Raw genomic sequence first — 110185 nt, forward strand, 5'->3', positions numbered from 1 at the left:
GTCCACCCCCGCCCCGCCCCCCCGCCCCCCACGGCGGGGGACCCCCCCGGTTAGGGGGGGGGCGCCGGCGCCCCCCGGGCGGGCCCCCCCCACCGCAAGGGTGTCGCACGCTCCTCCCCCTGCCCGCCGCCGCTTCGACAAGGAAACTCCCGTGAGCGCTGTCACGAGTCCCCCGCCCCCCACCCTCCCGGCACACGCGAAGCGTCCCCGCCTCGCCCCGAGCGCCGAGGTCCACTCGCCCGCCGACGGACAGGGCGAATGGGTCCTCCAGCACGGCGCCCGCTACGTGCGGATCACCCCGCACATCGCCCAGCTCGTCCAGGAGTTCGACGGCGAGCGCGACCACGAGGCCCTCGCGGCCCGCCTCGGCGGCATCTGGAACGCCGAGAGCGTCGGCAGCGCCGTCACCCGCCTGGAGACCATGCGCCTCCTCGACGACGGCGAGACGCCCGCCCCGCCGGTGGCCCCCCGCTTCCAGATGGTCCCCCCGATGACCCTCCAGCTCACGCTGCTGCGCCCGGGGAAGACCATGCAGGCCATGCGGCCGCTCTTCGCCCGCCTCTTCTCGCGCGGCGCGATGACCGTCGCCGCCCTCGGCGTCCTGCTCGGCATGGGCGCGATGGCCGCCCAGTGGGACACCGTCGTCACCACCCTGAACAGCCCGCTCTCCGCCGTCAGCTTCACCGGCGTCCTCGTCGCCCTGCTGATCGGCGTCTCGATCCACGAGCTCGGCCACGCCGCCGTCCTCATCCGCTACGGCGGACGCCCCTCCCGCATCGGCGTGATGCTCTTCTACCTGATGCCGGCGTTCTTCTGCGACGTCTCCGACGCCTGGCGGCTCCCGGACCGCAGGCAGCGCGTCCACACCGCCCTCGCCGGGCCCGCCGTCCAGACCTCGCTCGCCGCCGCCTCCGCGTTCGTCGCCTGGCCGCTCGCCGAGGGCACCGCCAAGACCTGCCTGCTCTTCTTCGCCGTCTCCAGCTACGCCACCGCCCTGCTGAACCTGACGCCGTTCATCAAGCTCGACGGCTACATCGCCCTGATGAGCCACGTGGACGTCCCGTACCTCCGCGACCGCTCGATGACCGACGCCCGCCGCTGGCTCGCCCGAACCCTCTTCGGCGGCACCTACCAGCGCGAACTGCCCACCCGGTGGACGATCGTCTACGGCCTCGCCTGCCTCGCCTTCCCCCTGTACTTCCTCACCACCGCCCTCCAGACCTGGCTCGGCACCCTCCAGCGCGTCGGCTGGGTCGGCCTCCTCTTCGCCGCCTCCGGCCTCTCCTACGCCCTGTGGATCATGATCCGGGGCGGTCTGCGGCTCTCCGCCGAGGTCAAGGAGGCCGGCGTCCGCAAGGGCCGCGTCGCCGCCGTCTGCGCCCTGCTCGCCGCCGCGGCCGGCGCCGCGCTCTTCCTGCCGGTCCAGCAGACCGTCGCCGCCGCCTACGTCACCGACGCCTCCGGCACCGTCCGCCTCGTCCTCCCCGAGGGCGACGCGGCCGACCTCGTACGCGCCGGACAGCGGGTCACGCTGAAGACGAACGGCCTGGTGCTCAACGACACCGTCGGCACCGCCCGGATCGGATCGGCACCCGCCTCCGCCACCCAGGTCCCGGTCTCCACCTACTTCCCCGTGGACCTCGGCGGCGCCGTGGGCATGGACTCGACCGCCTTCCCGCTGGACCTCACCCGGGCGCCGTCGGTCGCCGCCGGGACGGCCGAGGTCGAGGCGGGCCGGGTGCCCCTGTGGACCTCGCTCCACCGCACCTACGTCCTGCCCTTCCTGCCCTTCTGATCCCCTGGAGACACCGTGCTCGACACCCGGTTCATCAACTTCTGCCGCGCGGACACGCTCTTCTACGACGCGCCCGCCACCGAGTCCGCCGGCCAGGACTTCCGCGAGGGCCACCCGCTCCCCGAGGGCTGGACCGCCACCCGCGGACAGGAATGGACGGTCTGCGTCCCACCGGACTCCCGGATACCCGACCAGGGCTGGAAGATCCACGTCGCCGCCTCCCCCGGCAACGCCGCCGAACTCCTCGACACCGTCGTCGCCTACTGCGTCGGGCACCGGCTGATGTTCAAGTACATCTCCGACCCCGAGACCCTCGGCCGGCGCGGCAGCAAGTACGGCGACCGCAGCGCCAGCGGCAAGTTCGTCACCATCTACCCGGTCGACGAGACCGAGCTTGAGCAGGCCCTGGACGAGCTGGAGGAGCTGGTCGGCGGCACCCCCGCCCCCTCCATCCTGAGCGACCTGCGCTGGCGCGAGGGCCCCCTCCACGTCCGCTACGGAGGCTTCGTCCTCAAGACCACCCGGCTCAAGGACGGCACCCTCACCCCCGCCATCACCACCCCGGAAGGGGAGCTCGTCCCCGACGAGCGGCGGCCCGGCTTCCACCCGCCGGCCTGGGTCGAGATCCCCGCCTTCCTCCAGGCGGCGCTCGCCGAGCGGCGCGCCCGCACCCTCGCCGACTTCCCCTTCCGCGTCTACAAGGCGCTCCACTTCTCCAACGGCGGCGGCGTCTACCGCGCGGTCGACAAGCGCGACGGCGCCGAGGTCCTCCTCAAGGAGGCCCGCCCGCTGGCCGGACTCGACGCGGCCGGCGACGACGCCGTCACCCGCCTCGAACGCGAGCACTGGGCGCTCTCCCGGCTGGAGGGCCTCGCCTCGGTCCCCGCCCTCCGCGACGTCCGCCGGGGCAACGAACACCACTTCCTGGCCCGCGACTACGTCGAGGGCACCCCGCTCACCGAGCTGGTCCGCGCCCGCCACCCCTACGGCTCCACCGACAACTCGGCCCGCGCCCGCGCCGAGTACACCGCCTGGGCGCTGAACATCCTCGACCAGGTCACCGACGGCATCGCCGCCATGCACGAGCGGGGCGTCGTCTTCGGCGACCTGCACCCCGGCAACATCCTCGTCGGCGAGGACGACACCGTCGCCTTCATCGACCTGGAGACCGCCACCCCCACCGAGGAGGAGCGCCCGCAGGCCATGGGCTCCCTCGGCTTCCGCGCCCCCGAGCACCTGCGGGGCAAGGCCGTCGACCTGTTCGCCCTCGACGTGCTCCGGCTGACCCTCTTCGTGCCCATGCCGCACGTCGTGCCGTGGGGCACCGAGAAGATCCGCACCCTCCTCGACGCGGCCGTCCGCGACTTCCCGCTCCCCGCCTCCTTCGTGGAGCGGGTGGAGCGCGGCCTCGGCGACGACGTCCTCGGCGCCCGCACCGACTACGGCGTGACCTGGCCGGCCGGCGCCCGCGACACCGTCCTCACCTCCGCCATCGCCGAGTCCATCCTCGGCTCGGCCACCCCCGAGCGCGACGACCGGCTCTACCCCGGCGACGTCATGCAGTTCGTCCTCGCCGACGGCGGCGTCACCTTCGCCTACGGCGCGGCCGGCGTGCTCTGGGCGCTCCACCGCACCGGCGCCGAGGTGCCCGCCGCGCACGTCGACTGGCTGCTGCGCAAGGCGGAGACGGCGACCGGCGAGGGCCCCGGCCTCTTCACCGGCCTCTCCGGCATCGCGTACACCCTGGGCGAGCTCGGTCACCACGACACCGCGGACACGGTGCTCGACCGCGCCTTCGCCCTCGCCCAGGCCGACCCGAACGTCGGCTCCACCGTCGCCAACGGCCTCTCCGGCCTCGGCCTGGCCGCCCTGCACCGGGCGGGCCGGAACGGCGACGAGCGGCTCGTCCGGCAGGCGGCGGCGCTCGCCGACCGGCTCCCCGACACGATCGCCCCCAACCGCATCGGACTGCTCAACGGCCGCTGCGGACACGCCCTGTTCCTGATCAGGCTGTACGAAGTCACCGGCGAGGCCCGGCTGCTGGAGCAGGCGGTGAACGAACTCCGGGGCGACCTGGACCTCCTGGAGGACCCGCGCTTCGACGAGCGCTTCCTCACCTCGGGGCTCGACGGATCGGCCGGCATCGCGATCGCCCTGCGCGCCGCGCTCCCGCACCTGCCCGGCGACGAGCGGCTGCGCGCCGCGGCGGACCGGCTGCTCGCCGTGCGGCGCGGCGGCTTCTCCACCCCGTGCGGGCTGCTGCACGGCCGCGCCGGCGAGATCCTGGCACTCGGCGAGGGCACCCGCCCCAGCGAGCGGCACGTCCTGGACGCCCACCTCGACGCGCTCGGCTGGGAGGCCATCGCCTCGGAGCCCGGCCGCGTCGACTTCCTCGGCCAGTACGGCTACCGCCTCTCCACCGACCTGGGCACAGGCTCCGCCGGCGTCCTCCTGGCCCTCACCACCCTCCGAGACGGCCACCCAGCCCTACCGTTCCTGTCCCCTGCGGCGGGCCCGACGCCGACTTTCGGGGCGCCGGGCCACGGGGCGGCGGCCCCCGGGGCGGCAGCCCGTACGTCGGCGGCTCTCGGATCGGCAGCCCCCGGCTCGGCGACCCCCGAGTCGGCGATCCCCGGGTCCGCGGCCTCCGGCTCAGCGGTCCGCACCCCGGCGGCCCTCGGGACGGTGGCGTGATGATCGACGTGCCCGCCACCCTCGCTCCCGCCACCGGCGTCGCCCTGCGGTACGCGGTGACGCCGCCGCACGCGGGGGACCCGCTGTGGAGCAGTGCGGTGGAACTTCCGCCGCTCGACGGCGAGTTCGCGCCGGACGACGTGCCGCTCTCCGCGCGGTTCGCCGGGGCCAGCGGGCCCTCCCGTAGCGACGCGCTGCTGCGCGGGGCGGGCGAGGCCGTCGAGCGGCGGGCCCTGCACCCTTCGGCCGCGCACCCCGCCGTCCGCGGCACCGCGGCCGAGGTGGGCGCGGTGACGCTGTACGCGCACCACCCGGGCCACGCGCTGGCCCACCCGGACGCGGCGACGGCCGTCCTGGACTGGCACGAGGCCCGCACCCTGGACACCGGCGCCCCGGTGCTCGTCCCGGCGGACCTCGTCAACTGGCCGGCCCGTAACGACGTCCTGTTCGACCCGAGCCCCTCCGGGGCGGCGGCGGGCGCGGGCCCGGACGCCGCGCTCGGCGCGGCCCTGGTCGAGGTGGCCGAGCGGGACGCCCTCACGGTCGCGTGGGGCCGTCAGCTGCGGCTGCCGACCTACACGCCGGCCCCGGAGGACACCGCGCTGCGGGCGGTCTGGCAGCGGGCCGAGGCGGAGGGGCTGCGGCCCGTCCTCGCCCGGATCCCCGTCGCCGCGACCGGCCTGTGGTGCATGACGGCCCTCCTCATCGAACCGGAGGACCCCGAGGACACCGAGGGCGACGCCGCCGGAGCCGTACCGCTGGCCACCGTCGGCATGAAGGCGTCGACGCGCCCGGCCGAGGCCGCCGTCAAGGCGTTCCAGGAGGCCCGGCAGGTGCGGGCGGCGCTGCGGGCGCTGCGCGCGCAGGGCGGGACCGGGCCGCGCGGCCCGCTCGTCGTCACCGAGCACGACCGGCTGAGCCACATGCTGACCCGGCCCGCCTACGACTCGGTGCGCGCCTGGGCGGACGGCTTCCAGGAGCCGACCGTGCTGCCCGGCCCGTCGGCCGCGCCGCCGCTGCCGGTACGGGAGCTGACGGAGGCCATGAACGCCGACGGCGCGGCCCTCCTCGCCCTCGACCTCACCCACCGGCTTCCGGCCACCGTCGCCGCCATGGGCTGGAAGGTCATGAAGGTCCTGGCCCCCGGGTACCAGAATCTCCGCATGGACGAGACGCACCGGTGGAGCTGGCACCTGCCCCGGCTGGCCTCGGCGCCGGAGCGCACCGGCTGCCCGGCCCGGCTGGACGACCCCCTCGCCGCCGCCCCCCACCCCCTGCCCTAGCCGCCCGCCCGGCCGCCCCGCCCGCTCCGTAGCCACGGAAGATCCGAAGGAAGACATCAGATGCTGGAACTGGAAGAACTCGTACGCGACTTCGGGAGTCACCGCGCCGTCGACCGGGTGTCCTTCCGGGTCTCGGAAGGCCGCCTGACGGGCTTCGTCGGCGGGAACGGGGCGGGCAAGACCACGACCATGCGCATGATCATGGGCGTCCTCGCCTCGAACGGCGGCACCGTCCGCTGGCAGGGCTCCCCCGCCACCGCCGAGGACCGCCGCGACTTCGGCTACATGCCGGAGGAGCGCGGCCTCTACCCGAAGCAGACCGTCCACAGCCAGCTCGTCTACCTGGCGCGGCTGCGCGGCCAGGGCACCGCCGAGGCCCGCCGCGAGACCCTGGAGCTCCTGGAGCGCCTCGGGCTCGCCGAGAAGGCCCAGGCGCGCCTGGAGTCGCTCTCCCTCGGCAACCAGCAGCGCGTGCAGATCGCGGCGGCCCTGCTCGGCAGCCCCCGGCTCCTCGTCCTGGACGAGCCGTTCTCGGGCCTCGACCCGCACGCCGTCGACACGATGGCCGACCTGCTGCGGGAGTACGCGGCGGACGGCGTCCCGGTCCTCTTCTCCTCGCACCAGCTGGACCTGGTCGAGCGGCTCTGCGACGACCTGGTCGTCATGGCGAAGGGCCGGGTCGTCGGCAAGGGCACCGCCGACGAGCTGCGCCACCGCGAGCGCCCCCGCTACCAGCTGGTCACCGGCGGCCCCGCCGGCTGGACCCGCGACCTGCCCGGCGTGACCGAGGTCGAGGAACTCCCCGACGGCGCCCGGGTCGAGCTCGCCGCCGACGCCGACCCCGGCCGGCTCCTCACGGAGGCCCTCGCCCGCGGCCCCGTGCACGCCTTCACCCCCCTCGTCCCCAGCATCGCCGACATCTACCGGGAGATGACCGCCGCATGAGCACCGTGACCCAGTCCCCCGCACAGCGGACCGAGCCGGCGGCCGTCACCGAACGCCCCGAGTCCGCCACCACGACACCCCCGAAGCGCTCGAATCCGGCCAAATCCGCCAAGGCGGCGGGCCGGACGGCTCCCTGGCGGATCGTCACCGCCCGCGAGATCCAGGTGAAGCTGACCAACCGCGGCTTCCTGCTCTCCACCTTCGTCACGCTCGCCCTGATCGTCGGCGCGATCGGCCTCCAGCTCTACCTGGCCGACTCGATGGGCAAGATCACCGTCGCCGTGGCCGAGCAGTCGGCCGGCAAGCTGGCCGGACAGGCCGAGACCCTGGCCGTCGGCGCCGAGCAGGACGTCGAGATCACCGTCCGGGAGGAGGCGTCCGCCGACCAGGTCCGCGCGACCGTCCGGGCCGGCGAGGCCGAGGCCGGACTGATCCGGGAGAACGGCCGCTGGGTGCTCCTCGGCGACACCGGGCAGAACGACATCGCCGCCACCTGGATCGGCGCCGCCGTCCAGCAGACCGCCCTCGCCGAGAACGCCGCGGCCGCCGGCACCAGCCTGGAGGCCCTGGGCCGGGACACCGGCATGGAGCGGGTGCTGCTGTCGCCGGACAAGACGCCCGAGGGCCCGGTCCGGATGACCACGTACTTCTTCGGCTTCCTCTTCTACCTGGCCGCCGTCCTCCTCGGCGCGGCCCTCGCCACCAGCGTCGTCGAGGAGAAGCAGAACCGCATCGTCGAGCTGATCGCCAGCTCCGTCCCGATCCGCTCCCTGCTCGTCGGCAAGATCGTCGGCTCCACCGTCCTCGCCCTCGCCCAGATGACCCTCTTCAGCCTGGTCGGCGTCGCGGGCCTGCTCTTCACCGGCGAGAAGGAGCTGCTGGCCGACATCGGCTCCGGCCTCGGCTGGTTCCTCGTCTTCTACGTCGTCGGGATCGCCGTCCTGGCCTGCCTCTTCGCCGCGGCCGGCGCGCTCGCCACCCGTACCGAGGACATCCAGTCCACGACGACCCCGGTCAACGCGATCACCGCGCTCGTCTTCATCGTCGGCGTCACCGTCTCCGGCGGCACCCGGGAGATCCTCTCCTTCGTCCCGCTGACCTCGACGGTCACCATGCCCGCCCGCGTCCTCGCCGGCGAGGCCGCCTGGTGGGAGCCGGTCGTGGCGCTCGGCCTGTCCCTCGCGGCGGCCGCGGCCATCGTCACGGTGAGCGCGCGGGTCTACCGCCGGGCGCTCCTCCAGACGGACCGCAAACTCTCCTTCGGCCAGGCCCTGAAGCTGACGGACTGACGCCGGCCCCCGATACCCGCTCCGGCCGTCCCCACGGCGGCCGGAGTTCTCCACCCCCCTCGAAGGAAACGAAGGAAAGGAACCCCCATGTCCTCCTCCACCGCCACCTCCAGCCGCACCCTCCTCGCCGCCCTGCTCGCCGTCCTGGCCGTCGCCGAGGTCGTCCTCGTCACCGGGGACGCCGCCGACGGCGTCCGCTACGGCGGCGGCGCGGTCCTCGCGGTGGCCATCCTGGCCGTCGTCTACCGCCTCTCCAAGGGCACGACCTCCCGCTGACGAACCGCCCCGCTCCCGGGCCGGCCGCCACCCCTTCGCGGCCGGCCCGGGGCACGTCCGTTCCGGAGTCCCTCATGTACCAGTTACCCCAGGTGGCCCTCGTCGGCCCGGCCGGAGCAGCCCCCGAGCTGGCGGCGATCCGCTTCATCGCCCTGCTCCCCGGCGGCTGGCAGGCCAGACTCACCGCCTGCGACGCCACCACGGCCCACCTCCGCCTCTCCGCCCCCGCCACCACCACCCCCGCGGAGGCGATGACCGCCCTGGGCACCACCCTGGCCGACCCGGCCCTCCAGAACTGGCAGCTGACCACGGCCTGACGGCTCCCCGGCGCACGGAAGGGGCGGCACCCGCGGATCCGCGGACACCACCCCTCCGGCCTGCCGGCCGTCTCCGGCTACGCCGCCCTGTCGAGTACGACTCCGATCACGCTGGACACCGGCAGCAGCCCCCAGAAGCGCGAGTCCGTACTGAAGGCGGGGTTGTCCCCGAGCAGCGCGATCCGCCCCGGCGGCACGAGCGAACCCTCCGCGACACCGGCCGCCCCGCACACCTCGGGCGGAACCGGCTCCCCCGCCAGCGCGGCCACCCGCTTCACGACCAGCGGCGGCCGAGCGCCCTCCGCCGCGCCCCGGCGGGGCGGCACGAGCCCCTCGGGCGGGGCGACGACGACGATCCGTCCGGTACGCAGCCGGGCCGCGCCGCTCCGGACGACGAGCACCCGCTGCCCGTCCCGCAGCGCCGGCATCATGCTCGGCCCGTTGATCCGGAGCCGGGACAGGAAGCGGCGCAGCAGTACCAGGAGCAGCGCGAGGCCCGCGGCCACGCCCAGGAACACGTACACGTCACCACTCCTCACGGCACGGGGTCCGGAACCGGGCCCGGCGCGTCGGTACGGTAGCCGTCCGCCTGGAGCGTGAACAGCTCCGCGTACCGGCCGCCCCGCTCCATCAGCGCCTCGTGCGTCCCCTCCTCGACCACCCGCCCGTCGCCGAGGACGACGATGGCGGCGGCGTCGCGGACGGCGCTCAGCCGGTGCGAGATCACCACGCCGGTCGCGCCGCGCCGCAGGGTGCGCAGGCTGTCGTGGATCTCCTTCTCGGCCTCCGCGTCCAGTCCGGCGCTGGGCTCGTCGAGGATCAGGAGGTCGGCGTCGGCGCGCATGAACGCCCTTGCCACGGCGACGCGTTGCCACTCGCCGCCGGAGAGGGACTGCCCGGAGAAGCCGAATTCCGCTCCGCTCTCCCCGTCCGGGAGGAAGACGCGGCTGAGGAGGGTGGAGTATCCGGCGGGGAGGCGGGTGAGCCGTTCGTGGATGCCGGCCGCCTTCGCCGCGCCGGTCACCGCGGCGGTGTCGCCGGCCCGGTCGAGCCGCCCGAGGCCGACGTTCTCGGCGGCGGTGAGGTCGTACCGGCAGTAGTCCTGGAAGACGACGCCGATCCGGCGGCGGAACTCGTCCGGGGTGAAGCGGCGGATGTCGGTGCCGTCCCACAGGATGCGGCCCCGGGTGGGGTCGTACAGCCGGCACAGCAGCTTCACCAGGGTGCTCTTGCCCGCGCCGTTCAGTCCGACGAGCGCGGTCGTCGCGCCCGCGGTGAGCGTCAGGTCGACCCCGCGCAGCACCCACGGCGAGGTGTCGTCGTAGCGGAACCAGACGTCCTCGAAGGTGAGGGAGGACCGCAGCGCGGGCGGCTCCTCCGCCGGGCCTTCCAACTGCTCCAGATCGGGCTCCATGTCGCGCAGGGCCCGGTAGGAGACGAAGGTGAGGAGGGCCTGGTAGGCGTTGCTGCCGGTGGCGGCGAGCTGCCCGACGCCGGTCTGGATGGCGGCGGTGGCGGCGAGGAAGACCGAGACGTCACCGACGGACAGGGCCCCTTGGCCGACGGCCCGGACGACCCAGACGAGCCCCACGCCGTAGACCGCGACGCCGAGCACGGACGGCGGAACTCCCCAGAGGAGGTTACGGAGTTCGGTGCGCCGCTCGACCTCGGAGGCGGAGGCCAGCTCGGCCCGCGCCCGGTCCTTGAAGTGGTGCTGGAGGCCGAAGAGCCGGATCTCCTTCACCGCGTCGGTGTCGGTGAGCAGGCTCGCGTAGAACATCTGGCGGCGGCTGCGGGCCACGATGTCGCGGATGACGGCGGCGCGCCGCCGCCCGGCGGTGAGCTGGGTCCGGAAGGCCGGCAGCGCCATGACGACGGTGAGCGCGCCGAGCAGCGGGTTGAGCACGCACACGGTGACCAGGAAGCCGAGGAAGGTCACCAGCGCCTGTAGGCCGCCGACGGCCGATCCGATCAGCATGCCGGGCGCGGAGGACCCGGCCTCCTGGGCGAGCCGCAGCTCGTCCTGGAAGGCCGGGTTCTCGAAGTGCCGCAGTCCTGGCAGCCGGTTGACGCTCTCGAACAGCTCGTCCTGGACCCTGAGCTGCACCCTGCGGGCGTGCTGTTCGCGGAGGAAGTCGGTGACGGCGGGGACGAGGGCGATGCAGAGGCTGACCGCCACCAGGAGGACGGCGATGCGGACGAGCGTGTCCGTGGGCCGGTGCAGGGTGATCGCGTCGAAGAGCTCGCGGACGAGGAGCGCGGCGGCCGCGGGGAGGAGCCCGGCGACGACGCTCCCCGCCAGGTAGAGGACGAGCGCGAGCCGCCCGGCCCGCCAGGCGAGCCCGGCGGCGGTCCGCCCGGCCCGGGCCACGTCCCCGCGGCCGGCGCGGGCGTGGCCCGCGGAGGCGGGGCCGTTCACCGGGAGGCGGTCGCCGACGGGGCGGCGTCGACCTGGCCGCGGTCGCTGACCCGGCCCTCGGCGTCGACGTCCAGATAGCTGGGCCAGCGGACGATCCCGAAGGAGGCGGAGGCGCCCGTGGTGCCGGCGGCCTCGGTGATCACCCGGGCGACCGGATCCAGCAGGTCGATCATCCGCTGCCGCTCGGGGCCGCCGCCCTTGAGGAAGACGAGCACATGGTCCCGGCCACCCGGGAAGTCCTTCGCCATGCGGGCGAATTCCGGCGCCTGCTCGACGCAGGGCCCGCAGGTCGTGGAGAGGAATCCGATGACGGATCCGGGCGCGACGGAATTCCGGTCGACCGGCTCGCCGGAATGCGTGGCGGTCTGGAATTCGGGCACGGGAGAACCGTCGGGAAGGGTGTTCTCCGGGGCGTCGGAGACGTACTCCCCGGAATTCCCCGAATTCCCGGAGCGGCCGGATGCGCGGCGGGCCACCGCGAGCATGAGGAAGAGGTTGAAGACGGAGAGACAACCGATCAGCACGACAGCGGCGACAAGCATGGAAAGGGCCTCGCTTGGTTTCTCGGCGGTTTCAGGGGGTGTTCAGGAAGGCCGCCGCCGGCCGGATCCGGAGCCGGCCCCGGAGAGGACATCGGCGAAGACGTCGGCGAGCAGGTCCGTGGAGATGACGAGCGCGCTCACGCAGACCGCGCCGAGGACGCCGACGAAGACGCCGGTGAAGTCGAGGGCGCCGATCACCGGGACGGACGCCGGCCCGCCGGCGGCGAGCGAGGCGAGGAATCCGGCGGCGGTCGCCCCCAGGAGGACGGCGTTGCGGACGAGGTGCGCGGGCCCGACCCGGGTGCGGGAGGTGCCGAAGCAGGAGCAGGAGGTGTCGATCTTCCGGCGGAGGACCGAGGCCAGGGCCAGGGTGAAGACCGCGACCAGGCCGAAGGAGAGGGCGAAGGCCCCGGCGGTGAGGGCCGGGATCCATACGGCGGCGGCCAGGACCGCCTCCAGGACGGGGACCGCGACGGCGACCGCGCCGGTCAGCCGCCCGGGTACGAGCCGCATGTCGCGGACGGCGGCCCGGAACTCCCCGGGGGCGCGCGCCTTGCCGAGCGCGGAGGCGGCGAAGACGACGGTCACGACGCACCGGACGGCGAGGATCAGCGAGTCGGTCATGGGTGTCCCTCCGTCGGTTCTGCCGGACCCTCCCCGGGCCGCGCGGAGCGGCACCGGGGAGGGCATGTCACCGAAAGGCGGTTCAGCAGTCGCCCGGGTACGACTTGGTGACACAGGACGGCGCCACCGCGCAGTTCCAGGAACAGCACACCTTGACGTAGAGCGTGGAGCCGGAGCACCAGCTGGTGCCGCCCGCGGGGCAGGCGCAGTACGCCTCGGCGCTCTCCTCACGGAGAACACGGCCGAGCAGGCGGTCCGCCATGCCGACAATTGCCTTGACCATTTGATCCCTCACAAAGTGGAGACGGATTTTCGGGTCGTGCAAACGTTCACGAGAACTCGCGGTCCGCAACCTACCCGCCCCCCGGAATAAATGTCTAGACCAACCTGGATCTTCACGTCCTGCATATGAGAAACCCCAGGTCAGTCCGGCCGGAACGGCCATCCGGAATGATCATCGCCACTCGGACCAGGGTATTCCGAAAGCACGTGCAGAGTGGCTGAAACCAATCCCCACAGCAGGTGCCGAATTCGGCCACGCCCGGCCATTCCGCCCCGCGGCAGCGCCCCTCGGCAGCCGCCCCTCGGCAGCGGCTCCGCGCCAGACACCCCCGGCCGCCCCGCCCCTGCCTAGACTCCGCAACCATGACGACCACGCACCACGACATCGCCGCGATCGCCGCCGACCTCGCCCCCACCGGGGTCCTGCGGGCCTCCATCAACCTCGGGAACCCGGTGCTCGCCCAGGGCACGCCGGAGGCGCCCGCCGGGATCACGGTCGACCTGGCCCGGGAGATCGGCCGGCGGCTCGGGCTCTCGGTCGAGACGCTCTGCTTCGACGCGGCGCGCAAGTCGTTCGAGGCGATGACGGAGGGCCGCGCCGACCTGTGCTTCCTCGCCGTGGACCCGGCGCGCGAGAAGGAGGTCGCGTTCACCGCCCCGTACGTCGTCATCGAGGGCGTGTACACGGTCCTGCGGGACTCGCCGCTCGTCACCGTCGAGGACGTGGACGCGCCCGGCGTGCGCGTCGGCGTCAAGCAGGGCTCGGCGTACGACCTCCACCTCACCCGCACCCTGGCCCACGCCACCGTCGTGCGCGGCGCGGAGGGCGTCGAGGTCTTCCGCACCCTGGACCTGGAGGCCGGCGCGGGCATCCGCCAGCCGGTCGCCGCCTATGTCGCGGCCCACCCCGAAGTCCGCCTGATCGACGGCCGCTTCATGGAGATCCGCCAGGCCGTAGGCACGGCGGCGGACAAGGCGCCGGAGACGGTCACGTACCTCCGCTCCGTGGTGGAGGACCTGAAGAGAAACGGCTTCGTAGCCGACGCCCTGCGCCGCTCGAACCAGGACCCGGCCCTGATGGCCCCGTAAGCCGGCCAGGGCCCCTGCTCCCCCAACAGGGAGAGCAATTCGACCTCGCGCGCCGGGCCGAGCCCGGCCCGGCGATCACCTTCGTCGCCGACGCCCTGCGCCACTCGAACCAGGACCCGGCCCTGATGGCCCCGTAAACCCTCAGACCATCGACAGCGAGGCCCTACTCCCCCAACAGGGCCAGCAGTTCGGCCTCGCGCGCCGGGCTGAGGCCGGCCCGGCGCTCCCGGTCGAGCCCCTGCTCGCGCTCCCAGGCCAGCGTGTCGGCGATCACCTCGGCGCGCGGCCGCCGGCCCAGTCCCGCGGCGGCGGCCGCGGCGCCCGAGCGGGCCTGGAACCCCTCCCAGTCCTCGGCCACGATCCACAGCGGCAGCGAGTCGGGCCCCATGAACTCCTCCACGCCCTGCTCCACCAGCCACGCCGACCCGGCGGGCACCACGGCCCCCGTGTGCCCGGCGGCGGCGCGGGACAGCGCGATCCACTCCCCGAGGGCCACGTTCGGCCCGACCGCGTCGTAGGTCCCGGTCGCCCCCTTCTCCGCGGAGTCGAGGATCCAGTCGACGAGGTCCCGCACGTCGACGACCCGCGTCGGCAGTCCGGGCTCGTCGGGCACCAGCATGGGCGCCCCGGGCTCGCGCGCGGCGCGGGCGGCGTAGTAGCCGGTGCGGCCACTGACGTCGCCGGGCCCGCCGATGAGCCCGGCGCGGGCGATCAGCAGCCGGTCCCCGACGGCGGCGACGGACGCCAGCTCGCACGCGGCCTTGGCCTCCCCGTACAACTCCCGCCCGACCTCGTCCAGTTCGGTCGGCTCCAGTATCGCGGCGGACTCGTCGGCCCCGATCTCGGCCTGCGAGGCGTACACGTTCCCGGACGACACATACGTCCAGTGCCGCGCCCGCCCCCCGAGCGCCGCGAGCGCCCCCTTCACGAACCCCGGCTGCCACGACACCTCGACCACCGCGTCCCAGTCCCGCCCGGCGAGCCCCTCGTACGCCCCCGCCTCCCGCCGGTCCGCGACGACCAGCTCAGCCCCCTCGGCGACCTCCCCACTCTCCCCCCGCGCCAGACACGTCACCGCATGCCCCCGCCCCAAAGCCCGCCGCGCCACTTCGCGCCCCACCCAACCCGTCCCACCCAGCACAAGAATCTCCATACGCCCCAGCAGACCACCGAACCAGCCCCCGCGAGAACGCAGTTCGCCGTCGGCGCACGGAATGCGCCGACGGCGAACAGTGGACTTTCCGACGCCTAGAACAGGCCCTTGAACCCGTTCCAGCCACCGCTGCCGATCAGCACCCGGCCGCCGTACGTACCGACCCCGGTCGACGCGTACCGCCACAGCTTCCCGGCCGTGTCCCGCGCGAGCAGATCCGCCCGCCCATCCCCGGACAGGTCACCGACACCGACGAGCGCGGAGTACGCGCCCCAGCCGCCGCCGACCCGCACCCGAGCGGTCACGCCACCGGAAGCGGTCCCGTAGTACCGCCACAGCACACCGGCCGAATCGACCCCGAGCAGATCACCCCGCCCGTCCCCGTTCAGATCTCCGGCCCCGACAAGCTTCTTGTACAGCTTCCAGTTGGTACCGATCCGCACCCGCGCCTTCAGGGTGTGGGTCGCCGCCCCCGCGTAGAAGTACAAGTCACCCGTGGACGCCTGCCGGGCGACGAGGTCGGCGAACCCGTCGCCGTTCACGTCACCGGACGAGGTGAGCACGTCGTAACCGCCCCAGCCGGACCCGACGAGCGTGTACGGCGACGACGCCGTGACGGCCTTCCCGCACCCGGGCCGGTACGCCCGCAGCTGGTCCCCCACCCGCGCGTACACGTCCGCGCACCGGTCGCCGTTCAGGTCCCCGACGGGGGCGAAGAGGGTGGCCGTGGGGAACGCGGCGCCGCCGCCCGGGATCCGGGCCGAGACGCCGCCCGTACCCGTGCCCCGGTACAGCGACATCGCCCCGGCGGTGTCCATCGTCAGCAGATCACCGAACCCGTCGTCCCCGGCCATGTCCCGCCACACGGCGGCGCCGCCGGAGACGGCGACCGTCCCGGACGCCACCAGTCCGGCGCCCTGCCCGTCGGCGGGCTTCGCGGTCAGCGTCCAGGTGTACGCGCCGTTGGCGACGAGCCTCCCGGCGGCGTCCTTCCCGTCCCAGGCTCCCGTGACCAGACCGCGGGCCTCGCCGCCGGTCATCGTCCGCACGGTCTTCCCGCTCGCCTTGTGCTTCAGCGACAGCGACCAGGAGGCCGCGGGCTTCGACAGCCACCACCGCGGCTTCCACGTGGCCGACTTGACGTGCACCGAGGCGGGCACGGTCGAGTCGGTGACGGTGACGCGGCTGGTGGCGCCTCCGAGTCCGACGACGTGGATCGCCTGCTGGGCGTCGACGAAGGCGACGGCCCCGCCGAACCGGTCGACGGTCCAGGTCTGGTTGTAGTTGTTCGGGATGTCGTCTTGCAGCGTGCCGATCGTACGGGTGACGGGGACGCCGGAGCGGACGTCGGTCACGACCACCTGGTCGTCGCCCGGCGTGGCGATGGAGACGAGGAAACCGTCGCCGAGGGCAGCCTGAGAGCCGCGGGATGCGAGCGTGAAGCGAACGGACTTCTTCGTCTCCCGGTTGTGCACGACGGCGGTGGCCGCGTCGCCGCAGAGCCCGTACATCCACGGCCCGACTACTTCGAAGTCGAAGACGCCGCAGTCGCTGCCGAGGTCGGCCGCGGCGACGGTGGCACCCGTGCGCAGATCGACCGCCGAGACGGAGTCGTTCGCCGTACTGGCGCTCCAGAGCCACGTGCCCCACAGCGCCTGGACCGTGTTGTTCGACACGAAGGTCTTGCCGGTCTCGATGTCGACGACGACGGAACGCGTCTCGTAGTCCTCGGAAGTGAGCAGGTGCAGGTAGCGTCCGGAGGCCCGGACGATCCGGTTCACGCTCATCCGCCGGTCGGTGTCGAGAGTGACGGTACGCGTGCTCCCGCCTGCCCCGTCCATCACCTTGACCTTGATGACGCAGCCGCCGCAGGGCAGCTCGCCCGGCACCCACGGCGGGTCCTCGGAGACCAGGGCGACCAGCCGTCCGTCGCCGGTGGCGATCCACTTCCCTCCCGCCGTCGGCAGGCAGTTCGCGGCGGGGCCGCCGCCCGCGTCGCAGCTCCAGCGGCGGACGGCCGTCCGCGGCTCGGCGGCCAGGGAGACGTCGTAGCGTACGAGCTCCCGCTTCGGGTCGTCCGTGTGCTCGGTGGCGAGCTGGCCGTTCGCGAAGGTCAGACCGGTCCGCTGGAGCGGCTTCGGCAGGGTGCTCAGCACCTGCTCGGTGACCGGCGCGCCGGTCGCGTCGAGGGTGACGCGGCGCACGCCCCAGTGCGTGGAGTCGGTGCCGCCGACCGCGTACAGCTGCCCGGTCGGGGACGTCCGGATCTCGCTGCCCTGGGCCGCGGACACGCCCAGGTCCCGGACGGTGCCGCCCGTGAGCGGGACGGCCTTCAGCGGGTGCGCCGAGTAGTCGCTGCCGTAGTGGCCGACGATCCAGTCGCCGAGGAGGGCGAGACTGCCCCGGTCGGACCTCGTGCCGGGGAGCGCGACCTTCGTGACGGGGGCTGTGGGGGACGTCCGCGCGACGACGTGCGCCTCGTTCATGGCGTACTCGTCGTACACGGCGATCCGGCCCGCGCCGAGCGCGGCCTTCGGGTAGGCGGGCAGGGCGTCGCCGAGGGCCAGCGGGACGAGCGTCGAGGCGCCGAAGTCGAGGTAGCCGACGGCGTGAGGCCGGTCGGCCCGCGCGTAGGACACGACCGCGCCGGCGTCGTCGAAGGCCAGTACTTGGGGACGGCCGATGATCCGCTCGTCCGCCGTCGTGACGTCGGTGTCCCCCGCGGTCTCCCCGCCGAGGCCCAGCAGGCGCAGGGTCACGGCGCCCTCGGCGTCGGCGCGGTAGGCGAGGAGCCGGTCCGCGTCGAAGGCCCGCAGCCAGGTGTGTCCCTCGGGACGGGCGCGGGTCAGGTTCACGCCGGTGGCGAAGTCGTACACGGACGCCTCGTCCGCGTCCCCGTGGTAGCCGACGCAGCCGACCCGGTCGCCGAAGTAGGCGATGCGGTCGGAGGAGTCGCAGAAATCGCGCAGCTCCACCCGCCCGCCCGTCTCCAGGCTCTGCCAGCGCAGCCGGCCGGTCGCCGCGTCGGCGGTCTGCACGCCGGTGCCCGCGCCGAAAAGGCGCTGGGGCGGCGGGGTGACGCTCGGCGGTGCCGGGATCGTCACCTCGTACGGAGTGGTGGAGGCGGCCACGGCGCCGGGCGCGGTGACGGCCGCCAGGCCGGTGAGGCCCAGCGCCGCGCTCAGCGCGAGCGCGACGGCTCTGCGAACGGACAAGAAAGGGGTTCCCCTCGTGCGGAAGTCGATGGCGACAGGCGGCGGAGGGGCGCGGAGAACGTCGTACGCCGATGGGCGCACACGGCGGGCCGAGGTGCCGGCCCGATAGCCCCCCACCCGCCGGCAGCCGGATCGTACAGTCGCGCGAAACACCGGCGCCACCAGGTATGTCACCTCCCGGGAAACCTGCCCGGGCACCGGCCGGAAAGGGCTCTTCCCGGCCAGGGAACGGCCCTCCACCCCCTCCTCGCACCCCACCCGGGGGCAGGGTTCCGAGACCGGCCCGTACGCCTCTCCGGCCTCCTCCCAGGCCCTCCACCTCCACCCCCAACACCCGCTCTGACCTGAGCATTTGGAGCCCAGCCCCCTACCCTGGAGGGAACGTCGAGGGGAGATCCGCATGGTGGGGACGGGCCGGGACATTCGGACGGTCGAGGACGTGCTGGCGCTGCTGGACGGGCTGTTCGTGCCCGGGGCCGACCGGTGGTCGGAGGGTGGTGCGGGGTGGTGGGACGGGTTCTACGCGGACCGGGGGCGGCCGGTGCCGTTCTTCGTGCCGAAGCCGGACGAGAACCTGGTGGCGTACGAGGAGCGGGGGCTGCTCGCGGGGCGGGGGCGGGCGCTCGACCTGGGGTGCGGGCCGGGGCGGAACGCGCTGTACCTCGCGTCGCTCGGGTACGAGGTGGACGCGGTGGACCTCTCCGCGACGGCGGTCCGCTGGGCGGAGGAGCGGGCGCGGGAGGCGGGCGCGACCGGCGTCCGCTTCGTGTGCGGGGACGCCTTCGCGGCGGGCACGGTCGAGGGTCCGTACGACCTCGTCTACGACTCCGGCTGCTTCCACCACCTGCCCCCGCACCGCCGCGTCAGCCACCTGGCCCTCCTGGACCGCGTCCTCGCGCCCGGCGGCCTCTTCGCCCTGACGGCCTTCGCGGCGGGCGAGGGCGGCATGGGCTCGGAGCGCCCGGACGCCGACTTCTACCGCGAGGGCGCCCTGGAGGGCGGCCTCGCCTACACCGACACGGCCCTCCGGTCGCTCTTCGCCGACCTGACCCCGCTGGAGATACGCCGCATGCGCGAGGAGCCGGACGACTCCCCGCACTTCGGCAAGGGCTTCCTCTGGACGGCGCTCTTCCGCCGCCGGACTCCGGCCGGACGGGCGTAAATCACGGGCCCTCCGACCGCCCGCTCCCTACCCTTCCCCCATGGGAATCCACCGGACCTCGTACGTCTGCCTGCCCTGCCGGGCCTCCTACAAGCAGGGGAAGGACCACGGCGCCGAGCGGAAGTGTCCGCGCTGCGCGGAGCCGATGATCGGTGTGGGGTCGGCCTTTCAGCCGCCGCGGCGGAACGACACCGAGGCGTGGCGGGTGCTGTCGGTGCTGCTGCGCGCGGGGGTGCGGTTCCACACCAGTTGCTGCCAGGGGTGCGGGCCCGGCTACCGGCCCCGGACCCTCGCCGAGGTGAAGGCGCGCGTCGCGCTGGCCGCGCGTACCGGCGAGCCGCTCGCCGAGGTGCTCGTACGGCCCGTGGTGTGACACCCCGGGGAACGCGCCGAGGGCGGTACCCCCCTTCGCAGGGGAGTACCGCCCTCGGCTCGCGTTCAGCTCGCGATACAGCTCGCGTCAGCGATGAACCACCGATCCCTCAGGGGATCAGAAGTCCATGTCACCGCCCGGCATGCCGCCGCCGGCCGGCGCCGCGGACTTCTCCGGCTTGTCGGCGATGACGGCCTCGGTGGTGAGGAACAGCGCGGCGATCGACGCGGCGTTCTGGAGCGCGGAGCGCGTCACCTTGGCCGGGTCGATGATGCCCTCGGCGACCAGGTCGACGTACTCGCCGGTCGCGGCGTTGAGGCCGTGGCCCGGGGTGAGGTTGCGGACCTTCTCGACCACGACGCCGCCCTCAAGGCCGGCGTTGACCGCGATCTGCTTGATCGGGGCCTCCAGGGCGAGCTTGACGATCGCGGCACCGGTGGCCTCGTCGCCGTCCAGCTCCAGCTTCTCGAAGACGCTGGACGCCTGGAGCAGGGCCACGCCGCCGCCGGCGACGATGCCCTCCTCGACGGCCGCCTTGGCGTTGCGCACGGCGTCCTCGATGCGGTGCTTGCGCTCCTTGAGCTCGACCTCGGTCGCGGCACCGGCCTTGATGACCGCCACGCCGCCGGCGAGCTTCGCGAGGCGCTCCTGGAGCTTCTCGCGGTCGTAGTCCGAGTCGCTGTTCTCGATCTCGGCGCGGATCTGGTTCACGCGGCCCGCGACCTGCTCGCTGTCACCGGCACCGTCGACGATGGTGGTCTCGTCCTTGGTGATGACGACCTTGCGGGCGCGGCCCAGCAGGTCGAGACCGGCCGACTCCAGCTTGAGGCCGACCTCCTCGGAGATGACCGTGCCGCCGGTGAGGATGGCGATGTCCTGGAGCATGGCCTTGCGGCGGTCGCCGAAGCCCGGGGCCTTGACCGCGACGGAGCGGAAGGTGCCGCGGATCTTGTTGACGACCAGCGTCGACAGGGCCTCGCCCTCGACGTCCTCGGCGATGATCAGCAGGGGCTTGCCCGACTGCATGACCTTCTCCAGGAGCGGGAGGAGGTCCTTCACGGAGGAGATCTTGGAGTTGACGATGAGGAGGTACGGGTCCTCGAGGGCCGCCTCCATGCGCTCCATGTCGGTCGCGAAGTACGCCGAGATGTAGCCCTTGTCGAAGCGCATGCCCTCGGTGAGCTCAAGCTCGAGACCGAAGGTCTGCGACTCCTCGACGGTGATGACGCCTTCCTTGCCGACCTTGTCCATCGCCTCGGCGATGAGCTCGCCGATCTGGGTGTCGGCGGCGGAGATGGAGGCGGTGGAGGCGATCTGCTCCTTCGTCTCGACCTCCTTCGCCTGGTCGAGGAGGGCGCCGGAGACGGCCTCGACGGCCTTCTCGATGCCGCGCTTGAGGGCCATCGGGTTGGCACCGGCGGCGACGTTGCGGAGGCCCTCACGCACGAGTGCCTGGGCGAGGACGGTGGCGGTGGTCGTACCGTCGCCGGCGACGTCGTCCGTCTTCTTGGCGACTTCCTTGACCAGCTCGGCGCCGATCTTCTCGTACGGGTCCTCGAGCTCGATCTCCTTGGCGATGGAGACACCATCGTTGGTGATCGTGGGGGCGCCCCACTTCTTCTCGAGGACGACGTTACGGCCCTTGGGGCCGAGGGTGACCTTGACGGCGTCAGCGAGCTGGTTCATGCCGCGCTCGAGACCGCGCCGGGCCTCCTCGTCGAACGCGATGATCTTGGCCATGTGAAGTGGTCCTCCCGGACATGGGGTGGATAACGCTCCAGGACCGCGCCGACGCCCGCGACGGACGGCCTCCGCGCTCCGCGTGGTTCCTTGCCCCACCCGGGTCGGCGGCCTCGTCTGCCCGATCCTCGTAGCACTCTCACCTTCCGAGTGCTAACGCCAATGATTAGCACTCGACCCATGCGAGTGCAAGCGACTCTCGTGGATCGGGCAGCCCTCCGGGACGTCCGGGAACGCGCGGAGGCCCGCACCCCGGCGACGCGCGAAAGACTCCGGCCCCCGGGAACGCGTGAGGGGCCCGCATCCCTGGGGATGCGGGCCCCTCGACGGCGTTGGCGTCGGTGGCCGATCGCGTCGCACTCAGGCGGACAGCTTGACCATGTCCGCCTGAGGGCCCTTCTGACCCTGCGAGATCTCGAACTCGACTCGCTGGCCCTCTTCGAGGCTGCGGTACCCATCCATCTGGATGGCGCTGTAGTGGACGAAAACATCCGCACCACCGTCGACCGCGATGAAGCCGTAGCCCTTCTCCGCGTTGAACCACTTGACGGTGCCCTGAGCCATGCCTAACTCCCCTATTACTTACTGGCCCTTGAGCGGATCCGCACTTCACGGACCCGGGTCAGAACCTGCGCCGGAACGCGTCGACCGCCGCTGAATGTATCTGCCCAACTGCCCTCTGCAACAGGGCAATCCACCGGGAATTCTCGGCGGAGCGGAAAGGGGAATCAGGAAGAAATCCTTGAATTGCGGGGCAAGTCGGGCCGGGCGAAAGGCTCATAACGGGCAGAGTGTGCGCGCTTTCCGGCCGCCGGTTGTCGCATTCTTGTCAGGTCCCGGGCCGGGCTCATATGCGCTTGGCATGAGCGGCGGAGGGGACTTCCCCAACTCTACCGCGCTCAACCATGCAGAATTGCCCCCTCCGCTTTCTCCGGCGGAGGGGGCAATTCAGTACCGACAGGTAGGGCTCGGGCGGAGCCGGGGAGGATCAGCAGCCGCCGGCGACGGCCGGGATGATGGAGACGCCCGCGCCGTCCGGCGTCGCGGTCTCCAGGCCCTGCTCGAAGCGGACGTCGTCGTCGTTGACGTAGACGTTCACGAAGCGGCGCAGCTTGCCCTGGTCGTCCAGGACGCGGGCGGCGATGCCGGTGTGGTTCTTCTCCAGGTCGGCGATGACCTCGGCGAGGGTGCCGCCCTCGGCGGCGACCTCGGCCTGCCCGCCGGTGTAGGTGCGGAGGATGGTGGGGATGCGGACGTTCACGGCCATGACTGTCTTCGTGCCTCTCGGGTTCAGTGGGCCAGGCCCGCGTCGCGGAACGCGTCCAGGCTCGGGCGGATGGTGGCGGTCGCCTGAGAACTGTCGGCCACGGCGTCCAGGGTCTTGAGCCCGTCGCCGGTGTTGAGGACGACGGTGGTGAGCTCCGGGTCGATGAGACCGGCCTCGACGAGCTTGCGCGTCACGCCGACGGTCACGCCGCCCGCGGTCTCGGCGAAGATGCCCTCGGTCCGGGCGAGCAGCTTGATCGCGTCGACGACCTGCTCGTCGTTCACGTCCTCCACCGCGCCGCCGGTGCGGCGGGCGATGTCGAGGACGTACGGGCCGTCGGCCGGGTTGCCGATCGCGAGGGACTTGGCGATCGTGTTCGGCTTCTGCGGGCGGACGACGTCGTGGCCGGCCTTGAAGGCGGCGGAGACCGGGGAGCAGCCCTCGGCCTGGGCGCCGAAGATCTTGTAGGGCTTGTCCTCGACCAGGCCGAGCTTGATGAGCTCCTGGAGACCCTTGTCGATCTTCGTGAGCTGGGAGCCGGAGGCGATCGGGATGACGAGCTGGTCGGGGATGACCCAGCCGAGCTGCTCGCAGATCTCGTACGCGAGCGTCTTGGAGCCCTCGCCGTAGTACGGGCGCAGGTTGACGTTGACGAAGCCCCAGCCCTCGCCGAGCGGGTCGCCGATGAGCTCCGAGCAGAAGCGGTTGACGTCGTCGTAGTTGCCCTCGATGGCGACGAGGTCACCGCCGTAGACACCGGCCATGACGACCTTGCCCTGCTCCAGGTCGTGCGGGATGAACACGCAGGAGCGGAAGCCGGCGCGGGCGGCGGCGGCGCCGACGGCGCCGGCCAGGTTGCCGGTGGAGGAGCAGGAGAGGGTGGTGAAGCCGAAGGCGCGGGCGGCCTCGATGGCCTGGGCGACGACCCGGTCCTTGAAGGAGTGGGTCGGGTTGCCGGAGTCGTCCTTGACGAAGAGCTTGCCGGGCGCGACGCCGATCTCGCGGGCGAGGTTGTCGGCCTTGACGAGCGCGGTCCAGCCGGGGTTCAGGTTCGGCTTCTCGGCGACGTCGGCGGGGACGGGCAGCAGGGGCGCGTACCGCCAGATGTTCGCGGGGCCGGCCTCGATCTGCTTGCGCAGCGCCTCGGGGTCGCCGACCGGGAGGTCGTAGGCCACTTCGAGGGGGCCGAAGCAGAGCTCGCAGGCGAAGATCGGGCCGAGGGCGAAGACCTGGCCGCATTCGCGACAGGAAAGGCCGGACGCGGGGCCGAGATCGACGGTGGGGGCGGGGGTGTCGGCAGCGGCGGTTGCGGGTGCGACGGTGTTTACAGCCATGGAGGCGAGGCCCTTTCTCCTCATCTTTCCCATGACGAATTTTTCGCCATGAGACGGATTTGGCACCTTCCCTAGCCGGTGGCCTCGCTGGAGTACGAGAACCGACTGGAGGGTTGCCGGGGCTTCAACGGGCCGTATCCCTCTGCCCCTCTGGATGAGCGGTATTCGATTGTGAGACGCGGGCGGCACCCCGACATGCATCGGGCATCCGCGTTGTTCAAGACTGTAACCGAAGGCTTCGAAGGTGGAGACGGTCGTCCGATCCGCGAGATGGAGATCACGTTGCTGGAAGAAGTGGAGCGCTGGCTGTCCCGGCGGTCCTGGTCCGTGTCCGACCGGCCCCTGGAGCGGGTGCTCGCCGCCAAGCGGGGGACGACGGTCAGCGTGGTGCTGCCCGCGCTGAACGAGGAGGCGACCGTCGGGGACATCGTCAGCGTGATCCGGCGCGAGCTGATGACCGAGACGGTGCCGCTCGTGGACGAGCTGGTGGTGATCGACTCGGGGTCGACCGACCGCACCGCCGAGGTCGCGGCGGCGGCCGGCGCGCGCGTGGTCGCGCGCGACGAGATACTCCCCCGGATCCCGGCGGTCCCGGGGAAGGGCGAGGTCCTGTGGCGGTCACTCATGGTGACGAGCGGGGATGTGGTCTGCTTCGTGGACGCGGACCTGAAGGACTTCTCCGCGGACTTCGTGACGGGCATCGTGGGCCCTCTGCTCACCGACCCGGACGTGGACTTCGTGAAGGCCATGTACGACCGCCCCTTCGGTGACACCCCAGGTCAGGGCGGTCGCGTGACGGAGCTGGTGGCGCGCCCGCTGCTCAATCTGCACTGGCCGCGACTGGCCGGATTCGTCCAGCCGCTGGGCGGGGAGTACGCGGCGCGCCGCTCGCTGCTCGAACGGCTGCCGTTCCCGGTCGGTTACGGAGTGGAGCTGGGCCTCCTCGTCGACGCGCTGCACACGGTGGGCCTGGACGCGCTGGCGCAGGTGGACGTGGGGGTCCGCAAACACCGGCACCAGGACGGGCAGGCGCTGGGCCGGATGGCCGCGGCGATCTACCGGACGGCGCAGCTGCGGCTCTCCCGCGGCCATCTCGTACGCCCCCGCCTGACCCAGTTCGAGCGCGGCGAGGAGGGCTTCGAGCCGCGCACGTACGCGGTGGACACGGAGGAACGCCCCCCGATGGCCGAGATCACGGAGTACGCGCAGCGCCGCGTGGCGTGACGGCCGGCGACGGGGGGACACGCGGCGAGACTCCCGCGCGGGGGAGGCGCACGGCCGCGTGGCGTAAGGCCGCCCGCACGGGTACGAGACCGCCGCGTGGCGCGACTCCCGCGACGGGGGCGGGCGCACGGCCGCGTGGCGCGACTCCCGCGACGGGGCGGCGCACCGCCGCGTGGCGTAACGCTCGCACGGAGTACGCGCACGGCTGCGTGGCGTAACGTCCGTAGATGATGGGCTTTGCCTACATTGCCCTTTTATGCGCTTCGTACGATCTCACCCCTCCCGCGTGCTCGCGGCGGCGCTGCTCGCCGCGGGCACGCTCTCGCTGACGGGGGCCGGACCGGCCGCCGCCGACGTCGTCGAACCCTTCGGGCAGCGGTACCAGGAGTCCCTGTACGGCGACTTCGCCACGATCGGCAACACCGTCATGGGCTGCCCGACGGCCCCCGCCGACCTGGCCGCCCGCTGCGCCACCGCCACGAAGGGCGAGGGCCGCGACAACAACAACACCTTCGTCATGCGGCGCCTGGACACCGCCGGCACCGGCGACACCCACGGCTCCAGCACCGGCCGGGTCCGGATCCCGAAGGGCGCCGAGGTGGCCTACGCCCGGCTCTACTGGGGCGGCAACGACGGCACCTACCGGGGCCCCAGCGGGGCGCAACTGAAGCGCTGCGACATCTCCGGCGCCGACGTGGAGCCCTCCCCCGGCGACCCGGCGACCACGGCGCCGCTGCTCTCGGTCGGGGGGAAGGCCGCCGCGCCGGTCTCGATCGACAGCCTGGTCGTCGACCCGGCCGACACCAGCGGGCCGCACTACTACACGGGCGAGTCGGACGTGACCGCCGCCTTCGCGGGCGTGGCGGGGCAGGACGCGCCGGTGGCGATCGGGGTGAGCGGGGTGTGGGCGCCGAACGGCAAGGGCTGCGTCGGCGGCTGGTCCCTGACCGTCGTCCACCGCTTCCCGGGCCCCGACCCGGTCAAGGCGCCCGAGCGGCGCAGCGTCCACGTCTACGGCGGGCACGTCCTCCAGCGCTCGACCTCCCCGGCGACGACGGTCACGGTCGACGGCTTCCACCGCTCCCCGGGGAAGGCGCGGGCGAGCGTCACGGCGTACGAGGGCGACTGGAACACGCCCGGCGACAAGTTCCTGGTGGACGGGAAGAACGTCACCGAGGCCCACACGGGCAACACCAACAACTTCTTCATCAGCGAGGACGACGGCGCGGTCTCCCCCGACCTCACCAACAACCTGTCCATCGACGCGAAGGAGTTCGACGTCCCCGAGGGCGCGATCCCGGCGGGCGCGACCTCCGCCGACCTGACCTTCTCCACCAACGGCGACACCTACGTGCCCTCCGGGCTCGCCTTCTCGGTGCCGGTGCCGGACCTGGAGGTCACCAAGACGGCGACCCCGCGCACGGTGGAGCCGGGCGACACCCTCACGTACACGATCACCGCGAAGAACATCAGCGGGCTCGACTACCCGAACGCCTCCTTCGCCGACGACCTGACCGACACCCTCGACGACGCCGACTACGCGGGCGACGCCAAGGCGGACCTCGGCGAGGTGACGTACAAGAAGCCGCGGATCGGCTGGACCGGTGACATCCCGGCCGGGAAGACGGCCACGGTGACGTACTCGGTGAAGGTGAAGGACCCGGCCACCGGCGACGGGAAGCTCCGCAACGCCGTCGAGGTGACCTCCCCGCGCTCCAACTGCGGCGAGGGCAGCGAGGACCCGGCGTGCGCGGTGACCCCGGAGCTGGAGACCCCGGCCCCGAGCCCGTCCCCGTCCAGCCCGACGCCGACCCCGAGCCCCTCCACCACCGCCCCCACCGCGTCCCCCTCCGTGGACCCGACCCCCGAGCCCACGGACCCGACCCCCTCGCCGTCCGTGACCACCACCACGACCCCCGCGCCGACCGCCTCCACGGCCGCCCCGGCCCCCGGCCCCGGCCACGGCGGCAACGCCGGCGGCGGCGGGAACTCCAGCGGGAGCGGGGGCAGCGGCGGCGACGGCGGCTCGATGGCCGAGACCGGCAGCGACGGAGAGCGCCTGTGGCTGCTCGGCGCGCTCGCGCTGGTCCTCGCGGCGACGGGCCTGGTCGCGAAGGCGGCGATGCGCGGCCGGCGGACCCGCTAGCGGCACGGTCGGCCGCCCGTATCCGGCCGACCGCTGACCGTATACGTACGTTTGAGCGTTTACGGGACGGGCTAGGTTCGCCACATGGCTTCCGTACTCGTGGCATCCAACCGAGGGCCCGTCTCGTACACGCTCGGTGACGACGGCACGCTCTCCTCCCGCAGGGGCGGCGGCGGCCTCGTCTCCGGCCTGAGCGCCGTGGACTCGCAGGACAGCCTGTGGGTGTGCGCGGCGCTCGGCGACGGCGACCGGGAGGCCGTCCGGCGCGGGGTCGCCGAGCCCGGGGTGCGGATGCTCGACATCGACCCGGAGGTGTACGCCGACGCGTACAACGGCATCGCGAACTCGGTGCTGTGGTTCCTCCACCACCACCTGTACGACATCCCCCGCGAGCCCGTCTTCGATGCGGCCTTCCGCCGCCGCTGGGCCTCCTACCGCGCCTACAACCGCGCCTTCGCCGAGACCCTGGCCGCCGAGGCCGCCGAGGGCGCGGCGGTCCTGGTGCAGGACTACCACCTGGCGCTGGTCCCCGGGATGCTCCGCGAGCTGCGCCCCGACCTCAGGATCGGGCACTTCACGCACACCCCGTGGGTCTCCTCCGAGTACCTGCGGATGGTGCCGGACGACATCGTCGAGGAGCTGCTGTGGGGCATGCTCGGCGCCGACGAGCTCGGTTTCCACACCTGGGGATGGGCCGGGAACTTCATCGGCTGCTGCTCCCGGCGCGACGACCCCACCGGCACGGCCCAGGGCGTCTGGCCGAGCGGCGACCCGTGGTACGGCGTGGAGTGGCGCCGGTACGCCACGGGGAAGGGCCGCACCCGCGTCCAGGTGTACGCGCTCGGCGTCGACGGCGACGACCTGCGGGCCCTCGCCCACCGGCCCCAGGTGGACGACCGGCTGGCCCGGCTCCGCGAGGAGGTCGGCGGACGGAAGACCATCGTCCGCGTCGACCGCACCGAGCTGTCGAAGAACATCCTGCGCGGCCTGCTCGCCTACCGGGAGCTGCTGACCGTCCACCCCGAGTGGCGCGAAAGGGTCGTCCACCTGGCCTCCGCCTACCCGTCCCGGCAGGACCTGGAGTCCTACCGGTCGTACACGGCCGACGTCGTCGCGCTGGCCGAGGAGATCAACGCGGAGTTCGGCACGACAGGCTGGCAGCCGGTCCTGGTCTCGGTCGAGGACGACTTCACCCGCTCCCTCGCCGCCTACCGCCTCGCCGACGTGGCGCTGGTCAACCCGGTCCGGGACGGCATGAACCTGGTGGCGAAGGAGATACCCGTGGTCTCCGACGCGGGCTGCGCCCTGGTCCTGTCGACCGGCGCGGGCGCCCACCGCGAGCTGCGGGACGACGCCCTCACCGTCGACCCCTACGACGTCTCCGGCACCGCCGAGGCCCTGCACGAGGCCCTGACCATGCCGGACGACGAACGGGCCGCCCGCACCCGCCGGCTCGCCGAGGCGGCCACCGCCCTCCCCCCGCAGCGCTGGTTCCTCGACCAGCTGGACGCCCTACGCAACCCGAAGGACTAGGAGACTCCCTCCGGGCCCCGCTCCCGGCCCCAGGCCGCGAGCGGTTCCAGGGCGTCGTTGAGCCGGATCCCGTCCTTGGTGAGGCCGTACTCGACGCGCGGGGGCACCTCGTCGTACGAGACGCGGCGGACGATCCCGTCCGCCTCCATCTCCCGCAGGTGCGAGGCGAGGACCTTCTCGGTGATGCCCGGCACCATCCGGCGCAGCTCGCCGAACCGCCGCTCCGGGCCCTCGTGGAGCGCCCACAGGATGAGCACCTTCCACTTGCCGCCGATGACCTCCATCGCGGTGTCGATGCCGCAGACGTGCCCGTCCTCGTCCCCCGGCCGGTTCAGCGTCGCCATGTGCCACCCTCCTGACCTGCTCGCTCACCCCAGGGTAACCACCCACTCCGAAGTGGGTACTTGAGCGCTCAACGGCCGGGTCGCAGGCTGGTCCCATGAACACGACGACCTCGCGGAAGACCCCCGTCACCCTCCTCGGCCTCGGCGCCATGGGCACCGCCCTCGCCCGCACCTGGCTCGCCGCCGGGCACCCCGTCACCGTCTGGAACCGCACGGCCGCCCGCGCGGAGGCGCTGGCCGCCGAGGGCGCGTCGGTCGCGGCGAGCGCCGCCGACGCCGTCGCCGCGAACGGCCTGGTGATCGTCTGCCTCCTCGACGACGCCTCCGTCGGCGTGGCCCTCGACGCCACCGACCTGACCGGCAAGGACCTCGTCAACCTCACCACCACGACCCCCGCCCAGGCCCGCGACCGCGCCGCCTGGGCCACCGCCCGCGGCGCCCGCTACCTGGACGGCGGCATCATGGCCGTCCCGCCGATGATCGGCGTCCCCGAGGCCGGCGGCTACGTCTTCTACAGCGGCTCGACCGACCTGTTCGACCTCCACCGCGACACCCTCGCCGTCCCGGCCGGCACCCGCTTCGTCGGTACGGACCCGGGCCACGCGGCCCTCCACGACGTGGCCCTGCTCAGCGCCATGTACGGCATGTTCGCCGGCACCGCCCACGCCTTCGCCCTGATCCGCAACGAGGACATCGACCCGGTCGCCTTCGCCCCCCTCCTCGCCGAATGGATCACCGCCATGGCCACCCCGTCCATCACCCAGACGGCAGCCCAACTGAAGACCGGCGACTACACCACCGACGTCGTCAGCAACCTCGGCATGCAAACCGCCGGCACCCCCACCTTCCTGGCCACCGCCACCCAGCAAGGCGTAAGCCCCGAACTGATCGCCCCCTACTTCACCCTCATGCACCGCCGCCTCACCCAAGGCTCCCCGGAAGAAGACCTGACGGGCGTGGTGGACCTGCTGCTCAAGTAGGGCGGCTCCGCGCGGTGTCAGACGAGTGACGGCAGCACCTGTCGATCCCAGTGCCCGAGCCAGAAGGCCATGGCGGACGGCTCACGCCGCCCCTCGGTCGAGCCGTCGTGGAGGAGGTACTCGGTGGGGGCGATGTACCCCTCTCCGGGGGCCAGCCGGATCCTGACGCATCGGACGGGACGGCCGGAGGCGACGTACACGCGGTAGTCGTCGGTGTGCGGATGCCGCCGCCGGTAGGAGTCGGGGTGCACGGCACGGCACACGGCCTGCGCGTCGACGGTCCCGAGGACGATGTACCGGTCGCCGGGGCCGAGGTTGAGCGCGAGCCGTCGCCGGCCCGACGCCTTCCGGTCGTAGGGGAGCTTGTCCCAGTTGTCGAGGTGGAGGCCGATCAGGCGGCCGCCCCTGTGATGGCCGGTGGTGGTGCGCATCCCGGGTCCGGCCAGGGCTTGCCCCAGGTACTCGGCACGCGCGTCGCCCAACGGCTTCGCCAGGTCGCCGAGGACCGGGCCGACCGGAGCCGGGGGCCGCACGATCTCCACGACGGTGCTGGACGGCGCCCCGGCGGCAGCGGTCAGCCCCCGCCCGGCCTCCTCGGTCAGCGGCTGCCAGGGACCGGACGGAACCACGGCCCCGTCCTCGTACTCCGCCGCGTCCGCGCTCACGCGGACCGCCGCGACTTCGGTGCGTGCGCGCAGGGCGTCCAGGTCGTCGAAGGCGAGGTGCAGGGGCACGGGAGTCCTCCCGGGGTCAGTCGTCACCGAGGGAGATGCCGAGTTCGCCGACCAGGGCGTGGGCGAGGTCGGCCTGCTGGGCGTGGTCGATGCGGATCCTGCTCAGGTGGGCGACGCCTCGGAGCGCCGACAGGTCGTTGCCGCGCAGGTCCATGTCCCGGTAGCGGCCGGTGCCGAACTCCGTGAGCCTGAGGGCGCAGTCCGAGAACACCGCGTCGGACAGGTCGCAGTCGCTGAACACGGCCTCGGTGAAGGCGCAGCCCGCGAAGGCCAACGGCCCGGTGGCACGGACCCTGTCGAAGCTCGCGTAGTCGAACTTGCAGCCCTCGAACAGCACGTCGTCGAGCACCAGCCCGTCCAGCGCGGCGCCCATCAGCTTGCAGTCGCGGAACACGACGCGGGTGAGTCTGCCCCCGCTCCACCGCGCCGAGCCGAGGTCGCTGCCGCTCAGCTCCACCCCGTGCAGGTTCAGCGCCTCGAACGCGACGCGCCGGGAGCGGACGCCGGTGATGCGGCCGGTGACGAGCCGGGTGTCCGCCAGATCGAGCGAGCGCAGCTCCACCTCCCCGAACGCAAAGTCCTGCACGATGCCACGCGCGTTGTCGAGGCTGTCGACGTTCGAGAGATAGAGACCGGGCTCGTCCAGGTCCGGGGTGGTCACGGTGACGTGCCCGAAGACGCGCGTGGCCATGGCGGTGCTCCGTTCCTTCGTGGTGTCGGTGTGGGCTAGGACCTGTTGTTCCAGTTGTCCCAGGTGGGGCGGTTGTCGAACGCCGGAGTGGGGTTGTCCCAGGTGGGGCGGTTGTCGAAGGCCGCGAGGGGCCGCGTTCCCGCGAGCTCCACGAGGGACCGGAAACCCTGGGGCGAGTCCATCACAAGGGCGGTGGCGTCAGTGGGAATGTGCGCGGACATGGCGCGTTACTCCTTCCAGAAGGGCGATCTTGGCGGTGGTGCAGTACCGGGTCCTGGTCCCGTCCATCCGTCCCTGGTGCTCGAAGTACCGGTTGGCGGGGTGGCCTCCTCCGCAGAAGGCGAAGGAGGGGCACGTGGCGCGGCACGCGTCCACGCCGTCCCAGAACTCGGTGATCCAGGGGGTGCGTTCCTCCGCGTCGGCGACGAGAACCCCGAGGCCGACGTCGAGGACGTTGCCGGTGGTGAAGTCGCCGAACCGGTCGTCGGTGAACCCGGCCAGCTCGGGGGAGAGCATGACCACGCCGCCGTCGTGGGCGACGGTGGGCAGGGGATCCCACGGGGCGGCTGCCGGAAGCGTGGCGGTCCCCCGGCCCTGGAGGACCGCGCCGGCGAAGTCCGCCACGCGCTGGACCTCCCGCAGCCGTACGACCGGGTCGGCCCGCCAGGCATCGGCGAGCGCGGCCCAGAACTCGGCCGCGCGCCCGGCATCGGTCTCGCGTACGGAGAGGTTGGCGCCCTCCTCCTCTTCGACGTTCACGCCGAGGGTGGTCACTCCGAGCCCGGCGAAGAACTCGTAGAACCGGGCGGCGTCGGCCGGGTCGGGATCGGACACGACCGCGATGGCGGAGAAGGGGATCCCGTGACGGCGCAGACGGTCGATGCCGCGCATCGCCGGACGGAATCCGGGCCGCCCCGCCAGGGTCACCCGACGGGTGTTCATGTCCGCGGGCCCGTCGATGCTGACTCCCACGGCGACACCGTGCTCCGACAGGAACGCGCACCAGGCGTCGTCGACGAGGACCGCGTTCGTCTGCACGGAGTGCTTCACCCCTGTGAAGGGGGCCATGAGCGCCGCCAGGTGCTCCCGTCCGGTGGCCAGGGGCTCGCCTCCGCGCCAGACGACCTCGAAGGCCGGGTCGTCGGCCGCCCACGCGTTGACCGAATCGGCCACGGCCCTCGCGACGTCCACCGCCATCACCCGCTTCTCCTTCCGGAAGGGCAGGTAGCAGTAGGCGCAGTCCATCGGCAGGCACTGCGTCGTCGGCTGCATGATCACCGCACGGGGTACGGACGCGAGCCGCGCGGTCCCACTCGGGCGCGCCCGCTCCTCCACGAGGGTGGAAGGTCCGGCGCACGGCCTCACATTGGCGACGGCGGTCGACCACTCCACGCCGGACGGGGGACGGATGTGCGCGACACCGACCACCCGACCGCCGTCGTGCACCTCCTGGGTGACCGCCATGAGCTCCCCCTCGCTCCCGGAAGCGATGTCCCGCACCCGGCACCCGAGCCACTCGTGCCCCACGTACCCGCCGTGGTCGGCCCGGGTCACGTCTCGACCTCCTCGTCGACGTGCTCGCCGAAGAAACGGTCGAGGAACCGCTGCCACCCCTCGGCCCCCCGCTCACGCAGCTCCCGACTCGGAACGCCGTACTCCAGCCCCGCGCCGTCCTGCTCCTGTCCGCTCACCCCTGGCATGCGGTGAGGAAGTGAACTGTCCATCACTTGCTCCTGTGGTCGACGTGCGACCAGTCAACGGCCGGCGCGCGTCGTGGAACAGGAAAGGTCACTGCCCGGCGCACGCGATGCGACCGGAAGACTTTGCGTGCTCTTTGCGACTGCTCTGGCTCGGAGAATGGGCCGGTACTACGTTCTGTGTCGTGGCAGTCAACGCCGTGTTGAAGCAGCGGATGGCCGACTTAGGTCTCACGCAGGAGGAGTTGGCAGGCCGGATGAACACCGCCCTGCTCACGATCACCGGCAGGCCCGGCGATGTGTCGGACAGGACCGTACGGAATCTGATCAGCGGCGCCACCCGCCGTCCGATCGGCCGTACGCGCAGGGCACTGGAGGCGGTGTTCAGCTGCCCGCTGAGAGATCTGGGGTTCGAATCCCCCCGCACCACACCCCCGCCGGAGGACCCAGTGGAACGCCGCCAGTTCATCACAGCCGGGACCGCACTGGCCCTCACCTCCACGACCCCGGCCATCGGTGCGCCCCGGCGGATCGGTGTCAGCGACGTCGAACGCCTCCACCGCAGGTTCGCGGACATCATCGCCAAGGACCACCGCCACGGCGGCCGGCTCGTCATCGAGCACAAGGCCGTGGCCCTCTCGGACGAAGCGCCTCCCTCCAGGGGGTCGGCAGCGCCGGCCAGCGCATCAGGAAGCAGGTCTACGCCGCGGCTGCCGCGTTCCGGTCCTCCGCGATGTGGGCCGCCATCGACGGACGGCGTTTCGACGACGCCGCCCAGCACATGCGGGTCGCACAGCAGCTCGCCGAAATGGCCGGGGACCCGTACATCAAGTTCCGCATCTGGTCCCACGCGGGGACGATGTACCGGCACATGGGGCGCCCGGCCGACGCACTCGCGGCCAACGACGTGGCCCGCAAGCTCGGCATCACCCGCCAGGACCCCATGTTCGCCTCCCTGGGCCTGGCCAGGCAGGGCGCGATCTACGGAGCGGCCGGCGACGCCACGGCCGCCCGCCGCGCCTTCCACCAGTCACAGGACGCCCTGCTGCGCGCCGAGCCGGATGCCCCGCGGCCCGTATGGCTGAACGCCTTCTACGACCAGGCCGAACTCGACAGTCTCGCCCTGTCCGCGTACCTCTCCCTCGGCGACTTCGAGCGGGCAGAGGCCCATGGACACCGTTCCCTCGCGGTCCTGCGCCCCCACATGCAGCGGTCCAAGGCCATCGCCACGACTCGTGTCGCACGGGCCCAGCTCGAACAGGGGGATGTGGAAGCCGCCCTGACGAGCGCCATGTCCGTCCCGGCCGACGCCGCGACCCTTCACCCCCGCGTCGTGGGGATGCTCCGCGCCTTCGGCAGCCGTCTGGACGCCGCCGCTCCCGGCACCGCCTTCGCCCACACCTGGACCCAGTACACCCGCGACACCTGGAGGCAGCCCGCATGATCCCCCGGCTCCACCGCTACACGAGCACGCCCACGGACGTCGAGCAGGTCGTCGCACCGCTGATCGCGGTGTACGCGGAGGTGCGCGAGCCGCTGCTCCACCTGCCGAACTACGCGGTGCCGACGTTCACCGAACGCCTGGAGCGCCACGGAAGGGAGCCGGGGTTCGGTGCGGTGCTGGCGTTCGACGCCGAGGACCGGCCGGTCGGCTACGCGTACGGGAACACCGTGGAGAGCGGTGACCGGTGGTGGCAGCGGATGGGCGACGTAGACCCCCGTTTCACCACGTCTCCGGCCCTGGCCCTCAAGGAGATCGGCGTGACGGGGCCCTACCGGGGCACCGGACTGGCGCGGCGCATCCACGACGCGCTGCTCGCCGATCGAACCGAGGCGTACGTGTCGCTCATGGTCAACGCGTCGGCCGGCGACGGAAAGGTCCAGCGGGTCTACGAGACCTGGGGATACCAGGTGATCGGCACGAGCCGGCCGTCCCCCGCTTCGCCCGTGCTCGCCGCGATGATCCGGCCGACCACCACGGGCACCACGCGCGCCGGTTAGCGGTCCGCCGTCGCTCAACCGGCGCTGTCGTCACCACCGTCGATGACAGTCAGCCCGGGGGCCTTCCCGGTGTACGCCACCCTCGTCGCGCGGATCCCTCCGCCGCCGTCGGCCGAGGCCGGTGTCTTCGAGGGAGGTCGCTTGTCGCGGGCTGAGGTCCGGGCGGGTTTCACGGAGCTGCTGCGGTCGGAGGCGTACCAAGGCGGGAACGGGCGCGCGAGGAGGGGCGCCTGCCCGGGGCGTACGGGCTCCGCCTTGCCCCGTACCGCTCCCGCCGCCCGGCCCGGACGGCGCGGGTTCCAGCGCCGGGTGGGTCGGGGCGACGGCAGCAAGAGCGGTAGCGCCGTACACGGGGCGTGAAGGCGCCGCGGATGGGCGCTCAGGGCTCCCGTACCGCCTCCGCGAGGGTCGTGAGGAGGGCTACCACGCCTGGGGGGCCGGGGACCGACAGGTCGGCTCGGTGGGACAGTTCGGGGGCTTCGGTGGAGCCGGAGCAGACGAGGAGGCCGGGGAGGCCGTTGGCTCGTAGCTTCTCGACGGCGGCGAAGGCGGGCAGGTCGCCCAGGTCGTCGCCCGCGTACAGCACGGAGCGCGCGGCCTTCTCGCGTACGAACTCCGCCAGCGCGACGCCCTTGTCCATGCCCGGGGGGCGTAGCTCCAGGACGAGGCGGCCCGGCTCCAGGACGAGGCCGTGGGCGGCGGCCAGGTCGGCGAGCGGGCCCTTGAGGGCCTCGAAGGCGCCCTGGGGGTCCTGGGCACGGCGGGTGTGGACGGCGACCGCGCGGCCCTTCTCCTCGATCCAGACGCCGGGCCAGGCGCCGTGCCGGTCGAGGAAGCCGGGGAGTTCGGCGCGGACGGAGGCGACCCCGGGGTGCGGGGCTGCGGCCGTGACCGTGCCGGTGGCGGCGTCCCAGCGCTCGGCGCCGTAGTGGCCGAGGACGGTGAGGTGGTCGAGGCCGGGGACGCCGGCGAAGCCGCCGTGGCGGACGGCGACCCCGGCGGGGCGGCCGGTCACGATGACCACGGCCGCCAGGTGCGGGGCGAGGGCGGCGAGCGCGGGGACGGCGCCGGGATGGGCGCGGGCCCGCTCGGGGTCGGGGACGATCTCGGCGAGCGTCCCGTCGAAGTCGAGGGCGACGACGGCCTCGGAAGGGCGCGCGAGGAGCGCGTCCAGGCCGTCGCGGCCGGCGGGTGTGGCCGGGTGCGGAAGGCTGCTGACCATGCTGCCGACCCTACCGACGCGGGCGCGCCCCGTCAGCGTGGCCGGACTCACCTCGCGGAGGGTTTAGCGCCGCCGTTCCTTCTCCTCGCGGACCCGGCGCAGCCGGTTGACCGTGACGGGGTCGTGCGCGAGGGCCCGCGGATCGTCGAGCAGGGCGTTGAGCAGTTGGTAGTAACGGGTCGGGCTCAGCCCGAGCCCCTCGCGAACGGCCCGCTCCTTGGCCCCCGGGCCGGGCCAGGACCGCCGCTCGACGGCGAGCACGGCCCGCTCCCGCTCCCCGAGCCCGCCACCGTCGCCCGTCTCGGCACCACCGCCCGCAGCCTCTTCGCTCATACGCTCAACCTATTACCCCGCCCATGCCCCCGCTCACTCCGCCGCCTCGGCCGCCGTCGCCGTGCGGGAGATGGCGGCCAGCACGTCGGCGGGGCGGCCGGTGGGGGTGACGGCCTTGCCTATGTCCTGCTTGATGGTCTCGCTGACCTTGGCCCAGGAGGTCTTGCCGACCGGGGGGAGCTGGGCGGTGGGGAGGGTCTTCAGGAACTGGCGGAGGCCGGCGTGTTCGGGGGCGGTCTCCATGCGGGTGGAGGCGGTGACGGTGACGGGCAGGAGGTCGTTGTCGCCGGCGAACTTCAGCACGTTCTCGTCGCTGAAGACGAAGTCGAGGAAGGTGCCGATCTCCTTGCGGTGCCCGTTCTCCTTGAAGCCCATGATCCAGTCGGCGACGCCCATGGAGGTCCTGGCCGGGCCGTCGACGCCGGGCAGCGGGGTCTGGCCGACCTTGACGCCCTGCTTGGCGGCCTCCTGGACGAGGGAGGGGTGGCCGTTGAGCATGCCGACCTCGCCGCGCGCGAAGGCGGCGAAGGCGGCCTTGCGGTTGAGCTTTCCGGGGGCGATGGGGCCGGTGAGGCCCGGGCCGACCAGCTCGTCCTTGAGCCAGGTGAAGGTCTCGACGTTGGCCTCGGAGGCGATCGCGTACCGGTCGGATTCGTCGGTCCAGCCGCCGCCCCCGGCGAACAGCCACATCAGGGACTCGGCCTGTGCCTCCTCCGGTCCGAGGGGCAGCGCGAAGGGGGTCCGGACGCCCTCCTCCTTGAGCTTCTTCGCGGCCTCGGCGAGCTCGTCCCAGCTGGTGGGCGGCTTGAGCCCGGCCTTCTCGAAGAGGTCGGCGTTGTAGAAGAGGGGGCGCGTGGAGGCGACGAACGGCAGACCGTACTGGGTGCGGTTGTTCTCGCCGGCCTTGGCGAGCGCCGGGAGGAAGTTGGCCTGCACGGGGATGGTGAGGAGCTCGTCGGCCGAGTAGAGCTGCCCGGCGGCCGCGTAGTCGGCGTAGGCGCCGATCTGGGCGACGTCGGGGGCCTGGCCCGCCTTCACCATCTCGGCGACCTTGCGGTCGACGTCGTCCCAGGACTCGATCTGGACCTGGACCTTGATCCCCGGGTGCCCGGCCTGGAAGGCGGCGACGAGGTCGTCCCAGTACTTCTTGGTGGTGTTGCCGCCGGTGAGGTCGTAGTCGGCGGCGACCAGGCGCAGGGTCACGTCGCCTCCGTCACCGCCGAGGGTGCCGCAGCCGGCGACCGTCGCGGTCAGGCCCAGGGCGGCGGCGGCCGCGGTCAGTCCAAGGAATCGTCGCCGCTCCACGGCTTCATCCACCTTTTGCTCGTCGTTGAGCAGCAGTGAGCTGCACATACATCGGGGCAGGGGCCGAAAGTCTCCCCCACCCCCGGGCAAGAGGTCTACACCAGTTGGGTACCACTTCCGCAACCACGGGGGGACCTTCGCCACAAACTCCCCACACCTGGGGACCCGAATTTGTATCCGAGCGCAACAATCCTCAGCAGTGGACTAGACCTTTTGGGCGATCTCGCGCGAGACTGTCTCCCGTGAGACACGTCATCGCCCTGGATGTGGGCGGCACCGGCATGAAGGCCGCCCTCGTCGGGGCGGACGGCACCCTGCTCCACGAGGCCCGCCGCGCCACCGGGCGCGACCGCGGACCCGAGGCCGTCGTCGAGACGATCCTCGCCTTCGCCGAGGACCTCCGCGCCCTCGGCGAGGAGCGGTACGGAGAGCCCGCCGCGGCCGCCGGAGTCGCCGTGCCCGGCATCGTCGACGCCGACCGCGGCATCGCCGTCTACGCCGCCAACCTCGGCTGGCGCGACCTCCCCCTCCGCGCCCTCCTCAGCGAACGCCTCGGCGGCCTCCCCGTCGCCCTCGGCCACGACGTGCGCACCGGCGGCCTCGCCGAGGGCCGCATCGGCGCGGGCAACGGCGCCGACCGCTTCCTCTTCGTGCCCCTCGGCACCGGCATCGCCGGCGCCATCGGCATCGGCGACCGCATCGAGGCCGGCGCCCACGGCTACGCCGGCGAGATCGGCCACATCGTCGTCCGCCCCGGCGGCACCGACTGCGGCTGCGGCCAGCGCGGCTGCCTGGAGCGGTACGCCTCCGCCTCCGCCGTCTCCCTCGCCTGGGCCGAGGCGTCCGGCGACCCCGACGCGGACGCCGCCGACTGCGCCAAGGCGGTCGAGTCCGGCGACGCCCTCGCCGTACGGATCTGGCAGGAGGCGGTGGACGCGCTCGCCGACGGCCTGGTCACCGCCCTCACCCTGCTGGACCCGCGCACCCTCATCATCGGTGGCGGTCTGGCCGAGGCCGGGGAAACCTTGTTCACACCCCTTCGGGCCGCGGTGGAGGAACGAGTGACCTTCCAGAAGCTGCCCGTCATCGTCCCGGCGGCCCTCGGGGACACCGCCGGATGCCTGGGCGCGGGCCTCCTCGCCTGGGACCTGCTCGCCGACCAGCGCCCCACCGACTCGGAGGTTTCCGTCTGATGTCCGATCACAAGGTTCTCGCCGGCGCACGCGTCGTGCTGCCCACCGGGATCATCGAGAACGGACGCGTGATCGTCGACGGCGCCCGCATCGCGGATGGGGGTATCTCCCCGTCCGAGCGGAGCCGAGGACGAGGGGGAGCCCCCGAGGACGCCCCCGTCCTGGACCTCACCGGCCACTGGCTCGTCCCGGGCTTCGTCGACATGCACAACCACGGCGGCGGCGGCGCCTCCTTCACCTCCGGCAGCGTCGAGGACGTCCTCAAGGGCGTCCACACCCACCGGCTGCACGGCACCACCACCGTCGTCGCCTCCTTCGTCACCGGCGACATGGACTTCCTCACCGCGCGCGCCGGACTCCTCTCCGAGCTCGCCGAGCAGGGCGAGATCGCCGGCCTCCACTTCGAGGGCCCGTTCATCTCCCCCTGCCGCAAGGGCGCCCACGACGAGACCCTGCTGCGCGACCCGCACCCGGCCGAGGTCCTCAAGCTGATCGACGCCGCCCGCGGCCGGGCCAAGATGGTCACCCTCGCCACCGAGCTGCCCGGCGGCCTCGACTCCGTACGCCTCCTCGCCGAGCACGGCGTCATCGCCGCCATCGGCCACACCGACGCCAGCTACGAGCAGACCGTCGAGGCCATCGACGCGGGCGCCACGGTCGCCACGCACCTCTACAACGCGATGCCCGCGCTCGGGCACCGCGCGCCCGGCCCGATCGCCGCCCTCCTGGAGGACGAGCGGATCACCGTCGAGCTCATCAACGACGGCACCCACCTCCACCCGGCCGCCCTGGAGCTCGCCTTCCACCACGCCGGCGCCGAGCGCGTCGCCTTCATCACCGACGCCATGGACGCGGCCGGCTTCGGCGACGGGCGCTACATGCTCGGCCCGCTGGAGGTCGAGGTGAAGGACAGCGTGGCCCGCCTCGTCGAGGGCGGCTCCATCGCCGGCTCCACCCTCACCCTGGACCGCGCCTTCAAGCGCGCCGCCACCGTCGACCGCCTCCCCGTCGACTCCGTCGTCCAGGCCATCTCCGCCAACCCGGCCCGCCTCCTCGGCGTCTACGACCGGGTCGGCTCCCTGGAGCCCGGCAAGGACGCCGACATCGTCGTCCTCGACGCCGACTTCGACGTGAAGGGCGTCATGCGGAAGGGCGAGTGGATCGTCGCCCCGCAGGGAGTCCCCACCCGGGTGCCGCAGAACGCCTGATCAGAACGCCTGATCAGAGCACCTGACCAGAGCACCTGACCAGAGCGCCTGACCAGAGGGTGTGACAGACCGCCCGATCAGGGCGGAAAGGGGACGGCGGACGGTCCGGGGTCTGGGCCGATCGCCGTTCCTTTGGCATGATCGCGGCTGTCTCCACAGGTCTTACCGGAAGTACGGGGGTGGACAGGTGATTCTCACGGTCACCCTCAACACGGCACTCGACCTCACCTACGAGGTACCCGCCCTCGTCCCGCACGCCAGCCACCGCGTCGCCCGCAGCGCCGAGCGCCCCGGCGGCAAGGGCGTCAACGTGGCCCGGGTGCTGGCGGCCCTCGGGCACGAGACCGTCGTGACCGGTTTCGCCGGCGGCCCCACCGGCGACCGGCTCCGCGAGCTCCTCGCCCCGGTCCTCCGGCTGACCGACGCGCTGGTCCGCACCGAGGCGCCCACCCGCCGCACGCTCGCCGTCGTCGACACCGGCGCGGGCGACACCACCCAGTTCAACGAGGCGGGCGCCGCCGTCACCCCCGAGGAGTGGGCGGACTTCCGCGGCCGGTACGCGGAGCTGCTCACCGGCGCCGCGGTCGTCGCCCTCTGCGGCAGCCTCCCGCCCGGCGTCCACGTCGGCGCCTACGCCGAGCTGGTCCGCGCCGCCCGCGCGGCCGGGGTCCCGGTGCTCCTGGACACCAGCGGCGAACCGCTCCGCCGGGGCATCGCCGCCCGCCCCGACCTGGTGAAGCCCAACGCCGGCGAGCTGGCCGGACTCACCGGCTCCCGCGACCCGCGCCGCGCCACCCTGGACGCCCGCCGCCGCGGCGCCCACGCGGTGGTCACCTCCCTGGGCCCCGACGGCCTCCTCGCCGCCACCCCGGACGGCCTCTGGCGCGCGACCCCGCCCGCCCCCGTCCACGGCAACCCCACCGGAGCGGGCGATTCCGCCGTCGCCGCCCTCCTGGCGGGCCACGCCGACGACACCCCCTGGCCCACTCGCCTGGCCGAAGCCGTGGCCCTCTCCGCCGCGACGGTCGCCTCCCCGGTGGCGGGCGAGTTCGACCCCGCCACCTACGAGACCCTCCTCCCGAAGGTCACGGTCACCCACGAGGCCGACACCCCCTGACACGCGAACGGCCCCGGGCGGTGAGGTCCACCACCCGGGGCCGAAGTCGTTCAGAAGGCCGGGGTCAGCTGCCGACCTTGCCCGCCACCAGGTAGACCTGGTCGATGATCGCGCCGCAGGCGTTGCCCTCTTCGCAGGAGATCTTGAGGGAGTTGCTGCCCTTGTTCAGGGTGGCGTAGCCGTAGGTGGTGGTCCACCCCTTCTCCCAGTCGCCCTCCGCCGCGAGGGCGTAGTTCTTCATGTTGATGTTGTAGGGCTGGCCGGCGTTCACCGTGAGCATCGCGTTCGCGTCCTTGCCGGGCACGCTGTAGGCGATCTTGAGCGTGTAGTCGCCGGACTCCGGCACGTCGACCGTCCAGCTCGCGGAGCCGCCGACGCCGTTGAGCGCCACGTAGGCGCCGCCCGGGCCCTTGGCGCCCTTGATGTCCTTGCCCACCGTGGCCATGCCGCCGAGCTGGAGCGTCGCCGCGTCCTGCTTGGGGAGTTCGGCCGGCGTGGGGTCGGTGCTGGGCTCGCCGGAGGGGGTGGTCTCCTGGCTCGGGGTGGCCGGGGCCGTGGCGGAGGTGGGGCCGCCGCCCGCTTCCGGGGTCTTCTTGTCGTCGCCCAGGTTGCCGATGACCGCCGCCGCGATGCCTGCCACGACGACCGCGACGACCGCGACCGCGCCGATCAGCAGGCCCTTGGTGTTGGGGCCGCGACCGCCGCCGCGCGGGGCGGGCGGGGGCGGGGTCTGCCGCGGGGGCTGCCCGTTCCCGTAGGTCTCGGGCGCCGCGTACTGCGGGTGCGGCTGGCCGTACGGCGCCTGCTGCTGCGGCGGCACGTACGGCTGGGCCGGCGGCTGCCCGTACTGGCGCTCGCCGACCGTCCTGACCTGGTTGTACGAGGTGCGCGGCACTCCCGGCTGCGCGGGTGCGGGACCCGGGTAGCCGTAGCCTCCGCCCTGGGGGGCGCGGCCCGCCGCTGCCTGGCCGTCGGCGTACAGATAGCCGAACGGATCATCGTCCTCGGGCTTGTTCGCGCCGTCGTTTCCGGCAGCCATCCGGGTCTTCCTCTCCATGCTCGCCAGCCGTCGCCGACCCGGCGAGCCTACCCCGAACGAATGAAGACCCCGAGCCGGGAACGATCATCCGGCCCGGCGGTGCACCTTGGCACGGGACCGTTTCTCCACGTACATCCGCTGGTCGGCGGAGTTCAGGACCTCTTCGACGCTCATCCCGCACTCGGCCCAGCCGATGCCGAAACTGGCCCCGACGCGGACCGCCCGGCCGTCCACCCGGATGGGCGGGATGATCGCGTTCCGCAGCCGGACGGCGAGGTCGGCGGCGTCGGCGGCGCCCAGTCCGTCGGCGAGGACGACGAACTCGTCACCACCGAGACGGGCGACGGTGTCACCGTCCCGGACGCCGGTGGTGAGCCTGCGGGCCACCTCGATGAGGACGGCGTCGCCGGTGTGGTGCCCGAAGCGGTCGTTGATCGACTTGAAGCCGTCGAGGTCGCAGAAGAGGACGGCGAGCCCCTTGGTGCCGTCGTCGCCGTCGCCGCCGCCGGTCGGCGCGACCATGTGCACATGGTGGTCGTACGCCCCGCCGCCGGCCGGTTCGAAGCCGAAGCCGTGCTCGTGCTCGTGGCCGTACTCGTAGCCCCCGCCCCCGTCGTACCTCGCCTCGTACGTGCCCTCGTACGTCCCTTCGTACGTCGCCTCGTACGTCGCCTCGTAGGCCCCTTCGTACGCGACGGGCAGCGGGTCGGGGGCGTGGCCGAAACCGGCGTCGAGGCCGGGCCCGGGGCCCTGGTAGGCGGCGGCGGAGTCGGCGGGGCGCTCGCAGAGCCGGGCGGAGAGCCGGGAGCGCAGCTCGGCGCTGTTGGGCAGGCCGGTGAGGGCGTCGTGGGAGGCGCGGTGGGCGAGCTGGAGCTCGTGCCGCTTGCGCTCCTCGATGTCCTCGACGTGGGTGAGGAGGAAGCGGGGTCCGTCGGCGGTGTCGGCGACCACCGAGTTCCGCAGCGAGACCCAGACGTAGGTGCCGTCGCGCCGGCCGAGCCGCAGCTCGGCGCGCCCGCCCTCGGCGGAGGTACGGAGCAGGGTGCCGATGTCCTCGGGGTGGACGAGGTCGGCGAAGGAGTAGCGGCGCATCACGGAGGCGGGGCGGCCAAGGAGGCGACAGAGGGCGTCGTTGGTCCGGAGGAGCCGGCCGTGCTGGTCGCCGCCGAGCTCGGCGATGGCCATGCCGGAGGGGGCGTACTCGAACGCCTGCCGGAAGGACTCCTCGCTGGCGCGCAGGGCCTGCTGCTCGCGCTCCAGGCGGACGAGGGCGCGCTGCATGTTGGAGCGGAGCCGGGCGTTGCTGATCGCGATGGCGGACTGGGAGGCGTACATCTGGAGGGCTTCCTGCCCCCAGGGTCCCGGGTGCCGCCCGTTGCGCGGACGGTCGACGGATATGACGCCGAGGAGTTCCCTGCCCGTACCGGACGCGAACATCGGGGCGTAGAGGCGGTCGTGGGGGTGCCACTCGTCCTCGAAGCGGGGGGCGGGGCCGTCGGTGTGCCACTGCGGCACGTCGTCGTCCATCAGGACCCAGCCCTCGGTGTGCGGTATGAACCGCAGGTCACCCCAGGGGACGGCCATGCCGAGGCGGCGCTCCCACGCCTCGCGCGAGCCGACGCGGCCGGTGATGAGGGCCTCGGCGGCGGGGTCTCCGGCGAAGGCGGCGACGACCAGGTCACCGTCGGGCCGGACCAGGTTCACGCAGGCCAGCTGGTAGTTGAGGCCGGCGACGACGCCGTCGGCGACGGTCTGAAGGGTGTCCGCGAGGCTGCGGGCGGTGTTGAGGTCCGCCACGACCTGATGCAGCTGCCGCAGGGTCGAGAGACGGACGTAAGGCTCCGACTCGGTCTCCATCGCTCGCTCTCCCCGAGACCTCGACAGCAACTCCAGGGTTCTCATCGGCTTCGTGCGTACTGTCCCTGCCACTGAATCACAGCGAGCTCCGCAGCCGGTACACAGGGTCAGCAAATACTGCTCTCTGTGACTCAAGTCACAGCATTGCGTGGCGAGATCCGGCGGGTCGGTGGTGACCGACGGACCCCCGGTGCCCCCGGTACCCAGCGGGGGTACGACTCCGAGGGCGGCGGCGGCCGGGCCGGGGTCCGGGGCCGGGGGTCCTAGGACCCGGGCCGGGCGGTGGTCTGGTCCCCGGGCCCGATGCGGGGCGCGCGGGGCCGGGGCTAGCGTGCCGGTGTGCTACAGAAGACCCCGCCCTCGCCGCCCGTCACGGACCTCGCCATCCCTCATGCTGAGGGGGTGAGCGACGACGAGTTCCGGGCGGCCATGTCCCGCCTCGCGGCCGGTGTGGTCCTGGTGACCGCGCACGACCCCGACGACGGCCCGCGCGGCGAGGACGTCGGCATGACGGCCACCGCCTTCCTCTCCGTCTCACTCGACCCGCCACTGGTCCTGGTGAGCCTGCGCAACGGCTCCCGCATGGACGACCTCCTGGAGGAGGTCCCGGTCTGGGCGGTGTCGGTGCTGGCCGAGGGCCAGCGGCACATCGCCGGCCGCTTCGCGATGAAGGGCCGCGTCTCGGACCGCCTCCTCTTCGCCGACCTGCCCTCCACCCGCGGCGAGGAGAGCGGGGCGCCGCTGCTCGACGGGGCGCTCGCCACGCTGGAGTGCCGCACGGAGAGCCGCGTGGTGGCGGGCGACCACACCCTGGTCGTCGGCCGCGTCCTGAAGGTCTCCCTCCCCGCCCCGGACGCCGCACCCCTCACGTACTTCCGCGGCAAGTACCGCCACCTGGGCTGACGGGAAAACCCAGGAGCCGGAGAGCCCGGGGCGGCTCAGCCCCAGTCGCGCCCCTGGCGGCCGCGCTTCGTGTCGGCGCGCTGCTTCTTCTCCCGCAGCCGGCGCTCGTTGATGCCGCGCGGGATGCGGGTGGCCTTGCGGGGCTTCGGCGGCGGGGCCGTCGCCTCGGCGAGGAGCGCGGCGAGCCGGACGGCCGCCGTCTCCCGGTTGCGCCACTGGGAGCGGTGCTCCGAGGCCCGTACGGTCAGCACGCCGTCCACCAGCCGGGAGGCGAGCCGCTCCAGGGCGCGGGACTTCCACACCTCGGGCAGCGCCTTGGTCGCCGCGAGGTCGAAAAGAAGCTCGACACGGGAGTCGGAGGTGTTCACATGCTGGCCGCCGGGACCCGAGGAGCGCGAGAATCGCCACTGGAGCTCGGCCTCGGGGAGCGAGACGGAGCCGCGGATCTGATACGGACCTGACATGCCTCCATGTTCCCCGTGCCGATGCGGACCGTCATCCCGTTTTCGCTCCCCGGGAACCGTGGGACGCCGTTCCGCGTTTCTCCGGGCGAAGACAGCGTGCTGAACCACGATGAAAGGGACTTCCCATGGCAGTGAGCCTCTCCAAGGGTGGCAACGTCTCCCTGACCAAGGAGGCGCCGGGCCTGACCGCCGTCACCGTGGGTCTCGGCTGGGACGTCCGCACGACGACCGGCACCGACTTCGACCTGGACGCCTCCGCGATCGGCGTCGACGCCGCGGGCAAGGTCGCGTCCGACGCCCACTTCGTCTTCTTCAACAACAAGTCGACCCCGGACCAGACCATCGTCCACACGGGTGACAACCGCACCGGCGAGGGCGGCGGCGACGACGAGCAGATCAACGTCAACCTGGCGGGCCTCCCGGCCAATGTCGACAAGATCGTCTTCCCGGTCTCCATCTACGACGCGGTCTCCCGCTCGCAGAACTTCGGCCAGGTGCGCAACGCGTACATCCGCATCGTGAACCAGGCCGGCGGCGCCGAGATCGCCCGCTACGACCTCTCCGAGGACGCGGCCGTCGAGACCGCCATGGTCTTCGGCGAGCTGTACCGCAACGGCGCCGAGTGGAAGTTCCGCGCGGTCGGCCAGGGCTACGCCTCCGGCCTGGAGGGCATCGCCCGCGACTTCGGCGTGAACCTCTGACGGTTCCCGCCACCCGATCCTGACGGATCACCCGATCCCCCTGACGGATCGCCAGAGCCCCGGCCGGGTTTCCACCCGCCGGGGCTCTACCCTTTCCGCGTGATCGTCGAGACCCTCGCGCCCAAGGCCCTGGAGGACGGCGCCGCGCTGCCCGGGGCGCTGCTCACCGAGCTCACCGCGCTGTACGCGTCGAACCGGGAGTTCCACCAGCTCAGCGGGGACTTCCCGGACCCGGACGACGTCCGGCCCGAGCAGGTCGCCGCCGCCCTCGCCGACGAGCTGGCCGCACCGTCCGCCGAGGTGCTGCTGGCCCGCTCCGAGGGGCGCCTCGTCGCCGTCGCCGTGACCCTCGGCCGCCACCCCGACCCGGCCGAACCCGACCCGTGGCTGGGCCTGCTGATGGTCCACGGCGACGAGCGCCGCGCCGGCTTCGGCCGCCTCCTCGCCGGGCACGTCGAGGACGGCTTCCGCGCCCGGGGCCGTACGGGTCTCAAGCTCGCCGTCCTGGAGAACAACCCGAAGGCGCTCGCCTTCTGGACCGCCCTCGGGTACGCGGAAACCGACCGCCGCCCCGACCTGGCCCACGGCCGCCCCTGCCTGGTCCTGCGCAAGGCCCTCACCCCGGACGAGGCCCCAACTCCGGCTTGAAGTAGGCCCCTTGGCCGTCCCACTCTATGGAACGCGACCGCCCGGATCTTGACCCCGGCGGCGGGCGGCTGCTTCGATCGGCCGCATGGATCCCCGGCCCGCACGGCTCACGCGACGACGTCACGTCGATCTCGCGCGCACGTCCGGCGCCCTCTGTCCCGGGCGCTGAGCCAGGCCGCCGCGCCCCGCTGAACCGGCCGGGGCCCCGACCCGGGTGATCCCTGCCCCGGCGACCCCCGCACCGGCCTTCCGCGCGCCCTCCGGCCTCCGGCTCAGGACTCTCTCCGCTCCCCCGCCGGCGCCGCACTCCTCCGGCCGTCCGGCCCACCCGCGCACCGCCCCGCCCTCGCGACCCCCTCGAAGGCCGCCCCACCACGCCCCGGACCGGGCCGCGAGGCGCGCCGCCGTGCGCGGATCCGCCGCGCTCGCTCCCGCGAGCCCCATCCGGAAGGTCCTCCGCCATGCCCGCCATGCCCGTCCCGTCCGCGCGCCCCCGTACCCGCCCCCGCACCCGGCGCGCCCGGCCGGCCGCCGTGCTGGCCGCCGCCGTGCTCGCGCTCACGGCCGCCGTCCCCGCCGCCGTCCCCGCGGGCGCCGCGCCCAGCGCCGTACCGACCCCGCCGCACAACCCGTACGCGGGTCCCGACGGCACCGCCACCATGCACGGCGACACCGGCTCGTCCGACACGACACCCCTGGCCGGACCCGGCGCGGGCGCCCTCGCGTCGAAGCGGACGGCGCTCGCCTCGGCCTGCCCGACCGTCCTGATCGGCTCGGACGGCTATCCGGTGGTCCTCTGCACCCCGATCTTCGGCCAGGTGCCGACCGTGCACCTGCTCGACCCGGCCACCGGCGACTCCCTCACCTCGCTCGCGCTCACCAAGGGCTCGCTGCTCGGCGGTGTCTACGCCTACCTCGACGACCGGGACCGGCTGGTCGTCGTCGACGGCAGCCGCAGCCTGCTCCGCGTCGGGCACCGCCGGGACGCCTCCGGTGCCTGGCGCCTCTCGGTCGACCAGCGCCTCCCGCTCGGCGACGCCGTCCCCGACGGCGACGCGGTCACCGGTCTTTCGCCGGACTGGCGGGGGCGGGTCTGGTTCGCGACCGGCGGCGGTGTGGTCGGCCTCGCCGACGACCGCACCGGGCGGGTGACGTCGCTGCGGCTGCCCGCGGGCGAGCGGGTCGCCAACAGCATCTCCACCGCCCCCGAGGGCACCGCCGTCACCAGCACCCACGCCACGTACCTGCTGACGGCGGACGCCGACGGCACCCCGCGGATCGCCTGGCGGCAGGCGTACGACCGGGGGCAGGCCCGCAAGCCGGGGCTGCTGAGCTGGGGCAGCGGGTCGACCCCGACCTTCCTCGGCCCGGGCACCGGCACCGAGTGGGTCGCGATCGTCGACAACGCCGACACCACCGTCCGGCTGAAGGTGTACCGCACGGCCGACGGGTCCGAGGTCTGCTCCTCGCCCGTGCTCCGCGCGGCCGGCGGCCCCGGCAGCGAGAACTCCCCGGTCGGCGCCGGGACCAGCGTCTACGTCGCCGGCACCTACGGCTACCCGTACCCGGCGCTGCCGGAGGGCGCCGGCTCCTCCGTGCCCGCCTCGGCCGACTTCGCGGGCGGCCTGACCCGGGTGGACGTCCGCCCCGACGGCACCGGCTGCGCGGTCGTCTGGGACAACGCGCTCCGCTCGGCGGCCGTCCCGAAGCTGTCCACCGCCACCCACACCCTGCACACCGTCCTGCGCGACCCGGTCATCCCCGGCACCAAGGGGACCGGCCTGCTCGACCCGTACCGCTACGCGCAGATCGACCCCGAGACCGGGAAGGTCCTGCGCGCCAAGCAGGTCGGCATCGGCTCGCTGTACGACACGCTCCAGATGGCCGGCACGGTCGCCCCGGACGGCGCGTACCTCCAGGGCACGGTGACGGGGGTGCTCCGCATCACGGCCGGCTGACCCGCCGCCGCTCGCGGTACGGCTCTCAGGGCTGGTCCGGGCGGTCCTCGCCGTACAGCCAGACGTCCCACACCTCGTCCAGGTCCCGCCCCGCCAGCGCCTCCGCGTAGGACGTGAAGTCCTCCGTGGAGGCGTTGGCGTGCCGGTGCTTCGCGGGCCAGCCGCGCAGCAGCTCGTCGAAGACCCCGTCGCCGAGGGTCTCGCGGAGCTTGTGGAGGACCATCGCGCCGCGCTGGTAGACGGGCGGGTCGAAGAGGTTCTCGGCGGTGGGCGGATCGGCCGGCGGGAAGGCCCAGTTGGCGTCGTCGGCGAAGGCCGCCTCGAAGCTCTCGCGGGCCGGGACCGACCCGTACTCCTCCGCGTACAGCCACTCGGCGTAGGTGGCGAAGCCCTCGTTGAGCCAGAGGTCCTGCCAGGTCTCGGGGGTGACGGAGTTCCCGAACCACTGGTGGGCCAGTTCGTGCACGAGCGTCGCGCGGTCGAAGGAGGCGGCCGGGAAGACGGGCCGGGTCTGGGTCTCCAGGGCGTAGCCGAGGAGGCCGTCGGTGGTGACGACGGCCCCGGCCGCGCCGAAGGGGTACGGGCCGAAGCGTTCCTGCTGGCGGGCGAGGATCGTGGGGAGTTCGGCGCGGAGCGCGGCGGTGGCGGAGACCAGCGAGGGCTCGACGGCGGTGACGACCGGGACCTCGCCGAGCGCGGTGCCGGTGGTGGTCTCGTACCGGCCGATCATCACGGTCGCGAGGTAGCCCGCCATCGGCTCGGACTGGCGCCAGAGCGTGCGGGTGCGGCCGCCGGAGACGGGCTGCGCGGAGACGCGGACGCCGTTGGAGAGCGCGGTCAGACGGCTCGGGGCGGTCAGCGCGATCTCGTACGTGGCCTTGTCGGACGGGTGGTGGTTGCCGGGGAACCAGGTCATGGAGCCGGCCGGTTCGCCGACCGCGACGGCCCCGTCGGCGCTCCTCAGCCAGCCCTCGGTGGACCCGTCGGGGTCGGTGAGCGGCTCGGGCACCCCGGAATAGTCCACGGTGACGGTGAACTCCCGGCCCAGCGGCAGCTCGTCGCGCGGGCGGAGCGTCAGCTCGTCCCCGGCGCGGCTGACGGCGGCGGGCTCGCCGTCGACGGTCGCCTTGGCGACGGTGAGGCCGGAGAGGTCGAGGTTGAGGGCGGAGAGGTCCTGGGTGGCGCGGGCGGTGATCCGCGCGGTGCCGTCGAGACGGCCGGTGTCCGGGTCGTAGGCGAGGTCGAGGGCGTAGTGGCCGACGTCGTAGCCGCCGTTCCCGAGGCGGGGGAAGTACGGGTCCCGGAGCCCGGACGCGCCGGGCGTCCCCCGCACCCCGCCGGTCGCGGGCGTGCAGCCGCCGGCGAGGAGTACGCATGCCGCCAGGGTCGCGGCCAGTGCGGCCGCGACCCTGGGGGACCGTCCGGTCCGACTGCTCTGGATCACGTGAGAATCCTAGACAAGCCGGACACCGGACGGGGTGAGGGCGCCCGTCGGGGGGAGTCGGGCGCCCTCACCCGGCTGTGGGGTGCGGGGTTGTGCGTGGGGGTGTTACTTCGCCAGCTCGGCGACGCCCGCGCGGGCGAACTTCTCGTCCAGGTCGCCGGAGGGGGCGCCCGCGACGCCGATGCCCGCGATCGGGCCGCCGTTGGCGGTGACCGGGGCGCCGCCGCCGAGGAAGAGGGTGCCCGGGATGTCCTTCAGGTTCGGGGCCTGCTCCAGGCGCTTGGCCAGCTCGGAGGTCGGGGCGTTCCAGGAGACGGCGGTGTACGCCTTCTTCACGGCCGACTCGTAGGACTGCGGGCCCGCGCCGTCGCCGCGCAGGGTGACGATGGTGTTGCCGTTGCGGTCGACGACGGCCACGGAGACGCGCTGGTTCTCCTTCTCGGCGGCGTCGAGGACGGCCTCGGCGGCGTCGGTCGCGGCCTCGATCGTGAGGTGGTTCGTCTGGAACAGGTTGCCCTTGCCCGCGTCGGCCTTGGCGACGGCGGCGGGAGCGGCGGCCGGGGCGGAGGCGTTCGCCGAGACGGCGCCGAAGGTGCCGGCGGCCAGGACGGCGGCGACGGTGGTGCCGAGGACGAGCTTCTTCTTCATGGCGGTCTCCCGAGGAGGTCGTGGCGGAGGAGGTGGAGAAGGTGGGGCAGTGGAGGAGGGCGTTCCCTTCGCTCCGCACTCCATCCTGGGTCCGGTTCCGGCCCCGCCCGGTCCACGGTCCGGCTGCCCTCCCGACGCGCACCGGACGATGCCGGGGTCAGCCGATCGGCTGATGCCCGCGTGGTCCTCGCGGGTCAGCATGGATACGTACACCCAGGTCAGCGCGGCCGACCGGACGCGCGGCACCGGGCGCACCCCGCGAAGGAGGCAAGACGGTGCACCGCCCCGGCCGCCACACGCGGCACACCCGCCCGACCCCGCCGGCCCCGGCGGACCAGGCGGCCCCGGCGGCCGCACCGGGAGCCCCGGCGTCCCCTGCGCCTCCGCACGCGGACGCGGCGTACGCCCCCCGCCCTCACCGCCCCGACCCCCACCGTCCCGACCCCCACGGCCCGGTGCACGATCCCGATGCCGGGTGGCTCGCGCGCGTCATGCACGTGGCGTTCTTCCTGCTGCTCGGGGCCTCGCTCGTGCGGTTTCTGCTGCGGCACGAGTGGGAGGACCGCAGTCCGTGGATCATCGCGCTCAGCGGGGCGCTCGCCGCGCTGTACCTGCTCGGGCCGGTCCTCGGCACCCGCGCGACCCCGCGCCGGATCGCCTGGCTGTGCACGGTCGTCGCGGTGTGGGTGCTGCTCGTCGTCCTCGCGCCCAGCTTCGCGTGGTGCGCGGTCCCGCTCTTCTACACCGGCCTGCGGACCCTGCCGCCGAAGGCGGCGCTCGTGCTGGTCGCGCTGCTCACCGCCTTCGTCGTCTTCGCGCAGGTGCAGCTCTCGCACGGCGGCTGGGACCCCAACCTGATCGTGGCCCCGCCGGCCGTCGCCGCCATCGCCACCGGCGTCTTCGTCCACGCCGACCGGCAGGCCGCCCGGCAGCGCGCCCTCATCGACGACCTGATCCGCACCCGCCGCGAACTCGCCGCGATCGAGCGGCGCGAGGGCACCCTCGCCGAGCGGCAGCGGCTCTCGATGGAGATCCACGACACCCTCGCGCAGGGCCTGTCCAGCCAGCAGATGCTGCTCCAGGCCGCCGACCTCACCTGGGACAGCGACCCCGGCACCGCCCGCCGGCACGTGCGCACCGCCGAGTCGATCGCCGAGCGCAACCTCGCCGAGGCCCGCCGCTTCGTCCACGACCTCGCCCCCGCCGACCTCGCCGAGGGCGGCGGCCTGGAGGAGGCACTGCGCGGCCTCGCGGAGCGCGAGTCGGCCGCCTTCCGCGTCGACGGCACGCCCGTGCCGCTGCCGGACCGCGCCCAGTCGGCGCTGCTGCGGATCGCCCAGGGCGCGCTCGCCAACATCCGCGAGCACGCCGCCGCCACCTCCGCCGCGCTCACCCTCACCTACCTCGACGACCAGGTCGTCCTGGACGTCGCCGACGACGGCAGCGGCTTCGACCCGGCCGCGCCCCGCGCCGACGAGAGCGTCCGGGGCCACGGCCTGCCCGCCATGCGGGTGCGCGCCCAGCAGTTGGGCGGCACCCTTACGGTGGAATCGACCCCCGGCGAGGGCACCGTGCTCTCCGCCGCCCTCCCCCTGGCCCAGCCCGTACCCCCCGCACCCCCCACGGAGGCCCGCCCGTGACCGTACGCATCCTCCTCTGTGACGACCACGTCGTCGTCCGCGCCGGGCTGCTCGCCCTCCTCGGCTCCACCCCCGACATCGAGGTCGTCGGGGAGGCCGGCAGCGGTGAGGAGGCCGTCGCGATGGCCGCCAAGCTGACGCCGGACGTGGTCCTGATGGACCTCCAGCTCGGCCCCGGCATCGACGGGGTGGAGGCGACCCGCCGGATCGCCCCGACCGGCGTCCACGTCCTCGTCCTCACGACCTACGACACCGACGCCGACATCACCCGCGCCATCGAGGCGGGCGCGACCGGCTACCTCCTGAAGGCCGAGCGGCCCGAGGAGCTGTTCGCCGCGATCCACTCCGCCGCCCAGGGGCGTACGGCCCTCTCCCCGCCGGTCGCGAGCCGGGTCATGGACCGGATGCGGGGCGCCGCGGGCCCCTCCCTCACCGACCGGGAGCGGGACATCCTCGGCCAGTTGGCGCACGGCCTCGGCAACAAGGAGATCGCCCGCGCCCTCTTCATCAGCGAGGCCACCGTCAAGACCCACCTCGGCCGGATCTACGCCAAGCTCGGCGTCGACACGCGCGCCGGCGCCGTGGCCGTGGCGAAGGAACAGCGCCTGCTCCCCTGAGCCCGCGCGGACTGCTACCGTGCGCTGTCGTTCCAGTGCACAGCGTCATGTCCCCCGTGGGAGCGTCCGTGAAGATCGCCGTCGTCGGTGGCGGGCCCGCCGGCCTGTACCTCTCGATCCTGCTCAAGCGCCAGGACCCGTCCCACGAGATCGCCGTCTACGAGCGGAACGCGGCCGGCTCCACCTACGGCTGGGGCGTCACCTACTGGGCGGGGCTCCTCGACAAGCTGCGGGCCGGCGACCCGGAGTCCGCCGCGGCCGTCGCCGACGCCTCGGTGACCTGGACCGACGGCCTCGCGATCGTCCGCGACGAGCGGACCGTGCACCGCGGCGACGCCGGCTTCGGCATCGGCCGCCGCCGGATGCTCGGCCTCCTCGCCGACCGGGCCGCCGAACTCGGCGTCGAGGTCGCGTACGAGCACCCGATCACCGGCCCGGACTCCCCCGAACTGGCCGACTGCGATCTGGTCGTCGCCGCCGACGGCGTCCACAGCGCCCTGCGCGAGGCCCACGCCGAGCACTACGGCACCGCCTTCGCCACCGGCCGCAACCCCTACATCTGGCTCGGCACCACCAAGGTCTTCGACTCCTTCAGCTTCGCCTTCAAGGAGACCGAGCACGGCTGGATCTGGTGCTACGCCTACGGCTTCAGCGGCGAGCGCTCCACCTGCGTCGTCGAGTGCGCCCCCGGCACCTGGACCGGCCTCGGCCTGGACACCATGAACGAGGGCGACTGCCTGGGGCTCCTGGAGAAGCTCTTCCACGACCTCCTCGACGGGCACGCGCTCATCGGCCGCGACCGGGGCGACGAACCCGCCCAGTGGCTGCACTTCCGCACCCTCACCACGCGCGTGTGGCACCGCGGCCGGACCGTCCTCCTCGGCGACGCCGCCCACACCACCCACTACTCGATCGGCGCCGGCACCACCCTCGCCCTGGAGGACGCCCTCGCGCTCGCCGCCGCCCTCGGCACCCGCCCCGCCGACCCCGCCGCCCTCGACGCCGCCCTCACCGCCTACGGGAAGCGGCGCCGCGCCGAACTCGTCTCCGCGCAGAGCGCGGCCCGCCTCAGCGCCCGCTGGTACGAGAACCTGCCCCGCTACATGGGCCTGGAGCCGGACCAGATGTTCGCGCTCCTCGGCCAGCGCCACTCCCCGCTCCTGCCGTACGTGCCTCCGCAGCTCTACTACCGCGTCGACCGCGCCGCCGGCCGCCTGGAGCCCCTGCGCCGCCTCAAGCGCTGGCTCGGCCCCCGCATCGCCCGCGCGGTCCACCGCGCCTGACGCGACCCGGGCGCGGGAGTCCGGCACGGGACTCCGCCGGGGCACGACCCCGGCGCGCGCCTACGGGTCGGCGTGACACCATCGGGGCGTGCTCGACATCGGCTACTCCCTCTCCCGGCGCTTCCCCGACCCCCCGCAGACCGACTACCGGCGCGCGGACGTCCACGCGCTGCGCCACGACCTCTTCTGCGGAGACGTCTACCTCGCGGACACCAAGCAGGACCGCGAGGTGTCCACAGCCTGGGGATGGGTGCCCGTCCTCGACTTCGCCTGGGCGCTCTGCGACATCGTCGAACAGCTCGACCGGGACCCGCGCGGCAGCCGCGCCTCCCGCCCCCAGTACGCCGAGCTGGACTTCACCGAGTCCTCGGACCGGATGCTCTTCGAGCGCCGCTTCGGCTGGGTCGACGTCGAGGCCGACTGGATGCCCGGCGACGAGGCGCCGCTCACCTTCGCGCACACCGAACTGCGCCGCGAGGCCCGCGACTTCCTCCACGACCTGATCGCCGACCTCACCGACATGCACGAGGGCCTGGCCGACAACCCGGCCGTCTGGGACCTCCAGGCCCGCTTCCCCCGCGTGAAGTAGCCCCGTGAACTAGCCCCCCCGGGCCACCGCCCCCCCTCAGTCCTCCACCCGCACCCCCAGCCGCGCCGCGAACACCGGCGCCAGGTCGAGGAGCTGCGCCGAGGAGATCACCGCGCCCGACAGGGACTCCACCCCGCGCTCGATCTCGAGGCGCCGCACCCCCCGCAGGTCCACGTCGGTCAGCTTCGCCCCGGAGAGCTCCACCCCGATCAGCTCGCAGTCCACGAACGCGACCCGCTCCAGCTTCGCCCCGCCGAAGTCCGGCTCCACCAGGACGCACCCCTCGAACACCACGTCCCGCAGGGTCGCCGACCGCAGGTTCGGGTAGTCCCACTTGCCGCCCCGGACCAGCACCCGCTCCCACGCCGAACCGTGCAGCTGTGTCCCCCCGAACCGCGCGTCCAGCACCTCCGCGTCCCGCAGCTGCGCCTGCGACAGATCGGTGCCCACGCCCCGTACGGCCTCGATCCGCGAGTCCAGGAAACGCGCGCCCGTCAGCCGCGCCTCGTCCAGCGAGCACTCCCGCACCGCGCAGTCCAGGAACCGCGAGCCCTCCCCCGAGGCCCCGGCCAGATCGAGCCCGGCCAGCTCCAGGCCGTCATAGTCCCCGTCGGGCTCCAGCCCGCCCTCGTACGGCTCCAGGGGCGGCAGCCGCAGCTCCACCCGCCGAGGCGCCTTGGTCTTTCGCTTCATGCGCCCATCGTGACGTACGCCACTGACAGTCCCCCCAGGAACACATTCTCACCCTTGACCTCAAGGAAGCTTGAGGTACGAGGCTTGTGGTGTCAGCCCGCGAACGACGTCAGGGGAACCGTCATGCACGCCATCCGCCTCCACGCCTTCGGCCCCGCCGAGAACCTCACCCACGAGCAGGTGCCCGACCCGGTCCCCGGCCCCGGCCAGGTCCGGATCGCCGTCGCCGCCGCCGGCGTCCACCTCCTCGACACCGCGCTCCGCGAGGGTCAGACCGGCCCCTTCCCCGCCCCCGCCGAACTCCCCACCGTCCCCGGCCGCGAGGTCGCCGGCACCGTCGACGCCCTCGGCGAGGGCACCGACCCCGCGTGGCTCGGCAAGCGGGTCGTCGCCCACCTCGGCATGAACCCCGGGGGGTACGCGGAGCGCGCCGTCACCGACGCCGCCCGGCTGCACGAACTCCCGCACGGTCTCGACGAGGCGGAGGCCGTCGCCATGATCGGCACCGGCCGTACCACCCTCGGCATCCTCCAGTTCACCACCCTGGGACCGGACTCGGTCGCCGTCGTGCCCGCCGCCGCCGGCGGCATCGGCACCCTCCTCGTCCAGTACGCGAAGAACGCCGGCGCCACCGTCATCGGCCTCGCCGGCGGCCCCGCCAAGGTTGCCCGCGTCCGCGAGAACGGCGCCGACCTCGCCGTCGACTACACCCGGCCCGACTGGCCCGACGAGGTCCGCGCCTTCCTCGGCGACCGCACCGCCACCGTCGTCTTCGACTCCGTCGGCGGCGACACCGGGCGCGCCGCCGTCGACCTCCTCGGCAAGGGCGGGCAGCACCTCGTCTTCGGCTGGTCCGGCGCCGGACTCCACGGCGGCGAACCCCTCACCTTCACCGAGGAGGAGCTCACCGGACGGGGCATCACCTCCGGCTCCGTCCTCGGCCCCGTCATGATCCAGAAGGCCGGCGGCGACGTCCGCAACCTCGAACTCGCCGCCCTCGCCGCCGCCTCCGACGGCACCCTCCGCCCCGCCGTCCACCGCTTCCCCCTCGCCGAAGCCGCGAAAGCCCACCGCGCCCTGGAGACCCGGGGCACGATGGGCAAGGTGGTCCTGATCCCATAGGACCGCTCGTAGCACCGACGGGACGGCGGGAGAACGCCTCAGACGCCGAGCACGTCCCAGGAGTGCGCCTTGAACTCCTTCAGGAAGTCCTCGTGGTCCTCCCACATCCGGGCGATGGAGCGCAGCGTGTCCCAGCTGTGCTCCAGCGCCTGGTCCACCACCTGGCGCAGCTCCGGCGCCGTCTCCCGCTTCTCCACCAGGCCCGAGACCTGCGAAGCGGCCTGCACGGTGTAGCGCAGCGCGCGCAGGGCGCGGGAGGTGTCGTCCATCCCGAAGCCGTGGTCGCTGCCGTTCTCGGGGTCGAAGAGCGGGGTCAGCCGGGCCTCGACGAAATCGGTGATCCGCCGGAAACGGGCCTCGACGCCCATGTCGTCACCGTGGTTGCTGTGGTCGTTGCACATGAGGACTTCCTACACCGTCACCAGGGTCTACACCGTCGCGGGGGCTCACACCGTCGCGGGGGCACCGAGCGCCGCCAGGGCCCCGTCCGTCAGCCGGTACACCGACCACTCGTCCTGCGGGCGGGCGCCCAGCGCCTCGTAGAAGTCGATCGACGGCTTGTTCCAGTTCAGGACCGACCACTCCAGCCGCTCGTAGCCGCGCTCCACGCAGATCCGCGCCAGCTCGGTCAGGAGCGCCTTGCCGTGGCCGCCGCCGCGCGCCTCCGGACGGACGTACAGGTCCTCCAGGTAGATGCCGTGGACCCCGCGCCAGGTCGAGAAGTTGAGGAACCAGAGCGCGAAGCCGACCGGCTCGCCGTCGTCGGTCTCGGCGATGTGGGCGTAGGCGGCGGGCCGCTCGCCGAACAGCGCCTCGTGGAGGCCGCCGGGGGTCGCCCGGACCTCGTCGAGGGCCTTCTCGTACTCCGCGAGGTCACGGATCAGGGCATGGATGACGGGCACGTCGGCCGGGGTGGCGGTACGGATCATGAGGTCAGCGTGCCAGCAGGGCCCGCGCGATGACCACCTGGTCCTCGTCGAGCTCCGGCTCCCCGTCCTCGACGTCCCACAGCCCGTTCTGGAGCACCCGCCCCAGCGTCCACGCCAGCGCCCGCTCCCGGTCGAGCCCCAGCCGCTCGGTCAGCAGGTCGAAGCGCCACCGGATCTCGGCCGGATCCGGGTTCCACAGATCGGTCAGCGCGGGCAGCAGCTCGAAGCCCGGGTCCCCCGCGAGCGGCTTGGGGTCGATCGCCAGCCACGGCTCGCGCTCCGCGCCCAGCACGTTGTCGTAGTGCAGGTCCCAGTGCAGCAGCCGGTCCCCCGGCTCGCCCACCACTTCCCGTACGGCGGCGGCGCAGTCCGCGAGCAGCGCCGCGTCCTCGGCGTCGAGCCGGGCCACGGCCCCGGGCGTCTCCGCGAGCATGCCCGCGGCGATGTCGTCGAGCCGGCGCAGTCCGGGCGGCGCGGGGTGGGCCGAGAGGCGGGCGAGCAGTCCGGCGAGGATCCGTACGGCCTCGCGCTCGTCGCCGAGCCGCGACAGATGCCGTCGCTGGTCGGCCCGTTCGAGGAGCATGGTGCCGGTCTCCGGGTCGTGCTCCAGGAGGTGTACGGCCCCGGAGCCGCCCCACGCGCGCAGCGCGACCGGCTCGCCCTCGGACTCCTCGTCGAGGAGCTGGAGCTTCAGCGCGGCCGGCGTGCCGTCCGCCCGCTCCACGGGCAGCACCAGCGAGGCGACGCCGTACATCGAGGGGCCGGTGAGCCGCAGCCCCCACCGGCCGAGGAAGTCCCCGGCCCGCCCGGGCAGCGCGGCGATGAACGCCCGCCCCGCCTCACCGTTGTACTTCGCCTGGGATTCCGCGAGTTCGTCGGGTACGTGGATGTCGACGGGTCCTTGGTTCACGCCTCCGACCCTACGGGCCCGTCACCCCAGCGCGCCGTCCAATATCCGCCCGAACTCCGCCGCGTCGTACAGCCCGGTCCCGCCGTCCAGCGCCTTGCCGTCCACCAGCACGGACGGCGTACCGCCCACACCCGAGTCCTGGAACGCCTGCTCCGCGTCCGCGACCCACGCCTTGTGCGATTCGCCGCGCACCGCCGCGTCGAAGGCGTCGCTCCGCAGCCCCTCCACCTGGTCCGCGATCCGCAGCAGGTGGTCGGCGGTGAACGCGTCCTTCGACTCGTCCTCCGGCTGCGAGGCGAACAGCGCCGCCTGGTACGCCGCGAACTTCCCGGGTCCCGTGTCCGAGGCCGCCCGCAGCGCGTTCGCCGCCCGCGCGGAGGCCGTGCCGCCGGTGCGCGCGTCGAGGAAGGAGGCGATGACGTACTCGACCTTCACCTCTCCTTTCGCGGCCCGCTCGGCCAGCACCGTGCCGCCGCTCGCCTCGAACTTCGCGCAGTACGGGCAGCGGGGGTCCGCGAACACCGTCACGGTGTGCGGGGCGCCCGCGTCACCGACGACGATCTTCGTGGTCTCCGCCTTCGACGGCAGCACGCTCAGCGTCTCCGCGTGCGCCGCAGGCGCCGCCGCGACCTTCGCGGTGGCATCCGCGGACGAGCCTCCGCCGGACGAACACCCCACGGCGGCAAGGCCGATGAGACCCGCGGCGACCGCGGCGGCGAGGGCACGCCGAGTCCTGCGCACAGACATGGGGGGATCCTTCCGGAGCGACGAAATCCGCACTCCCGAACCTAGGCGCGCGCCCGCCCGCCACCGCCCGCCGAAAGACCCGTTTCCACGGGACCAACGCCCCCGGTACCCTCCCGCCACGGACCGGGAAGAGGGACTGGAATGAACAGCAGTACGAGCAGTGCGGGCGGTACGGGCACGGTCAACGGCGGCATCTCGTTCTGGTTCGCCCAGGAGGGCCTGCCGGACCCCCGCGAACCGCTCCCCGGCGACCGCACCGCCGACGTCTGCATCGTCGGCGGCGGCTACACCGGCCTCTGGACCGCCTACTACCTGAAGAAGGCCGTGCCCTTCCTCGACATCGTCGTCCTGGAGGCCCGCTTCTGCGGTTACGGCGCCTCCGGCCGCAACGGCGGCTGGCTGTACAACGGCATCGCCGGCCGCGACCGCTACGCCAAGCTGCACGGGCACGACGCCGCCGTCCGCCTCCAGCAGGCGATGAACGCCACCGTCACCGAAGTGCTCGACGTCCTCGACGCCGAGAAGATCGCGGCCGACCAGCACCGGGGCGGCGTCCTGGAGGTCGCCCTCTCCCCCGCCCAGCTCGCCCGCCTCAAGGAGTTCCACGCCGTCGAGCACGCCTTCGGCGAGACCGACCGCGAGATCCACGGCGCCCGCGCGACCGCCGAACGCGTCCGCGTCGCCGGCGCCGTCGGCTCCTCCTGGACCCCGCACGGCGCCCGCCTCCACCCCGTGAAGCTGGTCCACGGCCTGCGCGCCGCCGTCGAGGCCCTCGGCGTCACCCTCCACGAGTCGACTCCGGTCACCGAGATCAAGCCCAAGCACGCGATCACCCCGTACGGCACGGTCCGCGCCCCGTACGTGCTCCGCTGCACCGAGGGCTTCACCGCCTCCCTCGCCGGCCAGCGCCGCACCTGGCTCCCCATGAACTCGTCCATGATCGCCACCGAGCCGCTGACCGACGCGCAGTGGGCGTCCATCGGCTGGAACGGCCTGGAGACCCTCGGCGACATGGCGCACGCCTACATGTACGCCCAGCGCACCGCCGACGGCCGCATCGCCCTCGGCGGCCGGGGCGTCCCGTACCGCTACGGCTCGAAGACCGACAACGACGGGCGCACCCAGCCGCAGACCATCGAGGCCCTCCGCGAGATCCTCATCCGCTTCTTCCCGCAGCTCGCCGGCGTCCGGATCGACCACGCCTGGTCCGGCGTCCTCGGCGTCCCCCGCGACTGGTGCGCCACCGCCACCCTCGACCGCACCACCGGCCTCGGCTGGGCCGGCGGCTACGTCGGCTCCGGCGTCGCCACCACCAACCTCGCCGCCCGCACCCTGCGTGACCTGATCCAGCAGGACTCCGGCCAGTCCGGCCCCACCGACCTCACCACCCTCCCCTGGGTCGGCCACAAGGTCCGCAAGTGGGAGCCCGAGCCCTTCCGCTGGCTCGGCGTCCAGACCATGTACGCCGCCTTCCGGGGCGCCGACCACCGCGAGGCCACCACGCACACGGCCACGACCGACCGCGTCGCGATCTGGGCCAACCGCATCTCGGGCCGCTGACGCCCCGCACCCCCCACGCCGAAGGCCCCGGCCCCCCTCACACGGGGACCGGGGCCTTCACTCACGTCTGGCTCAGAAAAGGGCGTTGATCGCCGGGACGTCCTGACCGAGCGAGATCTTGACGCGGCCCGAGTACGGAGCCGCGGCCTTGCCCGTGCCCTTGTACAGGTACGTGTTCCCGGCCCCGTCCCGCGCGATCAGGTCGGCCCGGCCGTCGTCCGTGAGGTCGCCGGGCGACGACACCAGCGGGTAGCCCTGCCAGCCCGAACCGACCCGGACCCGCGCCGCGTACGGCACCTCGGCCCTCCCGGTCGCCGGGTACAGCCACAGCACACCGGTCGTGTCACGGGCGATCAGATCCGCCCGCCCGTCCCCGGTGAGGTCACCGGCCCCGGTGAGCTGGTTGTACGCACCCCAGCCGGCGCCGACCCGCAGCCGCGTGGCGAACGGCGCGGACACGCTCGCCGTGCCCTTGTACAGCCACAGCACGCCCGAGGCGTCCCGCGCGACCATGTCGGGCCGCCCGTCCCCGCTCGCGTCGGCGACCCCGGCGAGCTGGTTGTACGCGCCCCAGCCGCCTCCGACGCGCACGCGCGAGGTGAGGGGCTCGATCCAGTTGCCGGTCGTGCGGTACGACCACAGGACACCGGACGCGTCACGGGCGACGACACCGCCGCCCTGGGCCTCGGAGGTGATCGGCGCGAGCTTGGTGACGGCGTTGTAGGCGCCCCAGCCCCGCCCGACGTTCTCCGCCCACTCCACGAAGGGTGCGGAGGCCCTGCCCGTACCGCGGTGCCAGTACAGCAGCCCGGTCTTGTCGCGGGAGATCATCGCGTAGTGCGTCGGCACCGGGCGGGAGCTGACGACCTGGAACTCGCTCCGGGTCTCCGGGTTCTCCTCGCCGTTGGCGTACACGTCGTACCGCGCGAACGTGCCGATCCGCCACGCGGCGGCGGTGGGGGTCGCCTTCACCGTGTACGAGACGGTGACGTCGACCGGCCCCTCCGTGCCCGGGTCGATCTCGCAGCGGACGCCGTCGCCCGCGACGTAGCCGCCGATGACGTCGCACTCCGTGGTCCCGGAGTTCTGACGGACCCCGGTGATCCCGACCTGGAGCTCGTCCTCCTCCCAGTACCGCATCCCCTCGCCCGGCTCGAAGCCGATCTCCAGCCATCCCCTGTCCACCGCGTGCACCTTCGCGGTGTGGGTCACGGTGGTGCCGGGCGAGACCGGCGGGGTGGAGAGCTGGACGGTGTTCTGGGCGACGTGCTCCGCCGTCTTCACCGTGACGGTGGCGGCGCCGTGCTGCCCGTCCTCCAGCATCAGGTCGACGGTCTGCACCGTCTTCACGGCCTTCGCGAGGTCACCGCCGCGCGGGACGTAGACGAAGCCGTAGTGCAGCGTGGTGCCGTCGGCGGCGCTCTCCGCGGCCTCGACGGCCAGGCGGGTGGCGTACTGGTTCTCGTCCGAGACCGGGCAGGTGTACACCGCGGTCACGCCGGCCCGCGCCTTGCACCCCTCGACCTGGAGCGACAGCCCGGCGGGGAAGCCGGCCCCGGTCCACGCGGGGTCGGTCAGCGGCGCCTTGCTGAAGGCGTACACGAGGGTGCCCTCGTACGGGCCGTCATACGTGACGCCGCCCGGTCCCACCTCGGCGGGCCACGTACCGGGCTGGATCACCCGGTCGTCGATCTCGAACCTCGGGTAGCCGTCGGAGGCGGACGCCGTGGACGCCCCCGACACCAGCCCGGCCAGCAGCAGCGCGGCCGTCCCCCCGAGAGCAATGGTTCTGCGCAAGCGATCAGTCCTTCGTCGCGAAACCGCACCCCCCCTGGGTGCGCGCCGCACGGTACCGCGAAGGCCCCGGCCCCCCTTCACGGGGGCCGGGGCCTTCGTCGTACAGAGCCGCCTGTCGGAATCGAACCGACGACCTCAAGATTACAAGTCAAGCGCTCTAGCCAACTGAGCTAAGGCGGCAGCGAGTGCAGTCTAACCAAACCCGCTCGGCGGGCGGTCGGAAATCTCACGCCCTTCGAACTGCTGACAGATCTCGCGCCGCCAGGTAGCGTCGAGCGGAGTTCACCCAGGTGGACTAGACCTCAATCCTTCCTTTACTCGGATCGTCCGGCACGTTCCTGCCGGTGAAGGGACACATCACCATGGCTTCCGTCACTTTCGACAAGGCGACCCGCATCTACCCGGGTGCCACCAAGCCCTCCGTCAACCAGCTCGACATCGAGATCGCGGACGGCGAGTTCCTCGTGCTCGTCGGTCCCTCGGGCTGTGGCAAGTCGACCTCGCTGCGCATGCTCGCCGGCCTGGAGGACGTGAACGGGGGCGCCATCCGCATCGGCGACCGCGACGTCACCCACCTGCCGCCGAAGGACCGGGACATCGCCATGGTGTTCCAGAACTACGCGCTCTACCCGCACATGAGCGTCGCCGACAACATGGGCTTCGCGCTCAAGATCGCCGGCGTCAACAAGAGCGAGATCCGCGCGAAGGTCGAAGAGGCCGCGAAGATCCTCGACCTCACCGAGTACCTGGACCGCAAGCCGAAGGCGCTCTCCGGCGGTCAGCGCCAGCGCGTCGCCATGGGCCGCGCCATCGTGCGCGAGCCGCAGGTCTTCCTCATGGACGAGCCGCTGTCGAACCTCGACGCCAAGCTCCGCGTCTCGACCCGTACGCAGATCGCCGGCCTCCAGCGCCGCCTCGGGATCACCACGGTCTACGTCACCCACGACCAGACCGAGGCCCTCACCATGGGCGACCGCGTCGCCGTGCTGAAGGACGGTCTGCTCCAGCAGGTCGACACCCCGCGCAACATGTACGACAAGCCCGCCAACCTCTTCGTCGCCGGCTTCATCGGCTCCCCCGCGATGAACCTGATCGAGGTCCCGATCACCGAGGGCGGCGTCAAGTTCGGCAACAGCGTCGTCCCGGTCTCCCGTGACGCGCTCGCCACCGCCGCGGCCAACGGCGACACCACGGTCGTCGTCGGTGTCCGCCCGGAGCACTTCGACGTCTCGGGCCCCACGAGCAAGGACGGCGTGGCCGTGACGGTCAACGTCGTCGAGGAGCTCGGCTCCGACGGCTTCGTCTACGGCTCCACCCGCGTCGGCGGCGAGGACAAGGACATCGTCATCCGCGTCGGCGGCCGTGACATCCCCGCCAAGGGCTCCACGCTGCACGTCATCCCGCGCGCCGGCGAGCTGCACGTCTTCTCCAAGTCGACGGAGCAGCGCATCAGCGAGTGACCCTCGGCTGAAGGAACGCCGAACGGCCCCGTATCCCTTGCGGACGCGGGGTCGTTCGTTTAAACGGGCTTACCCCGGAAAACCCCGGCATTCGGGGCCCTCCCGACCGCCCCGCGTCAACACGGGATTCGAAAAGGCGCGTCGAACCGTCCCTCGCGAGAGTGACTAAATGTCGCCATATCACTACCGGCCGCTACGCTCGCCTGCGTGACGCACACTGCCCGCCGAATCGGCCGCTCCCTCGCCCTCGTCCTGCCCGTCGTCCTGGTCCTGTCGGGAACGCTCGCGGTGTCCGCCGTCCCGTGGGCCGGCCAGGACTCCGACGGCCAGATGCTGACCGCGTCCTCCGCGGACGTCTCGACCCGCGCCACGTCGCGCGCCCCGCAGGACGTCCTGCGCGACCGGCTCCTCGCCGAACTCCAGGAGAAGGACCCGGGCGTCGCCCTCACCCACCTCCAGCGCGAGGTGGAGAACCGTCCCTCTCTCGCCGAGCACTGCGTGTCGATCGCCCGCGCGCTGGGCCGCGCCGCCGTCGAGCACTACGGCCCCTCCCGCGCCCAGGCGTTCTCCCGCCCGGTCTGCGACACCGCGTACGCGACCGGCGTGATGCGCGCGACGGGCTGAGCGCGGTCACCGCGTCCCCGCCCGCGGGGCACCTATCGTTCCCCGTATGCACACCACTCCGACGCAGGCCGTGGTCCTGGCGGGCGGCCAGGGCTCGCGCCTGCGCCCCTACACCGACGACCGCCCCAAGCCGATGGTCGAGATCCCGGGCACCGGGACCCCGATCATCGGCCATCAGCTCTCCTGGCTGGCCGCCGAGGGCGTGACCGACGCCGTCGTCTCCTGCGGGCACCTCGCCGAAGTCCTCCAGGAGTGGCTGGAGTCGGTCGACCTGCCCCTGAAGGTGACCACGGTCGTCGAGACCGAGCCGCTGGGCCGTGGCGGCGGCCTCAAGTACGCCGCCGCGCACCTGCCCGAGCCGGACCGGCCCTGGTACGCCACGAACGGCGACATCTGGACCCGCTTCTCGCTGCGCGAGATGGCCGCCTTCCACGACGAGCGGGACGCCACCGCCACCCTCGCCCTGGCCCGCCCCCGGATCCCGTGGGGCGCCGTCGAGACCGACACCTTCGGGCACATCACCGACTTCGTCGAGGCGCCGCCGTCGCCGTTCCTCATCAACGCCGGCGTGTACGTCTTCTCCCCGAGCTTCACCGAGCTGCTCCCCGACCTCGGGGACCACGAGCGGACCACCTTCCCCCGCCTCGCCCGCGAACGGCGCCTGGCCGGCTTCCCGCTGCCCCAGGGGGCGTACTGGAGAGCCATCGACACCGCCAAGGACCTGACCGAGGCCGCGAAGGAACTGGCCACACAGAGCCACTGACGGACGCACGAAGGCATCACCGCTCGAAGGCAGCACGCACGAAGGCGGCACCGTCCCCGAGGGGCGGTGCCGCCTTTCTCGTACGCGTACGGCTCCGGGCTCAGCCCAGCAGGCCGCCGATCGGGTTCTTCGGGGCCTCGCCGCCGCCTCCGCCGGTGGTGGCCTCCTGGGTCGGCGTCTCCTCGGTGGGGGCGCCGCCGGTGGTCGAGCCGCCGCCCGAGGACGAGCCGCCGGAGGAGGCGCTCGGACTGTCGCTGGTGGCCGGCGGCGGCGCGGGCTTCGACTCGGTCGGGGTACGGCTGCTGGTGCCGCCGCCGCCCTCCGTGGCGGTGGGCCGGCGCTCCTGCGTCGGGGACGAGCCGGTCGTCCCGGAGCCGGTCTCCGTGGGCCGGGTCTCCTCCTCCGTCGCCTCCGGGGACTCCTCCTCGCGGGCCTCGGCCGTCGTCGGCGCGGCCGGCTCGGTCCGGTCGCCGCGCGGCGACTCCGAGGGGGCGCGGCGCCGCTCGGGCTCGGTCGGCAGCGGCTGGCCCGGGAGGTGGTTGATCGGGTCGTCGTTCGGGCCCGGGACGGTCACCATCTCCGTGGAGCGGACCGCGCCGCCGAGGACGGAGCCGACCAGCAGGGTCAGGCCGACGACCACGGAGGCGAAGAGGATCGAGCGGCGCATCACCCGGCGGCGCAGCTCCCACAGTTCGGCGCGCGGCCCGAGGGTCCGCCACGCCTCGCCGGCGATCCGGCCGTCGAGGGAGTAGACGGGGGCGCCGGCGATGATCAGCGGCGACCAGGCGGCCAGGTAGATGATGTCGGGCGCGTCGTAGACGGGGACGGTGCGCCAGCTGACGGTGAGGATGAGCGCGGCCGACAGCAGCGCGCCGACGACGGCGGCGACCCGCTGCCAGAGGCCGAGGACGGTGAGGACGCCGACGACGACCTGGAGGAAGGCGACGGTCAGTCCGGCGCCGACGGGGTGCTGGAGGGCGAAGTCCCGCAGCGGCTCGGCGAGCGGCCAGGGGTGCAGCTGGGTCAGCCACTTGACCATGGAGCCGCGCTCGCCGCCGTCGAAGTAGACGGGGTCGCAGAGCTTGCCCATGCCCGCGTAGATGGAGATGAAGCCGAGGAAGACCCGGAGCGGCAGCAGCACCACGCCGAGGTTCATCCGGCGCCCGGGGTAGTACGCGTGCCGGACGCCGCCCGGGCCGGCGGCCCCGGTCCACGCGGAGCCGTGCCGCCGGTCCTCCGGCGGGTCCTCGTCGTACGGCGTCGTCTCGGGCCGGAGCTCGTACACGTCGTCGTAGGCGCCCTCGGCGCGCCGCATCGGCGGCAGGAGGGGGGCCGCGGCCTCGGGGGGCACGATGGGGGTGGGCATCGTGTCGTCGATGCGCGGGATGGTCTGGGTGGCCGGCTCCAGGGTGGAGACCGCAGTGGCCGACGACTCGCGCACGGCCTGGAGGAGTCCGGTGGCGCCCGGCGTCGCCTTCCCGGACCACACGACGGGGCGGCGCCGCGGGGCTCCCGCGTGGGCGGCGGCGTGCGGGTCGGCGGCGAACTTCGGCTGCTGGGCCGGCGCCAGCCGCACACGGAAGCTGGCGTGGTTCACGATCACCTGGGCGGGATCGGAATCCACCTTGACCATGCTCAGTGCCGGCTGATCGTCGAACCCCGGCCGGGGCGTTCTGGTGTCCACACTCATCTAACCGAGTGACGCGGGGTTAGGACACTGCCTTGACATGCTCGGAATGTCCGAGGTCCGTCAAGATCACGGCCGGGGCGCGTCCCTCGTACGGGTCAGCCCGTACGAGGGAGGCGCGGGTCAGGCCATGCGGCGGCGGGCGGCCTCGTAGAGGACGACGCCGGCGGCCACGCCGGCGTTGAGGGACTCGGCGCCGCCGGGCATCGGGATGCGGACGAGGAAGTCGCAGTTCTCGCCGACGAGGCGGGAGAGGCCCTTGCCCTCGGAGCCGACCACGATGACGACGGGGCCTTCGAGGGCCTCCAGCTCGTGGACCTCGGTGTCGCCGTCGGCGGAGAGGCCGACGACGGTGAGACCGGCCTTCTGGTACTCCTGGAGACAGCGGGTCAGGTTGGTGGCGCGGGCCACCGGGGTGCGGGCGGCGGTGCCGGCCGAGGTCTTCCAGGCACCGGCGGTCATGCCGGCCGCGCGGCGCTCGGGGACGACGACGCCGTGGCCGCCGAAGGCGGAGACGGAGCGGACGACGGCGCCGAGGTTGCGCGGGTCGGTGACGCCGTCGAGCGCGACGATCAGCGGGTCCTCCTGCTCGTCGTAGGCGGCCGCGGCGAGGTCCTCGGGGTGCGCGTACTCGTACGGCGGGACCTGGAGGACGAGGCCCTGGTGGTTCAGGCCGTTGGTCATCCGGTCCAGCTCGGGGCGCGGCGCCTCCATGATGTTGATGTTGTCGCGGCCGGTGGCGAGGTTGAGGGCCTCGCGCACGCGCTCGTCGTTGTCGATGAACTGCTGGACGTAGAGGGTGGTGGCGGGCACGCCGTCGCGCAGCGCCTCGAAGACCGGGTTGCGGCCGACGACCATCTCGGCCTGGCCCTTGCCGCCGCGGCGGGCGACGGGCTTGCGCTTGGCGGCGTTCCTGGCCATCGCGTTGGTGACGCGGAACGCCTTGTGGCCCTTGCGGTTCTCGGCTTTGGGCGTCGGGCCCTTGCCCTCGAGGGCGCGGCGTCGCTTGCCACCGCTGCCGACCGTCGCGCCCTTCTTGTTCGACGTGCGACGTCCCCTGCGCTGGCTGTTCCCGGCCATGAGTGCTACCTGTTCCTCTAACTGCGTGCGTACGAAGTCTGTAAGTGAAGTGTGCCGCCCGGGGCTCCGGGCGGCACGTCTTCGGCGTTCTATCGGTTGGCGATGGTCCAGCGGGGGCCGTCGGGGCTGTCCTCGATGGCCAGGCCGGACTGGGCGAGCTGGTCGCGGATCGCGTCGGCGGTGGCCCAGTCCTTGCGCTCGCGGGCGGACTCGCGCTGCTGGAGCACGAGACGGACGAGGGTGTCGACGACGCCGTGGAGCTCCTCGCCGCCGCCGGACTCGTCGGCCCACTGGGGGTCGAGCGGGTCCAGGCCGAGGACGCCGAGCATGGCGCGGACCTCGGCGAGGCGGGCGATGGCCTCGTCCTTGTCGTCGGCGCCGAGGGCGCTGTTGCCCTGGCGGACGGTGGTGTGGATGATCGCCAGCGCGTGCGGGACGCCCAGGTCGTCGTCCATGGCCTCGGCGAAGGCCGGCGGCACCTCGGCGGCGGGCGGGACGGTCCGGCCCGCCTTCTCGGTGGCGCGCTGGACGAAGCCCTCGATGCGGGCGAAGGCGGACTCGGCCTCGCGCAGGGCCTCCTCGCTGTACTCGATCATCGACCGGTAGTGCGGGGTGCCGAGGTAGTAGCGCAGGACGATGGGGCGCCAGTTCTTCACCATCTCCGAGACGAGCACGGAGTTGCCGAGCGACTTCGACATCTTCTCGCCGCTCATGGTGACCCAGGCGTTGTGCACCCAGTACCGCGCGAACTCGTCGCCGAACGCCTTGGCCTGGGCGATCTCGTTCTCGTGGTGGGGGAAGATCAGGTCGAGGCCGCCGCCGTGGATGTCGAAGGCGGAGCCGAGGTACTTGTGGGCCATGGCCGAGCACTCCAGGTGCCAGCCGGGACGGCCGCGGCCCCACGGGGTCTCCCAGTCGGGCTCGCCCGGCTTGGTCGCCTTCCACATGGCGAAGTCGCGGGGGTCGCGCTTGCCGGAGACGCCCTCGTCGGGCTGGCGGAGGTCGTCCAGGTCCTGGTTGGAGAGCTCCAGGTAGCCGGGGAACGAGCGGACGTCGAAGTAGACGCTGCCGTCGGCCTCGTAGGCGTGACCGCGCTCGATCAGACCGCGCATCATCTCGATCATCTCGGGCACGTGGCCGGTGGCGCGGGGCTCGTACGTGGGCGGCAGGCAGCCGAGGGCGTCGTAGCCCGCGTTGAACGCGCGCTCGTTGTCGTAGCCGATCGACCACCAGGCGCGGTTCTGGTCCTTGCCCTTGGCGATGATCTTGTCGTCGATGTCGGTGACGTTGCGGATGAACGTGACGTCGTAGCCGCGGTACGCGAACCAGCGGCGCATGATGTCGAAGTTCAGCCCCGACCGGATGTGCCCGATGTGCGGGGCCGCCTGGACGGTGGCGCCACAGAGGTAGATCGAGACGCAGCCCGGCGTGAGCGGGGTGAAGTCACGGATCTGCCGGGCGCTGGTGTCGTACAGGCGAATAGTCACGGGTCCAGGGTAGTGGGCGTGTGGTAGTGCCCCGCGACCGATTCCCGGTCGCGGGGCACGATTTTCCGGTGTTTCAGCGGGTGACGGGGTACACCAGGGCGGTCGCCAGGGCGGCGAGGCCCTCGGCGCGGCCGGTCAGGCCGAGCCCGTCGGTGGTGGTGCCGGAGACGGAGACGGGCGCGCCGGCGGCCTCGCTCAGCGCCTTCTGGGCCTCGTCGCGGCGCTTGCCGATCTTGGGGCGGACGCCGATGACCTGGACGGCGATGTTGCCGATCTCGTACCCCTCGGCGCGGACGATCCGGGCGGCCTCGGCGAGGAGGGTGGTGCCGGAGGCGCCGGCCCACTCGGGGCGGGAGGTGCCGAAGTGGGCGCCGAGGTCGCCGACTCCGGCGGCGGAGAAGAGCGCGTCGCAGGCGGCGTGGGCGGCGACGTCGCCGTCGGAGTGCCCGGCGAGTCCGTACCCGTCGTTCTCGTCGGCCTCCCACAGGAGGCCGGCGCACCAGAGGGCGCGGCCCTTCTCGAAGGCGTGGACGTCGGTGCCGATGCCGGTGCGGGGCAGCACGGTGGGGGTCCCCCCTGTTCGAGCGGAGCCGAGAACTCGGGGGAGGTCAGAAGCCATCGTTGGCCCTCCTGCGGGCGAGTACGGCCTCGGCGAGGACGAGGTCGAGGGGGCGGGTCACCTTGAACGCCTCTTCGTGGCCGGGCACGACGACGACGGGCGCGCCGAGCCGCTCGACCATGCCGGCGTCGTCGGTGGCGCCCTCGCCGGCGAGGGCGATGGTGGCGTGGGCGTTCACCAGGGTGTCGTGGTCGAAGCCCTGGGGGGTCTGGACGGCGCGGAGGCGGGCGCGGACGGGGGTGGCGACGACCTGCTCGGGGTCGCCGGGGGTCCCGGCGGGCTCGACCTCCTTGACGGTGTCGGAGACGGGCAGCGCGGGGACGACGGCGACGGCGCCGTCGCGGACGGCCTCGATGACGGCGTCGACGGTGTCGACGGGGACGAGGGGGCGGGCCGCGTCGTGGACGAGGACGGTGGTGATGCCGGCGGGGAGCGCCTTGAGGCCGAGGTGGACGGACTCCTGGCGGGTGTCGCCTCCGGCGACGACGAGGTAGTCGGTGCGCTCGGGGAGGGCGTGGTCGTCGAGGAGGTGCTTGACCTCGGCGACGCCGTCGGCGGGGGCGACCACGACGACGAGCCGGACGGCGCGGGAGGCGGCCATGGCGCGGACGGCGTGGATGAGCATGGGCGTGCCGTTCAGCGCGCGCAGCGCCTTGGGGGCGCCCGGACCGAGGCGTACGCCCCGCCCGGCGGCCGGGATCACCACGGCGGTACGGCTAGGACGCGCTTCGTCAGACATCGGTTGCACTCCGGCAGGTTTGTTTCCGCGGGCGACGTGGGTATGGCGTCAGCAGGCTTTGATACGACGCCTCGACCGGGCCCTTTCCGTGACGACGGTCGGGGCGTCGCCATGATGCGGGAGGGAAGGAAAGAGAGACGAACATGCCGCAGTGCCCGGCGACGGCACTGCGAATCTGGGATTCACAGCGCGTCGGCGGGCACCGCGGCATTGCTGCTGGGCATGGCCTGAGCCATGCGTCAGGACGCGAGCACCTCGTCGAGGAGGGCCTCGGCCTTGTCCTCGTTCGTGTTCTCCGCGAGCGCCAGCTCGCTCACCAGGATCTGCCGAGCCTTGGCGAGCATGCGCTTCTCACCTGCGGAGAGACCCCGCTCGCGCTCGCGGCGCCACAGGTCGCGGACTACTTCGGCGACCTTGATGACATCGCCGGAGGCGAGCTTCTCGAGGTTCGCCTTGTAGCGGCGGGACCAGTTCGTCGGCTCCTCGGCGTACGGCGCGCGCAGCACCTCGAAGACCCGGTCCAGCCCGTCCTGCCCGACAACGTCGCGCACGCCTACGAACTCCGCGTTGTCCGCCGGCACGCGAACCGTCAGGTCGCCCTGCGCGACCTTGAGCACCAAGTAGGTCTTGTCCACGCCTTTGATCTGGCGAGTTTCGATGGCCTCGATCAGCGCGGCCCCGTGATGGGGATAGACCACGGTGTCGCCAACCTTGAACGTCATGTGACAGGTACCCCTTCCGTGGCTATCCAGGGTAACACGGAAACTGCTTCTTCTGAATGGCGTTTCCGCAGGTCAGGGCATATCTCGGGGCTTGACAAGTGCCTCGCCCGCGTGCTGCGGAGGGCTTCCGGAAGGCGGTATTCGCAGGTCGGAGCCGCTGCGTCGACGGAGAGAAACGCGCACGTTACACACATCCGGGACCCGCCGGAGCGGGCGGTATGTCCGTGTTCGTCCCGTCCAGAGTAGCCTCCTTCACGTACTCCGTTCGAGGATCGACCACCCGTACGGAGGGATCGCGTCAAGAATCCGGAATTGATCAGCGGGGATCAGCGGGCGACGCGTCCGTGCTTTTCCGTAAGGGAAGGCATGCGGAATGCGACGCCACCGCCGGAATTGATCACGTCGGTTATGTGAACGCGGGGCCAATGGGATGTGATCCGGCCACGCGCGGAACCGCGCGCGGGCGTCTCCCACAGGGCCCGCGGAGGGGGCGCCGGGCGCTTAGGGGCGGGTCGGGTGCGGGACGGAGAGTCAGGCTCGGTAACCTAAGCGCGCTGACGCACCTTTAGCTGGTCCTTAGTCCCTCTCCCGTCCGTACGTCCTAGGAGTTGCCGCCGCCGTGAGCCGCAGCCTTCGACGCGGCGCTCTCGCCGCCACCGCCATCGTGTTCTCGATCGCCGCGCTGTCCGCTTGCGGCGCGGGGAACGACGCCCAGACGCTCGGCGTCCGGCCGGACAACGCCGCCGTCACCGTGGACGACGTCAAGATCCAGAACGCGCTCGTCATCACCCAGCCCACGCCCGGCGCCAAGGGCCCGGCCGTCGTCTCGGCGACCGTCTTCAACAACGGCCGCGCCCCGCAGACGCTGGAGTCGATCAGCCTGCCCGGCAGCAACGCGGCGGTCGTCCTGAAGTCCGCGAAGGGCGCAGGACCGGTCGTCGTCCCCGCGGGCGGCTCCGTCGTCATCGGCGGCGAGGGCAACGCCACCGCCACGATCGAGAACGGCCACGAGGCCGCCGAGAACGGCGACGCCCAGAAGGTCGTCTTCAAGCTCAGCAAGACGGGCGACGTCTCCCTGGAGGCGTTCGTCGTCCCCTCGACGAGCTACTTCAAGGGCTACGGCCCCTCCGAGGTCCCCCTCCCGCCGTCCACCGCCACCCCCTCCCCCACCGCGGAGGCCGGCGAACACGGCACCGAGGGCAGCGACGCGGGCCCGTCCGCCGGCCACTGAGGTCCACCGCATACGGCTGAAGGGGCGCCCCCCGAGCGGGGGCGCCCCTTCAGCCGTAAAGAAACTGATCTTTACGGCTCGAACTTGTAGCCCAGGCCGCGGACCGTGACCAGGTAGCGGGGGGCGCCCGGGTCCGGTTCGATCTTGGCGCGGAGGCGCTTGACGTGGACGTCGAGGGTCTTGGTGTCGCCCACGTAGTCGGCGCCCCAGACGCGGTCGATGAGCTGCATGCGGGTGAGGACGCGGCCCGCGTTGCGCAGGAGCATCTCCAGGAGGTCGAACTCCTTCAGGGGGAGGTCGATCTTGCCGCCGCCGACCGTCACCACGTGCCGGTCGACGTCCATGCGGACCGGGCCGGCCTCCAGGGCCGCCGGGGTGACCTCCTCCGGCTCGCCGCGCCGGCGGAGCACCGCGCGGATGCGGGCGACCAGCTCGCGGGAGGAGAAGGGCTTCGTCACGTAGTCGTCGGCTCCTATCTCCAGCCCGACGACCTTGTCGATCTCGCTGTCCTTCGCGGTCACCATGATGACCGGGACGTTGGAGCGACCGCGCAGCTGCCGGCAGACCTCCGTGCCGGGCAGGCCCGGCAGCATCAGGTCGAGGAGGACGAGATCCGCTCCGTTGCGCTCGAACTCGTCGAGTCCGTCGGGGCCGGTCGCCGCCACGGCGACCTCGAAGCCCTCCTTGCGGAGCATGTACGACAGGGCGTCGCTGAAGGATTCCTCATCCTCGACGACAAGGACTCGGGTCACGGAAGGACCTCCGGTGCAGGAAGCGGTTCGGTCATGAGATCGGGGGTGAGGGAGGCGGGGGTCCGGCGGTCCCGTGCGGAGCCCGCCTCGGGCAGCCGCAGGGTGAAGGTGGAGCCCTGACCCTCGGTGCTCCACACCGTGACCTCTCCGCCGTGCGAGGCGGCCACGTGCTTGACGATCGCGAGCCCGAGCCCCGTACCGCCGGTGGCACGCGAGCGTGCCGGGTCGACGCGGTAGAAGCGCTCGAAGATCCGCTCGCGGTCCTTCTCGGGGATGCCGATGCCCTGGTCGGTCACGGCTATCTCGATGAGGTCCCCGCCGGGTGCCGCGACGCGGCGCGCGGCGATGCCCACGCGGGTCCGGGCCGGCGAGTAGTTGACGGCGTTCTCGACCAGATTGCCGAGGGCCGCGGCGAGCTGGCCCCGGCTGCCCCAGACGAACAGGTCGGCCGAGCCGCCGGAGGCCATCGTGATCTGTTTGGTGGAGGCCGGGTGCCGCGAGCGGTCGATCGCCTCGGCGACCAGCTCGTCCACGGACACCGGCTCGGAGTCCTCCAGCGGGTCGTCGTTCTGCACCCGCGAGAGGTCGATGAGCTCCTGGACCAGGTTGGTCAGCCGGGTCGCCTCGATCTGCATCCGGCCCGCGAAGCGCATGACGGCCTCGGGGTCGTCCGAGGCGTCCATGACGGCCTCGGAGAGCAGCGAGAGCGCCCCGACCGGGGTCTTCAGCTCGTGGCTCACGTTCGCGACGAAGTCGCGCCGTACCGCTTCGATACGGCGTGCCTCCGTCAGGTCCTCGACCAGCAGCAGCACCAGCCGGGAGCCCAGCGGGGCCACGCGCGCGGAGACCGCGAGGGCCTCGCCGCGTCCGCCGCCGCGCCGGGGCAGGTCCAGTTCGACCTGGCGTATCTCCCCGTCCCTGCGGGTGTCGCGGGCCATGTTGAGCATCGGCTCCACGGCCAGCTTCCCGCCGCGGACGAGCCCGAGGGCGTACGCCGCCGAGCTGGCCTTCACCACGGAGTCGCTCTCGTCGAGCACGACCGCGGAGGAGCGCAGCACGGAGAGCACGGTGTCGACGCCGGGCGGGAGCACGGCGTCGGTGTGCAGAGAGGTACGGGTGGGTCGCGCCTGGTCGCGTTCGCTCCAGCGGAACGCCAGCATGGCGATCACGCCGGTACACACTCCGGCGATCGCGGCCAATGCGGCGACCGCCGCGTTCACGTCCATGGCATCCAGGTTATGCGTGGTCACGGACACTCTCCCAGCCGTCCGAGTGGCTGCTCGAACACTCGTCGCTCAGAGTTCACCCTGGAGACGGGGGCGGTTCATTTGCCCTGACGAGCACGGAGGCCCACGTCGCCCAGAGTTCACCTTCACGCCAGAGGCGGTTCACGCGAGGGGATGGAGCCGGACGCACAGGGGGCCGAACGTGGGAGCGTGAGGGGTCCGGAGGGACCCCGGAACGAAGAAGCGAAGAGCACTGCCGGAGAGAGGGACATCCATGCGGGACGCGTACCACGAGGAACTTGATTCGATCGGCGAGGGCCTGGTCGAGATGGCCCGCCTGGTCGGGTCGGCGATCGGGCGCGCCACCACGGCGATGCTCGACGCGGACCTGAAGCTCGCGGAGAGCGTGATCGCCGCGGACCAGAAGGTCGACGACCTCCAGCACGACCTGGAGGCGCGGGCGATAGCGCTGCTCGCGCGCCAGCAGCCGGTGGCGACGGACCTGCGGATCGTGGTCACCTCGCTGCGGATGAGCGCCGACCTGGAGCGCTCCGGCGACCTGGCCCAGCACGTGGCCAAGCTGACCCGGCTGCGCTTCCCGGACCGCGCGGTCCCCAACGACCTGCACGCGACCATCCTCCAGATGGGCCAGCTCGCGCAGCGCCTGATGGCCAAGGCCGCCGAGGTCATCATCACGAAGGACGTCGACCTGGCGATGCAGCTGGAGCAGGACGACGACGAGATGGACCTGCTGCACCGGGCGCTCTTCCAGCACCTGATGGACGACCGGTGGAAGCACGGCATCGAGACGGCCGTCGACGTGACGCTGCTGGGCCGCTACTACGAGCGGTTCGCGGACCACGCGGTGTCGGTGGCGAAGCGCGTCGTCTACCTGGTGACGGGCGAGCACGCGGACGAGCTCCAGGCGACGGACACCCCGGTCGAGGGCGCGTAGCCGCTGCCCCGGGGCCTCGGGTCTCCGGGCTTCGGGTCTCCGGGCCCCGGGGCTTCGGGTCTCCGGGGCGGCGCGTCGGCGTGAGTCGGGGCGCGGTGGCGCGAGGGGGCGTGGAGGGCGCACGGGGGCGCTTCGGTGCGCGGGGCTCCCGTGCGCCGTTGATGCGCCGGTCCCGGCGGGCATGGAATGGGTACGAGGGACGATCCACGTCCCGCGAGGGAGGGACCCCATGGCCGATTCCCCCATCACCACCGACTCCCCGCCGGAGGCCCCGCGCGAGCGGACGCACCTGCCCGTCCTGGGCGCCTGCGGCTGCGGCCCGGGCTGCGGCTGCGGCTGCCAGGCCGGAGCGCCGTGCCAGTGCGGCGGCTGATCAGGCCGGCGTGAGCGACCGAGGGGGAGGCGCCCGACCGGGCACCTCCCCCTCGGCCTCGCGCGCCTCTCACAGATCGAGTACGCCGACGACCTGCTCGCCGCTCGTCTCGCCGGTGGTACGGAAGCCGAGCCGGCGGTAGAAGTCGCCGGGCCCGTCCTCGCCGGGCTCCCAGGTGACGTACATCCGCGAGGTCCCGCGCCGGCGCAGCTCCTCGGCGACGGCGTCGACGGCGAAGCGGCCGTACCCCGCGCCCTGCGCGTCGGCGGAGATGTTCAGCCGCCACAGTCCGCTGCGCCGGTCGGACGGGTCCTTCGCCTCGTCCCAGACGATGTCGACGAAGGCCATGAGGAAGCCGACGAGCCGGTCGCCGTCGAACACCAGCCGGGGCCAGGCGGTCTCGCCGTGCGCGTACGCCTCCGCCAGCGACGTCGCGACGGGCGCGACGTTCTTCTCCTGATGGGGGTGGACGCGCAGGGCGAGGGCGGCGTCCACGGTGGCGGGGGTGACCGGCTCCAGGCGCGGTGATCGTGTCATGCACGGGACGGTAGCGAGCGGAGACGGCCGGCGCTCCCGAAAAAGATCCCGCACCCCTCTCCGTACGCCTCCGATCCCCCCTTCACCTTGGATTACCGTCGGTCACCCCTGGGCAGCGCCGCCTCCGCCCGACAGAATTGCGGCCATGCCCTCCGCGCGAGCGACCCTCCTGACAGCGGCGGCGGCCGGGACGGCCGCGCTGCTGCTCACGGGCTGCGCGGCGGCACCCGCCGGCCTCGCGGGGGTCTCCGTGGCGGAGGACGGCACCCCTCTCGGCGTACTCCTGATGTGCCACGACCACGTCGACGGCGCGAAGCTCCACCCCGACGACCTGCCGAAGGAGTCCCGCGAGGTCACCGGCGACTGGCGCCACGACGGCCCCGTCACCGGCTTCACCTCCTGGCCCCTGATCCAGACCTCGGGCGCACCGTCGGCCGAGCGCTGGACCCCGGAGACCCACGTGGCCCGACTGGAGAAAGGCCGCCGCTACAGCCTCACAGGCTGGACCGAAGACGGCTCCTGGCAGGCCACCCCCGTCACCTTCACCCCGGAAGACCTGACCCGCCTGAAGCCAGGCCAGGTCCGCTACACCGTGGACGACGAGATCCGCACCACCTCGGTGGACGACTTCCGAGACCGAGCCTGCGCCGAAGCCGCCGGCGGCCCCGAAGAACACTGACCCCGACCGCCCGCCCCACGAAGAAGCCCCCGACCGGCGGAAGTCCGCGGACCGGGGGCTCTCTCGGGGGTGAAGGTTACTTCTTGCCCTGGTTCTTGACGGCCTCGATGGCGGCCGCGGCGGCCTCCGGGTCGAGGTAGGTGCCGCCGGGGTTGAGGGGCTTGAAGTTCTCGTCGAGTTCGTACGAGAGGGGGATGCCGGTGGGGATGTTGAGGCCGGCGATGTCGGCGTCGGAGATGCCGTCGAGGTGCTTCACCAGGGCGCGGAGGCTGTTGCCGTGGGCGGCGACCAGGACCGTGTGGCCGGCGAGGAGGTCCGGGACGATGCCGTCGTACCAGTACGGGAGCATGCGCTCGACGACGTCCTTGAGGCACTCGGTCTGCGGGCGCAGCTCCGGCGGGATCGTCGCGTAGCGGGCGTCGCCGGCCTGGGAGTACTCGTTGTCGTCGGCGAGCGGCGGCGGCGGGGTGTCGTACGAGCGGCGCCACAGCATGAACTGCTCCTCGCCGAACTCGGCGAGGGTCTGCGCCTTGTCCTTGCCCTGGAGGGCACCGTAGTGACGCTCGTTCAGGCGCCAGGAGCGGTGGACCGGGATCCAGTGGCGGTCCGCGGACTCCAGCGCGAGCTGGGCGGTGCGGATGGCGCGCTTCTGGAGGGAGGTGTGCAGCACGTCGGGCAGCAGGCCGGCGTCCTTGAGCAGCTCGCCGCCGCGCGTCGCCTCCTTCTCGCCCTTCGCGGTGAGGTTCACGTCCACCCATCCGGTGAACAGATTCTTCTCGTTCCACTCGCTCTCGCCATGGCGGAGGAGGATCAGCTTGTACGGTGCGTCGGCCATGCGTACGAGCCTAATGGACCGCTGACGATTGACGCGCGTCGTCAATTCGCTGGCGTCCGCCAGCCGAGATGCGTAAGTTGCGAGAGCCGTCAGGGGCACTTACAGCACGCAGGGGGCGCACCTCACATGTCCATCGACTCGCTCAGACGATCGGCGCGCGCCACCGTCTCCGGCCTTCCGCAGGGCTTCTGGTGGCTCTGGCTGTCGACCTTGGTCAACCGCACCGGGGCTTTCGTCCTGACTTTCCTCTCCCTCTATCTGACGGTCGAGCTCGGGCACTCCGCGTGGTTCGCCGGCCTCGTCGTCGCCCTCCACGGTCTCGGCGGTGTCGCCGGCTCCCCGCTCGGCGGCGTGCTCACCGACCGGTGGGGCCGCCGCCCCACGATGGTCACCATGCACCTGGTGTCCGCCTCCTGCGCGGGCGCGCTCGCCTTCGTCACCAGCGCCTCGGGCGTCGCCCTGGTCGTGCTGCTGATGGGCGTCTCCATGCAGGCGGTCCGCCCCTCCATCAACGCGACGATCTCCGACATGGTCCCCGCCGACGACGTGCGCCGCGCCTTCGCCCTCAACTACTGGGCGCTGAACCTCGGCTTCGCCGTCGCCTCCATCGCGGGCGGCGCCGCCGCCATCCTCGGCTACCGCACCCTCTTCCTCGTCGACGCCGTCGCCACCACCCTCTGCGCCGTGATCGTCTTCCTGCGGCTGCCGGAGACCCGGCCCGAGCGGAGCCCGGAGAAGGCCGGGGAGAAGCCGGCCGACGAGCGGGTGTCGATGCTCGACGTGCTGCGCGACGCGCCCTTCCGGACCCTCGTCCTGCTCAACCTGCTGGTCTGCGTGGTCTTCACCGCGCCCTGGATCGGCCTGCCGCTGACCATGGCCGAGCAGGGCCTGTCCGCGTCCTCGTACGGCATGGTGATCGCCGTCAACGGCATCGTGATCGTCGGCTTCCAGCTGCTGGTCAACAAGGTGACCGAGCGGCGTTCGCCGGTCGTCCTGCTGGCCGTCTCCTCGCTGCTCTTCGCCGTCGGCACCGGCGCCACCGCGCTGGCCGGCTCGTCCGTCGCCTTCGCCGCGACCGTCGTCGTGTGGACGATCGGCGAGATGGTGCACGTACCGACGAACGCCGCCGCCACCGCGCGGCTCGCGCCGGAGCACGCCCGGGGCCGCTACCAGGGCGTGATGGGCATGTCGTGGGCGGTCGCCGGTTTCGTCGCGCCGATCCTCGCCGGCGCCATCGTCGACGGGCCCGGCTCGGACGTCCTGTGGGCCGGCACCTTCGCCATCGGCGTCCTCGCCGCCGTCGGGTACACCTTTCGGCTGCGCACGGCGCTGTGCGAGGAGGAGCCGGAGACGGCGGGCCCGGAGAAGGTCGTCGCGGAGAAGCCCGGGGTGGCGCCGGAGGCAGCCGTCAGTCCCGGTCCGGTTCCGTCGCCCGAGCCGTCTCCCGCGTCAGGTTCCTGAACGCGTCCAGGTTCCGCGTCGACTCTCCCCGGGAGACCCGCCAGGCGTACTCCCGCCGGATGGCCGACGCGAAGCCGAGTTCGAGCAGCGTGTTGAAGTCGCCGTCCGCCGCCTCCAGGACCGAGCCGAGCAGCCGGTCCAGCTCCTCCGGCGTGACGGCGGCCAGCGGGAGCTTGCCGGCGAGGTAGATGTCGCCGAGCGGGTCGATCGCGTAGCCCACCCCGTACAGCTTGAGGTTCCGTTCGAGGAGCCAGCGGTGGACGCCGGCCTCGTTCTCGTCGGGGTGGCGGACGACGAAGGCGTTGAGGGAGAGGGAGTGGCGGCCGAGGCGCAGCGACAGCGTCGTGAACAGCTTGCGGGTGCCGGGGAGCTTGACCACGTACGAGCCGGGCTCGGGGCTCTCCCACTCCAGCTCCGCCTCGGTGAGCGTGTCCTCGACGATCCGCCGTGCGTCCTGAGCGTCCTGAACGTCCTGAGCGTCAGCCATGGTGGGAGCGTACGCGACGGTGGTGCGCCTGCTGGCGGTGATCGTGCATGGCGGCCGTGTACACGTCGGCGGTGCCCGACGCGGCCGTGTCCCAGCCGAAGGACCCGGCGTGGCGCGCCGCCGCCTCGCCCATCCGGGCGGTGAGCTCCGGGTCGGCGGCGAATCGATCCAGCACGCGCGCGTAGTCAGCGGGGTCGTGGCCCTGCACCAGGAAACCGGTCCGCTCGTCCCGTACGGCGACGGGCAGGCCGCCCACCGCGGCGGCGACGACCGGCGTGCCGGCCGCCTGCGCCTCGATCGCGACCAGGCCGAAGGACTCGCTGTACGAGGGCATGACGAGGACCGACGCGGCCCGGAACCAGTCCGCGAGCCGCTCCTGGCCCACCGGCGGGTGGAAGCGCACCAGGTCGGCGATGCCCAGCCGGGCGGCGAGCTTCTGGAGCCCCTCCGGCTTGGCGAGGCCGCTGCCGCTGGGGCCGCCGACGACCGGCACCACCATGCGGGAGCGCAGCGAGGGGTCGCGGTCGACCATCAGGGCGGCGGCGCGCAGCAGGATGTCCGGGGCCTTGAGGGGCTGGATCCGGCCGGCGAAGACGGGCACGAAGGCGTCCGGCGGCAGCCCGAGGCGGGCGCGGGCGGCGGCCCGGCCGTCGGCGGGCCGGAACCGGTCGAGGTTGACCCCCGGGTGGACGACCGCGATCTTGCCGGGGTCCGCCTCGTAGAAGCGGGCCAGCTCGTCGGCCTCCTCGGTGGTGTTGGCGATCAGCCGGTCGGCGGCGGCGACGATCTGCGTCTCGCCGATGACCCGGGCGGCGGGCTCGGGGGTGTCGCCCTCGGCGAGCGAGGCGTTCTTGACCTTGGCCATGGTGTGCATGGCGTGGACGAGCGGGACGCCCCACCGCTCGGCGGCGAGCCAGCCGACGTGGCCGGAGAGCCAGTAGTGCGAGTGGACGAGGTCGTAGTGGCCGGGGCGGTGGCCCGCCCACGCCTGCATCACGCCGTGCGTGAAGGCGCAGAGCTGGGCCGGCAGCTCCTCCTTGGCCAGCCCCTCGTACGGGCCGGCGTCCACGTGCCGCACCAGGACGCCGGGGGCCAGCTCGACCACGGGGGCGAGGCCGCCGGTGGTGGCCCGGGTGAAGATCTCGACCTCGATGTCGATGGCGGCGAGCCGCTTGGCGAGCTCGACGATGTAGACGTTCATGCCGCCCGCGTCGCCGGTGCCCGGCTGGTGGAGCGGGGAGGTGTGCACGGAGAGCATGGCCACCCGGCGCGGGGTCCGGGGACGCCCCGGAAGCCGGAGCCGGGAGGCCGCTGCCGGGTGCCGGTTCCGGGTGCCGGCGAACCGGGACACGTACTGGCTCACGTCGGCGGTCCTTCCGCGAGAGGGGCCTGGCGTGCGGACATGACAGGCGGAGGGCGCGGTACACGTCCTCCGCCCCGCACAACACCGGAACGGTTCCTTTCATTTCCACCCGCCCCCGCGCTTTGCCAATTCATTACGCGGGAGCTCGTGGCCGTCTCTCTCCGTATCCTTCCTCCCATGGCCCCGCGCACCACCCGCCCCGTCGGCACCCCGACCCGCGGGACCACCAACCCGAACCGGCTGCGCCGCATGGACCGCTGGATCGCCGCCGTCCACGGACCCGCCCTGCGCCGCTCCCCCGAGCCGCCCGTCGCCGTCGACCTCGGATACGGCGCCGCCCCCTGGACCGCCGTGGAGCTGCTCGCGCGGCTGCGCACGGCCGAGCCCAGGACGCGGCTGTACGGGATCGAGATCGAGCCCGCGCGGGTCGAGGCGGCGAAGCCGTACGAGGAGCTGTACGAGGGGCTCGCCTTCGTGCACGGCGGCTTCGAGGTGCCGGTGCCGGGCGCGCCCGCGCTGATCCGGGCGGCGAACGTGCTGCGCCAGTACGACGAGGAGCAGGTCGCGGCGGTGTGGGCGCGGCTGTGCGGGCGGCTCGCGCCCGGGGGGCTGCTCGTCGAGGGGACCTGCGACGAGATCGGGCGCCGGCACGTGTGGGTGGCGCTCGACCGGAGCGGGCCGCGCACGGTCACCCTCGCGACCCGGCTCGGCTCCCTCGACCGCCCCTCCGACCTGGCCGAACGCCTCCCGAAGGCGCTGATCCACCGCAACGTGCCGGGCGAGCCGGTCCACGCCTTCCTGCGGGACTTCGACCGGGCGTGGGCGGCGGCAGCCCCGTACGCCTCCCTCGGCGCCCGGCAGCGCTGGATCCGCTCCGTCCGCGACCTGGCCGCCGACTGGCCGGTCACGGACGACCCGAAACGCTGGCGCCAGGGCGAGGTCACACTCCGCTGGGACGCACTGGCACCGAGGGGTGGGTGACCGACCCGGCGGCGCGGGCGGCACGGGAGCGCGGGCGGCGGGCGGCGGGTGACCGGCTCCGAACCGCGCGAGCCCTGACAGCGCGCGGCGGGTGACCGGCAGGTGTCCTGGGGGCCTCCTGCGTCCCACATCCCGCGCACATCCCGGCCGCGTCACCGTTTCCCGGGAACGTCATCGCCTCATCGACCGTCACTCTGGCGGGGTACCTGTCGTTTTCCGTTTCCGCGTGGCACTATCGCCAGGACCACATAAGTTACTGACGGTAAATCAGAAAGTGGCCGAGGTTCCGCCCGGTCACGAGGGGGAGCCAGTGAACCGACGACGCCGACGTCCGTACGCCGCCGCCGCGGTCACCGTGGCCTGCGCCCTGGCCGTCCTGGCCGCACCGGCACTCACCCTCCAGGCCGCCGCCGCCCCGCTCCCGCCGCCCCCGCCGAAGAAGACCCTGGAGCAGGTCCGTACGGAGATAGACGGGCTGTACCGCCAGGCGGCCGCCGCCACCGACGCGTACAACCTCGCCGAGGAGCGCACCGAGCGGCAGTCCGCCGAGATCGTGCGGCTCGCCCGCATGATCGAGGGCGGCCGCGAGCGGATCGACACCCTCAAGGCCCAGGCCGGCGCCACCGCCCGCGCGCAGTACCGCAGCGGCGGCATCCCCGAGACCGCCCAACTCGCCCTCACCGGCGACCCGCAGCTCTTCCTCGACACCGCAGGGCGGCTCCGCGAGGGCGCCAAGGCCACCACCGACCTCATCGGCGAACTCTCCCGCGCCCAGGCCGAGCTGAACACCTACGCCACCGAGGCCGGCGACAACTGGACCAAGCTGGAGGCCGACCGCCTCAAGCAGGCGGAGGCGAAGAAGGAGATCAACGGCAAGATCGCCGCCGCGAAGAAGCTGGAGAGCGAGCTCGCCGCCGAGGAGCGCGAGCGGCTGCGCCGGCTGGAGGAGCTGGCGAAGCAGCAGGCGCAGACGAAGTGGCTCGGCTCCGGCATCCTCGCCGAGCTCGGCACCGAGGCCACCCCCGAGGCGCGCAAGGCGATCGCGTCCGCCCTCGCCCAGGTCGGCAAGCCGTACGTGTGGGGCGCAGAGGGCCCCGACTCCTTCGACTGCTCCGGCCTGACCCAGTCCGCGTGGGCCGCCGCGGGCACCCGCATCCCGCGCACCTCGCAGGAGCAGTGGCGGCTGCTCCCCCGGGTGCAGCCGGAGGACATGCTCCCCGGCGACCTGATCGTCTACTACCAGGACGCCAGCCACATCGGCATGTACATCGGCGACGGCAAGATGGTCCACGCGCCCCGGCCCGGCCGGAACGTGACCGTGGCGGGCGCCGGCTCGATGGAGATCCTCGGCATCGTCCGCCCGACCTGACCGTCCGGCCGCTTTGATCGTCCACCCGGCCCGATCGTCCGCCGACCTGACCGTCCGCCGACCTGATCGTCCGCCCGACCTGACAGATCCGGCCCGAGTGACCTTTCTCATGGGGCCGGGACGCGTCCGTGCCTGCTCGGGGCACAACTACCTCCCCTTCCGCGGCATATGCCAAGGACGACAGGGCCGCCCGCGGAGTGATCGCCATTCCGCCGGGCCCGCCTGTGCCGCTATGGTCCCGGACGGGCGGGACGCCACCCGGCGCCCGGCGCACCCTCGGGGGAGGGAAGGAAACCCGGACCGATGCCCGTATCCGTACCGCGCCAGAGAATCGTCTCTGCCGCGGGGCCAGGCGAGACCACCGCCATGGACGCCACCGCTGTGACAGACACAGGAACAGGCACAGGAACAGGAACGGCGACCGGCGCGGAAGCCCCCGCGACGGCCGACCGTGACCGCACCGATCTCACCCTCCTGGTCGTCGAGGACGACCCGGCGGGTGCCTTCGCCGTACCCGAACTGCTCGACGCCGCCGGCGCCGCCGGCACCCGGGTCCGCATCCGTACCGCGCGCAACCTCACCGAGGCCGAACGGCTCCTCACCGACGACGTGCACTGCGTGCTCGTCGACCTCGCGCTGCCCGTGCCCCGGGGCGCGGCCGACGAGGACCCGCTCGCCCCGCTGCGGCACATCCTGCGCCTCGCGCCCCGCCACGCCGTCCTCGCCCTCGCCCCCTCCGCCGACGCGGAGCTGGCCGCCGAGGCGGTACGCGTCGGGGCCCAGGACCACCTCTTCCGCGAGGAGCTGGACGGGCGGCTGCTGAGCCGCGCCATCCGGTACGCGGTCGAGCGCAAGCGCAACGACGCCGCCAAGGTGAAGCTCGCCGAGTCCCGGCTGCGCGCCCAGGAGAACGCCCGGCTGGAACGCGGCCTGCTGCCCACCCCGCTCCTGGACGGCTCCGACCTCCTCTTCGCGGCCAGCTACCGGCCCGGCCGGTCCCGCGCGCTGCTCGGCGGCGACTTCTACGACGTCGTCCGCACCCCGGACGGCACCGTCCACGCCATGATCGGCGACGTCTGCGGCCACGGCCCCGACGAGGCCGCCCTCGGCGTCGAGCTGCGCATCGCCTGGCGCGCGCTGACCTTCGCCGGGCTCTGCGGCGACGAGCTGCTCTCCACCCTCCAGCAGGTCCTGGAGCACGAGCGGGAGAGCGACGAGATCTTCGCGACCCTCTGCACGGTCGACATCGCGCCCGACGGGCGCCGCGCCGGGCTGTGCCTGGCGGGCCACCCGGCGCCGCTGGTCGCCCAGCGGGGCGGCACGGCGCGGCTCCTGCCGTACGAGGACGGGGGCCCCGCCCTCGGCCTGCTGCCGCGCGCCCGGTGGCCGCGCCGGCAGGTCGAGCTGGGCGGGGCGTGGAGCCTGCTGCTCTACACCGACGGCCTGATCGAGGGCCGGACGGCGGGCCCGGGCTCGCCGCGGCTCGGACAGGACGGCATGGTCGACATGATCAACCGGCAACTGGCCGGCGGCCTGCGCGGCGAGACGCTCCTGGAGGCGGCGATGGCCGAGGCCCGGACGCTGAACGGCGGCGAGCTGACGGACGACGTGGCCCTGCTGGCCCTGGAACGGGACAGGGCCCGGGGCTGAAAGCCCCGGGCCCCGCCCGCCGTACTGTGCCCCTCGCCGTCGGTCCTACCGGCCGCCGTTGTAGGGGCCGTACGGACCGTCGCTGCTGGAGCCGCCGCGCCGGCCGCCTCCGCCGCCGCCCATCACCTGCTTGAGGGCCGGGCGGACGTCCACCATGAAGACGATCGCGGCGATGAGGCCGGCGATCAGGAGGAAGAGGAAGCCGGGCAGGAAGAGGTTCAGGGCGAGGTTGACCCCGAGGAGGATCAGCCAGAACTTCTTCGTCTGCTTGTCCGCGGCCCGGTAGGCGTCCTCCCGGACCATCGCCGCGATGACGAACGAGGCGACGGCGAAGCCGGTGAAGACCAGGAACATCAGCAGGTTGAGGGTGTTGTCGAACCGGTCCATCAGCATGCTGAACACCGCCTAGGGGGTCATGGGGTACGTACGCCTCCCGGTCAAGTTACCCGTTCCAACGCTCCGCGCCCCAGGAATGGTGCCCGGGTCCGCTATTCGGCCCCGCCGGCCGTGGAGTCGGTCGCGGCGGCCGCCTTCTTGGCGGGAGCCTTGCGGGCGGCGGGCTTACGGGGGGCGGGCTTGGGCCTGGCCTCCGCGGCGACCGGCTCCACGACGGGCGCGGCCTCGGCCTCGGGCTCGGTCTTCGCCGCGGCCTCGGCCTCGGGCTCGGTCCTGGTCTCCTCCGGCTCGACCACGACCGTGATCTCGGTGACCGGCTCGGCGGTCTCGCCGCGCCAGGCGCGGACGGTCTCCTCGCCGAGGGCGGCGACCTCCTCGTACTTCTCGCGCGCCTTGACGGCGTACTCGGCGGCCACGCCGACGCCCCGCAGGGCCAGGTCCTGCGCGGTCTCGCCGAGCTTCTTGAGGTCGGTGTCGAGACCGCCGACAACCCCGACGACCTCGGCGACCTTGGCCTGGACGACGGCCTGGGCCTCCTTGGCCCGGTCGGCGACCTTCTCCTGCACGACCTTGGGGTCGGTGTTCCGCACCGCGTCGATCCGGCCGGGCGCCTCGGCGGCGAGCTGCTCGATCAGGCCGGGCACCTTGCGGGCCTGGCGCACGGCGAGGTCGGCGGTGCCGGCGGCGAAGTAGAGGGGGGTACGCAGTTCGTCGATGAGGGGCATGCTGGTGGTCCTCCCGGTGGAACGTTCAGGCTGACGTCGTACTAACTGGAAGCTTCCGGCTCCGCAGCGGCGGCAGGCGCAGCGGCCGCGGCCTCCGCCGCGTTCTCCGCCGCGTTCTCCTTGCGGAAGGAGTCGTAGATCTGGAGCAGCACCTGCTTCTGCCGCTCGTTGATCGAGGGATCGGCCAGGAGGACGGCCCGCGTCTCCAGCTCCTCCCGGTCCTTCTCGTCGAGGATCCCGGCCCGCACGTAGAGCGTCTCGGCCGAGATCCGCAGCGCCTTGGCGACCTGCTGGAGCACCTCGGCGCTGGGCTTGCGCAGCCCGCGCTCGATCTGGCTCAGGTACGGGTTCGACACCCCTGCCGCGTCGGCGAGCTGCCGCAGCGAGAGCTGCGCGGTGCGCCTCTGCTCGCGCAGGTACTCGCCGAGGCTGCCGAGATTGCCGACGTTGAGCGATGCCATGCCGCGTACCCTGCCACCGCTTGCTAACTATTGCAAGCACATGCTTGCTGGAGTGTACGCGGGGGGCGGGACGCCGGTACGGTGAAGGGCGTGACGACCCGCATACCGCTCGACGATCTCCGGCGCCTGCGGAAGGCGCGGGACCAGATGGACCGGGACTACGCGCAGCCGCTGGACGTGGCGGCGCTGGCGCGGACGGCGCTGATGTCGGCCGGGCACTTCGCGCGGAGCTTCCGGAGCGCCTTCGGGGAGACCCCGTACAGCTATCTCATGACCCGGCGGATCGAGCGGGCGAAGGCGCTGCTGCGGCGCGGGGACCTGTCGGTGACGGACGTCTGCATGGAGGTGGGGTGTACGTCGCTGGGCTCGTTCAGCTCGCGGTTCACCCAGTTGGTCGGCGAGACGCCGAGCGCGTACCGCGCGCGGGAGCACGGGGCCGACGCCGCCCTGCCCGCGTGCGTCGCGAAGGTCGTCTCGCGACCGGTCAGGAACGGAGAAGCGCGGCTCGACACCGCTCCCTAGCGTGGTGGGCATGGACATCAACCTGCACCAGTGCTTCATCGCCGTCGACGACCACGAGGCCGCCCTCGGCTTCTACCGCGACGCGCTCGGCTTCGAGGTCCGCAAGGACGTGGGCTTCGAGGGGATGCGCTGGGTGACCCTCGGGTCGCCCGCCCAGCCGGACGTCGAGATCGTCCTCGAACCGCCGCTCGCCGACCCCGGCGCCACCGAGGAGGACCGCAAGGCCGTCGCCGAGCTCCTCGCCAAGGGCCTCCTGCGCGGGGTCAACCTCCGCACGGCCGACCTCGACGCGGCCTTCGAGCAGGTCCGGTCGGCCGGCGCCGACGTGCTCCAGGAGCCGATGGACCAGCCGTACGGCGTCCGCGACTGCGCCTTCCGGGACCCGTCGGGCAACATGATCCGGATCGCCCAGGCGTGAGCCCGATCGCCCAGGCGTGAGCAAGGTCGGTCGGCCGCGCACGCCCCGAGCCTCGCGGCCCGCGTGAACTCGTCCGCTTCCGGACCGTCCGGAACGGATCGGTTCTGGCTACCCTGGCGGACATGACCGCCATGAACCCCCGCCGCAGCGAGCCCGATCTCTCCTTCCTCCTCGACCACACCAGTCACGTCCTGCGCACCCGCATGGCGGCGGAGCTGGCGGAGATCGGGCTCACCGCCCGGATGCACTGCGTCCTCGTCCACGCCCTGGAGGAGGAGCGGACCCAGGCGCAGCTCGCCGAGATCGGCGACATGGACAAGACGACGATGGTCGTCACCGTGGACGCCCTGGAGAAGGCCGGGCTCGCGGAGCGGAAGCCCTCCAGCACGGACCGGCGGGCGCGGATCATCGCCGTCACGGAGGCGGGCGCGCGGGTCGCCGAGGAGAGCCGGCGGATCGTGGACGGCGTCCACGCGCAGGCTCTCGACTCGCTCCCGGACGAGGAGCGGGAGGCGCTGGTCCGCGCGCTGGGCCGACTGGCCGAGGGCCACCTGAAGACGCCCGCCGAGGGGCCGGCGGCCACCCGCAGGGCCCGCCAGAAGAACTGAGCCACCCCTATTAAGTTCCGTAAAAAATAGTCTGCAACAAAACCTTCTGCTAACGTCTCTCCTGTCGCCTCCACGGACAGGAGAGATCCCCATGCGTGCCCAGCCCCGCTCCCTCGCGCTCACCGTGCTCGCCAGCGCCATGCTCATGACCGTCCTCGACGGCAGCATCGTCACCGTCGCCATGCCCGCGATCCAGGCCGACCTCGACTTCACCCCCGCCGGGCTGAGCTGGGTCGTCAACGCCTACCTGATCGCCTTCGGCTCCCTCCTCCTGCTCGCCGGACGCCTCGGCGACCTGATCGGGCGCAAGCGGATGTTCCTCGCCGGGACCGCCGTCTTCACCGGCGCGTCGCTCCTCGCCGCCGTCGCCGGCTCCCCCGCCGTGCTGATCGCCGCCCGCTTCCTCCAGGGCGCCGGCAGCGCGATGTCCTCCGCCGTCAGCCTCGGCATCCTCGTCACCCTCTTCACCGAACCCCGCGAACGGGCCCGCGCCATCGCCGTGTTCAGCTTCACCGGCGCCGCCGGCGCCTCCCTCGGCCAGGTCCTCGGCGGGCTCCTCACCGACGCCCTCTCGTGGAACTGGATCTTCTTCATCAACCTGCCGATCGGCGCCGCCGCCCTCGCCCTCGCCGCCCGCGCCCTCCCCGCCGACCAGGGCCTCGGATTGCGCGCCGGAGCCGACGCCCTCGGCGCGCTCCTGGTCACCGCCGGCCTGATGACCGGGATCTACGCGGTCGTCCGCATCGAGGAGTACGGCGCCGGTTCCGCCCACACCCTCGGCCTCGGGGCGCTCGCCCTCGCCCTGCTCGCCGGCTTCCTGGTCCGCCAGCGCCGCGCCGCGACCCCCCTGATGCCGCTGCGGATCCTCCGCTCCCGCGCGGTCGCGGGCGCCAACCTCGTCCAACTGCTCATGGTCGCCGCCCTGTTCTCCTTCCAGGTCCTGGTCGCCCTCTACCTCCAGAAGGTCCAGGGGTACGGCGCCACCGCGACCGGCCTCGCGATGCTGCCCGCCGCCCTGGTCATCGGCGCCGTCTCGCTCGGCGTCGCCGCCCGGCTCATCACCCGCTTCGGGGAGCGCGCGGTGCTGCTCACCGGGATCACGCTGCTGATCGGCGTGCTGGGCCTGCTGAGCCGGGTCCCCGTGCACGCCTCGTACGTCACCGACCTGCTCCCGGTGATGCTGCTCGCCGCCGGCTTCGGCCTGGCGCTGCCCGCCCTCACCACGCTCGGCATGTCGGGCGCCGACGAGGCCGACGCGGGCCTGGCCTCGGGGCTCTTCAACACCACGCAGCAGATCGGCATGGCGCTCGGCGTCGCCGTCCTCACCACCCTGGCCGCCGCCCGCACCGAGGCGCTCGGCGCGGCGGGCCACGGCACGGCCGAGGCCCTGACCGGCGGCTACCGCCTCGCCTTCGCGGTCGGTACGGGCCTGCTGCTCGCCGCCCTCGCGGTCGCGGCGACGGTGCTCCGCCCCCGGAGGACCCCGCAGGCTCCAGCACGGACGGAGGCCCCGGCGCAGGCGGAGGCCGCCAAGACGGAGGTCACCACCGCCGCCTGACCCCCGCCGGAAGAGCTCAGGACGCGCGGCCCTCCACGAGGGCCGCGACGCCGTCCAGGATCCGGGCGAGACCGAAGCGGAACTCGTCGTCCGGGCCGTCCGACTGGTCCAGGACCCCCGAGTCGATCAACCGCGCCACCTCCGGGTACGCGGCCGGGTCGACGAGCCGGCGCAGCGTGCGGCTGTACTGGAGCATGGCCTCCTGGGGCGCCGCGCCGCTCGCCTCCGCCGCGTCGGCGAGCTCCGCCGCCATCAGCGCGTCGTTCTTCACGAAGCCGGCCACCAGCAGGGTCACCGAGATCTTGGCGCCCTCGTCGAGGCCGGTCTCCGCCATCGCGAGCAGCGCCTTCTCCCACCAGGCCACCGCGTGCGGGGTCGCGGGCGGGCCGGAGACGGGGACCCGCAGCAACCAGAGACTGCGCAGATAGACCCCGCGCATCGCCCAGGCCCAGCGTTCGAGCCCCTCCCGCCAGGGGACCCCCGGGGCGAACAGCTCGGGCGGGGCCCCCGTCGCCGCCTCCTGCATCAGCACGTACAGCTCCTGCTTGGCGGAGACGTGCCGGTAGAGGGACATCGTCGAGACGCCCAGCTCCTTGGCGACCCGCCCCATGGAGACGGCGGCGAGCCCCTCGGCGGAGGCGAGTTCCACGGCGGCGGCGACGATCCGGTCCTGGCTCAGGCCGGGCTTGGGCCCCTTGGTGGGGCGCTCGCGCAGCCCCCAGACGGCCTCGACGGACGGCGGCAGATACGTCCCGCCACCTTCCGGGGCCGCCCGTCCGTCCCTGTCGCCCGCCATCCGCGCCGCCTCCCGACCTCGCTCGCTTGACGCCCATCCTAGTAATGCGTAACCCTTACACAGTAACGCGTAGGGCATACGCAGTACGCCGTCGAGCGCGGCGGCACGCGCGCAGCAGAAGGGGACACCCATGCCTCCCGCCATCGAGACCACCGGCCTGACCAAGACCTACGGCACCGTCCGCGTCCTCGACGCCCTCGACCTCACCGTCGAGACCGGCACGGTCTTCGCCCTCCTCGGGCCCAACGGCGCCGGCAAGACCACCACCGTCCGCATCCTCACCACCCTCACCTCCCCCGACGCCGGGCACGCGCGCGTGGCGGGCCACGACGTCGTCGCCGAGCGGCGCGCGGTCCGCCGCGCGATCAGCCTCACCGGCCAGTACGCGGCCGTCGACGAGACCCTGACCGGCGCCGAGAACCTCCGCCTCACCGCCCGCCTCTCCGGTCTCCCCCGGAAGGCCGCCGCCCGCCGCGCCGACGAACTCCTCGAACGCTTCGGGCTCACCGACGCGCGGGACCGGCAGGTGCGGACGTACTCCGGGGGCATGCGCCGCCGCCTCGACCTCGCCGCCGGACTCGTCCGCGACCCCGGCGCCACCCGCGTCGTCTTCCTGGACGAGCCCACGACCGGCCTCGACCCGCGCAGCCGGCAGGAACTCTGGGACGTCGTCGCCGAGTTGTCCGCCCACGGCACCACCGTCTTCCTCACCACCCAGTACCTGGAGGAGGCCGACCGGCTCGCCCACCGCATCGCCGTCCTCGGCGGCGGCCGCACCCTCGCCGAAGGCACCCCCGGGGAACTGAAGAACCGTTACGCGGGACACCGCCTCGACCTCGTCGCCCGCGACCGGGACGCGTACCTCCGCCTCACCCCGCACGCCACCGCCCACACCCCCGCGACCCTCACCCTCGGCGTCCCCACCGACGGCAGCGCCGCCCACGTCCGGAGCCTGCTCGACGCGCTCGACCCGCACGGCACCGACATCGAGCGCTTCGCCCTGCACAGCGCGACCCTCGACGACGTCTTCCTCCACCTGACCAGCCCCGCGAAGGAGCCGAGCCATGTCTGACGCGACCGCGAGCCACCTCGCCGCCGCCACCGCCCTCGCCGGACGCGGCATCCGCCTCAGCCGGCGCAACCTCGACGCCGTCATCACCTCGTTGATGATGCCGGTGATGCTGATGCTGGTCTTCGTCTACTTCTTCGGCGGGGCCATCGACACCGGCGACACCCGGTACGTCACCTACGTCGTCCCCGGCGTCCTCGTCCTGTGTGCCGGCTTCGGCGCGGCGGGCACCGCCGTCTCCGTCAGCGAGGACATGCGGCGCGGCACCGTCGACCGGCTCCGCACCCTCGACGTCGGCGCCGTCCCCTTCCTCACCGGGCACGTCGTCGCCGCCGTCGCCCGCAACGTCCTGGCCACCACGCTCGTCTTCGGCGTCGCCTTCCTCATCGGCTTCCGGCCCGCCGCCGACCTCGGCGGCTGGCTCGCCGCGATCGGCCTGCTCCTCGCCTACATCACCGCCGTCTCCTGGCTGTCCGCGGTGGCGGGGCTCCTCGCCCGGACGCCCGAGGCGGCGGGCGCGGTCACCTTCTTCATGATGTTCCTGCCCTACCCGAGCAGCGCGTTCGTGCCCATCGACACCATGCCGAGCTGGCTGCACGGCTTCGCCGAGCACCAGCCCGTCACCCCGCTCATCGAGTCGATGCGCGGCCTGCTCCTCGACCAGCCGGTCGGCGCCGCGCCCTGGACGACGCTCGCCTGGTCCGGCGCCCTCCTGACCCTGGGCGTCGCCGTCTCCGGTGCCCTCTTCCGCCTGCGTACCCGCTGACCGCGCCGGCCCGGTCAGAAGATGTCGGGCGAGAACGGGCGCAGCGGCGTACGGAAGAGCAGATCGGCCCGGGCGGCCGCACCCGGCACGGCCTCCTCGATCCGGCCCAGCAGGGCCAGCCGCACCGCCGACTCGTCGCCCAGCACCAGCCGGGACAGCTCGGCCACGTCCAGTACGAGCTCCGCGGAGGCGGTCGTGGGGGCGCACGAGGCGCCCTTCGGGGAGGCGTCGAGACGGTAGCGGCCGCCCGCGAGGCCGCCCGCGTCCCGCACGTCGAGGACCAGCGCGTCCGTCACCGGGTACGTCCGCTCCTCCAGGACCCTCACCACGTCGAGGATCCGCAGCCACAGCATGTCCACGTGGCTCACCGTCGTCGCCGCGCGCGGGTCCGGCAGCAGCAGCGGCAGCGAGTCGTCCGGCGGCCGGGAGCCGCTGCGGACGGTCGCCACCCAGTCCACCGAGCAGACGAACCGCCACAGGGCGTGCTCGGCGGCCGGCGTCACCGCGATCAGGTCCGCCACGGTCAGGGTGTTCTCCGGCTGCTTGCCGTCACCCCACTTGTCGTCGCAGCGGTACGCCACGAAGCCCTCCGGCTCGCCCGAGGCGGAGCGGTAGACCGCGTAGTACGGCTCCCGCCAGGGCTCCAGCTGGTGGCCGAGCCCCGTGCCCACGTCCCAGCCGCGCGGCGAGCGGTCCGTGACGCCCGCCCGGAGACCGGCGAGCCGCCGGTGCAGCTCCGGCCCGATCCGGCGGATCTCCACGGCGTCGGTGAGGTCGATCCTGCCGCCGTCCCCGGGCCCGCCGGTGCGGCGCGGGTCGAGCCCGGCCCGCCGCAGGTCCACGCGCCACTCGGTGGTCCAGCTCGCCGGCCCGAAGCCGTACCGCCCGTAGATCGGGTACTCGGCGGCGATCAGCGTCGCGACCGCGTCCCCCCGCTCCCGCGCGGCGGCGAGGTCCCTCCCCATCAGCCGCCCCAGCAACCCGCGCCGCCGATGCGTCGGCGCCACCGTCACCTGCGTCACGGCGTCCGCGGCGAGACTGCCCCCGCCGACGGTACTGACCTCCTGCCGGAACGACCGGAAGGTGGCGACGACCCGCCCGCCCTCCACAGCGCACAGCGTCCGCTCAAGGTCCACATGCGCCAGCCGATCGGCGACCAGCTCGTCCGACACCACCGGCTCGTTCAAGAACCCCGTCCGCAACGCCCGCAACCAGTCAGGAAACTCGCCCGCGTCCACCGCCCGCACTTCGACACCCATCCCCCGACCCTACGCACGCCCCGACCGCCCCGGCACGGGGTTTTCCCGGCCGGCGGTACGGGCGCGGCACGGGCGGCAGCGGGTCCCGGACGGCCGGGTGTCAGGCCAGGAGGTCGTCGATCTGGGCTTCGCCCTCGCGGTAGCGGCGGGTGATCTCGGCGCCGCAGTCGTCGGCGGTGCGCTGGAGGGCTTGGCGGCGCTGGGAGATCTGCTGCTCGTAGCCGGCGAGGCGGCCCATGCCGGTGTGCAGTTCCTCGTCGGTGCGGGCCGTCAGGTCCGACAGCTCCACCTCCGACAGCATCTCGGTGGCCAGCCGCCGGTACTCCTCCCCGCGCGGGGTGGACAGCGTCACGTGCCGGGCCGAGGTGCGGTGCCGGGACGGCACGTCCGCGAGGATCTCGGAGAGCCGGTCGAGCACCGGCGCCTCCGGGTCGGTCCGGCGCGCCAGCTCGGCCCGCAGGATGTCGATCCGCCCCTGGAGCATCCTCCGCACATAGCTGAGATCCGCCTCGTCGCGCTGCGCGTCCCGGCGCAGCGCCCGCAGCTCGGCGAGGCGCAGCCCGCCGAGGTCGTGCCCCGCGCGGCCGGACGCCGCCGGCTCGGCGGTCCGCTGCACGGGCGGCCGCGCGACCGGCCCGCCGGGCACCGCTCCGGCGGAGCGGATCAGCGGTACGGGGCCGGACGGCGTCGGCCCGGTGCTGGAAGCACTCATGAGAATCGTCCCCTCGACCGGTGCGGAGCCGCACCGCCTCCAGGCATGGTGCCACTCCCGCACGCGCGCGTGCAGGCGCTCTGCACCCGTTCGGCCCCCAGAAATCCCCGATCGGTAGGTTGGGACCCATGCGAGCTGTGGTGCAGAGGGTGGACGGCGCGAAGGTCGTCGTCGCAGGGGAGACGGTCGGCGAGATCGCCGGCGAGGGGCTGTGCGTCCTCGTGGGGGTCACCCACGACGACACCCCGGAGAAGGCCGCCCAATTGGCCAGAAAACTCTGGTCCGTCCGGGTACTGGAGGAGGAGCGGTCCTGCTCCGACGTGAACGCCCCGCTGCTGGTGATCTCCCAGTTCACGCTCTACGGCGACGCCCGCAAGGGCCGCCGCCCCACCTGGAACGCCGCCGCCCCCGGCCCCGTCGCCGAACCCCTCGTCGACGAGGTCGTCGCGCGGCTGCGGGAGCTCGGCGCCCACGTGGAGACGGGCCGCTTCGGGGCCGACATGCGCGTCAGCCTCACGAACCACGGCCCGTTCACGGTCCTGATCGAAGTCTGAGCTACGGCTCGACGACCGTCTCCTGCGCGGCGGCCGTCGTCCCCGCGACCAGCGGCGCGTCCACCGGCACGTTCCGCTTCACCAGGGCGAGGGCGATCGGGCCCAGCTCGTGGTGGCGGACCGCGGTCGTCACGAAGCCGAGCTGACGCCCGTCCGGCCCGTCCGCGGCGAGCCGCAGCGGCGTGCCGTGGGCGGGGAGGGTGACCTCGCTGCCGTCCAGGTGCAGGAAGACCAGGCGGCGCGGCGGCTTGCCCAGGTTCTGCACCCGGGCGACCGTCTCCTGCCCCCGGTAGCAGCCCTTCTGGAGGTGCACGGCGGTGCCGATGAGCCCGACCTCGTGCGGGATCGTCCGGTGGTCGGTCTCGAAGCCGAGCCGCGGCCGGTGCCCCTCCACGCGCAGCGCCTCGTACGCGAGGACACCGGCGGCCGGCCCGTGCGCGGCGGCGAAGGACTCCAGCTCCGCGCGGGGCAGGAACAGATCGCGCCCGTGCGGCATCTCCCGTACGACGACGCCCTCGGGCGACTCGGCGGTCGAACCGGCCGGCAGGTGCACGACGGCGATGTCCTCGGTCCGGTCGGCGACCTCGACCCGGTAGAAGAACTTCATCGACTCCAGGTAGGCGATCAGCTCGCCCTGCGTGCCCGGCTCGACGTGTGCCCAGACCGTCTCGCCGTCGTCGACGAGGGAGAGGGCGTGCTCGATGTGCCCGTTCGCGGAGAGGACCAGCGCCTCGGTGGCCCGGCCGACGGGCAGGTCGCTGACGTGCTGGGTGAGCAGCAGGTGCAGCCAGCTCAGCCGGTCGTCGCCGGTGACGGTGAGGACGCCGCGGTGCGACAGGTCGACGAAGCCGGTGCCGTCGGCGAGGGCGCGCTGCTCGCGGAACAGGTCGCCGTAGTGGGCGGCGACGCCTTCGTCCCGCCCTTCGGCGGGAACGGCGCCGGGCAGGGACAGCAGGGAGCTCTTCATGGGAAAAGCCTACGACTCCCGATCACGACTCCGCGGCGGCGGCCTTGCGGGAGCAGTCGGCACACCGGCCGAAGATCGCGAAGTGCTTCATGTCCGTCTCGAACCCGAAGGTCTCGCGGAGCCTCCCGGTGAAGTCCGCGGCCACCTCCAGCTCCGCCTCGATGACCTCCGAGCAGTCCCGGCACATCAGGTGGAGATGGTGGTGCCGGTCCGCGAGGTGATAGGTCGGGGCGCCGTGCCCCAGATGCGCGTGGCTGACGAGCCCGAGCTCCTCCAGGAGCTCCAGGGTCCGGTACACGGTGGAGATGTTCACCCCGGAGGCGGTCTTCCGCACCTCGACGAGGATGTCGTCCGGCGTGGCGTGCTCCAGCACGTCCACCGCCTCCAGGACAAGCTGGCGCTGCGGCGTCAGCCGGTAGCCGCGCTGCCGCAGGTCGCTCTTCCAGTCGGTGCTCACCACGCCCTCCAGTGTAGGAGGGCGCGGCGGGTCACCGGGGGTCCTACTTGAAGAAGGCGATGCCGTCGTCCGGCATGTCGGGGAGGTTGCGGGCCATCTCGGCGACCTCTTCCGGGGTGACGACCTTCTTCAGGTGCGCCGACATGTAGGGGCGGAGCGGGACCTCGGGGGTCGCCTTCTCGCCGACCCACATCAGGTCGCTCTTCACGTAGCCGTAGAGACGCTTGCCGCCGCTGTACGGGCCGGAGGCGCCGGTACGGGCGACGGCGTCGGTCGCCAGGTCGATCTGCGGCTTCTGGTCGGCGAGCTCGCCGTACCAGACCTCGACGATGCCCTCGTCGCGGACCATGACGACCTCGACCTTGCGGTCCTTGTCGATCCGCCAGTAGCCGCTCTCGCTCTCCAGCGGACGGACCTTGTTGCCCTCCTGGTCCAGGACCCAGGAGTGCGAGTGGTACTCCAGGAAGTCCCGGCCGTCGTGGCTGAAGGTCACGGACTGGCCGAAGTTGCACTTCTCGGCGCCCGGGAAGTCGGAGACGCCGGCGCCCTCCCAGGTTCCGAGGAGGAACGCGAGCGGGACGAGGTCCGGGTTGAGGTCGGACGGGATCTGGATCATGGGCGACTCAGACGATCTGTGAAGGGGGGCCGGTGAACGAGGAGGGACCGGAGGGTCAGCGCTGGCCCTGGTACAGCTTCTTCACGGCCAGACCGGTGAAGGCGAGCACGCCGACGGCGACCAGGACCAGCAGGGTCTCGAAGAAAATGATCACAGGGTGCTCCTCGGCTGAGCGGTGAAGGCGGAACGGGCCGGACCCCAGCTTAGTGGGCGGGGGCCCGGCCCACTCGGTGAGGTGGGTCTCTGTGGACAGCCCGTCAGCCGAGCAGCTGGTTCTGGAGGGTCACCGACTGCTGGAACGGGACGGCGTGCGCCTCGCCCGGCCGGACATGGGTCACCACGGCGACGATGTCACCGGTCTGGAGGTACGCCCACCGGGTCTGCTCGGGGCCGTACGGCAGCTTCTCGCGGAAGCCGTACACCGTCGTGTCGGGCACGTCGACGACCGAGGCGTAGTCCTCGGGCACCACGTCCTCGACGCCCTTCGGCAGGACCGCGGGGGTGGTGGGCGCGCCCGCGTCCAGGCCCTCGTCCTTGAACGCCTCGGCGTACGCCACCGAGCCGAAGCGCAGCAGGTGGACGGTGCTGCGGGTGCCGTCGGGCATGGTCCAGGCGCGGGCCGCGATGTGCCGGAGCGTGGAGTCGGCGAGGGCGGTCCGCAGCGGGGCCCGGTCCTCCTCCCCGAACATCGCGAGGAAGGACTCGGTCGTCACCCAGGAGCCGTCGGTCCTCGGGTCGACCTTCGCGCCGGCCGGTGCGGGCAGCAGGAGGCGGCGGGCGTCCGCGTAGTGGATCTCGCCGTCGTTGCCGTCGGTGAAGGGCCGGGGCTTGCCGGCCGGCAGCGCCGGGAGGCTCAGCTTCGGGTACTCCCACCGGCCGTCGCTCTCGGTCGCGAGCCCGGGCACCTCGTGGCGCTCCATCGAGGTGATGCCGACGGCGGTGCCGGCGCCGACCCCCGCGAAGACCACGACGGCCGCGGTCCACCGCGCGACGGCCGCGAGCACGCGCCGCGACTTGCGCGGCGCGGCTTCGACAACGGCCTCAGCGACCGGCTGCTCGGCAGCCACTTCAGTGATCGGCTCGGCGGCCTGCTCCGGGACGGGCGCCGCCGTGGTCGCCGGCTCGGTCGTCGGCTCGGTCACGCTCATACGTACTCCCCCGGGGACTTGATGTGGTCGAGCTGCTTCTTCACGAGGTCCGCGACCTCGGACTTCTCGAAGGGGACCGCGCCGAACGCGGTGACGGAGACCAGCAGCTCGGAGTCGTACGCGGAACAGGTGATGCCCCGCAGCGCGTTCTCCCGCCGCTCCTTCTCCTCCTCGCTCTCCTCCTCGCCCTCCTCGGTCCGGTCGAGCGGGTCCTCCACGAGGAAGCAGGAGGAGTTGCGGTGGTCCTTGATCTTCGGCCCCTTGGGCAGCTCCAGGAACTCGGACACCTCCCGCTTCCACTCGTACAGGTCGCGGATCCGGCGCTTGTCCTTCATGCGCACGATCTGGATCTCGACGACGAGGTGGTTGTCGTACGAGGTGAAGGACCGCACGCCCAGGCCCTGCACGCCCAGCTTGTCGATGCGCTTCTCGTGGGAGCGGCGCTTCTTGCCGGAGAGCCCGCGGGCCTCGCTCTTGAGCAGGGCGGACGCCTCCTGGGCGCTCAGCTCGCCGTCGTTGCCGTACCCCTCGACGTCCGCGCCGAGCCGGTAGCCCGTGGGGACGGGCAGCAGCAGCTTGCTCATGGGGGTGTCGGCGCGGCCGCGCTCGGCCGTCGTCGCGGCCGGGTCCTCGGACCCCGCCTTCGGGTCCGCGGCCTCCCAGCCGTCGGTCTCGGCCGTGCGGTCGGCGTTCGCCACGGTGACGGCGGTGTACGCGATACCTCCGCCCGCGGCCCCGAGCACGAGGACGGCCGGCAGGACGACACCGAGCAGCACCCGCCCGACCTTCCGCCGCCGGACGGGAGTCTCGACGGCGGCGGAGGGCTCGGCGGCCTCGGGGGTCTCGTGCTCGCTCACAGGCGCTCCAGCTGCTTCTCCGCCAGCGTGCGGATGTCGTTCTTGCCGATCTTCTTCGTGTCGTAGATGTCGATCTCGGCCATCACGTCGCCGTGCTGGAAGATCGCCCGGGCGCGGTACAGGTCGAGGTATCCGTCCTCGCGCTGGACCGGGTACACGAAGTAGCGGCCGTTGCCGCTGCCCTTGATCGCGTCGCCCAGGTCGTCCGCGTGCTCCTCGCCGTCCATGTAGGAGAGCTGGTCCTCGGCGTGGTCCACCGCGCCGAGCTCCCCGCTGGGGGCGAACTGGACGAGCCGGACGATCGTGGTGCGGTTCTCGCCGGACTCCCAGCTGCGGAAGGCGATCCGCCGCAGCCGGCTCTCGCCGAGGAACGTGAGCATCCAGCTCTCGTCCTTGAAGTCGCGCGCGTACGAGGCGATGTCGTACCAGCCGTCGCGCGGCCCGAACTCGTTCTCGCGGGCCCCGGCCGGGCGCGGTACGAGCAGCTTGCGCAGATCGCCGTTCGCCTTCGCCTGCGCGTCCTCGGCGGCCGGGAGCGGAGCGGGCTCCTCGCCCTTCGGGAGCGGCTCGGCGGGATAGGCGAGGCCCGGCTGGTTGAGGGCCGGGAGCGGCGTCGGCGGGCGCTCCGCCTGGATTCCGTAGCCGACGGCCGTGCCGCCGATGACGCCGAGCACGGCGGCGACGGCGATCAGCGCGACCGTACGGCCGGCGCGGCGGCGGCGCGGAACCGACCGCGCGGGCGGTTCCGGGTCGGTTTCCGGCACGGCTGCCGGGGTGGTCTGAGCGGGTTCGACCGCTTCTGAGGCTTCCAAGACAGTTCCCCACGAGACTAGAAGGGCGGATTCCGTCATCCGCGCAACCACGTGACCCGTGAGGCATGCATGAAGTTGCAGGGGATCGCATTACAGTTCGGTATATGGCGAAGAAGCTCGTGATCAAGGTGACCGCCGGGGCCGACGCCCCGGAACGCTGCTCCCAGGCTTTCACCGTGGCCGCCGTCGCCGTGGCGAGCGGCGTCGAGGTGTCGCTGTGGCTGACCGGCGAGTCCTCGTGGTTCGCCCTCCCGGGCCGGGCGGCCGAGTTCGAACTGCCGCACGCCGCGCCCCTGCCGGACCTGATCGAGTCGATCCTGGCGGCCGGCCGCATCACCCTGTGCACCCAGTGCGCGGCCCGCCGCGAGATCACCGAGCAGGACGTCCTGAAGGGCATCCGCATCGCCGGCGCCCAGGTCTTCGTCCAGGAAGCGACGAGCGACGACACGCAGGCCCTCGTCTACTGACCGAGCCCTACCGGTCCCGCCGCTTCTTCCCGTCGAGCTCGTCCCACCACTCGTCCGACGTCGGGTCCCCGGACGGATCGTCCCACCACCGGTCCTCCGGCCCCCGCCGATTCGCGACCACCGCCGCCACGGGCGGAATCACCATGGCGACGACACACATCCCGACCGCCACCGGCATCGAGAACAGCCGCACGACACCCCAGGCGCCCACGAAAAGCACCAAGCAGGCACCCATCATCCAGAAATAGACACGCCGACGCCGCGCGTACACACCTCCAGCGTACGTCCGGCCCCCACGCCCGGACAGACCGAAGGGCCGTGCCTCTGGTCCTGGTGATGGCGTCCAACCCCCCAGGAGGCACGGCCCTCCGGCCGTTCTGGTGCCGCTCGCGCGGCGGCGCGGACTACACCGCGATGGCGACGTCCGTCAGGCTGCCCGTTTCGGTGACGGTGACCTTGCGGTCGGCCTGGGCGCCGGGGACGAGGGCGCGGAGGGTCCACTCGCCGGTGGCCGCGTAGAAGCGGAACTGGCCGGTGGCGGAGGTGGGGACCTCGGCCGTGAACTCGCCGGAGGAGTCCAGGAGGCGCACGTAACCCGTCACGGGCTCGCCGTCCTTGGTCACCTGGCCCTGGATGGCCGTCTCACCGGGCTTGAGGGTGCTGACGTCGGGACCGCCGGCCTTTGCTCCACACATGTTGTTACGTCCTGTCCTGTCGCGAGGGGAGTCTTACTTGTTGGCGCCGAGCTCGATCGGCACGCCCACGAGGGAGCCGTACTCGGTCCACGAACCGTCGTAGTTCTTGACGTTCGTGACCTCGAGCAGCTCGTGCAGGACGAACCAGGTGAGCGCGGAGCGCTCGCCGATGCGGCAGTAGGCGACGGTGTCCTTCGCCAGGTCGACCTGCTCGGCCTCGTAGAGGGCCTTGAGCTCGTCGTCCGACTTGAAGGTGCCGTCGTCGTTGGCGTTCTTCGACCACGGGATGTTGCGGGCGGACGGGACGTGGCCCGGGCGCTGCGACTGCTCCTGCGGGAGGTGGGCCGGGGCGAGCAGCTTGCCGGAGAACTCGTCGGGCGAGCGGACGTCGACCAGGTTCTGGGTGCCGATCGCGGCCACGACGTCGTCGCGGAAGGCGCGGATGGAGAGGTCCTGGGCCTGGGCCTTGTACTCCGTGGCCGGGCGGGCCGGGACCTCGGAGCCGTCGACCAGGTCGCGGGAGTCGAGCTCCCACTTCTTGCGGCCGCCGTCGAGGAGCTTCACGTCCTGGTGGCCGTAGAGCTTGAAGTACCAGTAGGCGTAGGAGGCGAACCAGTTGTTGTTGCCGCCGTAGAGGACGACCGTGGTGTCGTTGCCGATGCCCTTGGCCGAGAGGAGCTTCTCGAAGCCCTCCTGGTCGATGAAGTCGCGGCGGACCGGGTCCTGGAGGTCCTTCGTCCAGTCGATCCGGATCGCGTTCTTGATGTGGTTCTTGTCGTAGGCGGCGGTGTCCTCGTCGACCTCGACGATCGCGACGGCCGGGTTGTCGAGGTTGGCCTCGACCCAGTCCGCGTCGACCAGTACGTCGCTGCGAGCCATGCTGTTCTCCTCCGGGGCAGTGTGCGGCGGTGTGGTGCGGGGTGGTGCTGCGTGTGCGGGTACGCGTCGTGGCAGCGCGCCCGACGGCGTTGGTGTGCGCAGTCCGGCCTCGACCGCGTGGGCGGCGGGCCGCGGGGAATACGGGCGCGGAGCGCGTCCCGCTCAGACGGAGCGACAGAGCATGGCGGCGATGCGGCACAGGTCTACTGCCCGCCGCTTCGTGAGATCCGCCTGTCGCTTCATGCCGTCGATCGTAGGGACGGACAGGCGACCGTGTCACCGGCGTGTCGTATCGTGAGACACGATCGTCCGAAGAATGAGACGCGCGAGGGGTCGGAGGAGGCCCGGACCCCCGCCGCACCGCCGCCCGCCCCGCGCTTCTGCGGATCGGACGAGGTCGTCTCAGTATGTGAAAACGGGGCCGTCTCAGCCCGCGATGGCGACGTCCCGGCCGGTCACCGTGACCGCCAGCCCCTCCGGGCGCGGCTCCACCTTCGCGACCCGCATGCCGGCGACGCGGCCGAGCGGGCGCTCGAAGTCGGTGCGCTCGCGGATCAGGTCCTCCAGGACGGGGATGCCCTCGCCGGGCACCTCGTCGGCGCGGACCTTGATGGTGTCGCCGCCGACCAGCGTGACCGAGGAGGTGACGGTACGGGTCACCGTGCGGCCCAGGACCTCGACGCTGCCCGTCACCTTCACCTTGCCGGGCCCGCCGTACTCCATGGCGGTCGCCCGCTCGGAGGCGGCGACGAGGTCCGCGTACGAGATGAGCGCCGTCCCGTCCGCCGAGCCGGCCCGGAAGCCGCTCCAGTCGCCGTTCACGGTCACGTCCCGCAGGTCGACGGTGAGTTCGCCGATCCGGACGGGCTTGCCGCCGGCCTGGGTGTGGACGCCCCGGGCGACCACCTCGATCTCGCCGAAGCGCTTGTCCGCGGCCTGGGTGAGGAAGGGGAAGCCCTTGATGTCGACCTCGACCGACTCGGTCCTGCCGCCCGCGAGCGAGGCGCGTCCGGCGACCTCGGACTCGGCCCAGGCGGCGGCCAGCCGGTCGGCGCCCACCAGGAGCCCGCCCAGGACGACCGCGACGACCAGCAGGATCCGCAGTGCTCGCATGGCTGTCTCTTCCCCCGTCGCCAGTTCGTCAGTGTCGCCGTGATGTGGGCCGGCCCCCCGACACGAAGATCGACGTGCAGGGGGGCCGGACGGTTCCCGGTCGGCCCGGGCGGGCCGTGCCGCCGGGTCAGACCAGGGCGCGGCCGAGAAGGTACACGGCGGGGGCGGCGGCCGTCAGCGGCAGGGCCACACCGGCCGTCATGTGCACGAAGCGGGACGGGTAGTCGTAGCTGGCCACCCGCAGCCCGACGAGGGCGCAGACGCCCGTGGCGAGGCCCAGGAGCGCCCCGGAGGCGCCCATGCCGTTGAGGGTGCCGGCGGCGATGCCCGCGCCGGCGCCCGCGAGCAGCGAGACGACGAGCGAGACGGGGCCGGGCAGCGGGAGCGCGCGGGCGAGGACGGTCGCCGCGACCGCGGCCGAGCCGGCCACCACCGCGTCCGGCTCGGCGCCGAGGTGCCCGGCGGCGAGGACGGTCAGCGCCGCGGAGGCGATGGTGGCCATGAGGCCGTACATCCGCTCGTCGGGGTCGGCGTGGCTGCGCAGCTGGAGGACCAGGCTGAGCAGGACCCAGACGCCGAGCGTGCCGAGGATCGCGGGGGCCGCGTGCTCGCGGCCGGTGGCCAGCAGGGCGCCGTCGGCGACGAGCCCGCCGAGGAAGGCGAGCGCGATGCCCTGCCGGGCGGGCCACATGCCGTTGAGCCGGAACCAGCCGGCGGCGGTCAGCGCCTGGAGCGCGACCAGCGGCAGGAGGAGTCCGTACGTGCCGAGCGAGGCGCCGCCGGCGAGCAGCAGTCCGAGGGCGGCGGTCAGCGCGGCGGGCCGCATCCCGGGCTCGATGATCGGCGACCGGCCCTCGGCACGCGCGCGCTGGGCGTCGGTGATGCGCGTGTTCCCGGAGGTGGTCGGCGAGGAGTACGCGGGCCCGGATGCGGCTCCTGCGACGGGCCCGGCGGCGTCCTCGGCGACGGCGACGGGCGCGTGCGCGGGCGCGTGCTGGGCCACCTGGGCCGGAGCCTGTGCCGGAGCTGCCGGGACCGGCTCATGGGCCTCCGGCACCGGCTGCTGGGCGTAAGCCTGCGGATACGGCTCCTGGGCGTACGCCCCCTGGCCGTACGGCTCCTGGGCGTACGCCTGCGGGTGGGGCTGGTGCCGAGCCTGCGGGTACGCCTCCTGCCCGTACGACGCGTACGGCTGCTGCTGCCCCGCCGCCGCCGGGTCGTACCCGTACGGCTGCGGCTGCTGCGGCTGCTCCTGGGGGCGTACCGCGGGCTGGTACGTGGTGTCCCAGGTCTGGCCCTCCCAGGTCTGGGTGACCGAGGGGTCGTACGCGTTCGGGTCGTACGGCCGGCCGCCGTACTGCTGCTCATTGCTCATGCTGTGGGGTTCACCCTCCTGCGAACGGCGGTAGCACCTCGACCGTGCCGCCCTCGGCAAGCCGTACCGTCTCATGGCTCCGGGTGCCGACCGGGTCGCCGTCGACGAGGAACGAACAGCGCTGGAGGACCCGGACGAGCTCGCCCGGGTGGTCCGCGCGGGCGGCGTCCAGGGCCTCGGCGAGGGTCTCGGCGGTGTACGGCTCCTCGGCGATCCCGGCGGCGGCCTTGGCCGCGGCCCAGTAGCGGATGGTTCCCGCTGCCATAGCGGCGCTCCCTTCGTTCGTGTGCGCGCCGCTCCCCATGATGGGCTATCGGCGGACGATCCAGGCGCCGAGCCGGTCGAGCAGCCCCTCGTCCGCCGCGTTCTCCGCGTGGCCCATGCCCGGCTCCAGCCACAGCTCCACCGGGGCGCCCGCGGGGGCGGCCGCGGCGAGCATCCGGGGGTGGTCGAGGGGGAAGTAGGCGTCCCGGTCGCCGTGGACGAGCAGGAGCGGGGCGGGGGCGATCAGCGGGACGGCCTCGACGGGCGGGAGCGGCACCGGGTCCCAGGGGCGGGCGTCGACGCGGGTGCGGAGCCCGTACCGGCCGACGAGGCGGCCCGCCGGGCGGGTGACCATCCAGTGCAGGCGGCGCATCGGGGCCGTCCCCCGGTAGAACCAGCGGGCGGGGGCGGAGACGGAGACGACCGCGTCGGGCCCGGCGCCGGTGCCGCGGTCGAGGGCGGCCTGGCGCAGGACGACCGAGCCGCCCATGGAGAAGCCGACCGTCGCCACGCGCGCGTGGCCCTGTTCGCGGGCCCAGCGGACGGCGGCGGCGAGGTCCAGGACCTCGCGGTCGCCGAGGGTGGAGAGGCCGCCGGAGCCGCCGTGGCCGCGGAAGGAGAAGGTGACGACGGCGGCCGCGTGCCGGCCGAGGACCTCCGCGGCGCGCCGGACGGCGGGCCGGTCGGCGGAGCCGGTGAAGCCGTGCGCGACGACGACGGCGGTGTCGGTGACACTGGCGGGGAAGGCTTCGTGAACCGCCTCGATACGGACACCGTCCTCCGTCCGCAGCATTGCGCGGCGAGGTCCGGAAGTGAGCGAGGAGACATCCATCATGTGAAATCGGCCCTCTGCCTCGGAACTCATGTGGGCTATTCTCCTAGGCAGGGATCCGGGCGACGTCGCCACCGGGTCCTTTTGCGTTTCCCGGCCGTTGTTACGGACGGATGAACAAAAGCTCTCAGGGCGCGAGAGCCACAGGTGAGACCCGCAGTACCCGAGAAGTACCGCAGCTGTCCTCGCAGGGACCGAGGAGGAACCGACGTCATGGACGAGCGTACGAAGCACGACCGACCGACGAGCCGGCCGACCCTGGCAGGGGGCGAGGCCCGATGAGTTCTCTGCTGCTCCTGACGAACGCCCTCCAGCCGTCGACCGAGGTGCTCCCCGCACTCGGCCTGCTGCTGCACAACGTGCGGGTGGCCCCGGCCGAGGGGCCGGCGCTGGTGGACACCCCCGGCGCCGACGTGATCCTCGTCGACGGGCGGCGCGACCTTCCGCAGGTCCGTTCGCTCTGCCAGCTGCTGCGCTCCACCGGCCCCGGCTGTCCGCTGGTCCTGGTGGTCACGGAGGGCGGCCTGGCGGCGGTCACCGCGGACTGGGGCATCGACGACGTCCTCCTGGACACCGCCGGTCCCGCCGAGGTCGAGGCCCGGCTGCGGCTGGCGCTGGGCCGCCAGCAGATCGTCGCGGACGACTCCCCGATGGAGATCCGCAACGGCGACCTGTCGGTCGACGAGGCCACCTACAGCGCCAAGCTGAAGGGCCGGGTCCTGGACCTGACCTTCAAGGAGTTCGAGCTGCTGAAGTACCTGGCGCAGCACCCGGGCCGGGTCTTCACGCGCGCGCAGCTGCTCCAGGAGGTGTGGGGGTACGACTACTTCGGCGGCACCCGGACGGTCGACGTACACGTGCGGCGGCTGCGCGCCAAGCTCGGCCCCGAGCACGAGTCGCTGATCGGCACCGTCCGCAATGTGGGCTACCGCTTCGTGACGCCCGAGAAGGTGGAGCGGGCCGCCGAGGAGGCGCGCGCCAAGGAGGCGAAGGAGGCGAAGGAGTCCGCGAACGCCTCCGTCGGGACGAAGGGGGCGCAACCGGGACAGGACGCCCGCGAAGAGGCCCGTTCCGGCGCCGGAGTCAAGGACGCCACGGCCGACACCACCCGTTAGGGGGACCGTAACGTGGCGTATGCCACAGTGCGACCTGCCGGTAGCTAGGTCACCCCGCGTAGACTTCCGCGCGTGGCCAAGGTGACGCGGGATGACGTAGCGCGACTGGCGGGTACTTCGACCGCGGTCGTGAGTTACGTCATCAACAACGGACCCCGGCCGGTCGCCCCGGCCACGCGCGAGCGTGTCCTCGCCGCCATCAAGGAGCTGGGCTACCGGCCCGACCGGGTGGCCCAGGCGATGGCGTCCCGCCGCACGGATCTCATAGGCATGATCGTCCCGGACGCGCGCCAGCCCTTCTTCGCGGAGATGGCGCACGCGGTCGAGCAGGCCGCCGCCGAGCGCGGGAAGATGGTCCTCGTCGGCAATTCCGACTACCGGACCGAGCGCGAGATCCACTATCTGCGCGCCTTCCTCGGCATGCGGGTGTCCGGGCTGATCCTGGTCAGCCAGGGCATGAGCGAGCAGGCCGCGAGCGAGATCGAGGCGTGGGACGCGCGCGTGGTGCTGCTGCACGAGCGGCCCGAGGCGATCGACGACGTGGCCGTCGTCACCGACGACATCGGCGGCGCCCAGCTCGCCACCCGTCACCTCCTGGAGCACGGTCACCCGTACGTGGCGTGCCTCGGCGGCGTCCCCAACACCCCGGCCGTCGGCGACCCGGTCGCCGACCACGTCGAGGGCTGGCGGCGCGCCATGCTGGAGGCCGGCCGCCCGGTCGAGGGACGGCTCTTCGAGGCCCCGTACAACCGCTACGACGCCTACCAGGTGGCCCTGAAGCTGCTCGCAGGCCCGGACAGGCCGCCGGCCATCTTCTGCTCCACCGACGACCAGGCGTTCGGCGTGCTGCGGGCCGCCCGCGAGCTGCGCATAGACGTGCCGACCGAGCTGGCGGTGGCGGGCTTCGACGACGTGAAGGAGGCGGCGCTCACCGACCCGCCGCTGACCACCGTCTTCTCCGACCGTCCCGCGATGGCCCGCGCCGCCGTCGACCTCGTCCTCGACGACTCGGTCCGCGTCTCCGGCTCCCGCCGCGAACGCGTCAAGCAGTTCCCCTCGGCCCTGGTCGTCCGCCGCTCCTGCGGCTGCCGCTGACGCTCCGGACCCTCGCCGCCCGGGTCTTTATTTCGGGCATACAGGGTTCTGTCGGGCTTCTCAGGCGGTCTTCAGACGCTTCTCATCTCGCGGGCCGAGAGTCGGAGCCATGACGGACCACGAGCAGCCCCAGCAGCCGTACTACCCGCCGCGCCCGCCGTACGAGCCGACGCGTCCGATCGCCACCGAGCCGGGCACCACCGTGTGGCCGTCCGGGTCCGGTGGCGGGTCCGGTGGCGGATCCGGTGGCGGGTACACGCCTCCCCCGGCCGAGCCGGCGTACGCGGCGGCCGGGCCCGCGCCCGCCGCCCCCGCCACCGGGCCCGTCTCCCGGCGGCGCGCCAAGCGCGGCGTCGGGCTGATGGCGGCCGTGGCGATCGCGGCGGCGGCCATCGGCGGCGGCACCGCGACCCTGGTGCAGCAACTGGCCTCGGACTCCCCCGCCACCACCGCGTCCTCCTCCGTGGTGAGCGGCACCAACGTCTCCGCGAGCAGCACCGGCACGGTCGCCGGGGTCGCCGAGGCGGTCTCCCCCTCGATCGTGGAGATCTCCGCGAGCTCCACCTCGGGCAAGTCCACCGGCTCCGGCGTGATCATCACCGCCGACGGCGAGATCGTCACCAACAACCACGTGATCTCCGGCGCCTCCGAGATCACCGTGCGGACGAACGACGGCAAGACGTACCAGGCCGAGGTCGTGGGCACGGACCCCGACAAGGACCTCGCCCTCATCAAGCTCAAGGACGCCTCGGGCCTCAAGCCGGCCACGCTCGGCGACTCGTCCAAGGTGAAGGTCGGCGACGAGGTCGTCGCCATCGGCTCCCCCGAGGGCCTCACCGGCACCGTGACCAGTGGGATCGTCTCCGCGCTCGACCGGGACGTCACGGTCGCCAAGGACGAGGACGGTGCCGGCTCCGGCTCCCAGGGACAGGGCCAGGGCCAGGGTCAGCAGTGGGACCCGCGGCAGGGGTGGCCGTTCGAGTTCGGCGGACAGGAGTTCAACGGCGACACCGGCAGCTCGAAGACCACGTACAAGGCGCTCCAGACCGACGCCTCGCTCAACCCGGGGAATTCCGGCGGCGCGCTGATCAATATGAACGGCGAGATCATCGGCATCAATTCGGCCATGTATTCGCCCAGCGCTTCGAGCGGTTCCACGGCCGGCAGCGTCGGCCTCGGATTCGCCATCCCGGTGAACACCCTCAAGGCCGATCTCGACGCACTCCGCTCGGGCGGCGACAGCTGAACACGACCGCTCCTCCGTGCGACGCTGACACCATGACCGGGCAGCCGAACGACTCCGAACGCATCCTCATCGTCGACGACGAACCCGCCGTGCGCGAGGCCCTGCGCCGCTCCCTCGCCTTCGAGGGGTACGCGACGCGGGAGGCCGTCGACGGCGTCGACGCGCTCGCCGCCATGGAGTCGTACGCCCCCGACCTCGTCGTCCTCGACGTGCAGATGCCCCGCATGGACGGGCTCACGGCGGCCCG

The 110185-nt window shown here is 72.9% G+C and carries 114 protein-coding genes, 1 tRNA gene, 1 pseudogene and 1 riboswitch (1 of these 117 cut by a window edge); of the genes and pseudogenes, 53 read left to right on the plus strand and 63 right to left on the minus strand.

From position 1 onward, the window contains the following. Positions 1-151 precede the first annotated feature (151 nt). From mpaP to ACFXMG_RS17450, 7 genes are all read left to right on the plus strand, one after another. Positions 152-1795 (plus strand): daptide biosynthesis intramembrane metalloprotease, encoded by a 1644-nt coding sequence (gene mpaP, locus ACFXMG_RS17420; RefSeq protein ID WP_383825939.1) that lies wholly within the window; start codon positions 152-154, stop codon positions 1793-1795. A 15-nt stretch (positions 1796-1810) separates the two neighbouring features. Next, positions 1811-4489, plus strand: coding sequence for a class III lanthionine synthetase LanKC (gene lanKC / locus ACFXMG_RS17425; RefSeq protein WP_383825936.1), 2679 nt, complete (start codon positions 1811-1813; stop codon positions 4487-4489). Then, complete coding sequence (locus ACFXMG_RS17430; RefSeq protein WP_383825933.1) at positions 4489-5772, plus strand: YcaO-like family protein; 1284 nt, start codon at positions 4489-4491, stop codon at positions 5770-5772. The genes lanKC and ACFXMG_RS17430 overlap by 1 nt, the downstream gene beginning before the upstream one ends. 60 nt (positions 5773-5832) lie before the next feature. After that, entirely contained in the window at positions 5833-6717 is an 885-nt protein-coding gene (locus ACFXMG_RS17435; RefSeq protein WP_383825931.1) for an ABC transporter ATP-binding protein, read from the plus strand. Beyond that, positions 6714-8006: an ABC transporter permease gene (locus tag ACFXMG_RS17440; RefSeq protein ID WP_383825929.1), complete on the plus strand. Its 1293-nt coding sequence runs from the start codon at positions 6714-6716 to the stop codon at positions 8004-8006. Before ACFXMG_RS17435 ends, ACFXMG_RS17440 begins: the two co-directional genes overlap by 4 nt. Before the next feature lie 87 nt (positions 8007-8093). Continuing rightward, positions 8094-8282 (plus strand): hypothetical protein, encoded by a 189-nt coding sequence (locus ACFXMG_RS17445; protein ID WP_383825926.1) that lies wholly within the window; start codon positions 8094-8096, stop codon positions 8280-8282. A gap of 74 nt (positions 8283-8356) precedes the next feature. Then, the gene (locus tag ACFXMG_RS17450) at positions 8357-8599 is read left to right on the plus strand and encodes a hypothetical protein (RefSeq protein WP_383825923.1); all 243 of its coding nucleotides are present in this window, start codon (positions 8357-8359) and stop codon (positions 8597-8599) included. Between the two features lie 77 nt (positions 8600-8676). Here the strand turns inward: ACFXMG_RS17450 and ACFXMG_RS17455 are convergent, their stop codons facing one another. The 5 genes from ACFXMG_RS17455 to ACFXMG_RS17475 all read right to left on the minus strand — a co-directional run bounded on the left by ACFXMG_RS17455 (position 8677) and on the right by ACFXMG_RS17475 (position 12467). Next, entirely contained in the window at positions 8677-9123 is a 447-nt protein-coding gene (locus ACFXMG_RS17455) for a S26 family signal peptidase (protein ID WP_383825920.1), read from the minus strand. A gap of 11 nt (positions 9124-9134) precedes the next feature. Further along, positions 9135-11018 (minus strand): ABC transporter ATP-binding protein, encoded by a 1884-nt coding sequence (locus tag ACFXMG_RS17460; protein ID WP_383825917.1) that lies wholly within the window; start codon positions 11016-11018, stop codon positions 9135-9137. Continuing rightward, entirely contained in the window at positions 11015-11560 is a 546-nt protein-coding gene (locus ACFXMG_RS17465; RefSeq protein WP_383825914.1) for a TlpA family protein disulfide reductase, read from the minus strand. The genes ACFXMG_RS17460 and ACFXMG_RS17465 overlap by 4 nt, the downstream gene beginning before the upstream one ends. Positions 11561-11602: 42 nt before the next feature. After that, a complete protein-coding gene (locus ACFXMG_RS17470; protein ID WP_383825911.1) occupies positions 11603-12184 on the minus strand; it encodes a MauE/DoxX family redox-associated membrane protein in 582 nt (193 codons plus the stop codon). 82 nt (positions 12185-12266) lie between these two features. Beyond that, on the minus strand, positions 12267-12467 hold the full coding sequence (locus tag ACFXMG_RS17475; protein ID WP_383825909.1) for a hypothetical protein: 201 nt from the start codon (positions 12465-12467) through the stop codon (positions 12267-12269). A gap of 362 nt (positions 12468-12829) precedes the next feature. On the opposite strand from ACFXMG_RS17475, the gene ACFXMG_RS17480 reads away from it, so the two are divergent. After that, complete coding sequence (locus ACFXMG_RS17480; RefSeq protein WP_383825906.1) at positions 12830-13555, plus strand: transporter substrate-binding domain-containing protein; 726 nt, start codon at positions 12830-12832, stop codon at positions 13553-13555. A 163-nt stretch (positions 13556-13718) separates the two neighbouring features. Here the strand turns inward: ACFXMG_RS17480 and ACFXMG_RS17485 are convergent, their stop codons facing one another. Then, on the minus strand, positions 13719-14708 hold the full coding sequence (locus ACFXMG_RS17485; protein WP_383825902.1) for an NAD-dependent epimerase/dehydratase family protein: 990 nt from the start codon (positions 14706-14708) through the stop codon (positions 13719-13721). Between the two features lie 95 nt (positions 14709-14803). Continuing rightward, positions 14804-17923, minus strand: coding sequence for an FG-GAP-like repeat-containing protein (locus tag ACFXMG_RS17490; protein ID WP_383825899.1), 3120 nt, complete (start codon positions 17921-17923; stop codon positions 14804-14806). A gap of 400 nt (positions 17924-18323) precedes the next feature. Here ACFXMG_RS17490 and ACFXMG_RS17495 point away from each other — a divergent pair, with 400 nt between their 5' ends. Together ACFXMG_RS17495 and ACFXMG_RS17500 are read left to right on the plus strand one after the other, a co-directional pair. Beyond that, positions 18324-19085 carry a class I SAM-dependent methyltransferase gene (locus ACFXMG_RS17495; RefSeq protein WP_383825896.1) on the plus strand — a complete coding sequence of 254 codons (762 nt, stop codon included), beginning with the start codon at positions 18324-18326 and terminating at the stop codon, positions 19083-19085. 40 nt (positions 19086-19125) lie between these two features. Continuing rightward, positions 19126-19458, plus strand: a complete 333-nt coding sequence (locus ACFXMG_RS17500) for a deoxyxylulose-5-phosphate synthase (protein WP_383825893.1) — start codon at positions 19126-19128, stop codon at positions 19456-19458. Positions 19459-19575: 117 nt separating this feature from the next. Here ACFXMG_RS17500 and groL read toward each other — a convergent pair whose 3' ends face one another. From groL to thrC, 4 genes are all read right to left on the minus strand, one after another. Then, complete coding sequence (gene groL, locus ACFXMG_RS17505; RefSeq protein WP_383825891.1) at positions 19576-21198, minus strand: chaperonin GroEL; 1623 nt, start codon at positions 21196-21198, stop codon at positions 19576-19578. 360 nt (positions 21199-21558) lie between these two features. After that, a complete protein-coding gene (locus ACFXMG_RS17510; RefSeq protein ID WP_030750332.1) occupies positions 21559-21762 on the minus strand; it encodes a cold-shock protein in 204 nt (67 codons plus the stop codon). 424 nt (positions 21763-22186) lie between these two features. After that, the gene (locus ACFXMG_RS17515) at positions 22187-22465 is read right to left on the minus strand and encodes a MoaD/ThiS family protein (protein ID WP_383825888.1); all 279 of its coding nucleotides are present in this window, start codon (positions 22463-22465) and stop codon (positions 22187-22189) included. A gap of 23 nt (positions 22466-22488) precedes the next feature. After that, positions 22489-23799, minus strand: coding sequence for a threonine synthase (gene thrC, locus ACFXMG_RS17520; protein ID WP_383825884.1), 1311 nt, complete (start codon positions 23797-23799; stop codon positions 22489-22491). A gap of 17 nt (positions 23800-23816) precedes the next feature. Beyond that, positions 23817-23960: riboswitch (SAM riboswitch) on the minus strand. A gap of 121 nt (positions 23961-24081) precedes the next feature. Between thrC and ACFXMG_RS17525 the strand changes: the two genes are divergently transcribed. From ACFXMG_RS17525 to ACFXMG_RS17535, 3 genes are all read left to right on the plus strand, one after another. After that, positions 24082-25023 (plus strand): glucosyl-3-phosphoglycerate synthase, encoded by a 942-nt coding sequence (locus ACFXMG_RS17525; protein ID WP_383825948.1) that lies wholly within the window; start codon positions 24082-24084, stop codon positions 25021-25023. Positions 25024-25279: 256 nt separating this feature from the next. Beyond that, positions 25280-27169 (plus strand): hypothetical protein, encoded by a 1890-nt coding sequence (locus tag ACFXMG_RS17530; protein WP_383825881.1) that lies wholly within the window; start codon positions 25280-25282, stop codon positions 27167-27169. A gap of 84 nt (positions 27170-27253) precedes the next feature. After that, positions 27254-28702, plus strand: a complete 1449-nt coding sequence (locus tag ACFXMG_RS17535) for a trehalose-6-phosphate synthase (protein ID WP_383825878.1) — start codon at positions 27254-27256, stop codon at positions 28700-28702. Here the strand turns inward: ACFXMG_RS17535 and ACFXMG_RS17540 are convergent. Then, positions 28699-29046 (minus strand): winged helix-turn-helix transcriptional regulator, encoded by a 348-nt coding sequence (locus tag ACFXMG_RS17540; protein WP_383825875.1) that lies wholly within the window; start codon positions 29044-29046, stop codon positions 28699-28701. The genes ACFXMG_RS17535 and ACFXMG_RS17540 overlap by 4 nt on opposite strands. Positions 29047-29141: 95 nt before the next feature. On the opposite strand from ACFXMG_RS17540, the gene ACFXMG_RS17545 reads away from it, so the two are divergent. Then, a complete protein-coding gene (locus tag ACFXMG_RS17545) occupies positions 29142-30026 on the plus strand; it encodes an NAD(P)-dependent oxidoreductase (protein WP_383825873.1) in 885 nt (294 codons plus the stop codon). A gap of 17 nt (positions 30027-30043) precedes the next feature. Here the strand turns inward: ACFXMG_RS17545 and ACFXMG_RS17550 are convergent, their stop codons facing one another. Genes ACFXMG_RS17550 through ACFXMG_RS17570 form a run of 5 tightly spaced genes read right to left on the minus strand, consistent with a single transcriptional unit; the run spans position 30044 to position 33175 of the window. Further along, complete coding sequence (locus ACFXMG_RS17550; RefSeq protein ID WP_383825871.1) at positions 30044-30760, minus strand: hypothetical protein; 717 nt, start codon at positions 30758-30760, stop codon at positions 30044-30046. A gap of 16 nt (positions 30761-30776) precedes the next feature. Continuing rightward, positions 30777-31451: a pentapeptide repeat-containing protein gene (locus ACFXMG_RS17555; RefSeq protein ID WP_383825868.1), complete on the minus strand. Its 675-nt coding sequence runs from the start codon at positions 31449-31451 to the stop codon at positions 30777-30779. 35 nt (positions 31452-31486) lie between these two features. Continuing rightward, on the minus strand, positions 31487-31672 hold the full coding sequence (gene amcA / locus ACFXMG_RS17560; protein WP_383825865.1) for a multiple cyclophane-containing RiPP AmcA: 186 nt from the start codon (positions 31670-31672) through the stop codon (positions 31487-31489). Beyond that, positions 31650-33005, minus strand: a complete 1356-nt coding sequence (gene amcB / locus ACFXMG_RS17565) for a cyclophane-forming radical SAM peptide maturase AmcB (protein WP_383825862.1) — start codon at positions 33003-33005, stop codon at positions 31650-31652. The genes amcA and amcB overlap by 23 nt, the downstream gene beginning before the upstream one ends. Then, entirely contained in the window at positions 33002-33175 is a 174-nt protein-coding gene (locus tag ACFXMG_RS17570; protein WP_384119865.1) for a hypothetical protein, read from the minus strand. The genes amcB and ACFXMG_RS17570 overlap by 4 nt, the downstream gene beginning before the upstream one ends. A 458-nt stretch (positions 33176-33633) precedes the next feature. Here ACFXMG_RS17570 and ACFXMG_RS17575 point away from each other — a divergent pair. Both ACFXMG_RS17575 and ACFXMG_RS17580 read left to right on the plus strand, forming a co-directional pair. Then, positions 33634-34592: pseudogene (locus tag ACFXMG_RS17575) on the plus strand (hypothetical protein). Next, on the plus strand, positions 34589-35149 hold the full coding sequence (locus ACFXMG_RS17580) for a GNAT family N-acetyltransferase (RefSeq protein WP_383825857.1): 561 nt from the start codon (positions 34589-34591) through the stop codon (positions 35147-35149). Before ACFXMG_RS17575 ends, ACFXMG_RS17580 begins: the two are co-directional and overlap by 4 nt. A 379-nt stretch (positions 35150-35528) precedes the next feature. On the opposite strand, the gene otsB is transcribed toward ACFXMG_RS17580, so the two are convergent. The 3 genes from otsB to ACFXMG_RS17595 form a co-directional block, all read right to left on the minus strand. Continuing rightward, positions 35529-36371 carry a trehalose-phosphatase gene (otsB, locus tag ACFXMG_RS17585; RefSeq protein ID WP_383825854.1) on the minus strand — a complete coding sequence of 281 codons (843 nt, stop codon included), beginning with the start codon at positions 36369-36371 and terminating at the stop codon, positions 35529-35531. A 63-nt stretch (positions 36372-36434) separates the two neighbouring features. Beyond that, positions 36435-36704 carry a DUF3263 domain-containing protein gene (locus ACFXMG_RS17590; RefSeq protein WP_383825851.1) on the minus strand — a complete coding sequence of 90 codons (270 nt, stop codon included), beginning with the start codon at positions 36702-36704 and terminating at the stop codon, positions 36435-36437. A 33-nt stretch (positions 36705-36737) separates the two neighbouring features. Then, the gene (locus tag ACFXMG_RS17595; protein WP_383825848.1) at positions 36738-38021 is read right to left on the minus strand and encodes an ABC transporter substrate-binding protein; all 1284 of its coding nucleotides are present in this window, start codon (positions 38019-38021) and stop codon (positions 36738-36740) included. 230 nt (positions 38022-38251) lie between these two features. Here ACFXMG_RS17595 and ACFXMG_RS17600 point away from each other — a divergent pair, with 230 nt between their 5' ends. The 3 genes from ACFXMG_RS17600 to ACFXMG_RS17610 all read left to right on the plus strand — a co-directional run bounded on the left by ACFXMG_RS17600 (position 38252) and on the right by ACFXMG_RS17610 (position 41527). Next, complete coding sequence (locus ACFXMG_RS17600; protein ID WP_383825845.1) at positions 38252-39202, plus strand: ROK family protein; 951 nt, start codon at positions 38252-38254, stop codon at positions 39200-39202. Continuing rightward, the gene (gene nagA, locus ACFXMG_RS17605) at positions 39202-40410 is read left to right on the plus strand and encodes an N-acetylglucosamine-6-phosphate deacetylase (protein WP_383825842.1); all 1209 of its coding nucleotides are present in this window, start codon (positions 39202-39204) and stop codon (positions 40408-40410) included. The genes ACFXMG_RS17600 and nagA overlap by 1 nt, the downstream gene beginning before the upstream one ends. A gap of 187 nt (positions 40411-40597) precedes the next feature. Beyond that, on the plus strand, positions 40598-41527 hold the full coding sequence (locus tag ACFXMG_RS17610; RefSeq protein WP_383825840.1) for a 1-phosphofructokinase family hexose kinase: 930 nt from the start codon (positions 40598-40600) through the stop codon (positions 41525-41527). 64 nt (positions 41528-41591) lie between these two features. Here the strand turns inward: ACFXMG_RS17610 and ACFXMG_RS17615 are convergent, their stop codons facing one another. Then, positions 41592-42566 (minus strand): carbohydrate-binding protein, encoded by a 975-nt coding sequence (locus ACFXMG_RS17615; RefSeq protein WP_383825837.1) that lies wholly within the window; start codon positions 42564-42566, stop codon positions 41592-41594. Between the two features lie 84 nt (positions 42567-42650). Next, entirely contained in the window at positions 42651-44423 is a 1773-nt protein-coding gene (gene cdgB / locus ACFXMG_RS17620) for a diguanylate cyclase CdgB (protein WP_383825835.1), read from the minus strand. A 339-nt stretch (positions 44424-44762) separates the two neighbouring features. Between cdgB and ACFXMG_RS17625 the strand changes: the two genes are divergently transcribed. Continuing rightward, positions 44763-45326 carry a flavin reductase family protein gene (locus ACFXMG_RS17625; RefSeq protein WP_383825832.1) on the plus strand — a complete coding sequence of 188 codons (564 nt, stop codon included), beginning with the start codon at positions 44763-44765 and terminating at the stop codon, positions 45324-45326. A gap of 35 nt (positions 45327-45361) precedes the next feature. Here the strand turns inward: ACFXMG_RS17625 and arfB are convergent, their stop codons facing one another. Beyond that, on the minus strand, positions 45362-45790 hold the full coding sequence (gene arfB, locus ACFXMG_RS17630; protein WP_383825830.1) for an alternative ribosome rescue aminoacyl-tRNA hydrolase ArfB: 429 nt from the start codon (positions 45788-45790) through the stop codon (positions 45362-45364). A 125-nt stretch (positions 45791-45915) separates the two neighbouring features. Between arfB and ACFXMG_RS17635 the strand changes: the two genes are divergently transcribed. The 4 genes from ACFXMG_RS17635 (at position 45916) to ACFXMG_RS17650 (ending at position 49097) form a co-directional block, all read left to right on the plus strand. After that, positions 45916-46491, plus strand: a complete 576-nt coding sequence (locus ACFXMG_RS17635; protein WP_360308411.1) for a TerD family protein — start codon at positions 45916-45918, stop codon at positions 46489-46491. Positions 46492-46590: 99 nt separating this feature from the next. Further along, positions 46591-47139, plus strand: coding sequence for a GNAT family N-acetyltransferase (locus ACFXMG_RS17640; RefSeq protein ID WP_383825826.1), 549 nt, complete (start codon positions 46591-46593; stop codon positions 47137-47139). Positions 47140-47224: 85 nt separating this feature from the next. Further along, complete coding sequence (locus ACFXMG_RS17645; RefSeq protein ID WP_383825945.1) at positions 47225-47308, plus strand: putative leader peptide; 84 nt, start codon at positions 47225-47227, stop codon at positions 47306-47308. 301 nt (positions 47309-47609) lie between these two features. Further along, positions 47610-49097: a hypothetical protein gene (locus ACFXMG_RS17650; protein ID WP_383825942.1), complete on the plus strand. Its 1488-nt coding sequence runs from the start codon at positions 47610-47612 to the stop codon at positions 49095-49097. Positions 49098-49122: 25 nt separating this feature from the next. On the opposite strand, the gene ACFXMG_RS17655 is transcribed toward ACFXMG_RS17650, so the two are convergent. Continuing rightward, on the minus strand, positions 49123-50541 hold the full coding sequence (locus ACFXMG_RS17655; protein WP_383825824.1) for a M1 family metallopeptidase: 1419 nt from the start codon (positions 50539-50541) through the stop codon (positions 49123-49125). A 105-nt stretch (positions 50542-50646) separates the two neighbouring features. Further along, positions 50647-51189, minus strand: a complete 543-nt coding sequence (locus ACFXMG_RS17660) for a heme-binding protein (protein WP_384338807.1) — start codon at positions 51187-51189, stop codon at positions 50647-50649. Positions 51190-51680: 491 nt separating this feature from the next. On the opposite strand from ACFXMG_RS17660, the gene ACFXMG_RS17665 reads away from it, so the two are divergent. The 4 genes from ACFXMG_RS17665 (at position 51681) to ACFXMG_RS17680 (ending at position 55318) form a co-directional block, all read left to right on the plus strand. After that, positions 51681-52829, plus strand: a complete 1149-nt coding sequence (locus tag ACFXMG_RS17665; RefSeq protein WP_383823566.1) for a sensor histidine kinase — start codon at positions 51681-51683, stop codon at positions 52827-52829. After that, complete coding sequence (locus tag ACFXMG_RS17670; protein WP_383823551.1) at positions 52826-53446, plus strand: response regulator; 621 nt, start codon at positions 52826-52828, stop codon at positions 53444-53446. Before ACFXMG_RS17665 ends, ACFXMG_RS17670 begins: the two co-directional genes overlap by 4 nt. Positions 53447-53514: 68 nt before the next feature. Next, positions 53515-54729: an FAD-dependent monooxygenase gene (locus tag ACFXMG_RS17675; protein ID WP_383823548.1), complete on the plus strand. Its 1215-nt coding sequence runs from the start codon at positions 53515-53517 to the stop codon at positions 54727-54729. A gap of 88 nt (positions 54730-54817) precedes the next feature. Continuing rightward, positions 54818-55318: a hypothetical protein gene (locus ACFXMG_RS17680; RefSeq protein WP_383823545.1), complete on the plus strand. Its 501-nt coding sequence runs from the start codon at positions 54818-54820 to the stop codon at positions 55316-55318. A gap of 36 nt (positions 55319-55354) precedes the next feature. Here the strand turns inward: ACFXMG_RS17680 and ACFXMG_RS17685 are convergent, their stop codons facing one another. Continuing rightward, complete coding sequence (locus ACFXMG_RS17685) at positions 55355-56011, minus strand: pentapeptide repeat-containing protein (protein ID WP_383823543.1); 657 nt, start codon at positions 56009-56011, stop codon at positions 55355-55357. A 123-nt stretch (positions 56012-56134) separates the two neighbouring features. Between ACFXMG_RS17685 and ACFXMG_RS17690 the strand changes: the two genes are divergently transcribed. Next, positions 56135-57133 carry a zinc-binding dehydrogenase gene (locus tag ACFXMG_RS17690; RefSeq protein WP_383823540.1) on the plus strand — a complete coding sequence of 333 codons (999 nt, stop codon included), beginning with the start codon at positions 56135-56137 and terminating at the stop codon, positions 57131-57133. 38 nt (positions 57134-57171) lie between these two features. Here the strand turns inward: ACFXMG_RS17690 and ACFXMG_RS17695 are convergent, their stop codons facing one another. Genes ACFXMG_RS17695 through ACFXMG_RS17710 form a run of 4 tightly spaced genes read right to left on the minus strand, consistent with a single transcriptional unit; the run spans position 57172 to position 59719 of the window. Continuing rightward, a complete protein-coding gene (locus ACFXMG_RS17695; protein ID WP_383823537.1) occupies positions 57172-57534 on the minus strand; it encodes a hypothetical protein in 363 nt (120 codons plus the stop codon). A 45-nt stretch (positions 57535-57579) separates the two neighbouring features. Further along, positions 57580-58062, minus strand: a complete 483-nt coding sequence (locus tag ACFXMG_RS17700) for a GNAT family N-acetyltransferase (RefSeq protein ID WP_383823534.1) — start codon at positions 58060-58062, stop codon at positions 57580-57582. Positions 58063-58066: 4 nt separating this feature from the next. Further along, positions 58067-58951: an aminoglycoside phosphotransferase family protein gene (locus tag ACFXMG_RS17705; protein ID WP_383823563.1), complete on the minus strand. Its 885-nt coding sequence runs from the start codon at positions 58949-58951 to the stop codon at positions 58067-58069. 42 nt (positions 58952-58993) lie between these two features. Further along, on the minus strand, positions 58994-59719 hold the full coding sequence (locus tag ACFXMG_RS17710; protein ID WP_383823531.1) for a DsbA family protein: 726 nt from the start codon (positions 59717-59719) through the stop codon (positions 58994-58996). A gap of 141 nt (positions 59720-59860) precedes the next feature. Between ACFXMG_RS17710 and ACFXMG_RS17715 the strand changes: the two genes are divergently transcribed. Further along, the gene (locus ACFXMG_RS17715; RefSeq protein WP_383823528.1) at positions 59861-61279 is read left to right on the plus strand and encodes an NAD(P)/FAD-dependent oxidoreductase; all 1419 of its coding nucleotides are present in this window, start codon (positions 59861-59863) and stop codon (positions 61277-61279) included. A gap of 72 nt (positions 61280-61351) precedes the next feature. On the opposite strand, the gene ACFXMG_RS17720 is transcribed toward ACFXMG_RS17715, so the two are convergent. Together ACFXMG_RS17720 and ACFXMG_RS17725 are read right to left on the minus strand one after the other, a co-directional pair. Further along, entirely contained in the window at positions 61352-63076 is a 1725-nt protein-coding gene (locus ACFXMG_RS17720; protein WP_383823525.1) for an FG-GAP repeat domain-containing protein, read from the minus strand. A gap of 106 nt (positions 63077-63182) precedes the next feature. After that, positions 63183-63256, minus strand: a tRNA-Thr gene (locus ACFXMG_RS17725). Between the two features lie 182 nt (positions 63257-63438). Here ACFXMG_RS17725 and ACFXMG_RS17730 point away from each other — a divergent pair. The 3 genes from ACFXMG_RS17730 (at position 63439) to ACFXMG_RS17740 (ending at position 65923) form a co-directional block, all read left to right on the plus strand. Then, entirely contained in the window at positions 63439-64536 is a 1098-nt protein-coding gene (locus tag ACFXMG_RS17730) for an ABC transporter ATP-binding protein (protein WP_383823523.1), read from the plus strand. A 207-nt stretch (positions 64537-64743) separates the two neighbouring features. Further along, entirely contained in the window at positions 64744-65160 is a 417-nt protein-coding gene (locus tag ACFXMG_RS17735) for a hypothetical protein (protein ID WP_383823520.1), read from the plus strand. Positions 65161-65206: 46 nt separating this feature from the next. Beyond that, entirely contained in the window at positions 65207-65923 is a 717-nt protein-coding gene (locus ACFXMG_RS17740; RefSeq protein ID WP_383823517.1) for an NDP-sugar synthase, read from the plus strand. A gap of 100 nt (positions 65924-66023) precedes the next feature. Here the strand turns inward: ACFXMG_RS17740 and ACFXMG_RS17745 are convergent, their stop codons facing one another. The 6 genes from ACFXMG_RS17745 to ACFXMG_RS17770 all read right to left on the minus strand — a co-directional run bounded on the left by ACFXMG_RS17745 (position 66024) and on the right by ACFXMG_RS17770 (position 72257). Further along, on the minus strand, positions 66024-67613 hold the full coding sequence (locus tag ACFXMG_RS17745; RefSeq protein WP_383823515.1) for a DoxX family protein: 1590 nt from the start codon (positions 67611-67613) through the stop codon (positions 66024-66026). A 120-nt stretch (positions 67614-67733) separates the two neighbouring features. Then, positions 67734-68690 (minus strand): 23S rRNA (guanosine(2251)-2'-O)-methyltransferase RlmB, encoded by a 957-nt coding sequence (gene rlmB, locus ACFXMG_RS17750; protein ID WP_383823512.1) that lies wholly within the window; start codon positions 68688-68690, stop codon positions 67734-67736. Positions 68691-68779: 89 nt separating this feature from the next. Beyond that, positions 68780-70177: a cysteine--tRNA ligase gene (gene cysS, locus ACFXMG_RS17755; RefSeq protein ID WP_383823509.1), complete on the minus strand. Its 1398-nt coding sequence runs from the start codon at positions 70175-70177 to the stop codon at positions 68780-68782. Between the two features lie 73 nt (positions 70178-70250). Next, a complete protein-coding gene (ispF, locus tag ACFXMG_RS17760; protein ID WP_383823506.1) occupies positions 70251-70796 on the minus strand; it encodes a 2-C-methyl-D-erythritol 2,4-cyclodiphosphate synthase in 546 nt (181 codons plus the stop codon). Continuing rightward, a complete protein-coding gene (gene ispD / locus ACFXMG_RS17765; protein ID WP_383823503.1) occupies positions 70786-71535 on the minus strand; it encodes a 2-C-methyl-D-erythritol 4-phosphate cytidylyltransferase in 750 nt (249 codons plus the stop codon). The genes ispF and ispD overlap by 11 nt, the downstream gene beginning before the upstream one ends. 239 nt (positions 71536-71774) lie before the next feature. Continuing rightward, positions 71775-72257, minus strand: coding sequence for a CarD family transcriptional regulator (locus ACFXMG_RS17770; RefSeq protein WP_003953493.1), 483 nt, complete (start codon positions 72255-72257; stop codon positions 71775-71777). A 619-nt stretch (positions 72258-72876) separates the two neighbouring features. Here ACFXMG_RS17770 and ACFXMG_RS17775 point away from each other — a divergent pair. Beyond that, entirely contained in the window at positions 72877-73488 is a 612-nt protein-coding gene (locus ACFXMG_RS17775) for a DUF461 domain-containing protein (protein WP_383823501.1), read from the plus strand. Positions 73489-73559: 71 nt separating this feature from the next. Here ACFXMG_RS17775 and ACFXMG_RS17780 read toward each other — a convergent pair whose 3' ends face one another. Together ACFXMG_RS17780 and ACFXMG_RS17785 are read right to left on the minus strand one after the other, a co-directional pair. Beyond that, positions 73560-74240, minus strand: a complete 681-nt coding sequence (locus ACFXMG_RS17780) for a response regulator transcription factor (protein WP_043226173.1) — start codon at positions 74238-74240, stop codon at positions 73560-73562. Further along, positions 74237-75466, minus strand: a complete 1230-nt coding sequence (locus ACFXMG_RS17785; protein WP_351102995.1) for an ATP-binding protein — start codon at positions 75464-75466, stop codon at positions 74237-74239. The genes ACFXMG_RS17780 and ACFXMG_RS17785 overlap by 4 nt, the downstream gene beginning before the upstream one ends. 274 nt (positions 75467-75740) lie before the next feature. Between ACFXMG_RS17785 and phoU the strand changes: the two genes are divergently transcribed. Further along, a complete protein-coding gene (gene phoU / locus ACFXMG_RS17790; RefSeq protein WP_383823497.1) occupies positions 75741-76421 on the plus strand; it encodes a phosphate signaling complex protein PhoU in 681 nt (226 codons plus the stop codon). 229 nt (positions 76422-76650) lie between these two features. Continuing rightward, positions 76651-76794, plus strand: coding sequence for a hypothetical protein (locus tag ACFXMG_RS17795; protein WP_383823493.1), 144 nt, complete (start codon positions 76651-76653; stop codon positions 76792-76794). A gap of 69 nt (positions 76795-76863) precedes the next feature. Here ACFXMG_RS17795 and ACFXMG_RS17800 read toward each other — a convergent pair whose 3' ends face one another. Further along, a complete protein-coding gene (locus tag ACFXMG_RS17800; protein ID WP_383823490.1) occupies positions 76864-77331 on the minus strand; it encodes a GNAT family N-acetyltransferase in 468 nt (155 codons plus the stop codon). 145 nt (positions 77332-77476) lie between these two features. Between ACFXMG_RS17800 and ACFXMG_RS17805 the strand changes: the two genes are divergently transcribed. After that, on the plus strand, positions 77477-78010 hold the full coding sequence (locus ACFXMG_RS17805; RefSeq protein WP_383823487.1) for a hypothetical protein: 534 nt from the start codon (positions 77477-77479) through the stop codon (positions 78008-78010). 76 nt (positions 78011-78086) lie between these two features. Here the strand turns inward: ACFXMG_RS17805 and ACFXMG_RS17810 are convergent, their stop codons facing one another. Then, a complete protein-coding gene (locus tag ACFXMG_RS17810; RefSeq protein WP_383823484.1) occupies positions 78087-78845 on the minus strand; it encodes a phosphoglyceromutase in 759 nt (252 codons plus the stop codon). Positions 78846-78971: 126 nt separating this feature from the next. On the opposite strand from ACFXMG_RS17810, the gene ACFXMG_RS17815 reads away from it, so the two are divergent. After that, entirely contained in the window at positions 78972-80306 is a 1335-nt protein-coding gene (locus ACFXMG_RS17815) for an MDR family MFS transporter (RefSeq protein WP_383823481.1), read from the plus strand. Here the strand turns inward: ACFXMG_RS17815 and ACFXMG_RS17820 are convergent. Beyond that, on the minus strand, positions 80254-80793 hold the full coding sequence (locus ACFXMG_RS17820; protein WP_383823478.1) for a YbjN domain-containing protein: 540 nt from the start codon (positions 80791-80793) through the stop codon (positions 80254-80256). The two genes, ACFXMG_RS17815 and ACFXMG_RS17820, sit on opposite strands and share 53 nt — an antisense overlap. Further along, complete coding sequence (mshA, locus tag ACFXMG_RS17825) at positions 80786-82156, minus strand: D-inositol-3-phosphate glycosyltransferase (protein WP_383823475.1); 1371 nt, start codon at positions 82154-82156, stop codon at positions 80786-80788. The genes ACFXMG_RS17820 and mshA overlap by 8 nt, the downstream gene beginning before the upstream one ends. A gap of 177 nt (positions 82157-82333) precedes the next feature. On the opposite strand from mshA, the gene ACFXMG_RS17830 reads away from it, so the two are divergent. The 3 genes from ACFXMG_RS17830 (at position 82334) to ACFXMG_RS17840 (ending at position 86156) form a co-directional block, all read left to right on the plus strand. Continuing rightward, positions 82334-83137 carry a class I SAM-dependent methyltransferase gene (locus ACFXMG_RS17830; RefSeq protein ID WP_383823472.1) on the plus strand — a complete coding sequence of 268 codons (804 nt, stop codon included), beginning with the start codon at positions 82334-82336 and terminating at the stop codon, positions 83135-83137. Between the two features lie 310 nt (positions 83138-83447). Further along, entirely contained in the window at positions 83448-84506 is a 1059-nt protein-coding gene (locus ACFXMG_RS17835) for a C40 family peptidase (protein ID WP_383823469.1), read from the plus strand. Between the two features lie 366 nt (positions 84507-84872). Continuing rightward, the gene (locus tag ACFXMG_RS17840; RefSeq protein ID WP_383823466.1) at positions 84873-86156 is read left to right on the plus strand and encodes a PP2C family protein-serine/threonine phosphatase; all 1284 of its coding nucleotides are present in this window, start codon (positions 84873-84875) and stop codon (positions 86154-86156) included. Positions 86157-86201: 45 nt separating this feature from the next. Here ACFXMG_RS17840 and ACFXMG_RS17845 read toward each other — a convergent pair whose 3' ends face one another. The 3 genes from ACFXMG_RS17845 to ACFXMG_RS17855 form a co-directional block, all read right to left on the minus strand. Continuing rightward, positions 86202-86549, minus strand: coding sequence for a DUF2516 family protein (locus ACFXMG_RS17845; RefSeq protein ID WP_383823464.1), 348 nt, complete (start codon positions 86547-86549; stop codon positions 86202-86204). Between the two features lie 95 nt (positions 86550-86644). Then, on the minus strand, positions 86645-87277 hold the full coding sequence (locus tag ACFXMG_RS17850) for a hypothetical protein (protein WP_383823462.1): 633 nt from the start codon (positions 87275-87277) through the stop codon (positions 86645-86647). 41 nt (positions 87278-87318) lie between these two features. Next, the gene (locus ACFXMG_RS17855) at positions 87319-87738 is read right to left on the minus strand and encodes a helix-turn-helix domain-containing protein (RefSeq protein ID WP_383823459.1); all 420 of its coding nucleotides are present in this window, start codon (positions 87736-87738) and stop codon (positions 87319-87321) included. Between the two features lie 102 nt (positions 87739-87840). On the opposite strand from ACFXMG_RS17855, the gene ACFXMG_RS17860 reads away from it, so the two are divergent. From ACFXMG_RS17860 to ACFXMG_RS17875, 4 genes are all read left to right on the plus strand, one after another. Then, positions 87841-88260, plus strand: a complete 420-nt coding sequence (locus ACFXMG_RS17860) for a helix-turn-helix transcriptional regulator (RefSeq protein ID WP_383823560.1) — start codon at positions 87841-87843, stop codon at positions 88258-88260. A 10-nt stretch (positions 88261-88270) separates the two neighbouring features. Then, positions 88271-88678, plus strand: coding sequence for a VOC family protein (locus ACFXMG_RS17865; RefSeq protein WP_383823457.1), 408 nt, complete (start codon positions 88271-88273; stop codon positions 88676-88678). Positions 88679-88800: 122 nt separating this feature from the next. After that, complete coding sequence (locus ACFXMG_RS17870; protein ID WP_383823454.1) at positions 88801-89286, plus strand: MarR family winged helix-turn-helix transcriptional regulator; 486 nt, start codon at positions 88801-88803, stop codon at positions 89284-89286. Between the two features lie 91 nt (positions 89287-89377). Then, positions 89378-90844, plus strand: a complete 1467-nt coding sequence (locus ACFXMG_RS17875) for an MFS transporter (protein ID WP_383823452.1) — start codon at positions 89378-89380, stop codon at positions 90842-90844. Between the two features lie 16 nt (positions 90845-90860). Here ACFXMG_RS17875 and ACFXMG_RS17880 read toward each other — a convergent pair whose 3' ends face one another. Further along, complete coding sequence (locus ACFXMG_RS17880) at positions 90861-91640, minus strand: TetR/AcrR family transcriptional regulator (protein ID WP_383823449.1); 780 nt, start codon at positions 91638-91640, stop codon at positions 90861-90863. A gap of 130 nt (positions 91641-91770) precedes the next feature. Here ACFXMG_RS17880 and ACFXMG_RS17885 point away from each other — a divergent pair, with 130 nt between their 5' ends. Then, positions 91771-92712 carry an ATP-binding cassette domain-containing protein gene (locus ACFXMG_RS17885; RefSeq protein WP_383823446.1) on the plus strand — a complete coding sequence of 314 codons (942 nt, stop codon included), beginning with the start codon at positions 91771-91773 and terminating at the stop codon, positions 92710-92712. Then, the gene (locus ACFXMG_RS17890; protein WP_383823443.1) at positions 92705-93475 is read left to right on the plus strand and encodes an ABC transporter permease; all 771 of its coding nucleotides are present in this window, start codon (positions 92705-92707) and stop codon (positions 93473-93475) included. Before ACFXMG_RS17885 ends, ACFXMG_RS17890 begins: the two co-directional genes overlap by 8 nt. A 14-nt stretch (positions 93476-93489) precedes the next feature. On the opposite strand, the gene ACFXMG_RS17895 is transcribed toward ACFXMG_RS17890, so the two are convergent. Both ACFXMG_RS17895 and ACFXMG_RS17900 read right to left on the minus strand, forming a co-directional pair. Then, complete coding sequence (locus tag ACFXMG_RS17895; protein ID WP_383823441.1) at positions 93490-94734, minus strand: GNAT family N-acetyltransferase; 1245 nt, start codon at positions 94732-94734, stop codon at positions 93490-93492. Between the two features lie 100 nt (positions 94735-94834). Continuing rightward, on the minus strand, positions 94835-95446 hold the full coding sequence (locus tag ACFXMG_RS17900; protein ID WP_383823438.1) for an ABC transporter substrate-binding protein: 612 nt from the start codon (positions 95444-95446) through the stop codon (positions 94835-94837). Positions 95447-95574: 128 nt separating this feature from the next. On the opposite strand from ACFXMG_RS17900, the gene dtd reads away from it, so the two are divergent. Beyond that, positions 95575-96000 (plus strand): D-aminoacyl-tRNA deacylase, encoded by a 426-nt coding sequence (gene dtd / locus ACFXMG_RS17905; protein WP_383823435.1) that lies wholly within the window; start codon positions 95575-95577, stop codon positions 95998-96000. A 1-nt stretch (position 96001) separates the two neighbouring features. On the opposite strand, the gene ACFXMG_RS17910 is transcribed toward dtd, so the two are convergent. The 6 genes from ACFXMG_RS17910 to ACFXMG_RS17935 form a co-directional block, all read right to left on the minus strand. Beyond that, the gene (locus tag ACFXMG_RS17910) at positions 96002-96967 is read right to left on the minus strand and encodes a YgfZ/GcvT domain-containing protein (RefSeq protein ID WP_383823432.1); all 966 of its coding nucleotides are present in this window, start codon (positions 96965-96967) and stop codon (positions 96002-96004) included. A 22-nt stretch (positions 96968-96989) separates the two neighbouring features. Continuing rightward, a complete protein-coding gene (locus ACFXMG_RS17915; protein ID WP_383823430.1) occupies positions 96990-97427 on the minus strand; it encodes a Fur family transcriptional regulator in 438 nt (145 codons plus the stop codon). Positions 97428-97467: 40 nt separating this feature from the next. Further along, positions 97468-98040, minus strand: a complete 573-nt coding sequence (locus ACFXMG_RS17920) for an FABP family protein (RefSeq protein ID WP_383823427.1) — start codon at positions 98038-98040, stop codon at positions 97468-97470. A 257-nt stretch (positions 98041-98297) separates the two neighbouring features. After that, complete coding sequence (locus ACFXMG_RS17925) at positions 98298-99188, minus strand: hypothetical protein (protein ID WP_383823425.1); 891 nt, start codon at positions 99186-99188, stop codon at positions 98298-98300. Continuing rightward, positions 99185-100045 carry a hypothetical protein gene (locus ACFXMG_RS17930; RefSeq protein WP_383823422.1) on the minus strand — a complete coding sequence of 287 codons (861 nt, stop codon included), beginning with the start codon at positions 100043-100045 and terminating at the stop codon, positions 99185-99187. Before ACFXMG_RS17930 ends, ACFXMG_RS17925 begins: the two co-directional genes overlap by 4 nt. After that, positions 100042-100809: a hypothetical protein gene (locus tag ACFXMG_RS17935; RefSeq protein WP_383823419.1), complete on the minus strand. Its 768-nt coding sequence runs from the start codon at positions 100807-100809 to the stop codon at positions 100042-100044. Before ACFXMG_RS17935 ends, ACFXMG_RS17930 begins: the two co-directional genes overlap by 4 nt. Positions 100810-100961: 152 nt before the next feature. Here ACFXMG_RS17935 and ACFXMG_RS17940 point away from each other — a divergent pair, with 152 nt between their 5' ends. Then, positions 100962-101324, plus strand: a complete 363-nt coding sequence (locus tag ACFXMG_RS17940; protein ID WP_383823417.1) for a DsrE family protein — start codon at positions 100962-100964, stop codon at positions 101322-101324. Between the two features lie 7 nt (positions 101325-101331). Here the strand turns inward: ACFXMG_RS17940 and ACFXMG_RS17945 are convergent, their stop codons facing one another. The 7 genes from ACFXMG_RS17945 to ACFXMG_RS17975 all read right to left on the minus strand — a co-directional run bounded on the left by ACFXMG_RS17945 (position 101332) and on the right by ACFXMG_RS17975 (position 106515). After that, complete coding sequence (locus tag ACFXMG_RS17945) at positions 101332-101595, minus strand: DUF3099 domain-containing protein (RefSeq protein WP_383823414.1); 264 nt, start codon at positions 101593-101595, stop codon at positions 101332-101334. 133 nt (positions 101596-101728) lie between these two features. After that, positions 101729-102019, minus strand: a complete 291-nt coding sequence (locus ACFXMG_RS17950; RefSeq protein ID WP_383823411.1) for a DUF1416 domain-containing protein — start codon at positions 102017-102019, stop codon at positions 101729-101731. A 33-nt stretch (positions 102020-102052) separates the two neighbouring features. After that, positions 102053-102898, minus strand: a complete 846-nt coding sequence (locus tag ACFXMG_RS17955) for a sulfurtransferase (RefSeq protein ID WP_383823408.1) — start codon at positions 102896-102898, stop codon at positions 102053-102055. Positions 102899-103324: 426 nt separating this feature from the next. After that, the gene (locus ACFXMG_RS17960) at positions 103325-104011 is read right to left on the minus strand and encodes a DUF2993 domain-containing protein (protein WP_383823405.1); all 687 of its coding nucleotides are present in this window, start codon (positions 104009-104011) and stop codon (positions 103325-103327) included. Between the two features lie 127 nt (positions 104012-104138). Beyond that, positions 104139-105386, minus strand: coding sequence for a hypothetical protein (locus ACFXMG_RS17965; protein ID WP_383823403.1), 1248 nt, complete (start codon positions 105384-105386; stop codon positions 104139-104141). Positions 105387-105396: 10 nt separating this feature from the next. After that, positions 105397-105651, minus strand: a complete 255-nt coding sequence (locus ACFXMG_RS17970) for a MoaD/ThiS family protein (RefSeq protein ID WP_383823400.1) — start codon at positions 105649-105651, stop codon at positions 105397-105399. A 45-nt stretch (positions 105652-105696) separates the two neighbouring features. After that, entirely contained in the window at positions 105697-106515 is an 819-nt protein-coding gene (locus tag ACFXMG_RS17975; RefSeq protein WP_383823397.1) for an alpha/beta hydrolase family protein, read from the minus strand. A gap of 245 nt (positions 106516-106760) precedes the next feature. Between ACFXMG_RS17975 and ACFXMG_RS17980 the strand changes: the two genes are divergently transcribed. The 4 genes from ACFXMG_RS17980 to ACFXMG_RS17995 all read left to right on the plus strand — a co-directional run. Beyond that, positions 106761-107597, plus strand: coding sequence for a response regulator transcription factor (locus tag ACFXMG_RS17980; protein WP_383823394.1), 837 nt, complete (start codon positions 106761-106763; stop codon positions 107595-107597). A gap of 72 nt (positions 107598-107669) precedes the next feature. Further along, the gene (locus ACFXMG_RS17985) at positions 107670-108692 is read left to right on the plus strand and encodes a LacI family DNA-binding transcriptional regulator (RefSeq protein ID WP_383823391.1); all 1023 of its coding nucleotides are present in this window, start codon (positions 107670-107672) and stop codon (positions 108690-108692) included. A gap of 109 nt (positions 108693-108801) precedes the next feature. Beyond that, positions 108802-109938: a S1C family serine protease gene (locus tag ACFXMG_RS17990; RefSeq protein ID WP_383823388.1), complete on the plus strand. Its 1137-nt coding sequence runs from the start codon at positions 108802-108804 to the stop codon at positions 109936-109938. 32 nt (positions 109939-109970) lie between these two features. Continuing rightward, on the plus strand, positions 109971-110185 hold the 5' portion of the coding sequence (locus ACFXMG_RS17995) for a response regulator transcription factor (protein WP_383823385.1). It continues 517 nt past the right edge of the window; only the first 215 of its 732 coding nucleotides appear in the window; it begins with the start codon at positions 109971-109973; its stop codon lies beyond the right edge, outside the window.

This window comes from Streptomyces sp. NPDC059201, assembly GCF_042754585.1.
GTDB lineage: Bacteria > Actinomycetota > Actinomycetes > Streptomycetales > Streptomycetaceae > Streptomyces.

Coding starts and splice junctions, on each gene's coding strand:
- ACFXMG_RS17940 (WP_383823417.1), top strand. CDS start 100,962: ATGGCGAAGAAGCTCGTGATCAAGGTGACCGCCGGGGCCGACGCCCCG.
- ACFXMG_RS17965 (WP_383823403.1), bottom strand. CDS start 105,386: ATGAGCAATGAGCAGCAGTACGGCGGCCGGCCGTACGACCCGAACGCG.
- ACFXMG_RS17485 (WP_383825902.1), bottom strand. CDS start 14,708: ATGGAGATTCTTGTGCTGGGTGGGACGGGTTGGGTGGGGCGCGAAGTG.
- ACFXMG_RS17715 (WP_383823528.1), top strand. CDS start 59,861: ATGAACAGCAGTACGAGCAGTGCGGGCGGTACGGGCACGGTCAACGGC.
- amcA (WP_383825865.1), bottom strand. CDS start 31,672: ATGTCCGCGCACATTCCCACTGACGCCACCGCCCTTGTGATGGACTCG.
- ACFXMG_RS17665 (WP_383823566.1), top strand. CDS start 51,681: ATGCACGTGGCGTTCTTCCTGCTGCTCGGGGCCTCGCTCGTGCGGTTT.
- ACFXMG_RS17865 (WP_383823457.1), top strand. CDS start 88,271: ATGGACATCAACCTGCACCAGTGCTTCATCGCCGTCGACGACCACGAG.
- ACFXMG_RS17815 (WP_383823481.1), top strand. CDS start 78,972: ATGTCCATCGACTCGCTCAGACGATCGGCGCGCGCCACCGTCTCCGGC.
- ispD (WP_383823503.1), bottom strand. CDS start 71,535: ATGTCTGACGAAGCGCGTCCTAGCCGTACCGCCGTGGTGATCCCGGCC.
- ACFXMG_RS17590 (WP_383825851.1), bottom strand. CDS start 36,704: ATGAGCGAAGAGGCTGCGGGCGGTGGTGCCGAGACGGGCGACGGTGGC.
- ACFXMG_RS17850 (WP_383823462.1), bottom strand. CDS start 87,277: ATGCCCCTCATCGACGAACTGCGTACCCCCCTCTACTTCGCCGCCGGC.
- phoU (WP_383823497.1), top strand. CDS start 75,741: ATGCGGGACGCGTACCACGAGGAACTTGATTCGATCGGCGAGGGCCTG.
- ACFXMG_RS17635 (WP_360308411.1), top strand. CDS start 45,916: ATGGCAGTGAGCCTCTCCAAGGGTGGCAACGTCTCCCTGACCAAGGAG.
- nagA (WP_383825842.1), top strand. CDS start 39,202: ATGTCCGATCACAAGGTTCTCGCCGGCGCACGCGTCGTGCTGCCCACC.
- ACFXMG_RS17840 (WP_383823466.1), top strand. CDS start 84,873: ATGGACGCCACCGCTGTGACAGACACAGGAACAGGCACAGGAACAGGA.
- ACFXMG_RS17480 (WP_383825906.1), top strand. CDS start 12,830: ATGACGACCACGCACCACGACATCGCCGCGATCGCCGCCGACCTCGCC.
- ACFXMG_RS17465 (WP_383825914.1), bottom strand. CDS start 11,560: ATGCTTGTCGCCGCTGTCGTGCTGATCGGTTGTCTCTCCGTCTTCAAC.
- ACFXMG_RS17845 (WP_383823464.1), bottom strand. CDS start 86,549: ATGCTGATGGACCGGTTCGACAACACCCTCAACCTGCTGATGTTCCTG.
- ACFXMG_RS17830 (WP_383823472.1), top strand. CDS start 82,334: ATGGCCCCGCGCACCACCCGCCCCGTCGGCACCCCGACCCGCGGGACC.
- ACFXMG_RS17690 (WP_383823540.1), top strand. CDS start 56,135: ATGCACGCCATCCGCCTCCACGCCTTCGGCCCCGCCGAGAACCTCACC.
- ACFXMG_RS17435 (WP_383825931.1), top strand. CDS start 5,833: ATGCTGGAACTGGAAGAACTCGTACGCGACTTCGGGAGTCACCGCGCC.
- ACFXMG_RS17535 (WP_383825878.1), top strand. CDS start 27,254: ATGGCTTCCGTACTCGTGGCATCCAACCGAGGGCCCGTCTCGTACACG.
- ACFXMG_RS17970 (WP_383823400.1), bottom strand. CDS start 105,651: ATGGCAGCGGGAACCATCCGCTACTGGGCCGCGGCCAAGGCCGCCGCC.
- ACFXMG_RS17540 (WP_383825875.1), bottom strand. CDS start 29,046: ATGGCGACGCTGAACCGGCCGGGGGACGAGGACGGGCACGTCTGCGGC.
- ACFXMG_RS17430 (WP_383825933.1), top strand. CDS start 4,489: ATGATCGACGTGCCCGCCACCCTCGCTCCCGCCACCGGCGTCGCCCTG.
- ACFXMG_RS17805 (WP_383823487.1), top strand. CDS start 77,477: ATGCCCTCCGCGCGAGCGACCCTCCTGACAGCGGCGGCGGCCGGGACG.
- ACFXMG_RS17685 (WP_383823543.1), bottom strand. CDS start 56,011: ATGAAGCGAAAGACCAAGGCGCCTCGGCGGGTGGAGCTGCGGCTGCCG.
- cdgB (WP_383825835.1), bottom strand. CDS start 44,423: ATGGAGACCGAGTCGGAGCCTTACGTCCGTCTCTCGACCCTGCGGCAG.
- ACFXMG_RS17530 (WP_383825881.1), top strand. CDS start 25,280: ATGCGCTTCGTACGATCTCACCCCTCCCGCGTGCTCGCGGCGGCGCTG.
- ACFXMG_RS17870 (WP_383823454.1), top strand. CDS start 88,801: ATGACCGCCATGAACCCCCGCCGCAGCGAGCCCGATCTCTCCTTCCTC.
- ACFXMG_RS17545 (WP_383825873.1), top strand. CDS start 29,142: ATGAACACGACGACCTCGCGGAAGACCCCCGTCACCCTCCTCGGCCTC.
- ACFXMG_RS17475 (WP_383825909.1), bottom strand. CDS start 12,467: ATGGTCAAGGCAATTGTCGGCATGGCGGACCGCCTGCTCGGCCGTGTT.
- ACFXMG_RS17875 (WP_383823452.1), top strand. CDS start 89,378: ATGCGTGCCCAGCCCCGCTCCCTCGCGCTCACCGTGCTCGCCAGCGCC.
- ACFXMG_RS17975 (WP_383823397.1), bottom strand. CDS start 106,515: ATGAGTTCCGAGGCAGAGGGCCGATTTCACATGATGGATGTCTCCTCG.
- ACFXMG_RS17450 (WP_383825923.1), top strand. CDS start 8,357: ATGTACCAGTTACCCCAGGTGGCCCTCGTCGGCCCGGCCGGAGCAGCC.
- ACFXMG_RS17800 (WP_383823490.1), bottom strand. CDS start 77,331: ATGACACGATCACCGCGCCTGGAGCCGGTCACCCCCGCCACCGTGGAC.
- ACFXMG_RS17445 (WP_383825926.1), top strand. CDS start 8,094: ATGTCCTCCTCCACCGCCACCTCCAGCCGCACCCTCCTCGCCGCCCTG.
- ACFXMG_RS17555 (WP_383825868.1), bottom strand. CDS start 31,451: ATGGCCACGCGCGTCTTCGGGCACGTCACCGTGACCACCCCGGACCTG.
- ACFXMG_RS17900 (WP_383823438.1), bottom strand. CDS start 95,446: ATGAGTGCTTCCAGCACCGGGCCGACGCCGTCCGGCCCCGTACCGCTG.
- ACFXMG_RS17650 (WP_383825942.1), top strand. CDS start 47,610: ATGCCCGTCCCGTCCGCGCGCCCCCGTACCCGCCCCCGCACCCGGCGC.
- ACFXMG_RS17645 (WP_383825945.1), top strand. CDS start 47,225: ATGGATCCCCGGCCCGCACGGCTCACGCGACGACGTCACGTCGATCTC.
- arfB (WP_383825830.1), bottom strand. CDS start 45,790: ATGTCAGGTCCGTATCAGATCCGCGGCTCCGTCTCGCTCCCCGAGGCC.
- thrC (WP_383825884.1), bottom strand. CDS start 23,799: ATGGCTGTAAACACCGTCGCACCCGCAACCGCCGCTGCCGACACCCCC.
- ACFXMG_RS17740 (WP_383823517.1), top strand. CDS start 65,207: ATGCACACCACTCCGACGCAGGCCGTGGTCCTGGCGGGCGGCCAGGGC.
- ACFXMG_RS17510 (WP_030750332.1), bottom strand. CDS start 21,762: ATGGCTCAGGGCACCGTCAAGTGGTTCAACGCGGAGAAGGGCTACGGC.
- ACFXMG_RS17910 (WP_383823432.1), bottom strand. CDS start 96,967: ATGAAGAGCTCCCTGCTGTCCCTGCCCGGCGCCGTTCCCGCCGAAGGG.
- ACFXMG_RS17730 (WP_383823523.1), top strand. CDS start 63,439: ATGGCTTCCGTCACTTTCGACAAGGCGACCCGCATCTACCCGGGTGCC.
- ACFXMG_RS17495 (WP_383825896.1), top strand. CDS start 18,324: ATGGTGGGGACGGGCCGGGACATTCGGACGGTCGAGGACGTGCTGGCG.
- dtd (WP_383823435.1), top strand. CDS start 95,575: ATGCGAGCTGTGGTGCAGAGGGTGGACGGCGCGAAGGTCGTCGTCGCA.
- ACFXMG_RS17950 (WP_383823411.1), bottom strand. CDS start 102,019: ATGTGTGGAGCAAAGGCCGGCGGTCCCGACGTCAGCACCCTCAAGCCC.
- ACFXMG_RS17885 (WP_383823446.1), top strand. CDS start 91,771: ATGCCTCCCGCCATCGAGACCACCGGCCTGACCAAGACCTACGGCACC.
- ACFXMG_RS17470 (WP_383825911.1), bottom strand. CDS start 12,184: ATGACCGACTCGCTGATCCTCGCCGTCCGGTGCGTCGTGACCGTCGTC.
- ACFXMG_RS17925 (WP_383823425.1), bottom strand. CDS start 99,188: ATGAGCGTGACCGAGCCGACGACCGAGCCGGCGACCACGGCGGCGCCC.
- ACFXMG_RS17745 (WP_383823515.1), bottom strand. CDS start 67,613: ATGAGTGTGGACACCAGAACGCCCCGGCCGGGGTTCGACGATCAGCCG.
- ACFXMG_RS17700 (WP_383823534.1), bottom strand. CDS start 58,062: ATGATCCGTACCGCCACCCCGGCCGACGTGCCCGTCATCCATGCCCTG.
- ACFXMG_RS17895 (WP_383823441.1), bottom strand. CDS start 94,734: ATGGGTGTCGAAGTGCGGGCGGTGGACGCGGGCGAGTTTCCTGACTGG.
- ACFXMG_RS17570 (WP_384119865.1), bottom strand. CDS start 33,175: ATGGACAGTTCACTTCCTCACCGCATGCCAGGGGTGAGCGGACAGGAG.
- ACFXMG_RS17785 (WP_351102995.1), bottom strand. CDS start 75,466: ATGGACGTGAACGCGGCGGTCGCCGCATTGGCCGCGATCGCCGGAGTG.
- ACFXMG_RS17890 (WP_383823443.1), top strand. CDS start 92,705: ATGTCTGACGCGACCGCGAGCCACCTCGCCGCCGCCACCGCCCTCGCC.
- ACFXMG_RS17960 (WP_383823405.1), bottom strand. CDS start 104,011: ATGCGAGCACTGCGGATCCTGCTGGTCGTCGCGGTCGTCCTGGGCGGG.
- rlmB (WP_383823512.1), bottom strand. CDS start 68,690: ATGGCCGGGAACAGCCAGCGCAGGGGACGTCGCACGTCGAACAAGAAG.
- ACFXMG_RS17795 (WP_383823493.1), top strand. CDS start 76,651: ATGGCCGATTCCCCCATCACCACCGACTCCCCGCCGGAGGCCCCGCGC.
- ACFXMG_RS17955 (WP_383823408.1), bottom strand. CDS start 102,898: ATGGCTCGCAGCGACGTACTGGTCGACGCGGACTGGGTCGAGGCCAAC.
- ACFXMG_RS17615 (WP_383825837.1), bottom strand. CDS start 42,566: ATGGCTGCCGGAAACGACGGCGCGAACAAGCCCGAGGACGATGATCCG.
- groL (WP_383825891.1), bottom strand. CDS start 21,198: ATGGCCAAGATCATCGCGTTCGACGAGGAGGCCCGGCGCGGTCTCGAG.
- ACFXMG_RS17855 (WP_383823459.1), bottom strand. CDS start 87,738: ATGGCATCGCTCAACGTCGGCAATCTCGGCAGCCTCGGCGAGTACCTG.
- otsB (WP_383825854.1), bottom strand. CDS start 36,371: ATGGTCAGCAGCCTTCCGCACCCGGCCACACCCGCCGGCCGCGACGGC.
- ACFXMG_RS17770 (WP_003953493.1), bottom strand. CDS start 72,257: ATGACGTTCAAGGTTGGCGACACCGTGGTCTATCCCCATCACGGGGCC.
- ACFXMG_RS17710 (WP_383823531.1), bottom strand. CDS start 59,719: ATGTCTGTGCGCAGGACTCGGCGTGCCCTCGCCGCCGCGGTCGCCGCG.
- ACFXMG_RS17500 (WP_383825893.1), top strand. CDS start 19,126: ATGGGAATCCACCGGACCTCGTACGTCTGCCTGCCCTGCCGGGCCTCC.
- ACFXMG_RS17990 (WP_383823388.1), top strand. CDS start 108,802: ATGACGGACCACGAGCAGCCCCAGCAGCCGTACTACCCGCCGCGCCCG.
- ACFXMG_RS17920 (WP_383823427.1), bottom strand. CDS start 98,040: ATGATCCAGATCCCGTCCGACCTCAACCCGGACCTCGTCCCGCTCGCG.
- ACFXMG_RS17440 (WP_383825929.1), top strand. CDS start 6,714: ATGAGCACCGTGACCCAGTCCCCCGCACAGCGGACCGAGCCGGCGGCC.
- ispF (WP_383823506.1), bottom strand. CDS start 70,796: ATGGCTTCTGACCTCCCCCGAGTTCTCGGCTCCGCTCGAACAGGGGGG.
- ACFXMG_RS17810 (WP_383823484.1), bottom strand. CDS start 78,845: ATGGCCGACGCACCGTACAAGCTGATCCTCCTCCGCCATGGCGAGAGC.
- ACFXMG_RS17880 (WP_383823449.1), bottom strand. CDS start 91,640: ATGGCGGGCGACAGGGACGGACGGGCGGCCCCGGAAGGTGGCGGGACG.
- ACFXMG_RS17980 (WP_383823394.1), top strand. CDS start 106,761: ATGAGTTCTCTGCTGCTCCTGACGAACGCCCTCCAGCCGTCGACCGAG.
- ACFXMG_RS17515 (WP_383825888.1), bottom strand. CDS start 22,465: ATGGCCGTGAACGTCCGCATCCCCACCATCCTCCGCACCTACACCGGC.
- ACFXMG_RS17820 (WP_383823478.1), bottom strand. CDS start 80,793: ATGGCTGACGCTCAGGACGTTCAGGACGCTCAGGACGCACGGCGGATC.
- ACFXMG_RS17580 (WP_383825857.1), top strand. CDS start 34,589: ATGATCCCCCGGCTCCACCGCTACACGAGCACGCCCACGGACGTCGAG.
- ACFXMG_RS17695 (WP_383823537.1), bottom strand. CDS start 57,534: ATGTGCAACGACCACAGCAACCACGGTGACGACATGGGCGTCGAGGCC.
- ACFXMG_RS17660 (WP_384338807.1), bottom strand. CDS start 51,189: ATGAAGAAGAAGCTCGTCCTCGGCACCACCGTCGCCGCCGTCCTGGCC.